The organism is Streptomyces sp. NPDC049954 (genome assembly GCF_040656295.1).
GTDB lineage: Bacteria > Actinomycetota > Actinomycetes > Streptomycetales > Streptomycetaceae > Streptomyces.
On the sequence record NZ_JBFALS010000001.1, the window covers coordinates 710,027 to 816,920 of the forward strand.

A 106,894-nucleotide genomic window follows, 5' to 3' on the forward strand; every position below is an offset into this window, starting at 1 on the left:
GATGCTCAAGCGCCGCGGCGCGCGTGTGGTGAAGGCGCCGACGGTGCGGATCGTGCCGCTCGACGACGACAGCGCGCTACGCCGCGCCACCGAGCGCTGCCTGGTGGCCCCGCTGGACTACGTCGTGGCCACCACCGGGGTGGGCTGGCGCAGCTGGATGAGTGCCGCCGACGCCTGGGGCCTGGGTCGCCGCCTGGCCGAGGCCTGCCGGGACGCGGTGGTGGTCAGCCGTGGCCCCAAGGCAACCGGGGCGGTGCGGGCCAGCGGCCTGGGCGAGACCTTCTCGCCGCAGAGCGAGGTCAACGAGGAACTGCTCACCTGGCTGCTCGCCCGCGATCTGCGCGAACGGCGGATCGCCGTACAGGAGCACGGCGCACCGCTGGACGGATTCGCCGCCGCGCTGCGCGAACGCGGGGCGGAGGTGATCTCGGTGCCGGTCTACCGCTGGGGACCGCCCGAGGACCCGGCTGCGGTGCGTCGTCTGGTCGAACAGACCGTGCGCCGTGAGGTCCAGGCCGTCGCCTTTACCAGCGCTCCGGCCATTACCGGCTTCCTCGATGCCGCCCGGACGCTGGACCTGCACGCCGAGGTGGTGACTGCGCTGCGGGGCGGCGTCGGGGACGGTGGTGTGCTGCCGGTATGTGTCGGTCCGGTCTGTGCCAGGCCGCTGGAGGAGCACGGCGTTCATCCCACCTGCCCCGACCGCGGCAGGCTCGGCTCGCTGGTGCGCACCATCGTCGAAACGCTGCCGACCGGAAATCGCGAACTGAGCGGCAAAGGAAGCCGGTTGGTGCTCCAGGGAAACGCTCTCCTGGTCGCCGGGGAGTGTCTGTGGTTGTCCCCGACCCAGAGCGCGCTGCTGCGGGCCCTGTCCGACCGGCCCGGACATGTGCTCAGCCGGGCCGAACTGCTGCGCCGCGTCTGGGTGGGCAGCAACGCCGACGAACACGCGGTGGAAGCCGCGATAGCCCGCCTGCGCACGGTGCTGGGTCCGCACGCCGGTCTCGTCCGCACCGTGCTCAAACGCGGTTACCGCCTGGCCGCCACGCCCTGACCGGCCCGGCCGGACGCAGCCCGAGGACGGCCGCCGCGCGCCCCGGGGACGGCCGCCGCGCGGATCACACGCCGACGGCGGACCGGTGAGCCGGACGTAACCACCGGCGCGCGGCGCGCGTGACCCGGGCGCAACGGATGGTTCCTAAGGTGCGGTGCGAAGCACTCGCCCACCTGATGGGGAAGGGGCATTTGTGACGGCATCGGCTCCCCAGGCCGCCACCACTGCGGTGAAGACGGTCTGCTCGTACTGCGGAGTGGGCTGCGGGATGGTCCTCGACGTCAGCAGCGACCCGGCCACCGGTCGGCGCACGGTGACGAGGGCCTCCGGCGACAAGTCCCACCCGGCGAACCTCGGCCGGCTCTGCACCAAGGGCGCGACCAGCGCTGACCTGCTCACCGCCGACGGCCGGCTGACCACTGCTCTGGTCCGGAGTGAACGGGGAGCGGAGCCAGAGGCCGCCGACCTCGATGCGGTGATCACCGCGACCGCGCGCCGGCTGCGGGAGATCCTCGACGCCCACGGGCCCGACGCACTGGCGTTCTACGTCTCCGGCCAGATGACGCTGGAGGCGCAGTACCTCGCCAACAAACTGGCCAAGGGCTTCGTCGGGACCAGCCAGATCGAGTCCAACTCCCGGCTGTGCATGGCCAGCGCGGGCAGCGGCTACAAGCTCTCCCTGGGCGCCGACGGCCCACCGGGCTCGTATCAGGACTTCGAACACGCGGACGTCTTCTTCGTGATCGGCGCCAACATGGCCGACTGCCATCCGATCCTGTTCCTGCGGATGATGGAGCGGGTCAAGGCGGGCGCCAAACTGATCGTGGTCGATCCCCGGCGCAGCGCCACCGCCGCCAAGGCTGACTTGTTCCTGCAGATCCGGCCCGGCACCGACCTCGCCCTGCTGAACGGTCTGCTCCATCTGCTGGTACAGGACGGCCGTACCGATGCGGCGTTCATCGCCGAGTTCACCGAGGGCTGGGAGGCGATGCCCGAGTTCCTGGCGGACTACCCGCCGCAGCGCGTCGCCGAGATCACCGGCGTCCCCGAGTCCGACGTCCGCCTCGCCGCGCAGTGGATCGGCGCGGCTGCCGAGTGGATGAGCTGCTGGACCATGGGGCTGAACCAGAGCACGCACGGCACCTGGAACACCAACGCGCTGTGCAATCTGCACCTGGCCACCGGCGCGATCTGCCGCCCCGGCAGCGGCCCGTTCTCGCTGACCGGCCAGCCCAACGCGATGGGCGGACGCGAGATGGGCTACATGGGACCCGGGTTGCCGGGCCAGCGATCGTCCATGGTCGCGCAGGACCGCGAGTTCACCGAGCAGTTGTGGGGCCTGCCGCCCGGCACGCTGAGGGCCGAGGCCGGTCAGGGCACCGTCGACCTGTTCTCCCGGATGGCCGAGGGCGACGTCAAGGCCTGCTGGATCATCTGCACCAACCCGGTGGCCTCGGTCGCCAACCGCAAGACCGTCATCGCAGCCCTTGAGGCCGCCGAGTTCGTCATCACCCAGGACGTCTTCGCCCAGACCGAGACCAACGCCTACGCCGACGTGGTGCTCCCGGCCACACTGTGGGCCGAGGCCGAAGGCGTGATGGTCAACTCCGAACGCAACCTCACCCTGCTCCGACAAGCCGCGGACCCACCCGGCCAGGCGCTGCCCGACTGGCAGCTCATCGCCCGGATCGCCGGCGAGATGGGCTTCGCGGACGCCTTCGACTACAGCTGCGCCGAGGAGGTCTTCGAGGAGATCAAACGGGCATGGAACCCGGAGACCGGCTACGACCTGCGCGGCGTCACCTACCAGCGGCTGCGGGACACCCCGGTGCAGTGGCCCAGCGCCACGGTCGACGGCAGCGACCGCAACCCGATCCGCTACCTCAACGACGGAGCCCACCAGACCCCGGTCGAGCGCGCCGACGGCAGCCACCCCCGGCTGGTCTTCCCCACCGCCAGTGGCCGGGCCGTGTTCTACGCCCGCCCCCACCTGCCCGCCGCCGAACTACCGGACGACGCGTTCCCCTATGTGCTCAACACCGGCCGGCTGCAGCACCACTGGCACACACTGACCAAGACCGGGAGGGTCGCCAGACTCAACAAGCTCAACCCCGGCCCCTTCGTGGAGATCCACCCGGACGACGCGCGGCGGTCGGGCATCACCGAGGGCGATCAGGTCGAGGTCTGCTCCCGCCGCGGCAGAGCCGTACTGCCCGCCGTGGTCACCGACCGGGTCAGGCCGGGCAACTGCTTCGCGCCGTTCCACTGGAACGACCTCTTCGGCGAGTACCTCAGCCTGAACGCGGTCACCAACGACGCCGTCGACCCGATCTCCCACCAACCCGCATTCAAGTTCTGCGCCGTCACGCTGACCAAGGTGTCGAGCAAGGTGACATCACCCGAACCCGGACCCGCGCCCGGGCCCGCGCCCAGTGCCCCCGCTCCGGCCGCGGGCGAGCCGAACAGTGACCTGGCCACTGCGCTGGGCAGTCTGCTGGGGGTGGGCCTGGTCGCAGCACCCGTCTTCCCCGACGAAGAACAGCTCTACCTGTCGGGGTTCCTGACCGGCATCGGCGGCGGACCGCGTCCCGGCGGCGCGGCGAACGGCGCCGTGCCCGTGCTCCCGGCGATGGCTCCGCTCGCGCCGGACCGGGCCCGGTGGGTCAACGGCTTGCTGGCCGGCTTGTTCTCGCGCACCGAGGCGGACCACGCCGCGCCGTCGGCCGACTCGCTGCCGTGGTCCCAGGCCCAGTCCCCGTCCCAGCGCCGTGAGGTGATGGTGCTGTGGGCGTCGCAAACGGGCAACGCCGAGGACGCGGCCGCCGCAAGCGTCCGTCGGCTGTCCGAAGCCGGCTGGCTCCCCCGCCGGCTCAGCATGGACGACTGCACCCCGGACGCCCTGTCGCCCGGCGCGGTCGTCCTGGTCATCACCAGTACATTCGGCGACGGCGAGGCCCCCGACAACGGAACCGCCTTCTGGCAGGCCCTCAGCGGCAGCGACGACTCCCGCGCTCAGCTGAGCGGCCTGCGGTACGCCGTGCTGGCGCTCGGCGACTCCAGCTACGACGACTTCTGCGGGCACGGCCGCCGCATCGACCAGCGCTTGGGCGATCTGGGTGCCACTCGGCTGGTTCCGCGCATCGACTGCGAACCCGACTACCAACAGGCCACCGATCAGTGGCTGGACCAGGTCCTGGCAGCGCTGGCCGGCCCCGGTCCCGTCGCCGAGCCGCCGACAGCCGTGCCTGCCGGGGTCCGCGCGGCAGCGGCCACGCCCAAGCACGAGGCCGGGTACTCGAAGGCCTCCCCGTTCGCCGCGCTGCTGGTCGGCAACCGGCTGCTCAGCCTCCCCGGATCGAGCAAGGAGGTACGCCAGTTCACCTTCGACACCCACGGCGGCGACCGTGGCCATCTCAGCTACCAGGCCGGCGACGCCCTGGGCGTCTGGCCCGCCAACTCCGCCGATTCGGTGGCGCAGTGGCTGACCGCCACCGGACTCGACGCCACCGAGCCCTTCCCGTTCGCCCACCTGGGCGAGGTTCCCCTCGGCGAGGCCCTGTCCACCCGCCTGGAGATCGCCCGGATCACACCCGACCTGCTCCGCTTCGTGGCCGAACGCACCGCGGACCGGCATCTCAAGCAACTGCTGCGCCCGGGCAACAAGGACGATCTGGCCAGATGGTGTTGGCGACGCCAGGCGATCGACGTCCTCACCGCCCACCCGGTCCGGGCCACCGCCGCGGAATGGGCGGCCGTGCTCAAACCCCTGCAACCGCGGCTGTACTCGATCTCCTCCAGCCCGCTGGCCCACCCCGGCCAGGTCAAGCTCACCGTCTCGGTCGTCCGTTACCGCAACGACCGCGGCGACCCGCGCACGGGAGTGTGCTCCGCCTACCTCGCGGACGACGCCGACAACGGGCCCGTCCCTGTCTTCGTCCAGCGCTCCCCGCACTTTCGACCGCCCACCGACCCCACGGCGCCCATGGTGATGATCGGCCCCGGCACCGGAGTCGCGCCTTTCCTCGGCTTCCTGGAGGAACGTCGGGCCCGTGGGGACACCGGGCGCAACTGGCTGTTCTTCGGCGAACAACGACAGGCGACCGACTTCTACTACCGCGAGGAACTCACCGCCTTCCACCGCTCCGGCCACCTCGACCGCCTTGACCTCGCCTTCTCCCGAGACCAGCGGGCCAAGATCTACGTCCAGGACCGGATGCGCGAAGCCGGGCACCGGCTGTGGGACTGGCTGGACAACGGCGCGTACCTGTATGTCTGCGGCGAGGCCACCCGCATGGCCAAGGACGTCGACCGGGCCCTGCGCGACATCGCGGTCGCCCACGGCGGCCTCGACGAGGAGCACGCCGAGGCGTATATCCGACAGCTGGCCGCCGACCGGCGCTACGTCCGCGACGTCTACTGAAAACCGAAACGCCCCGCCCGGTTCACCGGGCGGCGGCGGCCCCGTGGCCTGTGAGTCCGTCGACAGCCGCACCGTGGCGGCTGCGATACGCCGGGGCCCTCCATGCCTTCCGTCAAGGCAGCCGTACGCGGTTTCAGGGCGGTGTGGGGGCGTGTCGCGCTCGGTGGTGAAGTGTTCCGTAGTGGGGCAGCGCCTTGGCCACGGCAGTCTGGGAGGGGGCGATGGCGGCCCGCCCGTCCTCGATGTCCCATGGCGGTGGTGGCCGGCGGGGCACCGTCCCGCCGTCGGCCGGCGCGTCCCGCCGTCCGACGCTGGAGCGCCCGCGTCACCGTCCCGCCAGTCTCTCCCCCCAGGGATGTCCGGGATGCACACGCGCCAGCCACCCGGCGAGAACGTCGCGCCGAGCCCGGCTCAGCAGCGGCAGCGCACCGTCGAAGTCCGCCTGGTCCTTGGGCCGTGTCGCCTTCGCCTTGAACAACAGCACCAGCTCCGGCACCAGATAAGGGATGCCGTCCGCGGTCCGCTCGATGATCGCGTCGTACGGCAGCCGCAGGCTCTCGTCCCTCCGGCAGATCCATGTCGCGCCCTCGTGCGGTTCGCGGAAGACGTCGAACAGGAACTGACCGCTCACCGGGTCCCGCATCCAGGTCTGGTGGGTGGCCGCGAGCACCTCCGCTCCGGCCGCCGCCCAGACACGTCCCGAGCCCACCGCGTCACACACGTACTCGGGGAAGCGGTCCCGGACCTCCGCGAACGCAGCCGCGGGCACCGCGATCTCCAGATCACCGTGGGGCCGCGACTGCTCCCCGCGGAACAAGTCCAGGGCCCACCCCGCCGCGACGCACCAGGGCGCACCGACCCCGGCCAACCGCTCCGCGACCTGTTCGGGCCGCCAGGCGTCCGCCCACCGGGCGTCCAGTTCATCCGCGTCAATGACGGCGCCCCTGGGCGGCACGGAATCAGTCATCGGCACAGGGTACTGCTCCAACCGGTCTTTCGGAGGGGCGCAGCAGGCCGTCCAGCGGGCCGGCGATCAGCTCGGCGTGGACCGGGCCCGGCTTGGGGTCGGGCCCGGGGACGGTGCTGATCGTCTCCGTGGGTGTGACCTCCTCCACGCCCTCGCCCTGGTGCAGCACTGGTTCGTGCCGCCGCTCCTCGCGCTCGCCGGTCCGGGGGCCGTCGGCTCGTTCCAGTTCGTCCCGCGGCAGAACCGGGTCTTCGTCGCGGGTGGCGACCAGGCGTCCGTCGCACTGAGCCTCAACGGCTCGACGGACTGTGTCGGTACCGCCGTCGGCGCGGGCCTCGGTGGCGTCGTGCTCTCCGGCTCCGACGCCACCTTGATCGCCCCGGCCCTGGTGGCGCTCGCAGCGGTCGTCCCCGTCCTGGCCTGGCTCACTGCCCCCGGACGCCGGGCCGGCCCGTGGCCCGGCGCCCAGACCATCCGAGGTGAGGAGCCCCAGCCCAGCGGAGGCTGGACCGCGGCGAACCGGGAGGCCGCCGCCCCGCACCGGGCGCGCACCACCGATGCCGGCGGCCTCCGCGGCCGACTGGCACCGCGCGATCAGGTCAGGCAGGCGGGCCGGGGAGTTGGCCGCGGGCTCAGCCTCCGGGCGTCCATCTGCGCATATCGGCGTGCTCGGCCAGGTCTCTGAAGTAGCGGTGCCGCGACCAGTCGTCGAAGTCCCCGATCACGATGAGCCGGCGCCGGGCGCGGGTGACGGCGACATTGAGGAGGTTGGGCTTCTGGGAGGCCCAGCCACGAGAGTTCACCTGGCTCCTCCCGGTACCGAGGACCAGGATCACGATGTCCGCCTCCTTGCCCTGCGCGGTGTGCACCGTCCCGTAGCGCCGGGGGTCGAGACGGTCCCCCGCCACCCTGCCGATACCGTTGACGACCTCGCGGAACGGACTGACGACGAAGACCGTCTCGTTCAGCCGACGCCTCAGCTCCTGGGCGGACTCGCCTCCCGCCGCGTCCTGCGCGGCCGGCCCCTCGCCCGTCGCCTGCTCGATGCGCCCGCTGATCAGGTCGAGGGAGAGCGCCAGTTTCCTCCCCTCCTCCGGGTTCCACTTCTCCTCGCCCGGCAGCGAGCCCACATCCATCCAGATGCTCCACCGAACCGGCGGAAAGTGGTCCTGGTCGCGTGAGACTCCGTAGACCATCATCCCGTCGTAGGCGATCTTGTTGCTGACGTCGAACATCAGGCGATCACAGCGCCGGTGCACGCGCAGCGGGGAGCCGAGCCAGACACGTTCCCCGTCCTCTCCAGCCAGCCAGGTGCCGTAGGGGTTGAGCCGATCCGCCAGGCTCTGCACGGAGGCTGCGGCCGGTGCCCACTGGCGGTGTACGGAGAAGTGTCCGGCGAGCCGTTGCTGCCCCGTCCACGGGAGGGTGACGACGGGTTCGAGCTGGAGGGGATCGCCGACGACGACGGCGCGCCGCGATCTCCACAGCGCGCCGACCACCTCCTGCGGTGCCGCCTGACCGGCCTCGTCGACGAAGAGCCAGCCAAGGGCCTCGCTTCCCAGCCGGCTGAACATCCGTCCCGCCGAGGCGAAGGTCGTGGAGACCACGGGGACGACCAGGAACAGCATCTGCCAGGCCGCGAGCACCGTCCGCGCGGGCAGATCGGCCGGCGCCTGGCCCTTGACCACGTCCATCACGGCCTGCAGGTTCCTGCGCAGCAGATCGGGTGCCGTGGCCAGCAGGGCACGATGCAGGTTCAGCGCCGCGAGAAAGAGCTCGGAGCGTGCCGCGGCGAACTCGGCGTCCATCCAGGGGGCGGACAGCTCCCGCCTCTCCATCGCGCTCCGGTCGTCGGGCCCCGCCTGCCACTCGTCACCCGGTACGTGGTTCCCCCACCGCTCGCGCGCCCCGGCCAGCCGCTGGCGTTCTGCCTCGCGCTCGCGGCGTCGCCGGACCACCTGGTGCCCGGCTTCGGAGGCCATGGCGAGCTGCCGCACGCGCGCCTGTTCGCACAGGGCGAGCCGCGCTTCCCTCCGCCGGACCGCAGCTGATGCCTCGTCCAGCTGCCCCTGCGCGGTGCGCAGATCGGCGTGAAGTGCGGCGGCGTCGGAGGCCAGGACGGCGAGACGGGCATCCGCAGCGGCGACGTACGAGGCGAGGGGAGCGCGGCCGGCCTCCCATCGGCGCATGGGTTCCCGGGTGAGCACCCGCCTGACCGGACCGGGCTTGGCCACGTCGTGGGCGTGGAGCGCGGCTTCCGCCTGCCTGACGCTCTCCTCCCCCACGCGCACCGCCGCCTCGGCCGCATCGAAGCGAGTCCGCGTCGAGGCGACCACCGCCCGACGCCGGGCGTACTCGTCGCGGCCGCGGGAGACCGCGGACTCCACGCGGGTCTGCTCCTCCTGGAGGAGCCGGACGGCGTCGTGCGCGTGGGACCGACGGGCCAGCAACTCGTCCAGGAGGGAGTCCGGCCCCGACACCCGGGCGCGGAGATCTGCGATCTCCTGCCGCTCTGCCGCCAGTTCACGCACCCTCCGGCGGGCTCCCGTGAAGCGCTCGACGGCCTGCGCCCACGTCTCGCGCCCGAGCGGTGGTGCGGTCGGGGGCGCATCGGAATGCGCGGCTGCAGCGCCCCGCGGGGCCACTGCGGACTGGGCGCGCTGCAGTCGCAGCATCTCCTGGAGCCCCCGGGGGCTGTCCTCGCCCGCGCCCCTCGCCGGTCCGCGACCGGACTTCTTCGCCGGCTCACCCCACCAGAAGCGTTCGACGAAGTCGGAACGGTTGCTTCGCCGCCCCAGCCGTGCGGCGATCGCACCCCAGGCGTCCTCGCCCAGGAGAAGGCCGGCCGGGTCGGAGAGGTAGTCGGCGTACGGTTTCCAGTCGTCGCCGATCGCCCGCGCTCCGGGGACCTCCAGGGTCACGTTCTCCACCGCACCGTTGTTGGACGAGGCGATCACCATCTCGAAGCCGGTGAGTTCGGGGATCAGCGGATGGATGGTGCGAGGGAACGGTTTGCCGGCGGTTTCCTCGGTGCGCCACGTCAACGGCTTGCGTGCGAAGGCACGTTCCGGGCTGTCGAGGGTGGCCAGTCGTTCGGCCCGGCGAACCACGAGGGCCGCGATCAGGTCGCGCAGCATGGTGGTCTTTCCGGTGCCCGGCGGCCCGTTGACCGCGTAGACGCCACGCCCGTCGTCCGCCCCCAGGGTGTCCATGATGCGGTTGACCGCGAACTGCTGGCTGAGGACGAGAGGCTTGTCGTTGTCGGCGGGCCACCGTCCCAGGGGCATGTGCGCGGGCTGCACATGCCCCAGGACGGTCGCGGGCTCGCCGCGCACGTCGCAACGCGGTGCCGCGTCCAGCTCCGCCTCCTCACGGAGATAGTCCCGCAGGGCGGTGCCGACCTGTCCGGCCTCCAGGGCGTCGGCGACCCGTTCGAGATCGTCCGCGTAGAAGCTGTTGAGGAACGTGTCGCCGCCGGAGTCCTCGGCCTGTCTGGCCGAGACCTGGTAGCTCTTGACCCGGATCGCGTTCGGTCTCAGGACGGCGGCGACGCCGAGTCGCTCCGCCACCCAGCGGGTGACAGCGGCCAGGTCGTGCACATCGAGGACCTTCGTCCCGACGGCGGCCGGCGGGCCCTCCGCCTCGGTCTCGGTCTCGTGCCCCTCGGCCAGTTCCCCCGTCTCGTCCACACCCTCCCCGGCCGAAGGGGCGCCGTTGTTCCGGCCGGGCAGTCGCGTGGCCGCCGAGTCGAGCAGGTCTGCGCCGACCTGCTCGATCACCTTGGCGGCCACGGCCCCCGCCACTGGGCCCAGGCCCCCGCCGACCGCGGCGGCCGCCGCACCCACCCCGCCCTTGGCCGCGCTGACGGCGATCCGGGACATGAGCCCCGCGACTGCGCCGAGCCCGGCTGAAGGCGACTCCTGGTCGGGCGGTGGGCAGCGCTCCACGTCGACCTTGCCGTCCCCGAGGTCCAGCAGGCGTTGCGACAGCAGTGTGCTCTGCGCCTCGAACCCGGTCAGCCACTGGTCGTCGTGCGGTCCCGGGTCAAGGGTCTGCCCGATCGCCCAGGCGCAGGAGGACAGCGTGACGCTGTCCTTGATCAGCTGCCCCTGCTCGTTCACCGTGAAGCACAGCACAGCTCCGTCGCCGCCGGTCCGGCCGTCGAAGTCCTGTTCGGCGTCCGGTACGCGGAAGGCGTCCAGCAGGACGTTGCGCACCTTGTCGACGGAGAAGATCCCGGCATAGACGGTGTGCCGCCACACCCGGTTCGCGCGGGGCCGGGATTCGTCGATCCTGGAGCCGGGTTCCCACGGCAGCGGCCGGTTCGCACCCACGGCGAACAGATGCTTCTTCGGGTTCACCGGGTCGACCTTGGGAGGGCTGAAGTACTCCACCGCCCGCCAGAAACGAAGGATCTTCGCCTGTCGCTGCCGCTCTGCTGCCGACCGGTCGACGGTTCCCAATCGTCCCCCTGAGATCGTTGATCTCCGTACACCTCGGCGCACGCAGAAAGTGCCTTCGCACAGTGATGGCGGAAGCCCTGGACAGGCTCCATCATCCCAGCCCGGAAGAGACTCTCGCGGACCGCCCCCGGATCCGGACAGACACCGGGTGCCTCGTGCGTTGCGCCCTGGCGGTGCACCACCGGCGGCCGGCTACTCGGGGACGGCGCTCTTCGCCCCCTGCGGCGTGGCCCCGGGGCGCGCGGTCCAGTTCCTGAGGAACACCGCCGCGCCCACCGCCATCAGTACGGACAGGCCGGTGGCGACGTAGGCGGCGGCGGACAGTCCTTCGCCGAGGCCGGCCGTGGCGGCCCGGCCCACCGAGGGGATCCGGTCCGCGAACCCCGAACCGACGATGGCCACGGCTCCGCCGTCCTCGTTGATGCCGGACACCGTGCTCCCGACCCCCGGGGGAAGACGCAGGGCCGGCAGGCGCGAGTCGAGTGCCGACTGCGCCCGGGAGAAGAGCAACCCCCCGAGGACCGCGAGCCCCAGGGGACCGCCGAAGACCCGCATGATCTCCTGGGTCGCCGCAGCGGTGGACTCGAGTGCGGCGGGGACCGAGTTGACGGCGGCGGCGGTGACACCGGCCGTGGTCATGGCCTGGCCCGTCGCGAGGAAGAGCACGTAGCCGAGCATCGCCGAGAACGAGCGGTTCTCGATGGGGGCCAGGGCCAGCCAGGTGTTGGCGACGGCCAGGAACACCAGTCCCGCCACGACCAGGACCCGCACGCCGGCGAACCGGGACAGCATGCGCCGGCAGGCGAAGCCGGTGGCGCAGGCCAGCACCCCTTCGAGGATCAGGCCGGCGGCGGCGAACTGCGGAGTGTGCCCCTGGGCGACGGTGAGCCGGATCGCCCAGAGGTAGGCGCTGCCGATGAAGACGAACCACACACCCAGTACCAGTACCGTCGCCAGGGAGAAGGCCGGAATACGGAAAACGGACAGGTCGAGCATGGAGCCGGGACGGCGTTCCATGAGGACGAAGCAGGTGAGGGCCGCCGCCGCGACGAGGAAGGCCACGATGACGGGGTTCTCTCCCCAGCGGGTGCCCGAGCCCTGGATGACGGCCCAGAGCAGGGCCGTCAGGGTGACCATCAGGAACGCCTGCCCCTTCACGTCGATCGGCCGGGGACGCTCGGCGCGCGATTCGGCGCCGCACAGCGCGATGACGGCCATCCCCAGCGCGGCGGTGACGGCCAGGGCCAGGAACGCGCCTCGGTAACTGCTCTCCGTGGCGAAGAGGGCGGAGAAGCCGGCCGAGGCGATGACCCCCGTCGAGAGGCTGGCGGCGAAGGCGGCCAGGTAGCGGGGGCGTCGATGCGCGGTCCGGCTCGCGGCGGCGACCATGGTCAGCGAGATCGCTCCGAGCCCGCCGGCGCCGACGCCGGCCAGCACTTGGCCGACGATCAGCGTGGACAGGCTGCCGGAGAACGCCGCGACCACCAGGCCGACCGCGTTGACGCCCGCACTGGCCACCAGCATGCGCCGGCGGCCGACCCGGTCGGCCAGTGAACCGGTCAGATACGCGGCCAGGGCCGCTCCGAGCCCGGAGGAGGAGGCGGCCCAGTTGAGTTCCGTACCGCTGATGGTCAGTTTCACCGCGATGGAACCGGTGATGTTGCCGACGAGGGAAGGTGTGGCCATGGCCAGGAAGATGGCGACACATCCGGCGATCAGCGACCCCGCATGACTGCGGAACGAGTCTCCGCTCCGCCCGCCCTCCTGCTGAGGCCGGTCAGCCGCTGTGACGTCGTCCTCGCGCAGTCGCGGCCCTTTGCCGGCGGAGGGAGAAGGCGGACCTGTACGCATACGGATGTACCACGCTTTCAGTTGCCCATCTCGTGATGGGGAGGTGAATGAGCGGGAATGTCGCCCGGATCCTGGTTCTCGATGCGGCGGGAAGGGCCGTCAGCCTCGTCAAGTCCTGGTCGTTGCCCTGCTGAACCCGTCGTCGTGGTGCTGTCAGCCTCTCCGCACGCTTCAAGGGCGTGGGCGCGCGCGGGGCCGGGCGGGGAATGCACGTCTCCCCTTCAGCGCCGCTGTCGATCCCCGATCCAGGCGTTGGTGGAAAGTGGGAAGTCGAGGGGCGTCCGGCCACTCGCCATCGCGGCCTGTGACGCTGAACTGTGCACGGAATGCGTTGAGTTGCTGCGGTCAGCGCCTTGCGTGACGGGACGGCTCCACGCCGCGGGAGTCGGGCGCGAGGCTCCCCGTCCGCCGCTTGCCCCTCGCGTCGGAACCTGTGCGGCGCCGTGACTGAGGAGCGGACCGGATGCCCCACCTACGCCCGTCTGGGCGACTGGCATAGCGGGTCACTGGCATAAGTGATAACAGGCAGTCCGGCACTCTCTGTCCGGTGGACTTCACCTCGTCTCGTTCGTCGGGCGTCCCGCATGCGGCGACAAGCGGGCACAACAGGTCACCCCCGGGCCCCGGGAGGAACTTCTGCGGCCCTCACGCTGTCCAGCTGTGGGGCGCTCAGAGATCGAGCACGAGCCTGCTCCCCGAGCACCGCGACACACAGACCATCATGTACTCGTTCGCTTGCCGCTCTTCGGGGGTGAGTACCGAGTCGCGATGCTCCGGAACGCCCTCCAGCACCGCGGTCTCGCAGGTCCCGCAGATCCCTGCTCTGCAGGAGGAGAGGAGGCTGACCCCGTTCTCCTCCAGGACCTCCAGAATGGACTTGTCCGGCGGAACATCGAGGCTCAGCCCACTCTGGACGAGCTCGATCCCGAAACCCTGCTGCTGTGTCGCGCCGCCGGGCTCCCTCGGCGTGAACCGTTCCATGTGCAGTGAACCCGGCGGCAGGCCGGCGCATTTCTGCTCGACCGCGTCGAGCAGCGGCCCGGGCCCGCAGCAGTACACCAGACCGCCGTCGGGGAACGAGCCGAGCAGTTGGTCCAGATCGAGCAGGCCGGTCTCGTCCTGCGGGAAACAGCGGACACGGTCGCCGTACTGTTCGAGTTCCGAGTGGAAGGCCATCGTCGACCGTGAGCGGCCGCCGTAGGCGAGCAGCCAGTTCGCGCCCGCCGCCGCGACGGACTGAATCATCGGCTTGAGTGGGGTGATACCGATTCCACCGGCGATGAACAGGTAGCTGTCGGCCTCATGGAGGGCGAAGTGGTTGCGCGGTCCTCGCACCTGCGTCACGCTGCCCACCGCGAGGGACTGGTGCAGGTGTTCTGAACCGCCGCGGCCGCGCGGAGCGCTCTCGCGCAACACCGCGATCTGCCAGACGTCGTGGTCGTCCGGGTCGCCGCAGAGGGAGTACTGGCGCGTGAGGCCGGGCTTGAGGATCACGTCGATGTGCGCGCCCGGGGCCCATGCGGGCAGGGGCTCACGGTCCGCGCGACGAAAGGTCAGGACGACGACGGAGTCCCCGTCCATGTGCCTGCTCGCCACGACTACGGGGATGGTGGCTTCATCGGCGGCCACCACCCCAGCTGCCTCACGAGTTGCTTCTTCGGTGATCGGCATGGCTGCGGGTCATCTCAGTCGGTGGGGGTGTGGCGGCGGAGGGGCAGGCCCGGTCCGCTCGGCGATACGGGCAACGCCGGGTGGAGCGGCCTGCCCCCGGCCACGGGGGCAGAAGCACGTCGGCTCCGGGGCGGTTTCGCGGGTGGCCGGGGCAACAGGTGCGGGACGCATGCGAGTTCCGGGACAGCCCCGGGGTCCGCGACGGCTCCGGCTCAGGGCGGCCTCACCCCAGGACAGTCCTCAGCTCAGGACGACGTGCAGCTCCGGCGGGCCGTGGAACGGCCAGCCCATGGCGGCCGCGGTCCGGGACGGGTCCAGGGCGATGTCGGGGAACGCCGCGAACAGTTCCTCCAGGGCGACGCGCGCGATCTGGGGTGCGAGCGCGCTCCCCACGCAGCTGTGCCGGCCGTCGCCGAACGCGAGGTGAGCATGACTGGGCCGGTCCATGTCGTACAGCTCGGGGTGGTCGAAGGTGTCGCTGTCATGGTTCGCGGAGCCGTAGACAAGCCGGACCACGTCCCCCTTACCGAGGGGCACTCCGTTGAGGACGAGGTCGTGTCGCGCACTGCGCGTGGGGCCCGCGTAGAGCGGGGCCATCCAGCGCAGCCCCTCGGCGATCGCCTTCGGCAGCAGGGCGGGTTCGGCGACAACCCGGCGCAACTGGTCGGGATTCGTGGCGAGTCCGAGAAAAGTGTTCCCCAGGGCGTGACCAGGCTCCTGCAGTCCCCCGAGCAGAACGACGAGCATCGAGGGCAGGATGAAGTCGATCGACCACTTCACGCCGTCGGGCGAGTCCGAGTTGAGCCACCTGGCGATAACGCTGTCGGGCGCTTCCGGATCGTCCTTCGACTTCTCTTCCAGATAGCCCCGGATCTCGGCACGCGCGCGATCGGCGCCGTCGAACCCTGCCGGGTTGGCGAACGAACCATCCGCGTGAGTCGCGGCGTTGACGGCTCCCGACTTGAGGTCGTGAAACCACCGCCGAAGCGTGTCCGTCTCGACTTCGAAGAAGCCGTAGGAATCAGCTACACACCGCACGCTGATGGGTTCGAAGTACTCCGCCATCAACTCGGCCCGGCTCTGGCCCCGTATGCGCTCGATCAGCCCCTGGGCCGTCGGCCGCATACGGGACTCGATCTGGGACCGGATCGCACGGGCGCTCACCGGGGTGCCCACGGCTCGCCGCAAGGAGGCGTGCAGGTCCCCTTCGGTGCTGAGCACGTCCGGAGTGCCGAACACGCGCTTGGCGAGCGGAATGGCCACGCTCTCGAAATTCTCCGAGTCATTGGCGATCTGGTGACAGAGGTCCCAACTCGTCGCCAGATACATCCCGGCAGCGGGAACCCACGCCAACGGGGCCTCTTGGCGCAGGCGGGTAGTGATCGCCTGCGGGTGCAGCAGGTCCTCGGGTGAAATGTGCTCGATCCAGTCCTGTGCCGAATCCGCAATGGCCTGCTTCGCTTGCTCCATCGTGCCTCCGATCGCGATACGCGGCGGCTCCACCAGCGTGTTATAACATATTCCGGCCTCCAATCACTGTCAACGGTCGTGCAGTGAGAGAGGGGTGAGAGAGAGGTCGCGGGGATGCCCGACCCACCGTCACCGACGACGAGGAGCGCCCCCTTTTCCGCCAGATCCGGCCCTGGTCTCCGGTCCGTGCCACCGGCCACCTTCGCCGGCGAACAGGCCCCCCTGGTGCGACAGCCGAATCCCGGCACCGCAGGGGAGCCGGCCCCAGCAGCCGGAACTCTCCTGATCGGACATCAGGGACAGACTTCCGCCCACCGGCACGCGATCGCTCGCGCCGATGACCGCTGGACCGGTGTTCCCCACGGACAGACCGTTCCCGATGCCCCGTCACGGGGCGGGTGGGGTGGCGCCCCACGGCTCTTGACGGTGTCGCTTGCGCGAACGAAGAATGAGCGGGACTTTGACAACGTTGTCCAGAGCTCCGCCGCAGGAGGCGCATCCGTATGAACCACCCCCCGGCCGGGCTGAACAGGCGCCGATTCGTCCAACTGAGCGCCGTGGCCTTCGGCTTGGCGGCCGCTCCCCTTCCCGGTGCCGCGTCGGCCGTGGCCGCGGGCCTGCCGGGTGGTCACCGTCCGGCTGCTCCCGACGACATAGCGGAGGCCTATTACCGGGCCCTCCTCACCCACACCCGCTGGTCCGAGACCCAGTGGGACGCGGACCGGGGCCACTACACCGCGAAGGACTTCGGCTTCGCGGTCGTCCTCGGCAACGCCCTGCTGCTCACGCGCGGGACGTACGACGCCGAACGGGCCGGTGTCGAGGAGAAGACGCTGCTGGCCCGCACGCTCGCCACCCTCAAGCACTTCGCCGCCTCCAACCGCCTCACCGGCGGCACCGAATGGGGCCGCACCCTCTTCTTCGACACCACTTTCCAGCTCTACTTCGTCCTCGCCGCGCGCCTCCTGTGGGATCAGCTGGACAGCGCGACCCGCGACCACGTCGACACCATCGTGCGTGCGCAGGCGGAGTTCACCGCCGGGCTCGGCACGGGTGACGATCCCGCCTCGGGGGACTGGACGCCGCGCGGTCTCACCGGCGGTTTCGTGGGCGACACGAAGCTGGAGGAGATGGGCGTCTACGCGCAGTCGCTGGCCCCCGGTCTCGCCTGGGCACCCGACCACGCCGGGTACCCGCGGTGGCGGGACGCCTTCGGCCGCTGGAGCCGCAACGAGACGGGGCTGCCCGCCGCCGACCGTGCCAATCCGGCCCCGGTCGACGGGGTTCCCGTCAGCGACAACACCGCGCGGAACCTCTACGACACCTTCATCGTCGAGAACCACGGCTCCTTCGGCCCGCACTACCAGTGCGAGCTGTGGCGTACGTCCGGGCGCAACGCCGCGCACTTCATCACCGCCGGCCGGCCGCTGCCGGAGGTCCTGAGCGCCCAGCCGAACGCGGGACCGCTGTGGGACACCCTCCTGACGGTGATGTCCGACTCGGGCGAGCCCCTGATGCCGATGGTCAACGACCGCGAACACCTCTACGGACGCGACGTCATCCCGGTCGCGTTCCTCGCCCAGGTGCTCGGGGATCGCGCCGCGGCCCGCGCCGAGGCCGCGCTGGCCGAGCGGCTGGCCGCCTACCAGGCGTACCCGCCGGTCGACCGCCTGACCAAGTTCTCCGGGGAGCCCAAGTACGAGCCGGAGGCCCGTGCCGAGGTCGCCATCAGCTATCTGCTGCACGAATGGCGGGCCGCGCGGGGCAGTGCGGTGCGTCCTCTCACGGAGAAGGAGCTGTTCGCGCGGGCCAGCGGCGTACGGGACTTCGGCACCGGGCCCGGACTGCTCGCGCACCAGTCGCCCGCGGCCTGGGCGGCCGCAGTCAGCAAGGCGGGCTTCGTGAAGTTCGCCTGGCAACCCGCCCACGACGACTGGCTGTTCGCCCTCAGTGGTGCCACGCCGATGTTCCTTCCCGCGACCAGCGGCACGCCCTCGTCCCGCAACGTCCGTACGTACAGCACGCTCCGGGACGGTTTCGACGGCAGCGCCACGCTCCTCACGCTGCCCACGGGCTTCGCGGGGTTCACCACTCTGCCGTCCGGGGCGGTCGTCTACGCGACGAGCGGCACCGCCGCCGGCGAGGGCCACCTCGAAGTGCACAACCTCACCATGCCGGGTATCGCCGGCCTCGACGGTGGCCGCACCTACACCACCGCCGAGGGCGAGACGACCGTGGCGGCCGAGGACGCGGCGGGCACCGGCCCGGCGCCCGCCGCCACCGGGCGCACGGACGACACCACCTTTCCCCGGGCCTCGTACCGCCATCTGCGGATGCTCGGGGTCACCCCCGACCCCAGGTACGGGTACTCCCTGTACGCGGTGGAGATCCGGGACGGCGCCGACGGCGCGGACCTCGCGCGCGGCACGAGTGCGACCGCGTCCTCCGCCGACGCGGGCAAGGCGGCGGCTCTGGCCGTCGACGGCGACGGCACGACGCGCTGGGCCGTCTCCCCCGCCGAGCGTTCCCGCGCGGACAGCTGGATCACCGTCGACCTCGGGCAGGAGCGGGAGTTCGACCGTGTCACTCTGCGCTGGGAGTCCGCCGCCGGCCGGGCGTACACGCTCCAGGGCTCCGCCGACGGAAAGACCTGGACGGATCTGGCGCACTATCCGCACGCCGACCTCAGCAGCACCGGCGGCTGGCTCTCGGTGGACGGAAGGGCGGGCCTCGTCGTGCGCGGGGCGAAGAACCCCCTCGCGGTGTACGGCGACACGATCGTCCTCTCCGACGGGCCGGCCGAGGCCGTCCTCGTCGAGGGTCTGCCCGACGGCGATCCGGCCGAGGTGAAGGCCGCGGCGGGGCGCCGGGCGCCCGGCTCCGGGCATGCCGCCGTACGCGCGAGCACCGCGGGAGGTCACCTCAGCCTCTTCAACCTGTCGGGCGCCGCCGTGACGACCACGGTCTCGCTGCCGCAGGACACCCGTGAGGTGCGGCTGTACGCCGGTACGCAGTCCGTGACCGCCGACGGAGTCGAGTACCGCGCCGAACTGCCCGCCGCCGCCGCGGCGGTGGCACCCGCCCGTTTCGTCCTGCGCCCGGCCGCGGGGGGACGTGTTCCCGCCGGGCTGCGCGCCGAGGTCGTGGACGCGGCCACCCTCAGGCTGACAGGCCCCTCCTGCCGCCTGGTGGTCACCGCACCCGGCGGGCACAGCGCCCAGGTCACCGTGCGCGGCGGACGCACCGAGCAGGTGTCCGTGCACGGAGCCACCGCCTATCCGCTCGCCGACGCGGCCCTGGGGTGCCGCACCTTCCCGACGGCTCCGCTCCCGGACGGCATGTCCGATCCGCGGGCGGCGGTGGACGGCGACCCGCACACGTCCTGGACTCCGGGGACCGCAGGCCGGATGGTGGTGGATCTCGGGGCGCTGACGGACGTCGGGGAGATCCGGGTCGACTGGACCGGAGGCCGTGTGCCGTCCGCGCAGGCCGAGTTCAGCACGGACGGGCTGTCGTACGACACCGCCGGGACGCTCAGGGTCAAGGGGCGCGGCGCGGCGCTCACCACGAAGGGGTCCGCCCGCTACGTGGCCCTGAAGGTTCAGGGACGGGGCGCCGGCGACGCCCGTGTCGTCTCCCTCTCCGTGTTCCCCGCCTGAGCCGGAGGGATCGGCCGGGGCGGTGAGTCCGCCCCGGCCGGCGCGGGCCCCGTCGACTCCCTGACGACGAGGTGCGGGGGCGGTACCTCGGGAGGGGCCGCCACCTTCTCGCCGAGCACGGTCAGCAGCCGCAGGGCCGCGGCCCTGCCGATGAGCTGGACGTCCTGGCTGATGGTGGTGAGCCCGGGGTACGTCCAGACCCCGATGGGCAAGTCGTCGTACCCGATGACCGAGACGTCCTCGGGGACCCGCAGCCCCCGCCGGGCCAAGGTCCCGATGCCGGTCAGCGCCATGGCGTCGTTGGCGTACAGGACAGCGGTCGGTGCCGGGCCGGGCCCCTCGAAGAGGCGGGTGGTCGCCCGGTGCGCGGCGGCGTTGCCGAACTCGCCGGTGAGGATCGAGTGGGGTCTGAGCCCGTGTCCGGCGAGCGCTTCCTCAAGGGCCCGGCGGCGCAGCACGTTGTGGACGCGGTCCTCCGCCCCCGCCACTGAGGCGATCGAGCGGTGGCCCAGGGCGACGAGGTGGTCGACGGCGGCGGTGATCGCTTCCATCTGGCCGTCGACATGCAGGCTTTCGACGGTCCCGGGTGCCGTCGGGCGCTCCTCCCACGGCCGGCCCACCAGCAGTCCCGGCATGTGCAGCCGGTGCAGCAGGCCGGGGCGGGCGTCGCCGAGACGGCTCTCGGTGAGGACGAACCCGTCCACCCGGCGTTCTCGCGACAGCCGTTCGTAGAGCCGCTGTTCGTGGTCGGCGTCGGTGCCGATGAGGTGCAGTTGCAGTCCGTAGCCGAGCGGGCCGAGTTCCTGTTCCATGCCCGCGATCAGTTCGGTGAAGTACGGGTCGGTGGTGAGCAGGTCGGGGGCGCGGGAGATGACCAGGCCCACCGTGCGGGTGCGGTCGCCGCGCAGCGCGGTCGCGGAAGCGCTGGGCGACCAGCCGAGTTTGCGGGCCGCGTCGTGGATCCGCCGCCGGGTCGGCTCCGAGATGCCGGGGCGGTTGTTGAAGACCTTGGAGACCGCGGATTTCGACACTCCGGCGAGCGCGGCGACGTCGAGGATCGTGGGCTGTGCCGGGCGGGTGCGCGCGGGCGGCGGGGCCGGAGCGCTGTCCCGTTCGGTCGTCATGCTGGGTGGCCTCCGGTTCGTCGTTGCCTCTCCGTGCGCCGTCCGGCAGGGGGCGGCGGCGCGTGCGCCGGGACGTCGTCACATCTTGACCGCGCCGCTGATCAGGGCCTCCTCCATCCGGCGCTGGAGCAGTACGTACACGATATAGACCGGGACGAGGGTGAGGGCGGTGCCTGCCATCAACACCCCGTACTCGGTGGACTGGTTGCTCTGGAGGGTGGGCAGGGCGACCTGGATGGTGCGCTGGCTGGTGTCGGGGCCGATGATGACGAGCGAGTACAGGTACTCGTTCCAGAAGTTGAGGAAGTTCAGCAGCAGGATCGTCGCGATGCCCGGCATGCAGAGCGGTACGAAGACCTTGCGCAGCACGGTCAGGGTGCCGGCGCCGTCGACCCGGGCGCTCTCCTCCAGTTCGGGCGGGATGGTGCGCATGAACTGGGTGAGGACCACCACGGACAGCGGCATGGCCCCCGCGGGCAGCAGCAGCATCACGAAGGTGCGGGTGTGGAAGAGGCCGGTGAAGGCCGACATGAGGAAGGTCGGCACCAGGGCGGCGAAGGTGGGGACGAGGAAGCCGAGCGAGAAGACGCGCTCCAGCAGCCGGGCCGTGCGGCCGTGGCCCCGGGCGAGCGCGAAGGCGGCCGGCACGGCGAGCAGCAGCGTCAGTACGAGCGCGACCGCGGTGACCAGCGCGGAGTTGACGAGGGCGAGGTCGAGCCGGGCGTAGTGCAGCGCGTCGCCGAAGTAGTGCCCCACGGGGTGGGCCGGCGGGGTCAGCGGGGAGTCGAAGATCGCCGTGGTGGTCTTGAACGAGGAGATCAGGAGGTAGTAGAGCGGCAGGACCAGTACCAGGGCGTAGAGCCAGATCATGGTGTGGCTCAGCCCGGCGAGCCAGCGTCCCGGGCCGTGGGAGCGGCGGCGGCCCCGCTGCCTGGTGCGGGAGGGGGCGGTGGCGGAAGTGCCCTCCCCGGTGGCGGGGTTCGAGGTGTTCGTGAGGGTCGCCATGGCTGCTCCGGGCGGTCAGTAGGTCTGCCGCAGCACGCGGCGGATGGCGAGCATGCCGAGCAGCCCCGTGGCGAACAGAAGCACGCCGGCTGCCTGGCTGTAGCCGAGGTCGGACTGGACGAACGCCTTGTTGTAGACGAGGAACGACAGGTTCGTCGTGGCGTTTCCGGGGCCGCCCTGGGTCAGCAGCAGCACGTTCTGGGCGGAGGAGAACAGGATCCAGAGGAACTGGAGCATGGTGGTGACGCCGACGTAGTCCTTGGCGACGGGAAAGGCGATGCGCCACATGCGGCGCCAGTGCCCCGAGCCGTCGAGTTCGGCGGCCTCGTAGATCTCCTGCGGGATGCCGCCGAGCCGTGCGGCGAAGAGGACGGCGGTGAAGCCGATGCCGCTCCACAGGTCCATGGCCATGATGCAGGCGAGCGCCGTGTGTTCGTCGGCGAGCCAGGAGCGGGTGAGCGCGTGCAGCCCCGCGCTGTCGAGCACGCCGTTGAGCAGCCCGCCCGGGGCGAGGACGCCGTAGGCGAGCATCGCCTTGGCGGAGGCGGAGATCAGCGCCGGGGTGAAGAGCACGACGCGCAGCAGTCGGTGCCCGCGCGGGCGCAGGGTGAGGTAGTAGCCCACCATGAAGGAGGAGACGATCAGCAGGGGGAGGACGACGCCGATCTGTACGGCGCTGTTGCGCGCCGCCGTCCAGAACAGCGGATCCCCCAGCACCGTCGCGTAGTTGTCCGGGCCCGCCCAGGAACGGTGGGCGAGCATGCCGGGCCAGTGCAGGCCGCTGATGACGAACATCGCGATCAGCGGGCCGGCCAGGAAGAGCAGGTACCAGACCAGCGCGGGCAGCGCGAGCAGGGTGACGGAGGCGGGCCGGCTTCGTGGGGCCCTTCCTCGCGGTGCGGTGGGTCCCGGGCGGGAGAGGGGGACCGCCCGGGCGGGTGCCGGTGGACTGCTGTGCGCCATCGAGGAGTGCCCTTTCCGCGTGGGGCGCCGGTCGGCGGGACCGGCGGGGTGGGGTCGGGATCAGCTGCGGTAGGCCGTGTCGAGGGCCGCCGCGATGGAGCGCGCGCTGCGGCCGGGTGCGTAGGCCAGGCTGCTGGCGCGGATCAGCGGCTGGGAGACGGAGGGGGGCACGTACGAGTCGGGCATCACCGCGTACGCGATCCGCGAGGGCGGCAGCCGGACGGACCGGGAGACCAGCGGGAAGCGGGGGCTGTCCGCGGCGCCGCGTACGGCCATCACCTGGCCCGCGTCCCGTACGAAGGCCCGGCTGTTGGCGGGCCGGTAGAGGAAGGTGACGAAGCGCCGCACGAGGCCGATCTTCTTCAGGCCGTTGGGGCTGATCCAGACACCCGTGGAGGTGTAGCCGCGCAGCGCGGTGGGCTTGCGGTAGACCCCGCCGGGCGGTACCGGCCAGCCGCCCAGTTCGGTGACGGCGGCGACCTCCTCGGGGACCTCGGCGAGTGTCGAGGAGATCGCCGAGACGGCGGGGGCCCGGCCGGTGTAGTAATCGGTCTTCATGGAGTCGGAGTTGAGCCCCTGCGCCCCCTGGAAGAAGACGCCCGCGTCCCGCAGCCGGGTGAACAGCTCCAGGCCGCGCAGGGCGAGCGGGTCCGCGGCGTAGCCGCCGTGGCGGAACAGCCGGGCGGCGCGCGCGGGCGGCAGATAGCCCTGCATGATCTGCATCAGGAGCTTCTGCCCCGACCAGTCGTTGCCGCCGATGCTCACAAGCCCCTTGCCGCCGCCGGCCCGTACGCGGTGTGCGGCGGCGGTCAGTTCGCCGGTGGTGACCGGCACGCGCGGGACGCCGTAGTGCTTGAGCAGCCGCGTGTTGTAGGCGACGGGCCAGGTGAAGCCGTTCCACGGGAAGCCGGCGACCCGGCCGCGCGCGTCCGTCCACTCCTTGAGCGCCTGCGGCAGGAACACGTCGCGCAGCCCCCATGCGTCCAGGTAGCGGCCCACCGGGACGGTCGCCCCGAGCCCGGTCCAGGAAAGGGACTTCTCGGCGAGGTTGACCATCACGAGATCGGCCTCCTTGTGGGCCAGCCGCGCGGTCTCGTAGACGTTGACGAGGTCGGTGCCGCCGGAGACCAGGTTCTTGATCCTGGCTCCGGGGTGGTCGTGCTCGAACTGCCCGCAGACGCGGTCGTAGACCGCCGCGGTGTCGGAGCCCGCGGTGAGCATGTTGTGCACCACGAGCGTGTCCGGATCGTCGTCACCCGGGCTCAGCGCGCCGCATCCCGCGAGGACGGGGGCCAGCGTGGCCGAAACCGAGCCTGTGAGCAGAGTTCTGCGCCGCACTCCGGAGTCCTCCCGATCGCCGCTTCGCCTCTACGCGTGGAACGGTTTCGCGCAGCTTAAGAAGACGTTTCGGTGACGTCAATAGCCAGCCACCGGCTGGTTCATGGGATCTGACCCCGCCGGAAGCCACACTTGATCGGCCGACAGTGGAACGGTATACCGATGGCTGCCCCGGTCATTCGCTCCAGCCTGGGCGACCCGGCGACAGACCGGCCGGCAGCACCACCTGGCGTGAACTCGCGGTGAGGCAGACCCTTGCCGGGTTGCGCGCCACGACGGCGGGCCACGGACCGCCCGCCCGCCACCGGCCGCGCGTATGGACCAGTTGACCCGCGTATGTCGCCTATGCTCCGTTCTCTCTACCCGCTGCGTCAGGAATGGGGACTCGGTCCATGGCATCGGTCGACGCGGTCGCCGTCCGCCGGATGACGGACACGCTGTTCATCGAGCGTGCGCCGCGCAGCCCGAGTTCGACGCGGTTCTGGGGGCTGCTGGTCCTGGCGGCCGTCATCGCGGGTACGGGAGTGGTGGGCGATTCGACGGCGACCGTCATCGGGGCGATGATCGTCGCCCCGCTGATGACGCCGATTCTGGGCGGTGCGCTCGCGCTGGTACTGGCGGACCGCTCGCAGGTGGTGCGCTGCGCCCTGCTGGTGCTGGGGGGCGCGCTCGCCGTGATCGCGGTCGGCATACTGCTCGGCTGGATCGTCTCCCCGCCGGACGCCTTCTCCTCCAACACCCAGGTGTCCTCGCGGATCAGTCCCCGCCTCGTCGACCTGCTGGGCGCCCTGGCCACGGGGACGGTCGGCGCCTTCGCCCTGGTGCGCGCCGACATCTCGGACACCCTGCCCGGCGTCGCGATCGCCATCTCCCTGGTGCCGCCGCTCTCCGTGACGGGCCTGCTCGTCACGGTCGGCCGGTATCACGACGCGAGTGAGTCCGCCCTGCTCTTCGCGACCAACGTGGCCGCCATCCTGGCGACCGGGACCGTGGTCTTCCTGGTCTACGGGACCCGGGGGGCCGCCCAGGCGGCCGGTCTGCACGTCGGCCGGTTCCGCGGCCGCACGCTGTTCGCGGTGGGGGCCGTGCTGCTGCTGATCGCGGTGCCGCTCACCACCGGCACGATCGCCGTCGCCGAGGACCGCGCCCTGGCCGCCGACGCCCGGCCGCTCGCCGAGAAGTGGGCTTCGGCCGGCAAGTGGCAGCTCGCCTCCGTGGAGGCCCGCGACGGGGTCGTCGTCGTCGGGGTGCTCGGCCTGCCGCCCCAGCCCGTCCCCGCCCGGCTGCGCTCCGCGCTCGACCGCCACGGCATGCGCGCGGCGGACCTGGAGATCCACCTCGTCGGCGGCCGTACGCACTGGTGCCCGGCGGACACGGACACCTGCACCGTGCGGGAGGCGGGAAGCGGTTGACCGTCCCGGCCCGGGCCCGGCCCGGCCCTCAGGGCCCACGCAGGGCCCCGGCATGGCTGATGAGCGGGAGCGGCGCGTGCGGCGGGGGCCGGGGCGGCCGCGCGAGGAACGCGTGACGCGCGCCGTGCTGGGCGCCGTCGTCGGGCTGGTGGCGGAGAGCGGCACAGGGGCGCTGACCATGGACGCCGTCGCGGCCCGCGCCGGGGTGAGCGAACCGGCCGGGTACCGGCGCCGGCCCGGCACACAGGATCCGGTGATCGCCGCCGCCGGATCGCGCGTCGGCCCGCCGGCCGTCCCCGGCACGGGCGACTTCCGGGCCGAGCCGCGCGCCGTCCGCGCCAACCGTATGGAGACGTGGCCGAGCGGCGGACGGACCGGGTGCCCGTCAGGAGTTGAGGATGCGCGCCTTCTCCGTCGCGAACTCCTCCTCCGTCAGGGTCCCCTGGGCTTTGAGATCGGCGAGCGCCTGGAGCTGCGAGACGCGGTCGGCGGGGGCGGCCTGGGGCGCGGCCGGGGGCGGCGCCTGCTCGGTCCGGTAGTCCGCCTCCTGGCGCATGTCGCGTTCGTCCATGCCGCGCCGGACCCGGTTGGACACCGCCGTGGCCGTGCCGGAGATCGCGGCGGTGCGTGCGATGGCGCCCAACAGGCCGGGACGCCCGAATCGTTGAGGCATCATGACGTGACCCCTTCCTTCGTTCTGATGTCGCCTCAGTCGCCGTCGAGCGCGTTGACGGCTTCGACGACGGTGTCCCTGGGAATGCGTTCGAGCATCAGGATCTCGCCGTGCGAGTCCCGGATCGCGGCGCCCAGCCGGGCGGCCCAGGTGTTCTCCCAGGCCACGATCACGGCTGAGGAACCCGGGGCGAGGCCGTCGGCGACCAGCCGCATGTCGTCCTCGCTGAGCAGGTCGAACCGGGCATCGGTGACCTTGTGGAAGGCCTCGGACACCTCCGGGTCGGCGAGTTCGACGAGGTCGACCGAACCGTCGCCCGCCTTCCGTACGAAGGTCATGTCGAGGATGCGTACGGTGTCGTTCTGCCGCAGGTCCCGCAGGGCGGGCACGATCTCGCCGTTGAACCGGTCGCCTTCGAAAGCGACCACCGCGACGTCCACCGGGCCGACGGACTCGGCACTGAGGCCATTGCGCACGGGGTCCACCTTCCATGAAGGATCGATGAAGGAACGAACAGACACATGTGAGCATATGTCGGTGTCCGGAGGTGCGCCCCCGCTGCGCCGCCGACCGGGCGTCCCGGTCCGCGGTGACGGGTGACCTCCGGAGGAAGGGTGCGCACTCTTCCCGAGGCCACCACCCGGGAGCGCGGGGCCACCGGCATGACGGGTCCCGGCGGCCGGTCACGAGCGGGGGGCGCGCAGGCGGATCAGCACGCCGCCGCGACGACGCTCACGTCGGGCCGAGTGGTGCCGCGCGTCACACGGTCTCGGGCAGCCCGGAGCCGTCCGTGGTCAGGGAGCGCAGCAGCCGGTCGAGGTAGGTGCGCAGCCGGCCCGGCATGTCGTAGGTCCCGGGAGCGAGTGCCCACTGGAGCTGCAGCCCGTCCATGACCGCGGCCCCTTCGGTGGCGATCCCCTCGCAGTCGGTGTCCGGTGCGAGTTCCCGGCCTCGCCCAGTAGCGTGCCGTCGGCGTCCACCAGGACGGAGCCGAACGGCTCGCCGCCGGCCGCCCGGCCCCCCGACGTCGGTCCGTCTGTGCGCGGGGACGGCCCGCCGTCGGGCGGGTGCCGGGGTCAGTGGAGGCTGCCGACCAGGCCCACGTGGAAGGCGTTCAGTTCCTCCGTGCGTCCGGTCAGGACCTTCGTCAGCCACTCGGGGTCGCCGAGCAGCGCCCGGCCGACCGCGATGAGGTCGAACTCCTCGCGCTCCATGCGGTCGAGGAGGTCCACGATGTCGGTGACATTGGCCTGCTCGCCCGCGAAGACCTGGAGGAACTCGTTGCTCAGGCCCACCGAGCCGACGCTGATCGCCGGCTTGCCGGAGACCTTCTTGGCCCAGCCGGCGAGGTTGAGGTCCGAGCCCTCGAACTCGGGGAGGTGGAAACGCCGCGTGGAGCAGTGGAAGGCGTCCGCCCCGGCCTCCACCAGCAGCCCGAGGACGGTCTCCAGCTCCTGCGGGGTCTCGGCGATCCGGGCCTGGTAGTGGTCGCCCATCTTCCACTGGGAGAACCGGAAGGAGATCGGGAAGTCGCCTGAGACGGCCTCCCGGCAGGCCGCGACGATCTCGGCGGCGAAACGGGTCCGCCGGGCGACGTCGCCGCCGTAGCCGTCGGTGCGGTGGTTGGTGTACTCCCACAGGAACTCGTCGACGAGGTAGCCGTGACCGCCGTGGATCTCGACGCCGTCGAAGCCCAGCGCCTCGGCCGAGGCCGCGCTTGAGGCGTACGCGGCGACCACGTTGTCGATGTCGGCCTGCGTCATCTCGCGCCCCGAGCGGGTTCCGTCCAGGGCGATGCCGGAGGGGCCGATCCGGGGGGCGTCCGGGACGGGAGGCTTCCCTGCGGCGCGGTCCATGCCGACGTGCCACAGCTGCGGCATGATCCGGCCGCCCTCCGCGTGGACCGCCTCGGCGACCGCCGCCCAGCCCGCCAGCGCCTCGTCCCCGTAGAAGTGCGGGACTCTCGCGCTGCTGCCGGCCGAGTCGTGACCGATGTAGGTGCCCTCGGTGATGATCAGGCCGACACCGCCGGCCGCCCGCCGGGCGTAGTACCGCGCCACGTCCTCGCCCGGGACGCCCCCGGGGGAGAACTCACGGGTCATCGGAGCCATGACGACGCGGTTGGGCAGGTGGAGGCCGCCGAGGGAGAAGGGACGGGACAGGACGTTCTTGACACGCTCAACCGGAGTGACGGACATGTGAGTTCACCTTAGTCAGGAAGCCGGCCGCACGGTGCCGGGGGACGAGACCGTGCGGCCGGCGGCTTGGAGGTACGGAAAAGGTCGGGCGGGGCCGGTCCGGGCCCGCTCAGTCCGCGGGAGGCGCGCCGAGCGGGTCCCGGCCGGTGGTGGCCGGGGCGGGCGGGGTCGCGGGCACCGGCTCGGCGGCCGGGGCCGCGCGGATGAACCACGCGGTGCCGAGCGCCGCCACCGCGAGGAGGACCGCACCGACGACGACCCCGTGCAGCCCGCTGCTGACGGCGTCCGCGACGGTGCGACGGACCTCGGCGGGCAGCCCTTTGAGCAGGCCGGGCGTCAGCTGTCCGCCGTCGGTCAGCCTCTTCTGGGCTGCCGGGCCGAGCCGTTCGGACAGGACCTCGCCCATCCGGCTGCTGTGCACGGCGCCGAGGACGGCCACGCCCAGGGAGCCGCCGATGGTGCGCACCAGGGTGACGGTGCCGGTGGCGGCGCCCATGTCCCGCGGGGCGGCGTGGTTCATGGTGGTGAGCAGGGTGCTCTGCATCAGGGCCCCGACCCCGAGCCCGACGACGAGGGTGAGCGCCGAGGCGAGGGCGAGCGGGGTGTCCGCGCCGAGCATGAGCAGCAGCAGCGCGCCGACGACGGTCGCGGTACCGCCGACGAGCGGGACGACGCGGTCCAGTCCGCCGCGGTCCATCAGCCGGCCGGTGGTGAGCTGGGCCGTGAGCATGCCGAGCATCAGCGGGAGGATCAGCATGCCGCTGACCGTGGGCGTCGCTCCCTGCACGAACTGCATGTACTGCGGGAGGTAGTTGACGAGGGAGATGAGCACGGCGCCGACCAGGAAGCTCAGTACCTGGGCGAGGGTGAACTCCCGGCTGGTGAACAGGCGGGGCGGGGTGATCGGTTCGGCGACGCGGCGCTCCACCCGGACGAACCAGGCCAGGCTCGCGACGGCGAGGACGGCGAGTCCGGCGATCTGCCAGGACACCCACGCGTAGGTGGTGCCGGCCCAGCCGGCGAACAGGGTGAGAGCGAGGATGCCGGTGGTGAGCAGGGCCGCGCCCAGGTAGTCGATGTGCCCGGTGACGCGCTGGGCGGGCAGCCGGACCCCCTTGGCGACCGCCACGAGCGCCAGGAGGCCGATGGGCACGTTGATGTAGAAGGCCCAGCGCCAGTCCAGGTAGTCGGTGATGAATCCGCCGAGCAGGGGGCCGCCGACGAACGAGACCGGCAGCATGATCCCGACCATGGACTGGACCCGGCCGCGGTCCTGCGGCGGCACCAGCACGCCGATCACCGAGAGGGCCCCGACCATCAGCCCGCCCGCGCCGAGCCCCTGGACCGCGCGGAAGGCGATGAGCTGGGCCATGTTCTGCGCCAGGCCGCACAGCACCGTGCCGACCAGGAAGAGCACCACCGAGTAGAGGTAGGCGCCCTTGCGGCCGTAGAGGTCGCCGAGCTTTCCCCAGAGGGGGGTGGTCGCGGCCATGGTGAGCAGGTACGCGGTCACCGACCACGAGAAGAGGTCGAGTCCGCCGAGGTCGCCGACGATCGTGGGCAGCGCGGTGCTGACGATCTGTCCGTCCAGGGTCGCCAGGAAGATGCCGAGCATCAGCCCGAAGACGCCCAGCCAGGGCAGACCCGGCCGGTCCTGGGCCGAAGAGGGTTTCGGGTGGTCGTTCATCGCTGCCCCCAGGGCACGAGTGGTGGCGCGTCAGACGGCGTACGGGCGGGCGTTCCTGGCGTCCCGCAGGGCCTCGGCCCACCAGGTGAGCTGGTCGAGCATGGCCTTGGCCGCCACTTCGCTGCCCGGATCGGTGGGCTTGCCGTCTGCGCCGAAGACCTCGCCGTAGTTGTGGAAGCTGACGGTGTTGCGGATGGTCACCGCGTGCAGTTCGGCCAGGACCACCCGGAGCTGCTCGACGGCCCGCAGACCGCCGGCGAGGCCGCCGTAGGAGACGAAGCCGACCGGTTTGGCGTGCCACTGCTCGTTGTGCCAGTCGATGGCGTTCTTCAGCGCGGCGGGAAAGCTGTGGTTGTACTCGGGGGTGACGACGACGAAGGCGTCCGCCTCGGCCAGCCTCGGTGTCACGGCGCCGAGCTGGGCCACGATCTCGTCGGAGGGGGCCTGGCCGAAGGCGGGGAACACGGTCGGCACCGGGGTCTCGACGAGGTCGATCACGTCGGCCGTCATGTCCTCGCGCTGGGAGATGTGTCCGGTGATCCAGTCGGCCACGACCGGGCCGAAACGCCCGTCCCGTGTGCTGCCGATGATCACCGCGGTCCGTACCGGGCCGCTGGTCGCGTCAGCCATGGGAACTACCTCCGGGTGTGTACGACGTATCTTACTCATACAACGTACACATCCGTGTGTACGTTGTCCACTGCTGATACGCTGTACACAGCACTGGTCGGCGGAAGGAGCCCATGCGATGGCCGCGCGGGAGAGACAGACAGAGTCGCGGGAGAGACAGGCACAGGAGGGCGAGCAGGTCTCCGTCTGGGAGCGCCTCGAACGCCCCGCTCCGGCGCCCCGCACCACGCTCACGCCCCGGCGGATCGCCAGGACCGCGGTGGGCATCGCGGACGCGGAGGGGCTGGACGCGGTCACCATGCGGCGCCTGGCCACGGAGCTGGGCGTCGCGCCGATGGCCGCCTACCGCTACGTCACCGGCAAGGACGAACTGCTGGAGCTGATGGTCGACTTCGTCTACGGCGAACTGGAGCTGCCGGACGGCTCGGACGACTGGCGCACGACCATGCGCAGCCTCGCCGTGCGCATCAGAGCCGTACTGCTGCGGCACTCCTGGGTGACCCGGGCGACCTGGTGCGGGCCCACCCCGCACCAGCTGGCCGTACCGGAGGCCGCCCTGACCGCGCTCGACGGCCTCGGGCTCGACGTGGACGACGCGATGGCGGTCTACAGCACCGTCACCGCGTACGTGCAGGGGGCGGTCGACGCGGAGGTGGGACTGACGCAACTGCTGCGCGTGCGCGGCTGGTCCAACCGCGAGGAGGCGCGATCGGGGCTGTCCTCGCAGATGGCCTGGCTCGTGAGCACCGGCCGCTTCCCGATGTACGCGCGCTACATCGACGAGGCCGGCCGCAAGGACGACCCGTTGTGGCAGTTCGAGACCGGCCTGGACAGCGTGCTCGACGGAATCGCGGCCCGGCTCGCGGTCCGATGACATTTCCCGAACAGCTCACTCAGGGAAACAGTAGGTCCGCTACAGAGGAATGACACGCATCGGGTCTTCTCTTGTCCCCGCCGCAATCCCCGAAATAGATTCGCCGCACTTCGAGGCGGTAGGGGATATGGCAGACAGGTTCACGAACACCACGAGGCACGCGCGACCCACGACTGTTCCACGAGAGTGCGAGGGCGCCGCCTGCGGGTCCGGCGGCGCGGACCGGGCCCGGGATCTCGCGGCGGCCGGCACCCGGCTGTGCCCGACCTGCCGGCTGCGGCTCATGAGCGATCTGCGCCGCCTGCCACGCCTGCACGAGGAGTGCGGACAGCTGCTCACCGGCGTCGACCGGCCCCGCGACCGCACCTCGGGCGGGCCGCTGCCCGGCATGGCCTTCAACACCGCGGCCGCCGAGGCCCGCTCCCAGATCCTCGGGACCCTGCGGTGCTGGACCTCCCTGGTGGTGGGCGAACGGGGGGCCGCCGCGCCGCCGGACACCCCGGCCGCGCTCGTCGCCGCCCTGTTCCAGCACATCGACTGGCTCCTCGCCCACCGGGCCGCCGGTGACCTGACCCGCGAGGTCCGCCGGTGCGTCCGCCGCGCCGGCCAGGTGATCGACCCCGCCCCGCGGCACCGGCTCCAGGTCGGCGACTGCGTGGAACCCGGGTGCCGCGGCTCGCTGGCGGCGGTGGCGCGGGCGGGCGCCGCGGGCACCGACGTGGAGATCGGCTGCGACGCCGACCCCGCGCACCGGTGGTCCGGCCGTCAGTGGCTGCGGCTCGGCGGCCGCGCGGCCGAGCGGCCGGAGCCCGAGGTGCGCTGGCTGGCCGCCCGCGACATCGCCGCGCTGTGGGGCCTCGCCCCGGGCAGCGTGTACCGGCGGGCCGGTGAGGACGGCTGGCGCAGGCGCGCCCTGAAGGGACGCACCTACTACCACCAGCGGGACGTCGAGTCCTCGCTCGGCACCGGCCACCGAACGGAATGATCCGGGAAACCGGCTGGAAACAAAGGGAAATTCGGCCCTGTCGGGGAAAACCCCTGACAGGGCCTTTTCCATGCGCCCGCGAATATCGAGTTGACGTGATTCTGACGCAAGCCTGTCATTGACTCAAAAGACCTGTATTGACTTCCTCGGTGATTCCGAAGAAGCTCTTTATTAGCTTCCGCAGCACTGTGTCGACCGGTCCACCACACCTGGTTCCCGCGCACATCCGACTGCCGAAGAAACGACCTTTCCCAGGCGGCGCACCGATCTCCCTCCGGTGCGCCGCCTCGTCGTATCCACCATTCCGACGCTCCGGAGGACACATCCATGGACGCTTCCGTCATCGTCGTCGGCGCGGGCCCCACCGGGCTCACCCTCGCCGGGGAACTACGGCTCGCGGGGGTCGACGTCATCGTGCTGGACCGGCTCGCGGAGCGCACCGGCGAGTCGCGCGGGCTGGGCTTCACGACCCGGACGATGGAGATCTTCGACCAGCGCGGCCTGCTGCCCCGCCTCGGCGACATGGGCACCGGCAACGGGGGCCACTTCGGCGGCATCCCCGTCGACTTCGGTGTTCTCGACAGCGTGCACCAGGCGGCCAAGACGGTGCCCCAGTCGGACACCGAGACGATGCTGGAGGGCTGGGTCAAGGAGCTGGGCGCCGACATCCGGCGCGGCCACGAACTGCTCTCCCTGGAGGATCTCGGGGACGGTGTCGAGGTCACGGTGCGCGGCCCGGGGGGCGCCGAGAGCCGGCTCTCGGCCTCGTACCTGGTCGGCTGCGACGGCGGCCGCAGCACCGTGCGCAAGGCGGTCGGCTTCGACTTCCCGGGCACCCCCGCGACCCTGGAGATGTACCTCGCGGACATCAAGGGCATCGACCTGAAACCGCGACTGATCGGGGAAACCTTCCCCGGCGGCATGGTCATGTCCGGACCGCTGGGCGATCGCGGAGTGACCCGCATCATCGTGTGCGAACGCGGCACCCCGCCCCGCCGGCGTACCGAGCCACCCGCGTTCGCGGAGGTGGCGGCGGCCTGGGAGCGCATCACCGGCATCGACATCTCGCACGCCGAGCACGAGTGGGTCAGCGCGTTCGGCGACGCGACCCGGCTGGTCACCGAGTACCGGCGCGGCCGGGTCCTGCTGGCCGGGGACGCCGCGCACATCCATCTGCCGGCCGGCGGCCAGGGGATGAACACCGGGGTCCAGGACGCCGTGAACCTCGGCTGGAAGCTGGCCGCCGTGGTCGCCGGCAGCGCGCCCGAGGGGCTGCTGGACACCTACCACGAGGAGCGGCACGCCGTGGGCGAGCGGCTCATGATGAACACCCGCGCCCAGGGCCTGCTGTTCCTCAGCGGCGACGAGGTCCAGCCGCTGCGTGACGTCTTCCGGGAACTCATCCGCTACGAGGAGGTCAGCCGCCATCTCGCCGGCATGGTGAGCGGCCTGGAGATCCGCTACGACGTCGGCCCGGGCCGGCATCCCCTGCTGGGGCTGCGGATGCCGCACCTGGAACTGGTGGGTGAGCGGCGCAAGACGAGCAGCACCGAACTGCTGCGGGCCGGTCGGGGCGTCCTGCTCGACCTGGAGGACAACGCCGTTCTCCGCGGCCGTGCGGCCGGGTGGTCGGACCGGGTGGACATCGTCAGCTCACAGCCCCACGGCGTACCGGCCGGCAGCCCGCTCTCGGGCACGGCGGCCCTGCTGGTGCGGCCCGACGGGCACGTGGCCTGGGCGGCGCCCGGCAGCCACCACGACCTGCCCATGGCACTGGAGCGCTGGTTCGGCCCGTCCCGGATCCAGCAGCCCTGAAAAGGAGTGACTCATGCACAGCACGTTGATCGTGGCCCGGATGGAACCCCGTTCGGCCGATGAGGTGGCCGGTCTCTTCGGCGACTTCGACAAGACGGAGATGCCCCACCTGATGGGCACCCGCCGCAGGCAGCTCTTCTCGTACCGCGGCCTGTACTTCCACCTGCAGGACTTCGACTCGCAGGACGGTGGCGAACGGATCGAGGACGCGAAGAGCGACCCCCGGTTCATCGGGATCAGCGAGGACCTCAAGCCGTACATCGGCGCCTACGACCCGGCCACCTGGCGCTCCCCCGCCGACGCGATGGCGCAGCGCTTCTACCACTGGACCGCGCTGTGAGCGGCCCGGACGCCCGGCGCGTCGTGATCACCGGGATCGGTGTCACCGCGCCCGGCGGCGTCGGCGTCAAGAGCTTCTGGGACCTGCTGACCGCCGGGCGCACCGCGACCCGGCGCATCAGCTTCTTCGATCCCGCGCCGTTTCGTTCGCAGGTCGCCGCCGAGGTCGACTTCGACGCCGAACTCGCGGGCCTGAGCCCCCAGGAGATCCGGCGGATGGACCGCGCCGCGCAGTTCGCGGTGGTCACCGCGCGCGGGGCGGTCGCCGACAGCGGACTGGAGTTCGCCGCCCTCGACCCGCACCGCACCGGGGTGACCATCGGCAGCGCGGTCGGCGCGACCATGGGGCTCGACCAGGAGTACCGCACCGTGAGTGACAGCGGGCGGCTCGAACTCGTCGACCACGAGTACGCCGTACCGCATCTGTACAACTACCTGGTACCCAGCTCCTTCGCGAGCGAGGTGGCCTGGGCGGTGGGCGCCGAGGGGCCGGCCACCGTGGTCTCCACGGGCTGCACCTCCGGGCTGGACGCGGTGGGGTACGCCGCCGAACTCATCCGGGAGGGCTCGGCCGACGTGATGGTGGCGGGCGCCGCCGACGCGCCGATCTCCCCCATCACCGTGGCCTGCTTCGACGCCATCAAGGCCACCACCTCGCGCAACGACGACCCGGAGCACGCCTCCCGCCCCTTCGACGGGACCCGCAACGGCTTCGTCCTCGGTGAGGGTTCGGCCGTGTTCGTGCTGGAGGAGCTGGCGAGCGCCCGCGCCCGCGGCGCCCATGTGTACGCCGAGGTCGCGGGGTACGCCACGCGCAGCAACGCCTTCCACATGACGGGGCTGCGCCCCGACGGCCGGGAGATGGCCGAGGCGATCCGGGTGGCCCTGGACGAGGCCCGGCTCGCCCCCGAGGCCGTCGACTACATCAACGCGCACGGCTCGGGGACCAAGCAGAACGACCGGCACGAGACCGCCGCGTTCAAGCGCAGCCTCGGCGAGCACGCGTACGCCGTCCCGGTCAGCTCCATCAAGTCGATGGTGGGGCACTCGCTGGGCGCCATCGGCTCGATCGAGATCGCGGCGAGCGCGCTGGCGATGGAGCACGGGGTGGTGCCGCCCACCGCGAACCTGCACACGCCCGATCCCGAGTGCGACCTCGACTACGTGCCGCTGACCGCGCGGGACTGGCGGACCGACGCGGTGCTGTCCGTGGGCAGTGGCTTCGGCGGGTTCCAGAGCGCCATGGTGCTGGCCCGTCCGGATCGGAGGGCCGCATGAGCGGGAGCGGGGTGCGGGTGGCCGTCACCGGGCTCGGTGTGGTCTCCCCCAACGGCCTGGGCACCGAGGCCTTCTGGTCCTCGACGCGCAAGGGGGCCAGCGGCATCGGCCGCATCACACGTTTCGTACCCGATCAGTATCCCGCGCAACTGGCGGGGGAGATCGACGGGTTCGCGGCGGAGGACTATCTGCCGGGCCGGCTGCTGCCGCAGACCGACCGGATGACGCGGCTGGCCCTGGTGGGCGCCGACTGGGCTCTTCAGGACGCGGAGGTGCGGCCCGGGGAACTGCCCGATTTCGACATGGGGGTGATCACCGCCAGTTCCTCGGGCGGTTTCGAGTTCGGGCAGCGGGAGTTGCAGGCCCTGTGGAGCCGGGGCAGCCGGCACGTCAGCGCCTACCAGTCCTTCGCCTGGTTCTACGCCGTCAACAGCGGCCAGATCTCCATCCGCAACGGGATGCGGGGCCCCAGCGGGGTGGTCGTCAGTGATCAGGCCGGCGGGCTCGACGCCGTCGCCCAGGCCCGGCGGCAGATCCGCAAGGGCACCCGGCTGGTGCTGTCGGGAGCCGTCGACGCGTCGATCTGCCCGTGGGGCTGGGTCGCGCAGATGGCGAGCAACCGGCTGAGCACGAGCCAGGACCCGGACCGCGCCTATCTGCCCTTCGACGAGGCGGCGAGCGGTCATGTGCCCGGCGAGGGCGGCGCGCTGCTCGTCCTGGAGGAGCTGGAGCAGGCGCGGTCCCGGGGCGCGCGGCAGATCTACGGGGAGTTCGCCGGGTACGGGGCGACCCTCGACCCGCGTCCGGGCAGCGGCCGCCCGCCCGGCCTGCGCAAGGCGATCGAGCTGGCGCTCGCCGACGCGGGGACGGCGCCCGGGGACATCGACGTGGTGTTCGCGGACGCGGCGGCCGTCCCCGAACTGGACCGCGTCGAGTCCGCGGCGATCACCGAGGTGTTCGGGGCCCGGGCGGTCCCGGTGACGGCGCCCAAGACGATGACCGGACGGCTCTACTCGGGGGCGGCGCCGCTCGACCTGGCCGCCGCCCTGCTCGCGGTGCGCGACGGGGTGATCCCGCCGACCGTCGGCGTGTCCCCCGCCGCCGGGCACGGACTCGACCTCGTCGTCGGCCAGGAACGGGCGGCCCCGGTGCGCTCGGCCCTGGTGCTGGCGCGCGGCTGGGGCGGTTTCAACTCCGCGGCCGTGGTGCGCGCCGTGTGAGACGCGGCGGAGCGACGCCCGGTCCCGGGATCAGCGAACAGCGAACAGCGACGAAAGGACAGTTCTTCATGGACGAGCAGCAGTTCACCCTCGACGACCTCAAGCGCATCCTGTACGAGGGAGCCGGCGCGGACGAGGCCGTCGACCTCGACGGGGACATCGCCGACGCCGACTTCGAGGCCCTGGGCTACGAGTCCCTGGCGATGCTGGAGACCGGCAGCCGGATCGAGCGCGAGTTCGGCGTCACCCTGGACGACGACACGCTGACCGAGGCCAGGACGCCGCGTGCGCTCATCGGGATCGTCAACTCCCTGCTGGTGCCGGCCGAGGTCAGCTGAGGCCCGCACCCGCCAGGAACCGCGCCGCCGGCCCCGCCGGTCACCGTCGATGCCCCGGCGGGGCCGGTGGCGCGCACCACCCCGTACACCCCTCCTCCCCCGCCGCCGGGCCTGCCGGCGACGCCCGGTGAGGTCGGCAGCCGTTCACCGACGCATCCAGGAGACAGACATGACGCGGACAAGTCCCAAGGTCGCCATCGTCACCGGCGGCACCAGTGGCATCGGCCTGGCGGTGACCAGGCTGCTGGCCCGCGAGGGCCACCGGGTGTTCCTCTGCGCCCGCACCGAGTCGAGCGTGACGCACACGGTGAAGGAACTCCTGGGCGAGGGCCTGGAGGTGGACGGCGCCCCGTGCGACGTGCGTTCCAAGGACGAGGTGGCGCGGTTCGTGCAGCGGGCCGTCGACCGCTTCGGCACGGTCGACGTACTGGTCAACAACGCCGGGCGGTCGGGCGGTGGCGTGACCGCCGACATCAGCGACGAGCTCTGGTACGACGTGATCGACACGAACCTCAACAGTGTCTTCCTGATGACCCGTGCCGTGCTCACCACGGGCGGTCTGCGCGGGAAGGACCGCGGCCGGATCGTCAACATCGCCTCCACCGCGGGCAAGCAGGGGGTGGTGCTCGGGGCCCCCTACTCCGCCTCCAAGCACGCCGTCGTCGGCTTCACCAAGGCGCTCGGCAACGAACTGGCGCCCACCGGTATCACCGTCAACGCGGTCTGCCCCGGTTACGTCGAGACCCCGATGGCGCAGCGGGTCCGCCAGGGGTACGCGGCCGCCTACGACACGAGCGAGGAGGCCATCCTGGAGAAGTTCCAGGCGAAGATCCCGCTGGGCCGCTACTCGACCCCCGAGGAGGTCGCCGGCCTGGTCGGCTACCTGGTCTCCGACACGGCCGCCTCCCTCACCTCCCAGGCGCTGAACGTCTGCGGCGGCCTGGGCAACTTCTGAGACCCGAGAGGAGATTCGTCATGACGACTCGCCAGGTGGAGCACGAGATCACCGTCGCGGCTCCGGCCGCCGACGTCTACCGGCTGATCGCCGAGGTGGAGAACTGGCCGCGGCTGTTCCCGCCCACCATCTTCGTCGACCACGTCGAGCGCGGCGCCGCCGAGGAACGCATCCGGATCTGGGCGACGGCGGGGGGCGAGGCCAAGAACTGGACCTCGCGGCGCACCCTGGACCCGGACACGCTGCGGATCACCTTCCGCCAGGAGGTCTCCACCCCGCCGGTCGCGGCCATGGGCGGCACCTGGATCATCGAACCGCTGCCCGGTGGGTCGGCCCGGGTCCGGCTGCTGCACGACTACCGGGCCGTCGACGACGACCCGGCGGGGCTGCGCTGGATCGACGAGGCCGTCGACACCAACTCCCGTTCCGAGCTGGCCGCGTTGAAGACCAATGTGGAGCGGGTGCACGCCGAGGAGGCGATCACCTTCTCCTTCGAGGACAGCGTGCGGATCGCCGGTCCTGCCAAGGCCGCCTACGACTTCGTCAACGAGGCGGGCCGCTGGGTGGAGCGGCTGCCCCACGTCGCCTCCGTGCGCTTCTCGGAGGACACCCCGGGCTTGCAGACGCTGGAGATGGACACCCGCGCCAAGGACGGCTCGACACACACCACCAAGTCGTACCGGGTCGCCTTCCCGCACCACCGGATCGCGTACAAGCAGGTCACCCTGCCCGCGCTGATGACGCTGCACACCGGCTGCTGGACGTTCGCGGAGGACGAGGGCGGCGCCACCGCCTCCTCGCAGCACACCGTCGTGCTCAACACCGCGAACATCGCCCGGATCCTCGGGCCGCAGGCGAGCGTCGCGGACGCCCGGGAGTACGTGCGCGGCGCGCTGAGCACCAACAGCCGCGCCACCCTGGGACACGCCAAGGACCACGCCGAGAACCGGCTCTGATGCCGGCCGGGCCGAAGACCGACGTGATCGTCGTCGGCGCGGGTCCGGTGGGCCTGATGCTCGCCGGTGAGCTGCGCGGCGGCGGGGCGCGGGTGCTCGTCCTGGAGCGGCTGGCCGAGCCCACCACCGAGTCCCGCGCCTCGGTCCTGCACGCCCGCACCGTGGAACTGCTGCACGAGCGGGGCCTGCTGGACCGGTTCGGACCGCTGCCCGACGCCGGCCCCGGCCACTTCGGCGGGCTGCGCCTGGACCTGACCGAGGCCGGGGACAGCCCGTACGCGGGGCAGTGGAAGGCACCGCAGACCCGGGTCGAGGCCGTACTCGCCGACTGGGCGGGGGAACGCGGCGCCGAGGTGCGGCGCGGCCACACCGTGACCGGACTGGCCGAGGAGCACGACCGGGTCGAGGTCACCACCACCACACCCCAGGGGCAGCGGCGGCGGTTCAGCGCCGCCTACGTCGTGGGCTGCGACGGCCAGGACAGCGTCGTGCGCCGGCTGGGCGGCTTCCTCATGCGCGGAGCCGGGGCCACCAAGGAGCTGCTGCGCGCCGACCTCGTCGGTGTCGAGCTGCGCGAGCGCCGTTTCGAGCGGCACCCCAACGGTGTGGCCAACGCCCGGCGCGGCCCCGACGGTGTCACCCGCGTCATGGTGCACGCCTTCGACCGGGTCCCCGGTCCGGACCGGACGCCCTCCTTCGCGGAGGTCAGGCAGGTGTGGGAGCACGTCACCGGCGAGGACCTCGGCGGGGCCCGGGCGCTGTGGCTCAACGCCTTCGACAACGCCCGCCTGCAGGCGGCCCGTTACCGCAAGGGCCGGCTGCTGCTCGCCGGGGACGCCGCGCACGCCCAGCTGCCGGTCGGCGGCCAGGCGCTCAACCTCGGTCTGCAGGACGCGCTGGACCTGGGCGGAAAGCTCGCCCGCCATCTGGCCGAGGGACCGGGAGGGGCCGGCGGCGACCTGCTCGACAGCTACCACGCGGTCCGCCACCCGGTGGGCGCCCGGGTGCTCACCAACATCGACGCGCAGGCCCAGCTCCTCTTCGGCGGCCCCGAGGTGGACGCCCTGCGGTCGGTGCTCGGGGAGTTGCTGGGGATCGGCGTCGTCCGCCGCCACCTCGGCGCCATGATCAGCGGGCTCGACGGCGGGAGCCCCGGCGGGACACGGTCCCCCGCGCCGGTCTCCGCCCCCGAGCTCGTACCGATTCGTCAGCACATCTCGCGAAGGGACATCACCATGGGCAGGCTCAGCGGAAAGACCGCGCTCGTCACCGGTTCGAGCCGGGGCATCGGGCGGGCGACGGCCCTGCGGCTGGCCCGCGACGGGGCGCTCGTCGCGGTGCACTGCTCCAGCAGTGGGGAGGCCGCGGAGGAGACGGTCGCCGCGATCGAGAAGGACGGCGGCCGGGCCTTCGCCGTACCGGCGCAGCTGGGGGTGGCCGGTGACGTCCACGCGCTGTTCCTGACCCTGGAGCGGGAGCTGAAGGAGCGCACCGGCGCCACCACCCTCGACATCCTGGTGAACAACGCCGGGGTGATGGGCGGGGTCGACCCCGAGGAGCTCACGCCCGAGCAGTTCGACCGGCTCTTCGCCGTCAACGCGAAGGCGCCGTACTTCCTCGTGCAGCGGGCGCTGACCAACCTGCCCGACGGGGGCCGGATCATCAACATCTCCTCGGGGCTGACCCGGGTCGCCAATCCGCAGGAGGTGGCGTACGCGATGACCAAGGGCGCGATCGACCAGCTCACCCTGCATTTCGCCAAACACCTGGGCGCGCGCGGCATCACCGTGAACAGCGTCGGCCCGGGGATCACGAACAACGGGGCGCCGGTCTTCGACAACCCCGAGGCGGTCGCCGCCATGGCGGGCTACTCGGTGTTCAACCGGGTCGGGGAGGCACGGGACATCGCCGACGTGGTGGCCTTCCTCGCGAGTGACGACTCCCGCTGGATCACGGGCTCCTACCTGGACGCCAGTGGCGGCACCCTGCTCGGCGGCTGAACGGGCGGCGGGTCAAGCGGATGTCGACACTCTCCTCCCCTCCCGCCCCCCGGACCGGCGCCGGGCAGCGGGCCCTGCTGTTCGTCCTGGCGGGCAACATGCTCGTCGACGCCCTGGAGGTGTCCGTCGTCCTGGTCGCGCTGCCGGCCATGGCCGGGGACCTCGGGCTCTCGGCCTTCGCGGCGCAGTGGGTCATGAGCGGTTTCGCCGCCGGGTTCGCGGCGCTGCTGGTTCTCGGCCCCCGGCTGGTCGCCCGCTGGGGCCGGCGGCGGGTGTACCTCGCGGCGCTGCCGGTGTTCGTCGTCGCCTCGCTGGCCGGCGGCCTCGCCGACCAGGGCGGGGTGCTGATCGCCACCCGGGTGGTCAAGGGCGCGTGTGCCGCGCTGACCGCCCCGGCCGGACTCGCGATCATCGCCGCGACCTTCCGGCCGGGCCCCGGGCAGCGCCGGGCGGTGTCGGTGTACTCACTGTTCGGGGCGGCCGGTTTCACCGCGGGCCTGCTGTGCGCCGGGGCGCTCACCGAGCTGAGCTGGCGGTGGGTTCCGGTGTTCCCCGCGCCGGTCGCCCTGCTCCTGCTGGTGGCGGGTTTCCGGCTGATCCCCCGCGACGCCCGGGGGCCTGCGGCGGTACCGCTGCGGGTGACGCTGCCGCGGCTGCTGCGCATCGGTCCGTTCACCCGCTCGGCGGTGTGCGCCGCGGTGCTCAACGGCACGTATCTCGGGCTGCTGTTGCTGCTGACCCACCGGCTGCACGACGCGTGGGGCTGGGGGTCGATGCGGACGGCGCTGGCCCTGCTGCCGGCCTGCGTGCCGCTGGCGGTGTCCCTGCCGTTCGCGGGCCGGGCGGTGCGGCGCTTCGGTACGCAGCGGCTGATCGCCGCGGGCGGCTGTGCGGCGGCGCTCGGCTGTGCGACCGCCCTGCTGACGGGGGAACCCGGCGGGTACCTCACCGGGGTGCTGCCGGCGCTGCTCCTGGTCGAGGCCGGTTTCGTCCTGTCCTTCGCGGCCCTCAATCTGCAGGCCACCTCGGGGGTGGCGGCGGAGCACCGGGGTGCGGCGGTGCCGGTCTACCAGACCGCCGTGCAACTGGGCCCGGTGATCGCGCTGCCGGCCGTGGCGGCGCTCTCCTCGGCCGGCTACCGCCCCGCGCTGGCGCTCCTCACCGCCCTGTCGGCGGTGGGGGCCGTGGTCGGCTGCCGGTACCGGGGCGGCGCCGCGAAGTCCCCCGCTTCCTGACCCCCGCGAGCCGGTCACCACTTCGGCGCCCGGCCCGTACGCCACCGGGCGGGGCCCCGCCCGGGACTTTCCGCACCGGCGCCACCCCCCTTCATCAACGCCACCTACGCGCGCGAACGCGAACGGAGATCAACGATGCGTGTCCTGTTCACCATCTTCCCGGCGACGGCACACCTGTATCCGGTCGTACCGCTGGCCTGGGCGCTGCAGAGCGCCGGGCACGAGGTCGTCGTGGCCAGCCACGCGGGGGTGGTGGACCCCGCGGTGATCGCGAACATCAGCGCGGCGGGCCTCAACGCCGTCGCCCTCGGTACCCCCGAGGAGTTGCCGGCCGCTCTCGGCCCGCACACCGGGGACACCAAGCCGGACCGGCCCTCGCTCGGCTTCGACGCCCACGAGAGCGCGAGCGGCGGTTCCTGGAGGATGACCCGCGCGATCCTCACCGGCATGTTCCGGCTGCACTACCCGACGCCGGAGGACCCGGACGCCCGCAGGCCCGTACTGGACAACCTGATCGACTTCGCGCGCGACTGGCGCCCCGACCTCGTCCTGTGGGACCCGCTGATGTTCCCCGCGCCCGTCGCCGCCAGGGTCAGCGGCGCCGCGCACGCGCGGCTGCTCTGGGGGATGGACAACATCGGCGTGATCCACGAGCGGACGAAGCAGGAACTCGCCGATCCAGAATCGGAGTTGACCACGCACCCGTGGCTTGAGTGGTTCGGCCCGGCGCTGGAGCGGTACGGGCTGGAGTTCAGCGACGAGATGGTACTCGGCCAGTGGAGCCTGGACCTGACCCAGTCGCGCATGCAGGCGCCGCTGACGGTGCCGCGCATCCCCGTGCGGCGGGTCCCCTACACGGGCGCGTCCACCCTGCCGGAGTGGCTCCACCGGCGCCCCGACCGGCCCCGGGTGGTGCTGTCCCTGGGGGTGAGCCGGCGCAAGATCTTCGGCAAGTACAGCGGTTTCCCGATGCGGGACTTCTTCGACTCGGTCTCCGCGCTGGACATCGAGGTGGTCGCCACCGTCAACAGCCAGCAGCTGGCCGAGGTGGGCACCCTGCCCGACAACGTCCGCGCGGTGGAGTACGTACCGCTCAACCAGGTGCTGCCGACCAGCTCCGCGATCATCCACCACGGCGGGGGCGGCACCTTCGCCTCGGCCGTCGCCTTCCGGGTCCCGCAGCTGGTGATGCCGCTGGTCATGTGGGACGAGATGGTCACGGCCCGCTATGTCGCGGACATGGGCGCGGGGCTGGTCGCCGACCACGAGGCGCCGGACGCCGCGGGTCTGCACAAGCAACTCGTACGGCTCCTGGAGGACCCCTCCTTCCAGCTGGGCGCCGACCGCCTCCACCAGGAGATGCTCGCCACCCCCGCGCCCTCGGACATCGTCCCGCTGCTGGAGCGGCTGACCGCCGAACGCCGCTGACCGCACCCCGGAAGGACTGTCCGCCGATGCGCGTACTGGTGATCTCCACTCCCGTGCCCACCCATCTCCTGCCCTCCGTGCCCCTGTTGTGGGCGCTGCGGGCGGCCGGGCACGAGGTGACCGTCCTCGCCCAGCCCGATGTGCTCGAAGCCGTCCGCTCCAGCGGGCTGGTCGGTATCGGGGTGGGCGAGACCTTCGACGTCGACGCGATGCTGCTCAAGGGGCTGCCCGAGGACCGTCGGCCGCTCCAGGCGAGGCCCCGGCCCGCGGCCGAACACCTGGGCGGCTACGGCCGGTTGTGGTGGGCCCACGCCGATTCCCTGCTCGACCGCTACACCGAGGTGGCCGACGCCCACCGCCCCGACCTGCTGCTGGCCGACCCGCTGGAGTACTGCTCCCTGCTCATCGGGGCGCGGCTGGGGGTGCCGGTCGTGCACCACCGGTGGACGGTGGACGCCATCTCGGGACCGGCCCGCGCGTACGCCGGCTCCAGGGCGCGGGAGCGCTGCGCCTCGCTGGGCCTGCCCGGACTGCCGGACCCCGACCTGCTGCTCGACCCGTGCCCGCCCTCGCTGCGGATACCGGGGGACGGGACGGGGGCGCCGATCCGCTACGTGCCCTTCAACGGCGGCGGTGAGGTGCCGGCCTGGGTGCGGGCCGACCGGGGCCCGGGGGCGGGGCTCAAACGGGTGGCCGTCTCCCTCGGCAACACGCTGGCCCTGCACGGCGAGCGCTTCACCGGCGACCTGCTGCGCGCCCTCGCCCGCAGGCCCGCTACCGAGTTCGTCGTGACGCTGCCGACCTCCCGCCGCGCCGCGGTCGGTCCGCTGCCCGCCGCCGTACGGGTCGTGGACCCGCTGCCCCTGCACCTGTTCCTCGGCGGCTGCGACGCGATGGTGCACCACGGCGGCGCGGGCACGGCGATGACCGCGACGGCCTTCGGGCTGCCGCAGCTCGTGCTGCCCCAGCTCGCGGACCACTTCCCGCTGGGCGACCGGCTCACGGCGACCAGCGCCGGGCTGAGCTTCGACACCCCGCAGCAGCAGGACGACCCGCGGCTTCTCGGCGAGGCACTGGAGGCGCTGCTGACCGACCCCGGTCACACCCGGTCGGCGCGCCGCCTGTCCGCCGAGATGGCCGCGATGCCCACCCCCGCCGCGGTGGCGGCGGAACTGGAACAGCTGACCCGCTCGGCGGCGCAGCCCAGAAAGGCGAGCGTGTAGTGCACATCGAGGAAATGCCCCTTCCCGGGACCTACCTGATCACCCCCCGGCACCGGCCCGACGACCGGGGGACCTTCTACGAGGCGATGCGCGGCGACCTCCTGGAGGAGGCCACCGGCGTCCCCTTCCTGCCGCGGCAGATCAACTACTCCGTGTCCAGGCGCCATACGCTGCGCGGTCTGCACAGCGTGCGCATCCCGCCGGGGCAGGCCAAGTACGTCACGTGTGTGCGCGGCAGGCTGCGCGACATCGTCGTGGACCTGCGCATCGGCTCGCCGACCTTCGGGCAGCACCGGGTCAACGTGCTGGACGCGGACGCGGGCACCTCGGTCCTCGTACCGGAGGGTGTCGGCCACGGTTTCCTCGCGCTCAGCGACGACGCCTGCATCTGTTACGTCGTGAGCTCCACCTACGTGCCCGGAACGCAGATCGACATCAATCCGCTGGACCCGGATCTCGCACTGCCCTGGGACTGCGCCGACACCCCGCTCATCTCGGACAAGGACGCCAAGGCGCCGAACCTGGCCGAGGCCGTGAGGGCAGGGCTGCTGCCCCGATTCCACGAGGCAGGCACACCGTGAGGATGCTCTTCGTCGCCGCGGGCAGCCCGGCGACCGTGTTCGCCCTGGCCCCGCTGGCCACGGCCGCCCGCAACGCCGGCCACCAGGTCGTGATGGCCGCCAACGACGACATGGTCCCGTACATCACCTCCTCGGGCCTGCCGGGCATCGCGACCACCGGGCTGCCCATCCGCCACTTCATCACCACCGACCGGGCCGGGCGGCCCGAGACGATCCCGACGGACCCGGTGGAGCAGGCGCTCTTCACCGGCCGCTGGTTCTCCCGCATGGCGGCCTCCAGCCTGCCGGACATGCTGGAGTTCTGCCGGGCCTGGCGCCCCGATCTGATCGTCGGCGGCACGATGAGCTACGTCGCCCCGCTGCTCGCCCTGCATCTGGGCGTACCGCATGTGCGGCAGAGCTGGGACGCCATCGAGGCGGACGGAATCCACCCCGGCGCGGACGCCGAACTCCGGCCGGAACTGGCCGGGTTCGGGCTGGAGCGGCTGCCGGAACCGGATCTCTTCGTGGACATCTGCCCGCCGAGCCTGCGTCCGGCGGGCGCGGCCGAAGCGCAGCCGATGCGCTATGTTCCGGCGAACGCCCAACGGCGGCTGGAACCCTGGATGCTCGCCAGGGGCGAGCGGCGCCGGGTCCTGGTGACCTCCGGGAGCCGGGTGGCCAAGGAGAGCTACGACAAGAACTTCGACTTCCTGCGCGGCCTCGCGAAGGACGTCGCCTCCTGGGACGTCGAACTGATCGTCGCCGCACCCGACGAGGTCGCGGGGGTGCTGCGGGAGGGCCTGCCGGGCGCCCGGGTCGGCTGGGTGCCGCTCGATCTCGTGGCGCCGACCTGCGACCTGCTCGTGCACCACGCCGGTGGCGTCTCCACCCTGACCGGGCTGAACGCCGGTGTGCCCCAACTGCTCGTCCCCAAGGGCGCCGTACTGGAGAAGCCGGCCCTGCGGGTCGCGGACTACGGCGCCGCGATCACCCTGCTCCCTGGCGCGGACTCGGCCGGGGCGATCGCCGACGCGTGCCAGGAGCTGCTGTCCGAGGACGGATACGGCGACCGGGCGCGGGAGCTCTCCCGTGAGATCGCCGCCATGCCCGCCCCCGCGAGCGTGGTCGCGACGCTCGCCCAACTCGCGTGACCGTCGCACGACTCGCGTGACCGTCGCCCAACTCGCGTGACCAGTCGCACGACTCGCGTGACCATCGGACGACTCGCGTGACCATACGAACCGAGAGGACCTCTCGATGAAGGCTCTGGTGCTCGCAGGCGGGTCCGGTACCCGGCTGCGGCCTTTCACCTACTCGATGCCCAAACAACTCATCCCCATCGCCAACACCCCCGTGCTGGTGCACGTACTGGAGTCCGTCCGCGCACTGGGGGTGACCGAGGTCGGCGTCATCATCGGGAACCGGGGGCCCGAGATCGAGGCGGTCCTCGGCGACGGCCTCCGGTTCGGCGTGCGCATCACCTACATCCCGCAGGACGCGCCGCGCGGGCTGGCCCACACCGTGGCCATCGCCAGGCCCTTCCTGGCCGAGGACGACTTCGTGATGTACCTGGGCGACAACATGCTGCCCGACGGCGTCGTCCCGATCGCCGAGGAGTTCGCCCGGCACCGCCCGGCGGCCCAGGTCGTCGTGCACAAGGTCGCCGACCCGTCCGCCTTCGGCGTCGCCGAACTGGGCCTTGAGGGCGAGGTGCTGCGTCTGGTGGAGAAGCCGCGGCAGCCGCGCAGCGACCTCGCGCTGATCGGCGTGTACTTCTTCACCCCCGCGATCCACGAGGCGGTGGCGGCCATCGAGCCCAGCGCCCGCGGCGAGCTGGAGATCACCGACGCCGTCCAGTGGCTCCTGGACACCGGGGCCGAGGTCCGGGCCAGCCGGTACGACGGCTACTGGAAGGACACGGGGAAGGTGGAGGACGTGCTGGAGTGCAACAGCCACCTCCTGGAGGGCCTGTCGCGGCGCGTGGAGGGCCGGGTCGACGCGGGCAGCGTCCTGGTCGGCCAGGTCGTCGTGGAGCAGGGCGCCCGGATCGTACGGTCCCGCATCGAGGGCCCGGCGATCATCGGCGCCGGGACGGTGGTGGAGAACAGCCACATCGGCCCGCACACGTCCATCGGGCAGGACTGCCTGGTGCGGGACAGCCGGCTGGAGCGCTCCATCGCGCTGGACGAGGCGTCCGTGACCGGGGTGCGCGAACTGCGCGACTCGCTGATCGGGCGGGCCGCGTCCGTGGGCATCACCGGCCGGGGCACCGGTCACCACTGCCTGGTCGTCGGAGATCACACCCGAGTGGAGGTCGCGGCATGAGGATTCTGGTCACCGGAGCGGCGGGGTTCATCGGCTCGCACTTCACGCGCGGGCTGCTGGCGGACGAGTACAGCGGCTGGGAGGGCGCGCGGGTCACCGCGCTGGACAAGCTGACCTACGCGGGCAACCGGCAGAACCTGCCCGCCTCCCATCCCCGCATGGAGTTCGTCCGGGGCGACATCTGCGACCGCGAGCTGCTGCGCGGACTGCTCCCCGGGCACGACGCCGTCGTCCACTTCGCGGCCGAGTCGCACGTCGACCGGTCCCTGGAGGGCGCGGGCGAGTTCTTCCGCACCAACGTCCTGGGCACCCAGACCCTGCTGGACGCCGTGCTGCACACGGGCGTCGAGCGGTTCGTGCACGTGTCCACGGACGAGGTGTACGGGTCGATCGAGGAGGGCTCCTGGACGGAGGAGTGGCCGCTGGCCCCGAACTCCCCCTACGCCGCCTCGAAGGCGGGCTCGGACCTGGTGGCGCGCGCCTACTGGCGTACCCACGGCATCGACCTGTCGATCACCCGCTGCTCCAACAACTACGGTCCCTACCAGCACCCCGAGAAGGTCATCCCGCTGTTCGTCACCAATCTCCTGGAGGGCCGCCAGGTCCCGCTGTACGGGGACGGGCGCAACGTGCGCGAGTGGCTGCACGTGGCGGACCACTGCCGGGGTATCCATCTCGTGCTCAACGGCGGGCAGGCCGGCGAGGTCTACAACATCGGCGGCGGCAACGAGTACACCAATCTCGCCCTGACCCGGCGGCTGCTCGAACTCACCGGAGCGCCCGAGGAGATGATCCGCCGGGTCTCCGACCGCAAGGCCCACGACCTGCGTTACTCGATCGACGAGTCCAAGATCAGCGAGCAGCTCGGCTACGCCCCGCGGATCGGCTTCGAGCAGGGCCTGGCCGACACCGTCGCGTGGTACCGCGACAACCCCGGCTGGTGGAAGACCGTCAAGGACGGCACCCACCGTGCCGGCTGAGCACCGGCCGGTCGCCGGGCTGTCGGTGGTGGTCCTGGGCGGCACCGGCTTCCTGGGCCGCCGTCTGGGCGCGGAGTTCAGCGGGCGGGGCGCCCGGGTACGGCTGTTGTCGCGCACCGCGACCCCCGGTGCGGCCCCGGCGGCCGGCCCCGGGGTGACCGCCGCGCGCCTCGACCCGCTCACGGCGACCCACCAGGAGATCGCCGAGGCACTGGCGGCGGCCGGTCCCGACGTCGTGGTCAACGCCGCCGGGCGGGCCTGGCGGGCCGACGAGGCCGCGATGGCCGCGGGCAACGCCGAACTGGTCGAGCGGACGGTGACCGCCCTCGCCACTCTGCCGGGCCCCCCGGTGCGGCTGATCCAGCTCGGCAGCGTCCACGAGTACGGCGCCGGCGCCCCGGACGGCGCCACCGGCGAGGACCAGCTCCCGCTGCCGGTCACGGCGTACGGCCGTACGAAGCTCCAGGGCACCCTGGCGGTGCTCGACGGGGCGCGGCAGGGCGTCGACGGGGTGGTGCTCCGGCTCGCCAACGTGCTGGGCCCGGGGGTCCCGGAGGGCAGTCTCTTCGGGCGCCTCGCGGCGAGTCTGCGCGAGGCGGCGCTGGCCCGGGCGCTCGGCGGGGAGGTGGCGGCGCTCCGGTTGCCGCCCCTGCGCACCGCCCGGGACCTGGTGGACCTCGCCGACGTCGCCGAGGCCGTGGTGGCCGCGGCGACCGCACCGGCGGCGGTGGTCACCGGCCGGGTGATCAACGTGGGCCGCGGAGAGGCGGTCCCGATGCGCGCACTGGTCGACCGCATGATCGCGCTCAGCGGCCTGCCGGTCACCGTGACCGAGGCGGCCACCGCCCCGGCCGCGCGCACCGACGTCCCCCGACAGTGTCTCGACGTGTCGCTGGCCCGCGAGCTGCTCGGCTGGCGGCCGCTGCGCGACGTGGACGACTCCCTGCGGAGCCTTCTGGCCTCCGTCCTGCCCCCGGAAGGCCCCGTGCGGGGCACATCCCTCGGTTTCACGGCCGGTACAGCGGCCACGGAAAGGAACTGATCATGAGCGATCGCAAGGACCTCATCCTCGAAGAAGTCCGCAAGTACCACCAGGAGGCCTCCCCGCAGCGCGAGTTCGTGCCGGGCACGACGGAGATCTGGCCGTCCGGGGCGGTGCTGGACGAGGCGGACCGCGCGGCGCTGGTGGAGGCCGCCCTGGAGATGCGGATCGCCGCCGGGCGCAGTTCCCGCAAGTTCGAGTCCGCCTTCGCCCGGCGCCTCAAGCGCCGTAAGGCACACCTGACGAACTCCGGTTCCTCGGCCAACCTGCTGGCCGTGTCGGCCCTGACCTCGCACCTGCTGGAGGACCGGCGGCTGCGGCCGGGCGACGAGGTCATCACCGTCGCCGCGGGCTTCCCGACCACCGTCAACCCGATCCTGCAGAACGGCCTGGTCCCCGTCTTCGTGGACGTGGACCTCGCCACCTACAACGCCACCGCCGACCGGGTGGCCGCCGCGATCGGGCCCAGAACGCGCGCGATCATCCTCGCTCACGCGCTGGGCAACCCCTTCGAGGTCGCCGAGATCGCCCAGCTCGCCGAGGACCACGACCTGTTCCTGATCGAGGACAACTGCGACGCGGTGGGTTCGCTGTACGACGGGAAGCTCACCGGCTCCTTCGGCGACATGACCACCGTCAGCTTCTACCCGGCCCACCACCTCACGATGGGCGAGGGCGGCTGCGTCCTGACCTCCAACCTGGCGCTGGCGCGGATCGTGGAGTCCCTGCGCGACTGGGGCCGGGACTGCTGGTGCGAGCCGGGCGAGAACGACCGGTGCCTGAAGCGGTTCACGTACCAGATGGGCGACCTGCCGGCCGGCTACGACCACAAGTACATCTTCTCGCACGTCGGTTACAACCTGAAGGCCACCGACATCCAGGCGGCCCTCGGCCTGACCCAGTTGGGCAAGCTCGACTCCTTCATCGAGGCGCGCAAGCGCAACTGGCGGCGGCTGCGCGAGGGCCTGGACGGGGTCCCGGGGCTGCTGCTGCCCGAGGCGACCGAGCGCTCCGAGCCGAGCTGGTTCGGGTTCGTGCTCACCGTGGACCCCGAAGCCCCCTTCAAGCGCGCCGAGTTGGTGGACTTCCTGGAGGACCGCAAGATCGGCACCCGCCGGCTGTTCGCCGGGAACCTGACCCGGCACCCGGCCTACACCGACCAGCCGCACCGGGTCGTGGGCGAGCTGACCAACAGCGACATCATCACCGAGCACACCTTCTGGATCGGGGTCTATCCGGCGCTCACCGACGAGATGCTGGACTACGTCACCACCTCGATCAAGGAGTTCGTGGCCGCGCGTGGCTGAGCCGGCCGGCCCTCCGCCCCCTGAAGAGATCGGGACGACGTATGGACATCGTGGGATCGGGTTTCCTCGCCCGGAATCTGCGCCCGCTGGCCGGCCGCCATTCGGACACCGTGGCCCTGGCGGCCGGCGTGTCCTGGGCGAGCGGCACCTCCGACGAGGACTTCGCCCGCGAGGCGGCCCTGCTGCGCGAGATGGCCAAGGGCTGCGTGGACACCGGTCGGCGACTGCTGTTCTTCTCGACCGCGGCGAGCGGCATGTACGGGCTCGTGGACGGGCCCGGCCGGGAGGACACCCGGGTGCGGCCCTGCACCCCCTACGGCGCGCACAAGCTCGCCCTTGAGGAGCAGCTCCGCGAGTCGGGCGCCGACCACCTGATCCTGCGCCTGGGTCATCTGGTCGGGCCCGACCAGCCCGAGCACCAGCTGCTGCCCACCCTCGTACGGCAGTTGCACCAGGGCACGGTCCGCGTGCACCGGGGCGCGGCCCGCGACCTGATCGAGGTCGGGGACGTGGTCACCATCATCGACCACCTGCTCCAGCGGGACCTGCGGGCCGAGACGGTCAACGTGGCCTCCGGGTTCGCGGTGCCGGTGGAGGACATCCTCGACCACCTCGCCCGGGTCCTCGGGCTCCGGGCCCGCCGGGAGTTCGTCGAGACCGGGGTACGTCAGCACGTCATCTCGACGCGGAAGCTGCGCGCCCTGGTACCTCAGGTCGCCCGGATGGGCTTCGGCCCCGACTACTACCGGCGCATCCGCGGCCCGTTCACGACCTCCGTGGCCTCGGACACGACCACGCCCGCCTGAGCGCGGCGGACACCCACCACAGGGAGGCCCCGTGCGCACGCCGACGACACGGCGGACGGGACCTGCCGCAGACGACGGAGGAGAGCCCACCGGATGACGCGCCTGAAACGTATGACGATCGCACTGGCCGGCGCCGCGCTGCTGTTCACGGGCGCACAAGGTCCTGCCGCCGTGGCGGCCCCGCCCCGGGCCGCCACGGCGCCCCTCGCCCCGGCGCCGGCGTCCCACACGGTCACCGTCGCCTCGACCGCCGAGGGGCTGTCCGCCCCGGAGAGCACCCGCCCCGGCCTCACGACCTTCGACGCCTCGACCACCGAGGCGGGCAAGGGCTGGGTGGGCCTCGCGCGGCTGAAGGACGGCAAGGGCTGGGACGACTTCCTCGGCGCCCTCTCCGGCGCCCTGTCCAACACGCCCTCCGAGGTCCCGCCGGGGGCGGCCGAGCTGGACCGGACCGCGACCCTGCTCGGCGGGCTGGTGATCCAGCCCGGCCGGCCGGGTTCCTTCACCCAGCGGCTGCGCCCGGGCCGGTACCTGCTGTTCGACTACCTGACCGCGGGCGACGCCGCACCGCGCCACCGGTGGCTGACGGTCACCGGCACCCCCGTGGACCAGGGCCTCGCTCCCACCGCGACGCTCGTGGCGCGCGACGTCGCCGGTGTCGGGCCGCGCCTGGAGGTGCGCGGCACGCTGCGGGCGGGCCGGCCGCTGCGCTACGTCAACGAGATCCCCGGCCAGGTCAACGAACTGCTCTTCGTGAAGATCGCGGAGGGCACCACCGAGGCCTCTCTGCGGGCGTACTTCGACTCCCTGCCCGAGGACGGCTCGCTGCCGCCGGGCTCCCCGTTCACCTCGGTGAGCCTGGGGAGCCTGCATCTGTCCACGGGCCGCTCCTCGGTCATCAGCGTTCCGCTGGAGCGGGACCGGTACGCGGTGATCACCTGGTCGAAGGACGCCACCGACGGGGCCAGGCTCGTCCAGAAGGGCCTGTTCGCGATCGTCGACGTCGGCTGAGCCGGAGGCCCGGCGCAGTCGCCCCCGGCCGCGCCGGGCTCCGCCACACCTCCCACCCCGGTACCCCTTCGCACCCGTGGAGTTCCCTTGACCCTGCCTCTGACCCTCACCCCACGTGACGACACGGCGCTGCTGGCGGACCGGCTCGCGCTCTCGGCCGCCACCACCCGGGGCGCGCACCTGTCGACGGACGGTTTCGAGGACTGGCTCGCCGGGCGCCGCCGGGCGAACGCCTTCCTGGTGAGCCGGGTTCCCTTCGCCGCGCTGGACGGCTGGTCGTTCGAGGAGACCACCGGCGACCTCGCGCACCGCAGCGGACGGTTCTTCACCGTCAAGGGCCTGCACGTGACCGAGCGGGGCGCCCCGTACGGCGACGGCCCGGACGCCGAGTGGTACCAGCCGACCATCGAGCAGCCGGAGGTCGGCATCCTGGGCATCCTGGCCAAGGAGTTCGACGGCGTCCTGCACTTCCTGATGCAGGCGAAGATGGAGCCCGGCAACCCGAACCTGTTGCAGCTCTCGCCCACCGTGCAGGCCACCCGCAGCAACTACACCAAGGTCCACCGGGGCGCGGACGTCAAGTACATCGAGCACTTCGTGGGCCCCGGGCGCGGCCGCGTCATCGCCGACGCGCTCCAGTCGGAGCACGGTTCGTGGTTCTTCCGCAAGTCCAACCGCAACATGATCGTCGAGGCGGACGGCGAGGTGCCCCTCCTGGACGACTTCTGCTGGCTCACGCTGGGGCAGGTGGCACAGCTGCTGCACCGGGACAACGTCGTCAACATGGACTCCCGGACGGTCCTGTCCGCACTCCCCGTCTCCCAGCCGTCCGAGGGCGCTCTGCGCTCCGACACCCAGTTGCTGTCCTGGATCACCGGCGAGCGCGCCCGGCACGACGTGCACGCCGAACGGGTCCCGCTCGCCGCTCTCCCCGGGTGGCGGCGCGACGACATGGCCGTCGAGCACGAGGAGGGCCGCTACTTCACGGTGGTGGCCGTGTCGGTGCAGGCCGGCAACCGGGAGGTCACCAGCTGGACCCAGCCGCTGTTCGAGCCGGTGGGCACGGGCGTCACCGCCTTCCTCACCCGCACCTTCGACGGCACCCCCCACGTCCTGGTGCACGCCCGGGTCGAGGGCGGCTTCCTGGACACGATCGAACTCGGTCCCACGGTCCAGTACACGCCCGGCAACTACGCCCATCTCCCTCCGGACGCGGCCCCGTTGTTCCTGGACACGGTTCTGAGGGCGCCCGCCGGGCGGGTCCGGTACGAGGCGGTGCACTCGGAGGAGGGCGGCCGCTTCCTCAACGCGGAGAGCCGGTACCTGCTCGTGGACGCCGAGGAGCAGGACGCCCCGCTCGATCCGCCGCCCGGCTACGCCTGGGTCACTCCCGGCCAGCTCACCTGGCTGGTCCGGCACGGCCACTACCTCAACGTCCAGGCCCGTACGCTGCTCGCCTGCCTCAACGCGACCCGGGCGGTGGGCCGATGAGCGCACCGGTCCGTGTCGGGGTGCTCGGCTGCGCCGGTATCGCGGTGCGGCGGATGCTGCCCGCGTTCGCCGCCTGCCCGGACGTGGAGATCGCGGCCGTCGCCAGCCGGGACGCGGCCAAGGCCGGGAAGGTGGCCGCGGATTTCGGCTGCCGCCCGGTCGAGGGGTACGCCGCCGTGCTGGAGGCGGCGGACGTCGAGGCCGTCTACGTCCCGCTGCCCGCCGCGCTGCACGCCCCGTGGGTCCAGGCGGCGCTCGACGCCGGGAAGCACGTGCTGGCCGAGAAGCCGCTGACGACGGATCCGGGGAGCACCGAACGGCTCCTGGACCTGGCCGGAAGGCGGGGGGTGGCCCTGATGGAGAACGTGATGTTCGTCCACCATCCCCGGCACGAGGTGGTGCGCGATCTGGTGGCCGCCGGGCGCATCGGTGAACTGCGTTCACTGCACGCGGCGTTCACCATTCCGCCGCTGTCCGACGGCGACATCAGGTACGACCCGGAGCTGGGCGGCGGCGCGCTGTCGGACGTCGGCCTCTACCCCTTGCGGGCGGCCCTGCACTTCCTGGGGCCGGCTCTGGACGTCGTGGGCGCCCGGCTCGTCCGGGGCGCCGGGCGGCGGGTCGAGACGGCGGGCGAGGCGCTGCTGGCCACCCCCGCCGGGGTCACCGCGCATCTCAGCTTCGGCATGGAGCACGCCTACCTCTCGCGCTACGAACTGTGGGGCGGCGAGGGCCGGATCACGGTGGACCGGGCCTTCACCCCTCCGGCCTCCCTCGCCTCCACGATCACCGTGCACGGGGGGACACCCGAGGAGATCGGGCTGCCGGCCGCGGACCAGGTCGCGGCCACGGTCGCCGCCTTCGTCGCCGCGGTCCGCGCGGGGTCCGCCCCGCGCGCCGACACCCTGCGCCAGGCCGTCCTGCTGGACGACATCCGCAGGTGCTCCGGGTGAGCCCCGCCCCGCCGCCCGCCGAGCACACCCAACCGCCTCCCGTCGGGGCGACAACCCCCGGCAATGAGGACATACTTGGCACATCGACTCCAGGAAGGCTGCCGACGTGCAGAAAACATCATCGGGCACCGTCACGGTGGACGTACGGATCGCGCTGGACGTGATCTGCGTGCACTCCTACGTCGGTTACACCCGCTTCACCCGGGCGGCGAACCGGTTGCGTGACCAGGGCGTGTCCGTCCGGGTGGATGTCCTGCCCTTCGAACTCGCCCCCGGGGCCGGCACCGAGGGGCAGCCCCTCCTCCCGGTACTGGAGCGGGCCTTCGGGCCGCAGGCGGTACGGCAGACCCTCGCCTACGCCGGTCAGCTGCGGTCGGAAGGGCTGGAACTGCACTACGAACACGCGGTGGCCACCGGCACGTTCGAGGCGCACCGGCTGATCGCGCGGGCCGCGCGCCAGGGCCGGGCCGAGCAGATGACGGAGCGTCTCTTCCGGGCGCACTTCAGCGACGGGCTGCACATCGGGGACCCCGGGGTACTCGCCCGGCTCGCCCGGGAGGCCGGTGTCGATCCGGAGGCCGTTCCGGTGGACGATCCCACCCCGGAGGACGCGCGGTTGCGGGCCGAACTGGACCGGGTCCGCGGGCTTGGAGTGACCGGGGTGCCGGTGTTCTTCGTCGAGGACCGGCCTGCGCTCACCGGGTCGCAGTCGGAGGAAGCCCTGTTCACGGCGGTGCGCGAGGCGGCCGGGACCGGCGCCGGTCTGTGAGGTGGGGGTCCGGAACCTCAACTCCACTACCGGGTAGGCACAGATCCGCGTCAAGCCGCCGCTGAAACCCTCCTGTGCCTGATTGGCTGAAGTCCCCCCTCGGCCCGGGCCGCATGCCTCCATGCGGTGATGTTTCAGGACTCAGCACAGATTGGGCTCACTATGGTTTCGCGACGCAGGTTCCTGGCCTCCGCGACAGCGGTGGCCGGTGCCACCGCGGGATTGACAGCACTGACCCCGTCCATGGCACAGGCCGCCGCGAAGATCGCCCCCGAGGTGATCGTCAGGCCGGGCGACGCCCGCTACGCCGAACTCGCGGGGCGCGGCTACAACGGCCGGTTCGTCGCCACCCCGGACGAGATCTGGCTCGTTCACGGCGCACCTCAGGTGGAGAAGGCGGTGAACCAGGCCCTCGCCAGGAAACAGCGCATCACGGTGCGCGGCGGCGGCCACTCCTTCGAGGGGCTCGTGGACGATCCGCAGTTCCGCCTCCTCGTCGACCTCTCCGAGATGAGGGAGATCACGTTCGACCCGGCGATGCGCGCCTTCTCCGTCCAGGCGGGCGCCCGTCTGAGCGACGTGTACAAGGCGCTCTACGAGGGCTGGGGCGTGACCGTTCCGGGCGGGGTGTGCCCGGAGGTGGGGGTCGGCGGACATGTCAGCGGCGGCGGGTACGGCCCGCTCTCGCGCCGCCACGGCCTCGTGGTGGATCACCTCCACGCGATCGAGATCGTCGTGGCGGGCCGGGGCGGCAGGGCCAGGACCGTCGTCGCCACCCGTGAGCCCGGCGACCCGAACCGGGACCTGTGGTGGGCCCACACCGGCGGCGGGGGCGGCGGCTTCGGCATCGTGACCCGGTTCTGGTTCCGGACACCGGGAGCCTCGGGCGGTCCGTCCGCCCTGCTGCCCAAACCGCCCGCGCGGATGCGCAAGACCGTGGTGAGCTGGCCCTGGGCCGGGCTCACCGAGGCGGGCTTCACGCGCCTGGTCCTCAACCACGGCGCCTGGCACGCCGCCAACAGCTCCCCCGGCTCCGCGTACTCCGTGATGCACAGCTCACTGCAACTGCACTCCTACTTCGCGGGCACCTGCGAGCTGGAGATCCGCTGGGACGCGACCTCGCCGGACATGGAGCGGATGCACGACGCCTACATCCGGGCGGTCAACGCCGGGGTGGGCCTGGAGCCGACGGTCACCGTCAAGGAGGGCACCTGGCTGGAGATCGCCCTGGAGCCGACCCCGAGCTACGGGGAGTACTCACGGCAGAAGTCCATGGGCGGGCACCTGCGCAAGCCGCTGACCGTCGAGCAGGTGGGCGCGATGTACCGCTCGCTGAGCGACCAGAGCCACTACGGCGCCGGACTGGTGTACCTCGCGGCGTACGGCTGCGAGATCAACACGGTCTCGTCCTCCGCCACGGCGATCCCCCAGCGGGACTCCGTTCTCAAGCTCTGGTACTCGAACAACTGGGCCGATCCGGCGCAGGACGAGATCGAGGTCGAGTGGATCCGCACGCTGCGCAAGAGCGTGCACGGTGCGACGGGCGGCTTTCCCGTGCCGAACGCCCGGCAGGACGGCGGCTACATCAACTATCCGGACGTCGACATGCGCGACCCGGCCCAGAACACCTCCGGCGTGCCCTGGTACTCGATCATCTGGAAGGACAACTACCCCAGGCTGCAGCGGGTGAAGAACACCTACGACCCGCACAACGTCTTCCGGCACGCCCTGACCCTGACCCCCACCACCTGAGCGTGGTCCGGGCGGCCGCCACCGTCCGGGCACCGGCACCGAAGCGCACAGCACTCCCCCAAGTGGCCGGGCCGGCCGGAGCGTTCTCCGGCCGGCCCGGCCCGACACCCCCCGGAGGACTTCATGACCAGCAGTAACCCCGCTGCCACCGGCACCACCACGGGGCGGCGGACGCCGCCCACCTGGCAGGTCGTGGTGGGGAGCGCTCTCGTCGCCGCGATCGTCGACGTGATCATCCTGCTGATCGGCGACGCCGCGGGAGCCTCACTGGTCCTGGAACTCAACGGTGAGCCGGACAAGATCGGCGCCGGCGACGTGATCTTCATCTCGGTCGTGGCTCCGGTGCTCGGCATCCTGGTGACCGTGCTCCTGGCCCGCTGGAAGCCGGTGTTCCTGCGCGTGGGCCAGGTCGTGGCCGGCGCGGTGGCGGTGCTCACCGCGATCGGCCCCCTGGTCCAGGACACCGACGGCGGCACGGCGGCCACCCTGATCCCGATGCACCTGTTCGTCGGCGTCGTGGTGGTGGCCGCTCTGGAGGTCGTCCGCCGGTCCAGGGCCTGAGCCGGCCCACACGAAGGCCCCGCGGAGCTGCCGGTTCCGCGGGGCGCCCGGAGAAGGCCGGGGAGCGGCGCCCCCGACAGGGCCGGACATGAAAGAAAGACCGCCGATCGCCGTTGACCGGACAGCCCTTCCAGGATCAGTGATCCTCGACTTCCTCACCTGCACGTGCCCGTGGGGGCGCGTTTCAGGCGGTCGCACAGGTCCAGGTGGTGCGCGGGTGCAGGCAGCAGGCAGGCTCAGGCGGTGCCCAGGCGGAACCCGACGCCGCGGGCCGTGACGATCCAGCTGCTCGATCCCAGCTTGCCGCGCAGGCTGCTGACATGGGTGTCGATGGTGCGGCCCGGCTCGGACCGGGAGTCCCGCCACACCTGCGCCATGATCTGTTTGCGCGTGACGACGCTGCCCGGGCGCGAGGCCAGCAGGTACAGCAGATCGAACTCCTTCCGCGTGACCTCGATGGGCCGGCCGTCCAGGCGGATCTCCCTCGTGCGCGGGTCGATGCCCAACAGGCCCACGGTGATGGCCTCGTCGGACGAGGCGGGCTGCCGCAGCGACCGCCGCATGACGGCCTCGATACGCGCGATCAGCTCGGCGAGGCTGTAGGGCTTGGGGACGTAGTCGTCCGAGCCCGCCCGCAGGCTGAGCACCCGGTCCAGCTCGGAGTCGCGGGCCGTCACGACGATGATCGGCACATCGCACAGGGCCCGGATGCTCCGGCAGAGTTCGACGCCGTCGAGGTCGGGGAGGTTCAGGTCGACGAGGAGGAGATCGGCGTTCCGGTACTGCTGGAGGGCCTGCGCTCCGGTCGGCACGCTCTCCGCCTGGTAGCCGTGCCGCCACAGGTCGTGAGTCAACTTCTGCGCCACCTGCGCGTCGCTCTCCACGGCGAGCACGCGCAGGGTCTTGCGGGATCTCCGCGCCTCCGGCCTGAAGGACGCGGTGCGCGCCGGTAACTGATGCGGAGCACGCGGTTCAACGAGCTTTATGGACTGATGCCCCATCCGAGCTGTCCCCCACTGTCCATTCGATTGAGCGGAGCGTCGAGCCAACCTCAAATCAGGTCCGCAGGAAGCCTACCGACGAAACTCCTGATCCGTCAAAGCTACTTATTGGACGGATTCGGCATTAATCGAGAACGGAAACTCCATGGAAACACAGGAGATTCGGCAGGCTATCGACCGCTGCCGGTCGCACACCACTTGACGCAGGCCAAGGTGTTTCACTCGGTCGCCAAACCATTGCACTGTGGCCGGTTTCCATTGATCGAAAAGGCTCAAACTCCCGGACGCCGTTCTCAAGTAATGGAGACGTCAACCGCATCAGTCTCCACACAGACCCGTCACAGCTCCCATATACATCGTACGCGCATATGCGTACGATGTATACGAGAGCTGGGTCACACGGCCGAGCCCTCCGACGTGGTAGCGAGCCCGGGCCGGGTGCCCGTCGAGGAGCCCGCGCAGCTGACCACCCCTGACCAGGGGAAAGGCTCGCCGGACGAGCGGACACGGGCCGGAACTCCATGAGCGTGCGGGCCCGCTTCCGCCTCCGTCCCCGCCCTGGAGCGCACCGGGGCCGTGCGCCGGGGCGTCTCCTCACCGGAACCGCGAACCGGCGGCATCCGGCCATTTCCGTCCGGCGGGATTCCGGCCCCACCGAACGGCGAGGGCGGCCGTGGTCACCCCGGTCGCCGTCGTTCGCCACCCTGTCCGGATCACCACGCCCACCCTCCGGTCACGGCATTCCGCAGCGCACCGAGCGGCCCGGGCCGTAGGCGTGGAGCAGCGAGACCGCGTGAATTCTTGATTAAACCCTGCGCGGATTCCGGCCGCCAGAGATATCCGGACATCCCTTCACGTCGCGCGGCCCGGCAGCCCGGAACTCCACGCCGGTACATATGCGCCCCTGCTCGCCGCCGATGCCCCAACGGAATACGGTCGCGGCGCTAATCGGGGGCGGCGTGCGGGGAGATCGTTCCTTTCCCTCAGGCGGTCAGGCGGTCAGCCATGTCCTCACCGGGCCACGGCCGAGTAGTAGTCCTCGTCCGTGGCGAGGAGGTTGCGGTGGGTGTCCTCGGCGGTGATGACCCCCTCGTCCAGGACGAGGACGCGGTCGGCGGCGTCCAGCAGGGCCGGGCTGCTGGTGACGACCAGGGTGGTGCGGCCCCGGCGCAGCCGGGCGATGTTGCGGGCGACGAGCTGTTCGGTGACCGCGTCGACGGCCGTCGTCGGGTCGTGCAGCACGAGGACCTCCGCGTCGGCGGCCAGGGCGCGGGCCAGGGAGAGCCGTTGGCGCTGGCCGCCGGAGAGGTTCGCGCCCCGGTCGCGCACGCCGTGGTCGAGCCCTTCGCGGTGCAGAGCGACGACATCGGTCAGCATCGACGCCTCGACGGCCTCGGCGACCAGCCGGCTGGTTCCCGCCGGGTCGATGTTGGTGCGCAGGGTGCCCGCGAAGATCTCCCCGTCGTACGGGTTCACCAGCAGGTGTTCGCGCACCGCCTCCACGGACAGGTCCGCCACGGGCACTCCGCCGAGCCGCACCACTCCCGCGTACGCCTCGGGCGGGACGTTCAGGGCCAGGATCGAGGCGAGATCCGCCGCAGCGCGCGGCTGGTAGCCGGCGATCGCCACGAACTCGCCGGCCCGCACCCGGAACGTCAGTTCCCGCAGCGTCCCGAACCGGACGCGGTCGACGTCGAGGTCCCCGCCCGCGGCCGGGCGCCCGGAGCCCGGGGCCGTCACCGCGGGGGCGTCCAGTACGAGCGCCATCCGCTGGGCCGAGGCCCGCGCCGTCATCACGTACTTCGGCATGTCCGAGAACAGTCTGAGCGGCTCCATGATGAACTGCGCGAGCCCCACGGCCATGACGAGTTCCCCGACGCCGATGCGGCCCTGGAAGGCCAGCCGGCCCGCCGTCAGGGTCACGGCGGCGGCGAGGACCGCGTTCAGGGCCAGGGCGACACCGGCGTACGCGCCGTTCGCCCCGGCGACGGCGACCGACTGGTGCCTGGCGTCGGCGCTGACCCTCCGGTAGGACCGGAAGGCCGCTTGGTTGCCGCCGAAGCCGTGCAGCGGGCGCAGGCCGGTGATCAGGTCGGCGACCTTCGCACCGGCCCGCGCCACCCGGGCCTGCTGTTCGCGGGTGCCCGCGCCGATCCGCCGGGACATGACGCTCAGGACCGACAGGATCGCCGCGGTACCCACGATCACGAGGAGGCCGAGCCGCAGGTCGGCCAGGCCCAGTGCGACCGCCGCGACGGCCACCGCGACCAGCGAGCTGATCAGCAGCGGCACGACCTCGATGATGTCGGCCGTCTGGTCGGCGTCCTCGGTGGCGATGGTCAGCACCTCGCCGGACTTGAGGCCGAAGTCCCTGGCCACCGGTTCGAGTCCGCGGCCGGCGACCCGCACCCGCCAGCGGTGCGCCTCGGTCGTGTTGGCCTTCTGCAGGACGCGCATCCCGAACCGCCACGACAGTGAGACGGTCGTGATGATCACGGCCAGCGCGGCGATCGACAGCGCGAGCGAGCCGAGGCTCCGGTTCTCGCTCAGCGTGTGTTCCACGATCAGGCCGAGCGCGATGGGGAACGCCGTCTCGCCCGCCTGGTACAGGCCCATGAGAACGGTGCCCAGAGCCATGGCGCCCAGGTTGCGGCGCAGCGCGGTACGCAGGATGCCGGCGCCCGCACGGCGCCGCCGCTCGTCAGTTGTCAACGGACGTCACCCGGCTGCCCTCTCGCCAGGCACGCCACAGCCGCGCGTAGCGGCCGCCCAGGGCCACCAGTTCGGCGTGCGTGCCTTCTTCCACGACGCGTCCCGCGTCCAGTACGGCGATGCGGTCCGCCGCCATCGCCTGGGTCAGCCGGTGCGCCACGAAGAGCGTGGTCCGGCCGGCGCAGGCGGCCAGCACGGCCCGCTCCAGTGCGGCAGCGCCCTCGCTGCCCGCCTCCGCGGTCGACTCGTCGAGCACCACCACGGGGGCGCGGCCCAGCACGAGTCTGGCGAGGGCGACGTGGGCGACCTCGGTGGCGTCCAGCCGCTCCCCGCCCTCGCCGACCGGGGTGTCGAGCCCGTCGGGCAGTGCCTCGGCCCAGCCGCCCGCGCCGACCGTGCGCAGGGCGGCCGTCAGCTCGGCGTCGGTCGCCTCCGGCGCGGCCAGCCGCAGGTCGTCGGCGAGCGGGCCGGAGAACACGTGCGTCTCCTGGGTGAGGATGCTGACCAGGGCTCGCGCACCGGCCTCGCCCAGCGTGGCGAGGTCCTGGGAGCCGATCCGCACCGAGCCCGCCTCCGGCGTGCCGATGCCCGCGATCAGCGCGGCCAGCGTGGACTTGCCCGCGCCCGTCGCCCCGACCAGCGCGAGCGAGCCGCCCGCCGGGATCTTGAGGTCGATGTCGCGCAGGACCGGCTCCTCGGCGCCCGGGTAGCGGAAGGTCAGCCCCTCGACCGTCACCGGGTACGCCACGGCCTTCGCCGGCAGGACGGAGGGGTCGCCGACAAGGCGGTCCTCGGCGGGCTCGGACTGCGCCCCGACCAGCCGGGTCAGGCTCGCGCCCGACTTCTGCGCCTCGTCGAAGGTGAACATGATGGCGCCCAGCGGTGTGAACAGCCGGTGGAACATGAGCGGGGCCGCCGCCACGTCGCCCAGGCTCGCGGCGTCCGCCTCCAGGAGGGCGTACCCCACCACCAGGATCAGGACCAGGCCGATGAACTCGGCCCGGTTCTCCCTGCCGACGAAGCGGCCGAAGAACCGGAACACCTCGACGCCGAGTTCACGCACCCGCCACGACTCGCCGGTGACCTGCGCGCGGACGGCACCCTCCAGGCGGTACGCCCGCACCGTGTCGATCCCGTCCAGGCCGCTGATCAGGACCTGCGCGCGGGCCGCCTGGGCCACCCGCTGCTCGCGGTAGAGCGGGGCGGACCGGGGAAGGTACCAGCGCAGGGCGAGGGCGTACGCGGGCAGCGCTCCGGCGCCCGCGAGACCGAGCCGCCAGTCAAGACCGAACATGCCGGACGTGGCGACGAGGACGAGTACACCGGCCGAGAAGACCGTGGGGACGGCCGTGCGGATGCCGTTCGACAGCACGGCCACGTCGTCACCGACCCGGGCCAGCACATCGCCCCGGCCCACCTGTTCGACGCGCGCGCTCGGCATCCCGAGCACCGCCCGGACGGCGCCTTCCCGCAGCCGCGCCAGCAGGTCCGCGCCCAGCCGCCCGATCAGGTAGGTCGACACTCCGGTGGCCGCGGCGCCGAGCAGCGCGGCGGCCACCATCAGGGCCCCGATCGTGACCAGGACCGACTGTGACCGCCCCGCGACGACCGCGTCGACGACCCGGCCGAGCAGGAGCACGGGGAGGATCTGCAGCGCCGCCCCGGCCACCGTGGTGAACACCATGGCCGCGGACAGCCAGGGCACGTCGCGGCAGTGTGCGCGGACCCAGCGCGCCGCCTCACGTCCGGGCGCCGTACGCAGCGCCGTGGCGGGGACGGGCGGCGAACCGACGGCGCTCACGCCGGGACCCGGTCGGGGCGGGGACGGGACAGCAAGGTGGACGGCCTTTCGCGTCGGTCGGCTTCGTGAGACGTCGACCGCGTACGGCACCAGTGCGCACAGGCGTGGGCGTACGGCGGGGACCACCAGGTGCCCGTGCACGCCGCGCCGTCGCGACAGGTCGACGCCCCCAGCTTAGGCGAGCCTTAGCTGACGTTCACAGGCGAGCCCCGGCTGATCCCGCGGACCCGCCGACCGCCCTGCCGTGGGCCCCGGCCGCCCGCCGTGCCGCCTGTGCGGGACGCGTCCATTTCGTCCCGCTTCACCTCACGTCCGCCTCGTCCGTCTCCCCCGGTTCGGCCGTCGTCGTCTCGCCGAGGAGGCTGTCGAGCACGGCCGCCGGGTCCTGGCCGGGGGTGCCGCGCGGCCACCAGTCCTCGGCCCCCGGCTCGGACTCGTATCCGTACCAGGTGCCGTCCCGGCCCAGGCGCAGCTGGTGCCGTCCGCCCGGCCGGGTCAGCCGGTTGTGCCAGGGGCGGTACGGGGCGTGCCCGTACGCGAGGAGCAGGGGTCTGGCCCGGTCGAAGGGGCCGGCCGGCGGGTCCCACGGTTCGCCCTCCAGTACCTCAAGGGCCTCGGCCCCGCCGCGTCGCCAGGCCGCCACGGCGCGCATCAGGTCGGTCGGGGTGCGCCCGGCGGCGACGGCGAGTCGCGTGTACAGCGTGCGGCCCGAGGAGGTGAGCCCCGAGCCGGGCCGGGACGCGGCCAGCCGGACCGCGTCCCGCCACAGGCTCAGGCCCGCGACCGGGTCGGTTCCGGTGCGCAGGAAGGTGAGGGCGCGGGTGGCTGCGTCGCTCGCCACCTGGTCCAGGGCCAGCGGGTCGGGCCCGCCCTGCGCCGCCGGGTAGGGCGGGGGCGGATCGATCCGGTCGAGGCGGGGCAGCGGCGGGGGCAGGGGACGCAGCGGGCGGGACAGGGCCTCGGCAGCGGGCATGCCGGGCAGCCGCTCGGCGCGGCCCTCCTCCTCGGCGGCCAGGTGGGCGTGGCGCCGGGTCAGTGCGTCGACCAGGTCCTCCTCGCCGCGGCCGCGCAGCAGGAGCAGGACGAAGGGGTCCTCGGCGATCAGCCGGCCGACGCGGTACGCGAGGGCCGCGGCGTGCTTGCAGGGCCGGGCGGCGTCCGGGCAGCTGCACTCGGGCGCGGGCTCACCGGCCGCGGGGGGCAGGGCGGCGCCCTCGGCGGTCAGCAGCGCGGCGGGCAGTTCCTTCTCCAGCAGCGCCGCGAGCCGTTCGGGGCGGGCCGCGAGCGCGTCGAGCAGCGGGGCCCACTCCGCCTCGTCGAAGGTCCGCAGCCGCAACCGGGCGCGGTAGGGCCTGGCCCGGCTGCCGTGGACGTAGGCGAGCGCCTGCCCCGGTGTGACGGTGACGGCGGCGACCTGACCCTGTTCCTCGTAGCGCCGGCCCCGCTCCAGTCGGCCCGGATCGGCGGACAGGCCGGTGACCGCCTCCTCCCACGCGCCGGACCACACCGTCGCGGAGCCTGCGCCCGGGTCGCCCACGGGGGCGTCGGCCGGGAAGGTGCGACGGGGGCCGCCGGGGGGCGCGGTGGCGGTGTGGGCCTGGCGCCTCGTGCGGGAGCGGGCCGAGACGGGATCGGTCCCGGTCTCGGCGGGCGCGGCGATGCGGGAGCGGGCGAGGGCGGCGGCCGACAGGAGGGGGTCGGCGGCGCGCTGCGACGCGGTGGGCACGGAGGAGGCGGAAACACCCTCGCGGGGGCCTTGTTGTGCGGGCTCGGGCCGCTCGGCGCGTGCCTGGCGGCGCGGCGGGCCGTCCTCCCGTGCGTCACCGGTGCCGGCCGACTGCGGTACGGGCGACTCCTGTTGGGCCTGCTGCCCTTCGGCGGGGTCCCGTTCGGTCCGTTCCCGGCCCGTCGGCTCCCGTTCGGCCGGCTCCCGTTCCGCCCACTCCCCGTCGGCCGGCTCCCGTGCGGCCGGCTCGTCCGCGTGCGGCTCCTGCGCGGCTGTCCCCCGCGTGTCCGGTTCGCCGCCGCGCGCGACGCTTGCGCGCAGGGCCGCGCGGGCCGCGTCGCCGGGGCGCGGACGGGTGGTCTCCTCGCCGGGGCCGAGGGTCGTGGCGGCCGGCGCGGTGGGCGCGGGGCCGGACCCGGCGGTTCTGCGTGCTCTGATCTGCGCGCGCACCCGGTCCGCCGGGTTCCCCGCCGCGTCCTCCGGTGGAACGGCCGGGCCGGTGCGGTGGCGCGCCGTGGCCGAGGCGCGGGCGCGCGCGGCCGGTCCCGGGGGACGCCCGGAGGTGTCGCGGCGGGGGGCGCGGCGGATCGCGGCCCGGGCCCGCTCGGCGGGCGAGGGTCCGTCAGCCGGGTCCTCGGAGCCGGACTCGGCTCCGGCTCCGGGTTCCGGCTCGGACTCGGCTCCGGGTTCCGGTTGGATCTCGGGTTCGAGTTCGGGCGCGCGGGCGGCGCGCGCCGCTTCGTCCGGTGCGGAGGCGTGCTCCGCGTCGCCCGCCCCGGCGGCGGCCGGGTCTTCGGCGCCCTGCGGACGCGCGTGCGCGTCGTCGGCTGTCACGGCTGCCTCCTCAGCGACACGAGGTCGGCCAGGTCCCGGTCGGTGAGTTCGGTCAGGGAGGACTCGCCGCCCCCGCCGAGCACCGCGTCGGCGAGCGCCTGCTTGTCGGCGAGCATCGCGGCGATGCGGTCCTCCACGGTGCCCTCGGTGATGAGCCGGTGGACCTGGACGAGCTGGGTCTGGCCGATGCGGTACGCGCGGTCGGTGGCCTGGTCCTCGACGGCCGGGTTCCACCAGCGGTCGAAGTGCACGACGTGCCCGGCGCGGGTCAGGTTCAGCCCGGTACCGGCCGCCTTGAGCGACAGGACGAGGATCGGGGTGCGGCCCGCCTGGAAACGGTCCACCAGCCGGTCGCGTTCGGCCACGGGCGTACCGCCGTGCAGGAGTTCGGCCGGCAGCGCCCGTCGGGACAGGTGCTCGGACAGCAGCCCGGCCATGCTCACGTACTGGGTGAAGACGAGCGCCGAACCGTCCTCCGCGAGGATCGTGTCGAGGAGTTCGTCGAGCAGGGCGAGTTTCCCGGAGCGGCCGGCGAGGCGGGCGCCGGGTCCTTCCTTCAGGTACTGCGCGGGGTGGTTGCAGATCTGTTTGAGCGAGGTCAGGAGCTTGAGGACGAGGCCCCGGCGGCTCATGCCCTCGGCCGCCTCGATGGCCGCCATCGACTCGCGGACCACCGCCTCGTACAGCGCGGCCTGTTCCCGGGTGAGCGGGACGGGGCGGTCGGTCTCCGTCTTCGGCGGCAGTTCGGGGACGATTCCGGGGTCGGACTTGCGGCGGCGCAGCAGGAACGGGCGGATCAGCCGGGCGAGGCGTTCCGCGGCCTCCGGGTTCTCCAGGTGTTCGCCGTTCTCCACGGCGCGGGCGTGCCGGGCGCGGAAGGTGGTGAGCGGGCCGAGCAGCCCGGGCGTGGTCCAGTCGAGCAGCGCCCACAGCTCGGACAGGTTGTTCTCGACGGGGGTGCCGGTGACCGCGATCCGGGCGGCGGCGGGCAGGGTGCGCAGCGCCTGGGCGGTGGCCGACCGCGGGTTCTTGACGTGCTGGGCCTCGTCGGCCACGACCAGGTCCCAGTCCTGTGCGGCGAGGCGGGTGGCGGAGCCGCGCAGGGTGCCGTAGGTCGTCAGGACGAAGCCGCCGCCGAGCAGGTCGAGGTTGCGTTCGCCACCGTGGAAGCGGCGCACCGGGACGCCGGGCGCGAAGCGGTTGATCTCGCGCTGCCAGTTCCCGAGCAGGGAGGCGGGGCAGACCACGAGCGTCGGGCGTTCGCCGGGCAGCCGGGACCGGCTCAGGTGCAGGGCGATGACGGTGACGGTCTTGCCGAGGCCCATGTCGTCGGCGAGGACCCCGCCCAGGCCCAGCGAGGTCATGAGTTCGAGCCAGGCCAGGCCCCGGGCCTGGTAGTCGCGCAGGGTCGCGTGGAGGCCGGGGGGCGGCTGTGCGGGGCGCAGTCCGGCGGTGAGCCGGTCGCGCAGGGTGGCGAGGCTGCCGGCGGGGACGGCCTCGACGGTCTCGCCGTCCACCTCGGCGGTGCCGGTGAGGGCGACGGTGAGCGCGTCGAGGGGGTCGAGCAGGCCCAGTTCGCGTTTGCGGGCCCGGCGCACCAGCTCGGGGTCGACCACCACCCACTGGTCGCGCAGCCGGACCACGGGGCGGTGGGCCTCGGCGAGCTGGTCCATCTCGGCCTCGGTCAGCTCCTCGCCGCGCAGCGCGATCTGCCAGCGGAACTGGAGCAGCGCCTCCGTCTCCAGGAAGCCGGTGCCGTCGGTCGCGGAGCCGGGGGCGGGGCGGACCACGGCGGTCGCGGTGAGGTCCTGGGCGAGGTCGCGGGGCCAGTGCACGGCGACGCCCGCGGCGTCGAGCCGGGCGGCGGCGCGGCCCAGCAGATCGTGCAGCTCCTCCTCGCTGAGGGCGAGCACCCCGGGGACGTCGAGGTCGGCGAGGCGGGCCAGCGGGGGCCAGACCCGGGCGGCGCGGCGCAGGGCGAGGGCGGCGTCGACGCGGGCGCGCGGGCCGAACCCGGTGCCGCCGTCGCCCTCGCCGGTCCACAGGGTGCTCGCATCGGTCACCAGGGTGGGGTCGGCGAGGCTGTGGACCTGGACGATCGCGGCGCCGCCGGGCCGCTCGGCGGCGTCCTCGGAGGCGTCGAAGAGGGTGTCGGCGGCGAGGTCGAGGCGCAGCGAGACGCGGACCCCGCTGTCCGTTCCGGCCGCGGCCTCGGCCGCCCAGTCGCGGGCGCCGGGCAGCCGGACCGGTTCGCGGGCGGCGAAGGGGGCTCCTGCGGCGTGCGGGGCGGCCGGGGTGCGGGGCAGGGTGTCGGCGACCGCGTCGAGGAAGGCCCGTACGAGCGCCTCGGGGGCGGGTACGCGCGGGGGGCCCGCGCCCGGCAGGGGGTGGGCGAAGCCTTCGGCGGGGAGGGCGGCGGCGAGGGCCCGCAGGTGGGCGGTGTCCCGGGCGTCGAGCGGTCCGGCCCGCCAGGTGTCGAGGTCGCCTGCCGCGAGCCCGGGGACCAGCCTGCCGCGGGCCACGAGGCGCAGGGCGTGCAGGGCGGCGGCGCCCCAGCAGGCGGTCGCCGGGTGGGCGGAGGCGGTGGAGCTCGCGGCGACGAGCACCGGGAGGGCCTCCTCCATGCCGAGCAGCAGGACCGGGACCTCTTCGGTGCGGGGCCGGCCGTCCTCGCCCGGTCCGTCCTTCCCCGCGCGGACCACGGCGAGGGTGCTCTCCCGGCCCTGCCCGGTGGCGGGGAGGGCGGCCCCGGACGGGTCCCAGAAGGCGAGGCGGCTCTCGCGGCGCAGGGGGGCGGCGAGGAAGACGGCGGCGGCCCGGGACAGGCGCGCACCGGACGGGGCGCGTCCGGGGACGCGTGCGTCGTGCGCCGTGCTCATGCTCACCACCTCCGCCTCCGCCTCTGCCCGGGCTCCACCGGGCTGCCTGCCCCGCATCTGCCGCCCCCGTACCCGCCGCTCGCACCCGCGTGGTCCGGCGACGGGCGCCCGCCCTGGTCACAGGGGCGGGACCGACGCCTTCGACTCTACGGGCGGGCTCGGACATTCCGGTCGGCCGGCGGTCCGGGCCGCCGGTTCCCGGGGGCTCGCGCCGCCCCGGCTACGGCGTCGTGTCCGCCACCACGTACACGACGGGGTGCTTCTTGTCGGTGCGGTCCACCGTGACGTCCTGACTGGGCCGCGGGTCGTCCTGGTGGTGGACGAGCCCGGTCCAGCGCACGCTCTTGTCGAAGCTCCAGCCGGTGATCTTCCGGTCGCGGGTCTTGATCGTGACGCCCGGCCTCAGGTCGCTCTTGGAGCGGTCGAGGGTGTGCAGGAACTTGGTCAGGCCCTTGTCGGTCGTGCGGAACTGGACGTAGAGCCGGCTGGTGCGCCAGTTGTTGGTCTCGTAGTACGCGACGAAGGACGACACCCCGCCCTTCGGGATGTCCACCTCGTAGATGCGCCGCTGCACCTTGGAGGGCCAGCCCGCGGTGAGCCCGGTCGCCGAGTACTTGTCCTCCTTGTCGCGGCCGCTGTCGCGGCTCTGCGCGGCGGAGATCAGCAGGTAGCCGGCGGGCACCCCGATGAGCAGCACGATGATGAGGAGCGTCAGGGAGCGGCGCCGGATCATCGCGGAGCGGGTCTCGGGTGCCCTCTCCCCGTGGGGCGGGCCGGGCTGCTGGGGAACGCTCACGTAAGTCCCCGGGTCGTGCCGGTGCGGTCGGCCGCCTGCGTGTAGCGCTCGTAGCGCTCGACCCGGCGTCGGTTCGCGCGCCGGAAGCGGCGGGCGACCAGCCGGGCGAGGTCCGCGGCGCCGACCATGCCGGCCTCCGGGCCGAGCTGCGCCTTCGCGATCCGGGCCTCGGGGCGGTAGCCGCGGCCGGTGAGCTGGCGGCGGAAGGCGTCCCTGGCGGGGCCGATGAGGAGGTCGTCGGCCGCGCTGACCCCGCCGCCGATGACGAAGCAGGAGGGGTCGAGGGCGGCGGCCAGGTTGGCGATGCCGACGCCGAGCCACTGTCCGATGTCCTGGAGGAGTTCGACGCACATCGCGTCGCCGGAGCGGGCCAGCTCGGTGATGAGGGGGCCGGTGATGTCGCCGACGTGGCCGCCGACCCGGTCGATGATGCCGTGCGCCACCGGGGAGTCCGCGGCGGCCAGCTCGCGGGCCTCGCGCACCAGGGCGTTGCCCGAGCTGTACTGCTCCCAGCAGCCCCGGTTGCCGCACGGGCAGCGGTGCCCGCCGGGGACGACCTGCATGTGGCCGAACTCGCCGGCCACTCCGAACTTGCCGCGTTTGACCCGGCCCTCCTCCAGGATCGCGCCGCCGATCCCGGTGCCCAGGGTGATCATGACGAGGTGGTCCTCGCCGCGTCCGGCACCGAAGCGCCACTCTGCCCAGGCGGCGGCGTTGGCGTCGTTGTCGACCATGACGGGGACCGCGAGGCGGCCCGAGAGGCGGTCGCGCAGCGGCTCGTTGCGCCACGCGAGGTGGGGGGCGAACAGCACGCGGTTGCGTTCGGCGTCGACCCAGCCGGCCGCGCCGATGCCGACCGCGTGCACGTCGTGCCGGTCGGAGAGGTCGAGGACCAGTTCGGTGATGGTGTCCTCGACGACCTTGGGGCTCTTCGACTTGTCGGGCGTCTCGGTGCGGAGGGTCTCCAGGATCTGGCCGTCCGCGTCCACGACGCCGGCCATCACCTTCGTACCGCCGATGTCGATGCCGACCGTCGGGACGCGGGGAGCGCTCAGGTGGGAACGGCGCTCGCGGGTCCCGACGGTGCGCGTGCGCAGGACGGTGGCGCGGGCGGAGCCGCGATACGTGCTCATCGGGTCCCTGCTGGATCTCGGGGGTGGTCGGCCGGCGGGCCGGCGGCGGACGGTGCCCACCGGCCCTCGATTGTGCCATTGCCCGTCGCGTCGCCGGACTCAGCCGTGCGGCGGGCTCAGACCCTCGGCGTGCCGGGGCCGCCGAGCTGGGGGGCGGGGGTGCGCTCCAGCTCGTGGCTCAGCTCCTCCAGCTCGGAACCGCCCGCCATCTGCCGGGTCAGTTCGTCGAGCGTGATCTCGTCCCTGCGGTGGCTGCCCGCCATGGTGCCGCGCTTGAGGAGCACGAAACGGTCCCCGACGAGGTAGGCGTGGTGCGGGTTGTGCGTGATGAGGACGACACCGAGACCCGCGTCGCGGGCGGCGGCCACGTACTTGAGGACGACGCCGGACTGCTTGACGCCGAGCGCGGCGGTGGGCTCGTCGAGGACGAGGACCTTCGCGCCGAAGTAGACGGCGCGGGCGATGGCCACGCACTGCCGTTCGCCGCCGGAGAGGGTGCCGATGGGCTGGTCGACGTCGCGCAGGTCGATGCCCATGCGGAGCATCTCGGTGCGGGTCGTCTCGCGCATGAACTTCACGTCCATGCGCTTGAAGGGCCAGACGCCGGTGACGGGCTCCGAGCCGAGGAAGAAGTTGCGCCACACCGGCATGAGCGGGACCACGGACAGGTCCTGGTACACCGTGGCGATACCGAGGTCGAGCGACTGGCGCGGGGAGGACAGCCGGGTGTCCTCCCCGTTGAAGCGGAAGGCGCCGGCGTCGTGCTGGTGCAGCCCCGAGATGATCTTGATGAGGGTGGACTTGCCGGCGCCGTTGTCCCCGAGCACGCAGCTGATCTCGCCCGCGCGCACCTCCAGGGAGACCCCTTCGAGGGCGCGCACGTTGCCGTAGTACTTACTGACGTCGTCCAGCTCGACCAGCGGGGGCGCGGTGTCCTGGAGGGCCGCTCCGTCCTCGGTGGGCTCGTCCGCGGCGGTGTTCTTGTCGTTCGTCGTCATGAGGTGGCCTCCGCACGCTTGCGCACCCACGCGTTGAGCAGGGCGGCGAGGAGCAGCATCGCTCCGAGGAAGAACTTGTACCAGTCCGGGTTCCACTCGGCGTAGACGATGCCCTTGCTGGTCATGCCGAAGATGAGAGCACCGATCGCGGAGCCGATCGCCGAGCCGTAGCCGCCGGTGATCAGGCAGCCGCCGATGACGGCCGCGATGATGTAGATGAACTCGTTGCCGACGCCCTCGCCGGACTGGACGGCGTCGAAGGAGAACAGCAGGTGCTGGCCGACGATCCAGGCGCCGAAGGAGATGCCGAGGTACAGGGCGATCCGGGTTTTGGTGACCGGCACGCCGACCGCGCGCGCCGCGTCCTCGTCGCCGCCGATCGCGAAGACCCAGTTCCCGGCGCGGGTACGCAGCAGGATCCAGGTGCCCACGGCCACGAGGCCGATCCACCACAGGATGGTGACCTTGAAGTCGACCCCGCCGATCGTGAGGGTCGAGGCGAACAGGGAGCGGGCGGAGGAGAAGCCCTCCATGTCGGCGATGGTCTTGGTCGAGACGCCGCCGCTGATGAGCTTGGTGAGGCCGAGGTTGAGGCCGGTCAGCATGAGGAAGGTGCCGAGCGTGATGATGAAGCTCGGCAGTTTCGTCCGGCTGCGCAGGTAGCCGTTGAAGAAGCCGATGGCCAGTGTGACCAGCAGGGACACCCCGACGCCGACCCAGACGTTGGCGGTCATCTGGTAGCTGAACATCGAGGAGACGAGCGCCGAGGTGGTGACCATGACACCGGCCGACAGGTCGAACTCGCCGCCGATCATGAGCAGCGCGACCGGCACCGCCATGATGCCGATGGTGGAGGCCGCGTACAGCACGGTCGCCAGGCTCGTGGTGCGCAGGAAGCTGTCGGCGAAGACCGAGAAGAAGACGAGGACGGCGACGGCGCCGACGACCGAGCCCAGTTCCGGGCGACGCAGCAGCTTGCGCAGCGTGGAGGTGCGCAGCACGCGCTCGTCGCCCCGGGGTGGCTCGCTGTGCGGGGCGGGGGCGGTGGTGGTCATCGGGTCTCCCGCTTCGTGTACTCCTCCAGCGCGGGGGCGTCGGCCTGCGTGATGATCTGCGGTCCGGTCAGCACGGGCTTGCCACCGCCGAGCACGTCGGCGTTGTAGCGGTAGAGCCACAGCAGGTCCACGGCCTGGTAGCCCTGGAGCCAGGGCTGCTGGTCGACGGCGAAGCCGAGCTTCTTGGCCTTGAGGGAGGCGGCGACCTTGGCGTTGAGGTCGAAGGTGTCGACCTCGGCCTTGCTGCCGGCGCCGTCCTTGGCCTGGACGGCGGCGTCGGCGAAGGGGGCGCCGAGGGTCACGACGGCGTCGATGTCCTTCTCGGACTGGAGCTTGGCCTCCAGGGACGCCTGGACGTCGGGCATGTTGGTGCCGGTGACGTAGATGTTCTCCATCGTGCCGTCGAAGGTCTTCTTCGCTCCGGCGCAGCGCTGCTCGTGGCCGACGTTGCCCTGCTCGTGCAGGACGCACAGCGCCCGCTTCTTGCCGCGTTTGTTCAGCTCCTCGCCGACCGCCTCGCCGGCGATGGTCTCGTCCTGGCCGATGTGGGTGAGGGCGCCGAACTTCTTGGAGTCCTCGGAGCCGGAGTTCACGGTGATGACGGGGATGCCCGCCTTCTCGGCGCGGGCCACGGCCGCCTTCATCGCGCCGGGCTTGGCGAGGGTCACGATGATGCCGTCGACCTTCTTGTCGACGGCGGCGTCGACGAGCTGGGCCTGCTGCTGGCCCTGGTCGTTGTGGGAGTACAGGAACTTGATGTTGTCCTTGAGGGCGGCCTGCTTGGCCCCGTTCTGGACGATGTCCCAGAAGGTGTCGCCGTCTCCGGAGTGGGTGATCATGGCGAAGGTCCAGCGCGGGGTGTCCACCGCCGCCCTGCCGCCCGCGGCCGCGGCCTTGCTGGCGTCCTCCGCGCGCTTGCCGCCGGTGCTGCTGCAACCCGCGAGGGAGAGTCCGAGCGCCGCTGCGACCGCGATGCTCACCCAGGTCCGAAACCGTGCCACGAGGACATGCCCTTCTTCGTCTTGCCGTATGTGTGCGGATGCCGCGAGGCCGGGATTCCCGTCCTGGCTGCGTGGCGGCGCAGGCCGCCCCGACCGACCAAGTATCGTGCACGCGCCAAAAGGGCGTGCGCGGCGGGTCCCGGGGCGTACGGGCGGCACCGCCGAGTTGTAGCGGGGCGCGGCGGCCCGCGTCAATCGGTACGACGTCCCCGCCCGGGGCGCGAGCTTCCGTCCCCGGCCGGCCCGGGGCCAGGTACCCGGCGCATCGGCGGCCTCAGTGGCTGACCAGGAGCCGGAAGTCGAAGGAGTAGCGGCCGGCCCGGTAGGTGTGCGCTCCGTACTCGACCGGGCGCCCGGTGTCGTCGTACGTGGTCCTGCGCATGGTGAGCAACGCCGCACCGGGCGCTTCGTCCAGCTCCCCGGCCTCCTCGGGGGCGGCGACGGTCGCGCCGACGGACTGGCGGGCGCTGTGCAGGGTGATGCCGGCGGCCCGCATGAGCCGGTAGAGCCCGGTCGCGGCGAGCCGCTCGCTCTCCAGGGCCAGCAGTCCCGGCGGCAGGGCGTTGCGCATCCGGGCCAGCGGTTCGCCGTGCGCGAGGCGCAGCCGGTCCACGAGCTGGACCTCACTGCCCTCGGGCACAGCGAGGGCTGCGGCCGTCTCGGCGTCGGCGGGGCCCGTGACGATCGACAGGACGCGGGTCTCGGGCCGCTGCCCGGCGGCCTCCAGATCGTCGTAGAGGCTGCTGAGTTCCATGGGGCGCCGGACCTTGCTGTGCACGACCTGGGTGCCGACGCCCCGGCGGCGCACCAGGAGCCCCTTCTCGACGAGGGTCTGGATGCCCTGGCGGACCGTGGGCCGCGACAGGCCGAGCCGGGCGGCGAGTTCGATCTCGTTGCCGAGGAGGCTGCCGGGGGTGAGACTGCCGTCCTCGATGGCCGCCTCCAGCTGTCGCGCGAGCTGGTAGTAGAGCGGTACCGGACTGGAGCGGTCCACGCCGAGCGCGAGCGGCCCGCTCGGCTGCCTCACTGGTCTGGCCATGGGTCCCCCAAGGGTTCGGGCACGGGCCGAGGGTAGTGCGGCGGGGGCATGACGGGAAGCACGGAAGTCAGATTGTCCTGACATACGGCGGTGGTCTCGCTCCCTGACTGTCGGCGGGGAGCGAGACGGCCCCCGGACTGCCGGCCGGGGCCCGCCGCGCGGCCCGAACCGCCGCGCGCTCACCGCTCCGGGAGGTCGGCGTCGTACGTGAGCAGGGCGATCTGCACGCGGTTGTTGAGGCCGAGCTTGGCGAGCACGCGGGAGACATGGGTCTTGACCGTCGCGACGCTCATGTACAGCTCACCGGCGATCTCCGCGTTCGAGCCGCCCCGGCCCACCGCGAGGGCCACCTCGCGTTCGCGTTCGCCGAGCGAGGCGAGGTGCGCGCGGGCCCGTGCGCGGCGTGCGTGCGGGGCGGGGCCGGCCGCGACCTGGTCGATGAGCTGCCGGGTCACGACGGGCGAGAGGAAGGGTTCCCCCGCGGCGACCTTGCGGACGGCCTCGGCGATCCGCGCGGGCGGGGTGTCCTTGAGGACGAATCCGGCGGCGCCCGCGCGCAGGGCCCCTGCGACCTGTTCGTCGGCGTGGAAGGTGGTCAGGACGAGGACCTCGGGGGCCCCTGGCTCGGCGCGCAGCCGTTCGGTCGCGGTCAGCCCGTCCACGTCCGGCATGCGCAGGTCCATGAGGACGACGTCGGGGCTGAGGCGGCCGACGAGTTCCGGCACCTCGTTGCCGTCGGCGGCCTCGCCGACGATCTCCAGGTCCTCGGCGCCGCCCAGCATGAGCCGCAGCCCGGACCGGACGAGCGCGTCGTCGTCGACGAGGAGCAGCCTGAGCGGGTTCATGACGCCCACGGTAGCCAGGCCGAGAGCCGGAAGCCGCCCCCGGGCAGGGGTCCGTGGCCGGTCCGGCCGCCCGCCAGCGCGGCGCGTTCGCGCAGCCCGATGAGCCCCTGCCCGGAGCCGGGCACCGGCTCCACCCGTCCGGGCGGCGCGGGGTGGGTGATCTCCACGGACAGCCCCTCGCCCGGTCCGCCGTGCACGCGGACGGTGACCTCGGCACCGGGGGCGTGCTTGCGCGCGTTGGTCAGCCCTTCCTGCGCGACGCGGTAGACGTTGCGGCCCAGCGCCGCGGGCACGGCCGCCGGATCGGTGACCGCGACGTCCAGGACCACGCGCGCGCCCGCCGTCCGGCTCTCCTCGGCCAGCCGGCCGAGCGCGGCGAACGTGGGCTGCGGTCTGCCCTCCGCCCCGGGCTCCTCGCCGGTGCGCAGCACCCCGATGATCTGCCGCAGGTCCTGGAGCGCCTCGTGCGCGCTGTCCCGGATGACGCCGGCCGCGCGCCGCACCTCGGCCTGCGGGGCGTCGGGGCGGAACTCCAGCGCCCCGGCGTGCACGCTCAGCAGGCTCAGCCGGTGGGCGAGGACGTCGTGCATCTCGCGCGCGATGTCCTCGCGGGCCAGGCGCTGGGCGTGTTCGGCGCGCAGCGCCGCCTCGGCCTCGGCGCGCCGGGCCCGCTCGCGCAGCGACAGGACGAGCTGACGGCGGGCCCGCACGAACATGCCCCAGCCGATGACGGTGACGTGGATGAGGCACACGAACAGCACCGCCGCCCGCAGCGACAGGTCCGGGTCGGGCCGCAGGTAGTAGTGGGGCGCGGTGAGCAGGAGGGTGAGGCCGCCGATCCAGGCGACGTAGCGGAAGGGGCGGTGCACGGTGAGCGTGAAGAGGCTCACGACGGCCGCGCCGCCCGCGGTCTCGGAGAACAGTCCGGCCACGAGCATCGCGATCGCGAGACCCAGGGGCCACCGCCTGCGCAGCCACACGGCGCAGCAGGACAGCGCGCCGATCGCGATGTCGATGTCGCCGGAGAGGTCGGAGAGGTGCGGGTCGCGGGTCAGGGTGTCGAGCCCGAGGAAGCCGAGCAGGACCGCGAACAGGAAGCACAGGGTGTCGACGCACCAGTCCCGGGGGGTCCGCCGGAGCGGTCCGCCGAGCCCGGCGGGGTCCTGCCCGGGGCCGAGGACGGCGGAGGGCAGCAGCCACGGGTACTCCGGGCGCGTCCGCCCGCCGTCCGGGCTCCTGCTCGCGCGCGCGGCGCCGCCCGGCCGGGTCCACACCGGACGCCGGAGGCGCGCCGTCCGCCCGCGCTCGGGCTCGGCACGGGTCCGGGAGGTCGTTGCAGCCATGGTCGACAAATTTACGCACTCCTCGCCGCCCGCAGCCCCCGTACGGCGGAAGCGGATACCGAAGTCGGTGCGGAGGCTACTTAAGAAGGGGCGGCCGCCGCACGGACCGAGTCGTACGCCTCAGCGAGGGCTCACTCGTTGGTGAGTTCCGTGGCTCCCGGGCTCCGCGCGGCCTGACGCTGAGCGCAGCGGGCCAGGCAGGGGCCGCTCTCGACGCACGGCGGGTGGGGGACGGTATGGCCGGGGACGCGGAAGCCCGTGGTGGGCTGGACGGACAGGCGGTGCTGCTCGCGGCGGGGCTCGCGGATCTCGCGGTGAGCGGCCTCGGCTCCGCGTTCGGGGCGGTACGGGGCCTGCTGCGGCGCTCGGACGCCGCCGAACTGGCGGCCCAGGCCGAACGGGACCTGACGGCGCGCGGTCGCCTCGCGCTGGACCGGTACGCGAGCGCGCCGCCCGCGCATCTGGAGACGCTGGCCCGGCACGCGCTGGCCCGGCGGGCCGCCGATGACGCCTGAGCGGTGGGAACCGGTCGCCTTCAAGGCGCGTGTCGACGAGGTGCTCCGGCGTTTCGTCGCCGAGGAGGCCGGCCTGTTGTCGCAGGTCGATCCCGCCCTGGGGCCGGTGGCGGATCAGGTGGAGGGGGCGACGGCCTCCGGGAAACGGCTGCGCGCGGCGTTCTGCTACTGGGGCTGGCGCGCGGTGGGCCAGCCGGACAGCGAGGCGCTGCTGCGGGCGGCGGCCTCGATGGAACTGGTGCACGCCGCCGCCGTCGTGCACGACGACCTGATCGACGACAGCGCGCTGCGGCACGGGCGGCCGACCGCGCACGTGGCCCTGCGCGGCGCCGTCGCCCACCATCCGCAGCCCGCGGTCGCGGCCCGGGCTCTGGCGATGCTGGCCGGGGACCTGCTGATGTCGCTGGCCGGTCAGTTGTTCGTCGGCAGCGGTCTGCCCGCCGCCTATCTGGGCCGGGCCCGGCCGCTGTGGGCGGCGCTGGCGAGGGAGCTGATCGCGGGCGAGTGCCTGGAGATCCTGCACACCGGTGCCGCCCCGGACACCGCGGCCTCGCTGAAGGTCGTCCGCTACAAGACCGCCAAGTACACCGTCGAGCAGCCCCTGCTGATCGGCGCCGTCCTGGGCGGGGCCGATGGGCGCCTCCGTGACGGCTTCTCCGCTTACGGCCTGCCGCTGGGCGAGGCCTTCCAGCTCCGGGACGACCTGCTCGGGCTGTTCGGGGACCGGGAGGTGACCGGGAAGGCCGAGGACGACGACGTGCGCGGCCGACGCCCCACGGCCCTGCTCGCGGAGACCTGGCGGCTCGCCGGGGACGCCGATCGCGAACGGCTGCGCGCCCTGCTCGGGCGACGTGATCCGGACGGGGAGGCGCCGGCGGCCGTACGCGAGGTGATGCGCCGGGTGAAGGCGCCCGAGCGGGTCGAGGACATGATCGCGGCCCGGGTCGCCGAGGCGCTGCACGCGCTGGACGGACTGCGCCTGCCCGCGCCGGCCGCCGCCGCGCTCACCGCGCTGGCGTCCTCGGCCGCGGTCCGCCGTTCGTGAGCCCCGGCAGAAGCCTGTGCGCCTCCGGGGAGACCGGGGAGAGGCGCGCGCCCGGACGAGAACCGCGTGCCCCCGAGGGGGAGACACGCACCGAGAACAGGAGTGCCGCCATGACCTGCACCGAGTCATCGATGAACGCGCTGCGGCAGTCCGGCGACGAACTCGCCGACGCCACGGTCGCCACCCTCTTCGAGCGCGGGGAGGTCGGTACCTTCAACACCCTGATGCGCTACGTGTCCACCGCCGGGGCCCCGCTCCCGGACGGGCTGCCCGAGGTGGCCAGGGAGTACCTGCACGTCACGAGCGCCCCGCCGGCCTGGGTGGACTGGGAGGAGATGGAGAAGGCCCGGCTGTTCTTCGTCGACAACAACGTGCACATCTCCACGGCGCTGTCCTTCGCGTCCATGCCCGCCTGCTACGTCGTCCCGCACGTGGCGAAGCTGCTGTCGGCGACGCACGGACTGAAGTACCCGTCCAAGCGGATGGCGGAGACGGGGCAGTTCACCGTCTACCTGATGCGGCCCGACGCCTTCGAGGCCGGCAGCCGCTTCATCCCGGCCGCGCAGAAGGTCCGTCTCCTGCACGCCTCCATCCGCCTCCACCTCCAGCGCGAGAACCGCTGGGACAGCGCCGCGCTCGGCGTGCCGATCTGCCAGGAGGACCTGATCGGCGGGCAGATGTTCTTCTCGATGCTCGTCCTGGACAGCCTGCACCGGCTCGGCGTCCACATGTCCACGGAGGGCGCGGAGGCCTACTACTACGCCTGGCGCGTGGTGGGCGCGATGCTCGGTGTCGATCAGTCGGCCGTCCCGCAGAACCTGGAGGAGGCCCGCCGCTTCCTCGATTCGTACATGATCCGGCACATGGGCCCCTCCCCCGAGGGCGCCCACCTGACGCGGCAACTCCTCGACCTGTACGAGGAGATCGTGCCCGGCACGCTCCTCGACCCGGTCGTCGCGGCCCTCGTCCGCCATCTCGTCGGCGACACGTGCGCCGACTGGCTGGAGGTGCCCCGTACGCCGTTCGACACCCTCGTCAAGGCCGTACCGCACCTGCTCGGCGTGCTGGAGACCATCGAGGACCGCTCCCCGCTCGGCGCCTGGGCGCTGGACCGGCTCGGCCATCTGACCACGGTCCTCGAACTGTCCTCGCTCACCCGGGGGCGCGTCATGCACTACGCGATCCCCGAGCACCTCAAGAAGGACTACGGCGTCTCCTCCGCCCCCTCCCGTACGCGGCGCTGGACCCCGCCGGCCGCCACCGTCGGCCCGTGAACCGGTCCGGCGGGGCGGCGGCGGGGCGGCTGCTCAGCGGGCGGCCCGCAGCGGGGTGAAGGTGAGGTTCAGGCGCGCCGGACGGGCCAGGAGGCGGTGCGCGGGGAGCACCCCGGGCCCGCAGGAGGCGGAGCCCAGACCGTGCTGCGCCACGTCGAGGTTGAGCAGGATCACCTCTCCGGGAACCAGGTCGACGGTGTGCGCGGCGGCGTCCAGTTCTTCGCTGGTCCAGCGTCGCGCGGTGAAGTCGAAGACCGGTTCCCCGTCGACGCGCAGCCCGTCCCCGTCCGGCGAGGTCAGCAGCAGCCGGCGGGCGTCCGTGCGGTTGCCGTTCTCCTGCGGGTGGATGTACGGGGTTTGGAGCGCGTCGACGCGGCGGGTGTACCGGCCGATCCTGGCGGCCTGACGGCTGTCGGGGTACGCCTCCTCGGGCCCCGGGCCGAACCACTCGGCGGTGCCGAAGGACCCGGGCACGGCCATGCGCAGGCCGATCCTCGGGAGGGTGCACGGCCAGTCGCCCTCGGGGGTGACGTCCACCCGCAGCCGCAGCCGGTCCTCGTCCGCGCTCCATTCGTGGACGACGGACATGCCGAAGAACTGCCCGGCGGGTGCCACCCGGGTGCGCACGAGGAGGGAGTCCTCCCCGGGCTCGACGCGGCGGACACTGTGCTGGAGCCGGTCGAGCCCGGCCGCCCGCCACTGCCGTTCCTCGGACGGTTCGCCGCCGCGGTCGTTGTCGGTGGGCGCGCGCCACAGGTCCAGTCGGGGGCCCTCGACGGGGTGCCCGCCGATCGCGCGGAGCGCGCCGTCGACCGGGTCGAACTCACCGGGACCGAGGCGGAGGACGGGCCCGGCCACCAGGCGTGCGCCGCGGGCCTGCGGGGCGGGCGGCGCGGCGGGGGCGACGGGCAGCTGTCCCCAGCCGACGACGTGTCCCGCCGGTGCCCAGGGCGTGTCCTCGGCGAGTACGGCCCGGACGGTGAGCCAGCTCTCGCCGCGCACCGCGGGCAGTTCGGGCAGCGGCAGTGCGGTGTGCAGACCGGCCGGTACGGGCGCCACGGACAGGGTGCCTTCGGCGACGGCGACGCCCTCCTCCTCCAGGGTCCAGTGGAAGGCGAGGTGGCCGGTGTCGAGGAAGTCGTAGTGGTTGGACACCTCCATCGCCGCCCCGGCCGCCTCGATCCGGACGGGCTCGAAGACCTTGGCGAACTCGTGGAGTGAGGGCGAGGGTTCGCGGTCCGGGGAGACGAGTCCGTCGATGACGAAGGTGCCGTCGTGCAGCTCCTCCCCGAAGTCGCCGCCGTAGGCGAAGTAGGCGCGGCCCTGTGCGTCGGTGCGCCGGATGCCCTGGTCCACCCACTCCCACACGAGGCCGCCCTGGCAGCGGGGGTGGCGCTCGAAGAGTTCGCGGTACTCCAGCATCCCGCCGGGCCCGTTCCCCATGGCGTGTGCGAACTCGCACATGATGAAGGGCAGTTCGCGTCGGCGGGCGTTCTCGTCGAGCCCCTTGCCGATGCGGTCGACCTCCTCGTGGGAGGTGTACATGCGGCTGTGGACGTCGACGTACTCGCACGCGAGGTCGCCCTCGTAGTGGACGGGGCGGGAGGGGTCGCGTTCGTGGGTCCAGGCGGCCATGGCGGCGAGGTTGGCGCCGGTGTGGGCCTCGTTGCCGAGGGACCACAGGATGACCGAGGGGTGGTTCTTGTCGCGTTCGACGGTGCGGCGCATCCGGTCGAGGCAGGCCTCGGTCCAGCGGGGGTCGTCGGTGGGGTTGTCGCGCCAGCCGTGTTCGCCGAATCCGTGCGTCTCCAGGTCGCACTCGTCGATGACCCACAGCCCGTAGGTGTCGCACAGTTCGAGGAAGGCGGGGTCGGGCGGGTAGTGGCTGGTGCGCACGGCGTTGACGTTGTGCCGCTTCATGAGCCGGATGTCCTCCAGGGCGCTCTCGCGCGGCACGGCCCTGCCCAGGTCGGGGTGGAACTCGTGCCGGTTGACGCCGCGCAGCAGGACGCGGCGGCCGTTCACCTTGAGCAGTCCGTCCTCGACCACGACCGTGCGGAAGCCGACACGGGCCGGGACGCGTTCGGCGTGGCTGTGCACCACCGCCTCGTACAGGCGCGGGTGCTCGGCGCTCCACGGTTGCACGGAGGGGAGTTCGGTGGGCCGGCCGGGGGGCAGGTCGGTGACGCCCAGCTCGGGCACGCTCAGGCGTACCCAGGGGTCGGCGTCGAGCCGCAGGGTGCCCCGGCCGGTGCGGTGGTCCCAGTCGGCGTGGACGGTGTAGTCGCGTACGCCGCCCTCGGGCCGGGCCAGCAGGGTGACCTCGCGGAAGATGCCGGACAGCCACCACATGTCCTGGTCCTCCAGGTAGCTGCCGGAGGACCACTGGTGGACGCGGACGGCGAGCACGTTGCCGCTGGGGCGCAGCAGCGGGCCGACGTCGAACTCGGAGGGCAGCCTGCTGCCGCGGGTCACGCCCAGTTCACTCCCGTTGAGCCAGATCCGCCCGCAGGAGTCGATGCCGTCGAAGCGCAGGACGCAGGGCCCGGCCGGCCAGTCCTCGGGGAGGTCGAAGGTCAGGCGGTGGTCCCCGGTGGGGTTCTCGGAGGGCACCTCGGGCGGGTGGACCGGGAAGGGGTAGGTGATGTTGGTGTAGGCCGGGCTGCCGTGGCCGTGGAGTTGCCAGTGGGAGGGGACGGGCAGCTCGTCCCAGTCGTGGTCGTCGTAGTCCTCGCGTTCGACGCCCTGCGGTGCGGCGGCGAGCGAGGGCGACAGGCGGAAGCGCCAGGTGCCGCTCAGGCTGAGCGCGGGGGCGCCGGAGCGGAAGGCGGCGCGGGGCGGGAGCGCTCCGTGCCCGGGGCCGGGGTCCTCCACGTAGTCCGGCTTCGTCTGCGTGCTGGTCACGCTGGTCCTTCCTTTCAGCCCTTGAGGGCGCCCGCGGCGACGTTGCGGATGAAGTGCCGGGCGCCGAAGAGGAACAGGATGATCAGGGGCACGATCGAGACGAGCGTGCCCGCCATGACGACGCTGTAGTCCGTGACGTACAGCCCGTTGAGCTGGGCGAGTGCCACCTGGAGGGTGATGTGGTGCGAGTCGATGAGGACGACCAGCGGCCACATGAAGTCGTTCCAGGCGTTGACGAAGGTGAAGATGCCGAGGAACGCGAGCGCGGGCCGCAGGACCGGCAGTCCGATCCAGAGGTAGGTGCGGAAGAAACCGCAGCCGTCCATCCGGGCGGCCTCCAGCAGTTCGTCGGGGACCGAGCCGGCCGCGTACTGCCGCATCCAGAAGATCCCGAAGGCGTTGGCGGCGGCGGGCACGACGAGCGCCTTGAGGCTGCCGACCCAGCCGAAGTGGGCCATCAGGGAGAACTGCGGGATCGCGGCGAGCTGGGTGGGGACGACGAAGGTGGCGAGCAGCAGGCCGAACAGGATCTTGCTGCCGGGGAAGGTGTACTTGGCGAAGGTGAACGCGGCCAGCGAGTCGAAGAACAGCACCAGCAGGGTCGTCGCGATCGCCACGACCAGGGAGTTGGTGAGGGAGCCGAAGAAGTCGATCCGGGAGAAGACCTCGCCGATGTTGTGGAAGAGCTGACTGCCGAAGACGAGCTTCGGCGGGGTGGCGTACACGTCGGAGGTGTCGTTGGACGCCATCACCACGAGCCAGTAGTACGGGAACAGGGTCACCAGCGCGCCGACGACGAGCGCCGCGTACGTGAGTATCCGGCCGCGAGTGGTCATGCCCTCGGCTCCTTCCGTACGGTGCCGGCCCGCTCGGGCCGCTGCACGAGACGCCAGTTGAGGATGGAGAAGAGGACCACGACGAGGAAGATGCCCCAGGCGATGGCGGCGCCGTAGCCGAAGTCGTTCCCGCCGAAGGCCGTGTTGTAGAAGTAGAGGACCATGGTCAGCCCCGCGGAGCCCGGTCCGCCGCGGTTGCCGAGCAGGACCTGTGTCTCGGTGAAGATCTGCATGCCGCCGATCGCGGACATCACGACGGAGAAGAGCAGGACGGGCCGCAGCAGCGGCAGGGTGATCCGGAAGAAGGTCTGCACCGGGCCGGCCCCGTCGATGCGGGCGGCCTCGAAGACGTCCTTGGGCAGGGCCTGGAGCCCGGTCAGCAGGATGATCGCGTTGTAGCCGGTCCACCGCCACACGACCATGAGGGAGACGGCGCAGCGGATGCCCCAGGGATCGGTGAGCCAGGGGATCTCGCCGATGCCGAACAGGCCGGCCACCCAGTTGAGGATGCCGAACTGGCCGCTGAAGATCGAGCCGAACACGAGGGACATGGCGACCACGGAGGTCACGTTGGGCAGGAAGTAGGCGATGCGCAGCGCGCCCTTGTGGCGGATGGAGGAGTTGAGCCCGAGCGCCACGAGCAGGGCGAGCACGATCATCGGGACCGTCGACATCACCCAGATGATCAGGGTGTTGCCGATGGAGTGCCAGAAGACGGAGTCGGTGGCGAGGAAGCGGAAGTTCTCCAGGCCGACGTACTTCATCGGTCCGACGCCGTCCCAGCGCTGGAGCGCGAGGTAGAGCGAGTACAGCACCGGGTAGAGGCCGAAGACGGCGAAGAGGACGAAGAACGGGGCCACGGCGAGGTAGTGCGGCAGGTAGCGCCAGCGCCTGCGCCGCCGCACCGCGTCGGGGACGGGTGGGGTCCGGTCCGCGGGGGGTGCGGGGACGTCCTGCACGAGGGTCATGAGAGCACTCCCTGCCGGCGCAGCAGCCGTTCGATCTTGGTCCGGGCGTCCTTCCAGGCCCTTTCCGGTTCCTTGCCACCGAGTTCGACGTTGGTCAGCTCGTCGGTGTAGTAGTCGGTGATGTTGTAGTCGAGGGGCCCGAAGTACGCGTACCGCACCTCTTCGGCCACCTTCGAGAAGACCTGCATGGTCGACTGGCCGCCGAAGAACGGGTCGGGTGCCTGGAGCCGCCGGTCGGTGAAGGCCTTGGGGCTGACCGGGAACAGCCCGATGTCCAGGTAGTTCTGGGGCTGGTTCGCCGGGGACAGCAGCCAGCTGATGACCTGGAACGCGGCCTCGGGGTCCGGGCACGCGCTGGTGACGGCGAGGAAGGAACCGCCGCTGTTGCCCGCCCCGCCCGGGGCCCGGCACACGCGCCATTTCCCGGCGGTGCGGGGTGCGGCCTGCTTCATCTGGCCGGTGAGCCAGGACGGGCTGACGAGGGTCAGCTCCTGCCCGGTGTTCCACGCGGCGTGCTGGTCCACGGACTGCCCGCTGGACCCCTGGGAGCTGGCGAAACCGGAGGTGAGGCGCCGCTGTTGGGCTTCCACGGCCCGGTCCCAGGCGCGGCGCACGTGGCTCTGGTCGTCGAGGTAGTGGTCGTGGCGGTCGAAGTACTGCTGCGGTTCCTGGGACAGGGAGTACGTGAAGACCTTCGTGGTGTCGGTCACGAGGTAGCTGCCGGGCAGCTTCTTCTTGAGCTCCTCCCCGAGGTCGAAGTACTTCTCCCAGGTGCGTACGGCCGCGGCGACGTCCTCGGGCTCCGCGGGCAGGCCGGCGCGTTCGAAGCGGTCGTGGCGGTAGTAGAGCGCGACGGGGCCCGCGTCGAGCGGGAAGCCGAGCTGGAAGCCGTCGGGGGTCCGCCCCGCCTCCCACTTCCACGGCAGGTACTGCGAGGCCAGCTTCCCCGCCCCGAACGCGTTGAGGTCCACGAAGTGGTCCTTCTCGGCGAAGTACCGGGCCACGTTCACGTTGAGCAGGACGATGTCGGGCACGTAGGCCCGGCCGGCCAGGGCGGCCAGAAGCCGCTGGTTGAGGTCCCCGCTGACTTCCGAGGGGGAGAACTTGGCTGCGGGGAAGCGTCGTTGGGCCTCCCCGAGGAGCTTCTTGGACAGCCCGTTGTAGGAGTACCAGAGCGTCAGGCGCCCCGGGTCGGCCGTACGGGGGCTGGAGCAGGCACTGGCCAGCGCGGTCGTCCCCAGGGCGGCGGCGGTGTTCAGGAGCCTTCGTCGAGTGAGCGTCATCGAGCACCCTTCCCAAGCCATGAACGTTCCCGTGAACGTTCACGGGGACGGTCGGCAGTCTGGGGAGCGCGGCCGAAAGGTGTCAAGAGAGGTGACAGGAAAGGGCGGTGCCGGGCCGGCGGTCCGGAGGGCGTCGCCGCACCAGCACGCGGCGGGTGACCTGGAGGTCCGTCCTTCGCGAGGGCCCGCCGTGTCGCCTCGCGGGGGCCGGGAGGGTGCAGGGGCTGCGCACGGCCGGGGCGGCCGGATACGGTGGGTCGTCCAAGGCTGCCCGCAGGCGGCGTCCTTGGACGGTTTCCCGGCGCGCCGCGCCGCCCGAGGGTCCGGAGGTGGTCGGTGGTGGTGTCGGGTGCGGGGCCCCGCAGGGTGACGATCCACGATGTCGCGAGCGCGGCGGGGGTGAGCCGGCAGACGGTGTCACGGGCCCTCAACGACAAGGGCGAGATCGGCGGTTCGACCAAGCAGCGGGTGCTCGACGCCGCGCTCGCGCTCGGCTACCGGCCCAGCCGCTTCGCCCGGGGGCTGGTGCGACAGGACACCACCACCGTCGGTCTGGTCATTCCCGACCTGCTCAACCCGTTCTTCACCGAAGTGGCGGCCGCCGTACTGGAGTCGGCGCGCTCGCGGGGCTGGCAGGTCGTGCTGTACGACACGGCCGACAGCCCCGAGGAGGAGCTGCGGGCGCTGCGGGTGCTGGTCTCCCAGGTGGACGCCGTGGTGGGGTATCTCAGCGGGCCGGAGTCGGAAATCGAGGCGCTCACCCGGGGGCTGCCGGTGGTGCTCGTCGGCCGGGAGCTCGACGCCGCGCGGTTCAGCTCGATCAGGGTCGACGGGGAGGCGGGCATCCGCGCGGCGATCGCCCGGCTGGCGGCGGTCGGCCACCGCAGGATCGGCATGGTCGATCACGTCACGCGACCCGAACCGAGCGTGCGCTGTGCGTGGTTCACCCGGGCGCTGCGGGAACAGGGGCTGGACGAGGGGCCGGTGGTGCGTGCCCGGCAGTCCGTCGAGGGCGGCGAGGAGGCGCTGGGGGCCCTGCTGGCCGGCGATCCCTCGGTCACCGCGGTCTTCACGTACAACGACGTCATCGCCGTGGGGGTGCTGCGGGCGGCCCGGCGGCTGGGCCGGTCGGTGCCCTCGGAGCTGGCCGTGGTCGGCTTCGACGGGGTGCGGCTCGGCGCCTATCTGGAGCCGCCGCTCACCAGCGTCGCCCTGGACACCCGGTCACTCGCGGCGCTCGCCCTCGACCAGATCGGGCGGCAGCTGTCGGGGACCGAGCCGCTCGGGCCCCAGGACCTCGTCGTCCGGGCGGAGTTGCTGCCGCGCGAGTCGGCCTGAGCCACCCGCGCGGAGGGGCCGGGGAAGGTGGCGCCCCGCCCGCGCCGTGGTGCTGTGGGAGGTCGCGGGGCGGGGCGCCCGCTGGGGAGGGTCAGCAGCCGAAGTCGACGAGGTCGAAGCTCGCGTAGTGGTCGGAGGTGTAGTAGTCCTCCTGGGTCTTCGCACCGGTGACGATGCGTCGGGCGCCCCGGTCGGAGGAGCCGGGCGTCTTGACGGTGTACTCGTGGTAGTAACCGGTGGACTGGGACGGCAGGACGCCCTCGCGGTTCTGGAAGACGGTGCCGTCCTGCGGGTACGGGTAGGGGCCGCCCTTGGCGATCAGGCCGAGGGTGTCGTGGGCCTGGGCGGGCAGGTCGGAGGAGCAGATCTTCCCGACGGCGGCCACGGAGACGAGGGCCGAGTGCGAACTCGGGGCCGGGGCGGGGGCCAGGGCCTCGGCGGTGGCCGGGCCGCCGAGGAGGAGGGTGGCGGCGAGAGCGGTCAGGGCTGCGATGCGTGGGGGATGAATGCGCATGCCTCAACGATGACGCGCGTAGATGACCGCTGTCCATGTCAACCCAGGTGAAATTTCCGTGTGTTGGTGAACAGGCGGTGCACGAGGTGTGCGACGCGCGCCTTTCGGGCGCCGGGTGCGCGACCGCCGCGCCCCGGGCGCGCCCCCGTGATCGCGTCGGGGCGGGGCGCGCCCGGTTCCTCCCGTGGGTACCGGTGGACTGTCGGTGGGGCGCCGGCGGGGTGCCGTTGAGGGGGGCTCAGCCGCGCAGCGCCTCGTAGCGCTCGCGCAGCCGGGCCAGTCCGTCGGCGGTGGGTGCTCCGTGCAGCCGCAGCCGGGAGACGCCGCCGTCGGGGTGGATGTCGAGGCGGGCGTGGGTCGCGGTCACGGGGTCGGGCAGCGCGAAACGGTGGACGGTGTCGGGCTGGAGCCGGGTGCGGGGCAGCACCTCGGTCCACTCCCCCGTGCCGTCGCGCACGGTGAGACTCGCCCAGCCGGCCGCGTTGCCCTTGTAGCACGCGGTGTCGATCTCGACGGCCCGGACCTGGGAACGCGCGCCGAGCGCGTACGTCACCCAGTCGTGGCCCCGGTCGCGGCGGCGCCGGGTCTCCCAGCCCTCGTCCATCGTGCGGGAGCGGCCCGGGCGCAGGGTGTTGTCGGGCGGTGAGTAGAAGCGGTCGGAGGCGTCCTCGGCGCGGCCGCCGTGTTCCAGTGCGAGGACGTCGAAGGAGCCGAGAGCGGTGAGCCAGGCCGGGTCGGGCACGACCTCGCCGTGCACCCGCAGCCGGGCGACGCCGCCGTCGGGGTACTGGTTGAGCCGTACGTGGGTGAAGCGCCGTTCGACGTCCACGGTGAAGCCGTTGGCGGCGTGCCCGCCGACGGGGGTGCGCGGCACGAGGGGGGTCCAGACGACCTCGGGGGCGAGCAGGTCCTCGGGCGAGGGGCTGCCGCCCACGGCCGCCGCCTCGACGGAGACGGCCTGCGGGTGGTTGCCCCGGAAGTGGGCGGTGTCCACGACCAGCCCGCGGATCACGCCGGGGGTGCCGAGCCGCACCAGTGCCCAGTCGTGGTCCTCCTCGGCGGGCCAGGGCTGTCCGGGCCCTTCGCCCCTTCGGCGGCGCGTCTCCCAGCCGTCCATGATCTTGCCCTTGTGCCCGTAGCGCTCGGGGTCGAAGACGGCCCGGTGCGGCAGGAGCAGGTTCTCGCGTTCGGCGAAGAACTCGTCGTTGGCGGCGAGGACGCTGCCGCCCAGTTCTCGGTCGGCGAGGTCGAGGAGCCGGGTGAAGGGGAGTTCGGCGGTGCGGTAGTCGGCGTAGGGGTCACCGCCGGTGTAGGGCCGGGCGTTGTCGGCGTAGGTGGTCGCGGGTGTCGCCGTCACAGTGCGGGGGTGTTCCTTTCCAGTAGTCGGCCGTGCGGGCCGCTGAAGGCTCCGTCGTGCAGGACGCGTCGGCCACCGAGCCAGGTGGATCGCACCACTCCGTTCAGGGTGCGGCCCGCGTAGGCGGTGACCGGGTTGCGGTGCTGGAGGCGGGCGGGGTCGACGGTGAAGGTGTCCTCGGGGGCGAGCACGGTGAAGTCGGCGTCCTTGCCCGGGGCGATGGCGCCCTTCGTGTCGAGTCCGGCGAGCCGCGCGGGTGCCTGGGACATCCAGCGCACCACGTCGTCCAGGGACAGTCCGCGCGCCTTCGCGGCCGTCCACACGGCGGGCAGGCCGAGTTGCAGCGAGGAGATCCCGCCCCAGGCGGTCGCGAAGTCCCCGGTCTTGAGGTCGGCGGTGGAGGGCGAGTGGTCGGAGACCACGCAGTCCAGCGTGCCGTCGGCGAGTCCCTGCCACAGCAGGTCCTGGTTGGCGGCCTCCCTGATGGGTGGACAGCATTTGAACTCGGTGGCGCCGTCCGGGACTTCCTCGGCCGTCAGGGTCAGGAAGTGCGGGCAGGTCTCGGCGGTGACGCGGGCTCCGGCCGCCCTGGCCCCCGCGACGAGCGGCAGGGCGTCGGCGGAGGACAGGTGCAGGATGTGGACGCGGGCGCCGGGGTGGCGGGCGGCGGCGTCCAGGAGGGTGCGGATCGCGTCGTGTTCGGCGGTGCGCGGCCGGGAGGCGAGGAAGTCGGCGTAGCGGGCCCCGCCGCGCTGAGGAGCGCCGTCCAGCCGGTGCGGGTCCTCGGCGTGCACGATGAGCAGCCCGCCGAACGAGGCGGTCTCGGCGAGCGCGCGGTCCAGGCCGGCCCGGTCGAGTTCCGGGAACTCCTCGACGCCGGAGGGCGAGAGGAAGCACTTGAAGCCGAAGACCCCCGCCTCGTGCAGGGGGCGCAGTTCGGCGGTGTTGTCCGGCAGGGCGCCGCCCCAGAATCCGACGTCGACGTGCGCCTTGGGCGCGGCCGTCTCCCGTTTGACCTTGAGGTGGTCGACGGTGGTCGTGGGCGGCAGGGAGTTGAGCGGCATGTCGACGAGGGTGGTGATCCCGCCCGCCGCCGCGGCGCGCGTCGCCGTCCAGAACCCCTCCCAGTGGGTGCGGCCGGGGTCGTTGACGTGCACGTGGGTGTCGACGAGTCCGGGCAGCAGCGCGTCGTCCCCGAGGTCGAGGAGCCGGACACCGGCGGGTACGGGGGCCGCGTGCTCCCCAACGGCGGCGACCGTGGCACCGGTGACGTGGACGGACGCGGGGCGGGTGCCTTCGGGGAGGCAGACGCGGGTGGAGCGCAGTACGAGGTCCTGTTCGGGCGACACGGTCGCTCAGCCTCCGATACGGGTCGGCACACCTGCCGCGGGGCCCTGTCGGCGGCGCTGCCCACCCCGGCGGATTCAACGTTCTGTTGAAGACCTTCCGCGGCGAGTCTGGGCCCGCGCCGCACGCCCGTCAAGGGGTGCCCGGGGAGCCGCACCTCCTCGCCTTTTCCGGTAACCGGAAATACACTTCCGCGAAACAGACCCGGAACACTCGCTGTGCGGTGTGCGGCGGGGCCGCCGGTTCACGGCCCCTGGTACGCCGGTTCCACGGGCGCGCCGGTTGTCAGCCTGCGGGCGCCGGTGCCGCGGGCGCCGGGTCACGGCCTGCGGTAGGTGGGCCGCTCACCCGGTCCACCGGCGCGCCGGGAACGCCTCGCCCCGCCGGGTAGGCTGCTGACTTGCCCGTCTGCCCGAAAGGACCGCGCCGTGCCGACGTCGAGCGCCAGCGACGCCACCTCCCCTGCCGCCAAGTCCCCCGCCGCGGGCGGAGTGCAGTCGCTGGAACGCGCCTTCGACCTGCTGGAGCGGATGGCGGACGCGGGCGGCGAGGTGGGGCTGAGTGAACTGTCGAGCAGCAGCGGCCTGCCCCTGCCGACCATCCACCGGCTCATGCGCACGCTCGTCGCGTGCGGGTACGTCCGCCAGCAGAGCAACCGCAGGTACGCGCTCGGCCCGCGCCTGATCCGGCTCGGCGAGTCCGCCTCCCGGCTGCTGGGCACCTGGGCCCGCCCCTGCCTGGCCCGCCTGGTCGAGGAGACCGGGGAGACGGCCAACATGGCCCTGCTGGACGGCGACGAGGTCGTGTACGTCGCCCAGGTCCCCTCGAAGCACTCGATGCGGATGTTCACCGAGGTGGGGCGCCGGGTGCTGCCGCACTCCACGGGGGTGGGCAAGGCCCTGCTCGCGGGTTTCCCGCCGGCCGAGGTACGTGCGTTGCTGGCCCGTACCGGCATGCCCGCCGCCACCGACCGCACGATCACGACCCCCGACGCCTTCCTCTCCGCGCTGGAGCAGGTCCGCGCCGCGGGTTACGCGATGGACGACAACGAGCAGGAGATCGGCGTGCGTTGCCTGGCCGTGCCGGTCCCCGACTCCCCCACGGCGGCCGCGCTGTCCATCTCGGGGCCCGCGGGCCGCGTCACCGAGGAGGCGACCCGGCACATCGTCCCGGTGCTCCAGGAGGTGGCGCGGGACCTGTCCGAGATCCTGGCGGCTTCCGGTCACGGGGCCTGAACGGGACACGGGGCCGGACAGTGGCCGGTCCCCGGTCCCCCGCTACGGTCCGGCCGGCCCGAACAGCTCTATGGCGGCGCGCACTTGCGCCAGCGCCGGGGCCAGCGCGCTGACCGAGCCGACGGCCGCCGTCACGAGGAGCAGGGACCGGCGCAGCCGCGCGACCTCCGGGGCCCCGTCGCCCGCGGTCGCGGCGAGCGCGGCGAGTTCGTTCTCGGCGACGGCACGATCGGCGAACTCGACGGCGTACGTGGCGATCTCACGGCGCAGCCCGCTCACGGCCGCGCCCAGCTCGGTGACCCTCGGGTCCTCCTCGCCGCACACCGTGCGCCGCGTCCCCGGCTCCTCGGCCCGGTCGAGACTCCTCGCCGTGGCCTGATCCGTACCGTGCACAGCGGTACCCCCCCTCGCACTTCCTCGTGCGTCTTCCGTGTGTCGTACTGAGGTCCCCACCAGGGCTGGTCGGGCTCCGGATCAAGGGACCGCCGCCAGTATTCGCCACCCGGCGCCGACGCGCCAGTCGGTAACCGGCGATCCGTCACACGTAGGGTCCGGGAGCGCGGAGGCACAGCGGAGAGAGGGAGGTGGCCGGGTATGCGGACTCGGACCCGGGGGGCGGTCGTCGGGGTGCTGCTCGCGGCGGGCGGCGGTCGGCGCCTGGGCGGCCGGCCGAAGGCGCTGCTGCGGGGCGGGGGGCTGCTGCTCGTCGAGCGGGGTGTGGCCGCCCTGCGCGACGGGGGCTGCGCACGGGTGCACGTCGTACTGGGCGCCCGGTCCCACGAGGTGCGGCGCCGGGTCGAGGAGCGCTCGGCGGGGACGGACGGGAGCCGCCACGGCGTCACCGGGCTCGCCGAGTCGGTCACCTGGGTGGAGAACCCGCTCTGGGAGTCCGGGATGGGCTCCTCGCTGCGGGCGGGCCTGACCTCGCTCGACGGAACGGGTGCGGGCGCGGCGCTGATCTGCCTGGTGGACCAGCCGGGCATCGGCGCGGCCGCGGTGGCCCGGGTGGCACGGGCGTACCAGGGCTCCGGCAGCCTGGCCTGCGCCGCGTACGAGGGCCGGCGCGGCCACCCCGTGCTGCTGGGGGCCGACCGCTGGCCCGCGGTCGCCGCGAGCGCCGTGGGCGACCGGGGCGCGCGCGGGTATCTGCGGGAGAGGGAGGCGGAGTTGACGCTCGTGGAGTGCGGGGACGTGGCACAGCCCTACGACATCGACACGGCCGCCGACCTGGGACGGCTGGACACGCTGTGAGGGCGAGCCCCGCGACCAGGGCCCGCACGGCCGGTGTCAGAAGCCCCGGCCTCCGGGCCTCTGGCACCTGGCACCCCACCCGCCCCCGCCACCACCGCAGAGCATTGAACTTCCACAATGAGAAAACTAGTATCCGGAAAACAGAAGTACCGCTGACCTCCGGAGGGCGGGCCCCGCCTTCCGCACCGAGCCCCGGCCCCGTGCCGGCCGCCGAAGGAGCGCCCGCCCATGTCCTCGTCCGCGCCCGCCGTCGTCACCGCCGACGCCCCGCCGTTGAGCCGGCGGGACGAGATCCTCACGCCCGCCGCGCTCGCCTTCCTCGGCGAGCTGCACACCAGGTTCACCTCCCGACGCGATGAGCTGCTCGCGCTGCGCGCCGAGCGCCGGGCCGAGATCGCCGAGACCTCCTCGCTGGACTTCCTGCCGCACACGGCCGGTGTGCGGGCCGACGAGACGTGGCGGGTGGCGCCCGCCCCGGCGGCGCTGGAGGACCGGCGGGTGGAGATCACCGGCCCCACGGACCGCAAGATGACCGTCAACGCCCTGAACTCGGGCGCCCGGGTGTGGCTCGCCGACTTCGAGGACGCCTCGGCGCCCACCTGGGAGAACGTGATCCACGGACAGGCGAACCTGGTCGACGCCTTCGAGCGGCGCATCGACTTCACCGACGAGCGCACCGGCAAGTCGTACGCGCTCGGGCCGGCCGGGGAGCTGGCGACCGTCGTGGTGCGCCCGCGCGGCTGGCACCTCGACGAACGGCACCTGGAGGTGGACGGACGGGCGGTGCCGGGCGCCCTCGTCGACTTCGGCCTGTTCTTCTTCCACAACGCGCGGCGCCTCTCGCAGCGCGGCCTGGGCCCGTTCTTCTATCTGCCGAAGACCGAGTCGCACCTGGAGGCGCGGCTGTGGAACGAGGTCTTCACGTACGCGCAGGAGGCTCTCGGCGTCCCGCACGGCACGGTGCGGGCCACCGTGCTGATCGAGACCATCACCGCCGCGTACGAGATGGAGGAGATCCTCTACGAGCTGCGTGAGCACGCCTCGGGGCTGAACGCGGGCCGCTGGGACTACCTGTTCTCCATCGTGAAGAACTTCCGTGACGGCGGGCGGAAGTTCGTCCTGCCGGACCGCAACGCGGTGACGATGACGGCCCCGTTCATGCGGGCGTACACCGAACTCCTCGTGCGCACCTGCCACAAGCGGGGTGCGCACGCGATCGGCGGGATGGCGGCCTTCATCCCCTCGCGCAGGGACGCCGAGGTCAACAAGGTGGCCTTCGAGAAGGTGCGCGCCGACAAGGACCGGGAGGCCGCCGACGGCTTCGACGGCTCGTGGGTCGCCCACCCCGACCTCGTCCCCGTAGCCCGGGAGTCCTTCGACGCGGTGCTCGGGCGGCGCCCGCACCAGAAGGACCGGCTGAGGGAGGACGTGTCGGTGGCCGCGGCCGACCTGATCGCGATCGACTCCCTCACGGCGGAACCGACGTACGAGGGCCTGGTCAACGCCGTGCAGGTCGGCATCCGTTACATCGAGGCGTGGCTGCGCGGCTCCGGTGCGGTGGCCATCTTCAACCTGATGGAGGACGCGGCGACCGCCGAGATCTCCCGTTCGCAGATCTGGCAGTGGATCAACGCGGGCGTCGAGGTCGAACGGGAGGGCGTCCGGGTGCCGGTGACGAGGGAGCTGGCGCGCGCCGTCGCGGACGAGGAACTGGGCTCTCTGCGAGCCGAGTTGGGCGAGGAGGCTTTCGCCTCCGGCCGCTGGCCGGAGGCCCACGAGCTGCTGCTGGAGGTGTCGCTGGACGAGACGTACGCGGACTTCCTGACCGTTCCCGCCTACGAGCGGCTCGGCTGAGGCCGCAGGGGCCGGGAGCCGCCGCTCCCGGCCCCTCCTCGCCCACTGCTGTTCTCACCCGCCGTGCAGGTCCGGCACGTGCTGGAGCCAGGCGGGCCGACCCGCGCGGGTGCGTGCGCGCCGCTTCTCGTCGGCGGCCGAGAGTTCGCGCGCCGTCGGGAAGTCGGTGGGCAGCCAGCTCGCGGAGACCGCCGCGCGCGCGGCGAGCACGGAGACGTACGCCTCACGGACCTCCTGCGGCCCGGCGAACCCGGGTTCGTGCGTGAGCCACCCCTCGGGGACGAGCGAGACGACCTCGTGCAGCAGCTCGCGGGTCACGAGCGGAGCGAGTTCGGCGTCGGCGGCCCGTACGTCGGGCGTACAGGCGCCGAGGGCGTGGGCCCGGAAGTCGTACGCCTTGCCCACGGAGGCGGCCGCACTGTCCCAGCGGTGGTGGAAGACGAGCGCCGCGCCGTGGTCGATGAGCCACAGCCGGGCGGGCGCGGTGCCGGACGCCGGCCACACCATGAGGTTGGGGCTGTGCACCGTGCGGTCCACGTTGGCGGTGAGCGCGTCCAGCCACACGACGCGCCCCGCCTCCAGCGGACCGACCTCCAGCGCACCGGCCGCGACGGGTCCGCTGCCTCCCGGCACGAAGTCGACGGCCCCCGGCAGGTAGTCCATCCCCAGGTTCAGCCCGCCGCTGGCCGCAAGCAGGTCCCGCACCTCCTGGTGCGGTTCGTGCACGCCGAGTGCCGGGTCGAAGTGGGCGAGCACGAGTACGGGCACCCGCAGCCCGAGCCGCCGGGCCAGCTCCCCGACGATCACCTCGGCGACGAGCGCCTTACGCCCCTGCGCGGAACCGGTGAACTTCAGGACGTAGGTCCCGAGGTCGTCGGCCTCGACGATCCCGGGCACGGAGCCACCGCCGTGGAGCGGTTCGACGTAGCGGGTGGCGGTGACCTCTGTCAGCATGTTCCCGGCCGGCCCGTCTCCCTGACCCTGCGATCCACAGCCACCTCCGAGGCGCTCGCCGGGCGAACCTGCCGCCCCGCCGGGGGCCGCCCCTCCCCCGCGTCGTCTTCCCGCATGAAGTGGGCATAGTAACCCGGGGTGATCGCTGACCGGGTCAGCGGGCGGGGCGCACCGCCGCGGCGATGCGCCCCGCCCCGTACCGGCCCCGGCCGGGCGGGACCGCGCTCAGACGGCCGCGGCGCGGCGTCCCGTCACGATCAGGTAGCCGAGCTCGGGCATCTCCATGTTCTCGCCCTCGGCGGGCTTCAGCTTGGCGAAGACCTCGGGGTCGATCTTCGAGGCCAGCTCGCTCATGTTCTTGGCGAGCGCCTCACCGAGCCGCTTGACCGACTGCCTGGTGGTGTTCTCACTGACGTCGACGATCTCCGTGGGACGCAGCCCCGCCTCGCGCAGGAGCGCGGGGTACGCCTCGAAGGAGGCGGGCGACTGGGTGAGGTACCGCTTGAGGATGCCCTCGATCACGGGCCGGCGTTCCTCCGATATGGTCTCCCGCTCGTAGTTGTCCGTGAGCGCGAGCCGCCCGCCCGGCCGCAGGACCCGGGCCGCCTCGGTGAGCGCCGCCTTCCGGTCCGGCATCTGCATGACGGACTCCAGCATCCATACGGCGCTGAAGGAGGCGTCGTCGAAGGGCAGGTCCATGGCGTCGCCGTGCTGGAAGCTGACCTTGCCGCTCATACCCGCGGCCTCGGCCAGTTCGTTGGCCTTCTCGACCTGCTTGCCGCTGACGCTGATGCCCACCACCTCGGCGCCGGTCACCTGGGCCAGCCTGATCGCGGGCCCGCCGACACCACAGCCGATGTCGAGTACCCGGTCACCGGGGCCCACCTGGAGCCGCTCGATCATCATGTCCGTGAGCCGGTTGGCGGCCTCCTCCAGGCCGGTGGCGTCGTCCGGGTTGTTCCAGAAGCCCACGTGGATGTTGGGACCGTACAGCGAGGCGTCGAACGCACCCACCAGCTGGTCGTAGAACTGGCCGACCTGCTGACCTACGGGGGTGAAACTCGATGACGTCACTTACTTCCTCCTGCTGTGTGCGATCTGCGTCAACGGAAGGGCCGGCGTGCCGGGAACATCCCGGGCCGGTCCTTCCGGCTTCTTTCTCTTCTTCATCTCGCGTCGCGCGAGCGCGTGCCCGGCCGGGTGCCGGGCCGCGCGTCACACGTGTTCCGCAAGCCAGTTGAGGACGGCCGCCGCGGTGGTGCCCGCGTGGTCCTCCATCATGGTGAAGTGGTTTCCGGGCACTTCGATCCGGGTCAGTTCGGCTCCCCAGGCCGATTCCTCGTCGGCCCCCTGCTCCGAACCGGTGAAGGACTCCTCGGCCTTCACCGCGAGGATCGGTGCGCCGATCGGGGCCGGCCCCCAGTCCGAGAACAGGCGCAGGTATCCGCCCATCGCGGTGAGCCTGCTCTCGTCCACCGCGCCGAACATCTTCTCGCGATCGAGCATCTGTCCGGAGAGGTTGGTCTGGATCCACGGCAGCGCCTCGCTGCGGGGCAGGTAGGTGTCCAGCATGACGACGGCGGACGGGGCGCTTCCGCGCTCGGCCAGCCGCCCGGCGACCGCCTGGGCGATCCACCCGCCGGACGAGCGTCCGACGAGCACGACCGGGCCCCCACCCGCGCTCCGGAGCACCGCCTCCACCTGCATCTCCACCACCGCGTCGATACTAGCCGGAAGCAACTCACCCTTGCCGAAGCCGGGTTCGGGCAGCACCGTCACATCCCGCCGACCGCGGAAGCCCGCCGCGAAGCGGGCGTACTCCCGGGGCCCGGAGATGGCCACCAGCGACGGGAAGCACACGAGGCCCGGCGCCGTACTCCCCTTGGACAGGCGGACGATCTTGGGTGCGGTCGTCACCTCGGCGGCCGTACGGAACGAGGGGCGCAGACGGGCTGCGGCCATCAGCAACTGGGTCCCCGCGACGTACTGCCCGTCGGTGCATGCCTGCCGGTAGAGCGCCTCGATCGTGGAACCGGTGTCGTTCCCGGCCGCCGGGGCGGTGGCCGCCTGCTCGCTCGCGCCGCTTGCGGCGGACGGCTCGTGGGACGGTGTGGTGCCGCTCGCGCCCGGCACCAGGCGGGTGCGCAGGTGGCTCGCGAGCGCGGCCGGCGTGCCGTGGTCGAACAGGAGTGTCGCCGGCAGGGTGAGGCCGGTGACGTGGTTGAGCCGGTTGCGGATCTCCACCGCGGTGAGCGAGGTGAGGCCGAGTTCCAGGAAGGCGTTGGCCTCGTCCACGGTGTCCGGCGAGTCGTGACCGAGGACCGTCGCGGTGTGCGTGCGCACCAGGGCGGTCAGGGTCCTTATCTGCTCGGCCTCCGTCTGCCCCGCGAGCCGCTGTCCGAGTGGTGCCGCTCCGGTGTCCCGCACGGTGTCGGCGGCGCCGTCGACCACCCTGCGGACCGGGGCGCGGACCAGGCCGCGCAGCAGGGCGGGCGTCCCGACCGAGGCGGCCTGTGCCTGCAGGACCGCGAGGTCCAGGCGCATGGGCACCAGGAGCGGGTCCGCTCCGGAGGCGCCGTCCTCACGGCTGTGCGTCGCCGCGACCGCCGAGTCGAACAGGGCGAGCCCCTCCTTTGAGGTCAGCGCGGCCACTCCGGAACGGCCCAGCCGCTGGACGTCTCCCTCCTCCATGTGGCCGGTCATGGCGCTGCGTTCGGCCCACAGTCCCCAGGCCAGTGAGGCCGCGGGCAGGCCCTCGGCCCTGCGGTACTGCGCCAGGGCGTCGAGGAAGGCGTTGGCCGCCGCGTAGTTGGCCTGTCCCCCGGCACCGAACACGCCGGCCGCCGAGGAGAAGAGCACGAACGCGGAGAGCGGCAGCTCCCTGGTCAGCTCGTGCAGGTGCACGGCGGCGTCGCTCTTCGGGCGCAGCACGGCGTCCAGGCGCTCCGGTGTCATCGACCCGAGGACTCCGTCGTCGAGGACACCGGCCGAGTGCACCACTGCGGTGAGCGGGTGCTCGCCGGGCACGGTCGCCAGCAGCTCCGCGAGGGCGGGGCGGTCGGCGACGTCACAGGCGGCCATCCGCACCGACGCCCCCAGGGCGGTCAGCTCCTCCACCAGTTCGGCGGCACCGGCCGCCGACCGTCCCCGGCGGCTGGTCAGCAGCAGGTGCCGTACGCCGTGTTCCGCCACCAGGTGCCGTGCCACCCGGGCCCCCAGGACGCCCGTCGCCCCGGTGACGAGTACCGTCCCCTCCGCGTTCCACACCGGCGCGAGGGCCGGGGGCTCCCCGAGCTGGTCGCCCTGCTGGTCGCGGTCGGTCCGAGCCGCGCGCACCCGGGCCAGCCGGGCCGCGAGGGGCCGTCCCTCGCGTACCGCGAGCTGCGGTTCCTCCCCGCCCAGGATCTGCGGCAGAACGGCGAAGGAGGCTTCCCGCTCGTCCAGGTCCAGCAGCACGAACCGGTCGGGGTTCTCCGACTGCGCCGCCCGCACCAGGCCCCACGCCGCGGCCTGGGCCGGGTCGGCGATCCGCTCACCGGGACGGGTGGCGACCGCACCGCGGGTGACGAGCACCAGCCGGGAACGCTCGAAGTGCTCGTCGGCCAGCCAGTCCCGCGTCAGTCGCAGCGCCCGGTGCGCCGCGTCGCGTACGCGCCCGGCCGAGAGCGGCCGGGGCGCGCCGTCGCCGGGGCCGTAGGCGTCCGGCGCGCAGAGCGGGACGAACACCAGGTCCGGCGCTGTGCGGCCGTCCGCCACGGACTGTGCCAGAACCGACAGGTCCGGGTACTTCTCGGCCTGCGCCCCGGCGGTGCGAGCCGACTTCAGAGCCGTCGGCAGCCACGTCTCGTCGTCGCCGAGTACCGCCCACCCGGCCGGGGGGACGGCGGCGCCGGTGACCGCCACCGCGTTCCACTCCAGCCGGAAGAGGGACTCGTGGAAGGTTCCGTGCGCCCGGCCGAGCTGCTCCCGTGAGATGGGCCTGGTCACGAGCGAGTCCACCGAGAGCACCGGCCGGCCCGACGTGTCGACGGCCGAGAGCGCCACCGCCTCGGGCCCCGTGGGTGCCAGTCGTACGCGCAGTACGGACGCCCCCTCCGCGTGCAACGACACGCCGTTCCAGGCGAAGGGCATCCGGACGCGCCCGGTGTCCCCACCGGATGCCTGCCCGTCCCGGCCGGCCCGCTCCGGCGCACCCTCGGCGGGGGTGCCGGGCAGGCGGACGAAGTCGCCGAAGGCCATCGCGTGCAGCGCGGAGTCCAGCAGAGCCGGGTGCACGCCCAGGTGCCTGGCCTCGGACCACTGTTCCTCGGGCAGACCGACCTCCGCGAACACCTCCTGGCCCCGGCGCCATACGGCACGCAGCCCCTGGAACGAGGGACCGTAGCCGAAGCCGTTCCGCGCGAACCTCTCGTAGAGCCCTTCGACAGGGACCGGTTCCGCGTCGGCCGGCGGCCACGCCTCCTCGCTGCCGGGACCGGTGACCGGGCCCCCGGCCTCGGTGAGCGCGCCGGTGGCGTGCCGGGTCCAGGGGCCGTCCTCGGTCTGTGAGTGGACACTCATCGAGCGCCGGCCGGACTCGTCGGGGCCCTCGACGGCCACCTGGATCGCGACCGCTCCGTCCGCGGGCAGCACGAGCGGGGCTTCCAGGGTCAGTTCGTCCACACGGTTACAGCCGACCACCTCCCCGGCCCGCAACGCCAGTTCCACGAACGCCGTTCCCGGCAGCAGGGAGACCCCGGCCACCGCGTGGTCCGCCAGCCAGGGATGGGTCCGCAGGGACAGCCGGCCCGTCAGCAGGGCGCCGTCCGTCGCCGGAAGGGTGACGGCCGCGCCCAGCAGCGGATGGCCGGCGGCCGACAGACCAGCCGCCGCCACGTCGCCCGCCACACCGGCCGTCGGGTCCGACTCCAGCCAGTAACGCTGGTGCTGGAAGGCGTACGTGGGCAGCTCGACGCGGCGCGCGCCCGTCCCCTCGAACAGGGTGGCCCAGTCGACGGCCGCGCCACCGACGAAGGCTTCGGCGGCCGAGGTGAGGAAGCGCTCCAGGCCGCCCTCGCCCCGGCGCAGAGAACCCACCGCCGTCACTGCGGTGTTGTGGGCCTCGGCGGTCTGCTCGACGCCCATCGTGAGGACCGGGTGGGCACTGGACTCGACGAACAGCCGGAACCCGTCGGCCAGCAGCGCGTCCACCGTCTCCGCGAAACGCACCGTCTGGCGCAGATTGCGATACCAGTAGCCCGCGTCCAGACCCGATGTGTTGAGTACTCCGCCGGTCACCGTCGAGTAGAACGGCACCGACGCCGTACGCGGGGAGACATCCGCCAACTCCCGCGCAAGGACACTCTCGATCTCCTCGACGTGCGCGCAGTGCGAGGCGTAGTCCACCGCGATCCGCCGCGCCCTGATTGCGTCCGCCTCGCAGACGGCCAGCAGTTCGTCCAGGGCGTCCGCGTCACCGGACACCACCACCACGCCGGGACCGTTCACGGCGGCCAGCGAGACCCGGCCCTCCCACCGGGCGAGCAGATCACCGATCACGTCCTCGCCCAGGGAGACCGAGACCATCCCGCCCCGGCCGGACAGGACCTTGAGCGCCTTACTGCGCAGCGCGACCACCCGCGCCCCGTCCTCCAACGACAAGGCACCCGCCACACAAGCAGCGGCGATCTCCCCCTGTGAATGTCCCACCACGGCGGCCGGTACGACACCCATCGACCGCCACACCTCGGCCAACGACACCATCACAGCCCACAACACCGGCTGCACGACATCGACTTCACCCAGCCACGCGTCGTCACCAGAGGCATCGCGCAGGATCTCGGTCAACGACCAGTCCACGAACGGAGCCAACGCCGCACCGCACTCCGCCACCCGGCCGGCGAACACCGCCGACGACTCCAGCAGTTCCGCCGCCATACCCAGCCACTGCGAACCCTGACCCGGGAACACCAACACCACACGGCCATCCGCACCTGTCGCGACACCACGGACGACACCGGTACTCTCACGGCCTCGCGCCAGCGACTCAAGGCCGCTCAGGAGACCGTCACGGTCGGCGCCGAGCACCACAGCCCGGTGCTGGAACACCGTTCGCGTGGTGGCCGAGGACAGCCCCACGTCGCTCACCGAGAGGGCCGGTTCCTGTCGGACCCGTGCGGCCAGCCGGTCCGCCTGTGCTCGCACTGCCGTCTCGGTCTTGGCGGACACGACCCACGAGACCACGGCGGGCACCGGGGACGGCAGCTCGCGCGGGCTTCCCTCCGTCTCACCGGCTGCCGTGGCCTGTTCGAGGATGATGTGCGCGTTAGTGCCGCTGAGGCCGAACGAGGAGATCCCGGCCCGGCGCGGACGGTCGGCCTCGGGCCACGGCGTGGCCCCGGTGAGCAACTCGACCGCTCCGGCCGTCCAGTCGACGTGCGGGGAGGGTTCGTCGACGTGCAGGGTTTGCGGCAGTACGCCGTGCCGCATCGCCAGCACCATCTTGATGATCCCGGCCACCCCGGCCGCCGCCTGTGTGTGCCCGATGTTCGACTTGATCGACCCCAGCCACAACGGCCGGTCCTCAGGACGGTTCTGCCCGTACGTCGCCAGCAACGCCTGCGCCTCGATCGGATCACCCAACCGGGTCCCGGTACCGTGCGCCTCGACCGCGTCGACCTCGGCCGCCGAAAGCCCCCCACTCTCCAACGCCGCCCTGATCACCCGCTGCTGCGAAGGACCGTTCGGCGCCGTCAGACCATTACTCGCACCGTCCTGATTGACCGCCGAACCCCGCACCACCGCCAACACCTGATGCCCATGACGCCGCGCGTCCGACAACCGCTCCAGCAGGAGCAGACCGACACCCTCACCCCACCCCGTACCGTCCGCGGCAGCAGCGAACGGCTTGCACCGGCCGTCCGCGGCCAGCCCACGCTGCCGGCTGAACTCGGCGAAGGTCGCCGGGGTGGACATCACGGTGACGCCACCGGCCAGCGCCAGATCACATTCGCCCTGGCGCAGCGACTGTGCCGCGAGGTGCAGGGCCACCAGAGACGAGGAACAGGCGGTGTCGATGGTGACGGCCGGGCCTTCGAGGCCGAAGGTGTAGGCGATGCGGCCGGACGCGATGCTGCCCGAGCCGCCCGTCGCCAGGTAGCCCTCGGCGCCTTCCGGGACGCTCCGCAACTGTGAGCCGTAGTCGTGGTACATCAGGCCCGCGAACACACCGGTCGCACTGCCGCGCAGGGACGAGGGATCGATGCCGGCCCGTTCGAAGGTCTCCCAGGAGGTTTCCAGGAGCAGTCGCTGCTGGGGGTCCATCGCCAGCGCCTCGCGCGGCGAGATCCCGAAGAACGCCGGGTCGAAGTCGCCCGCCGCGTGCAGGAAACCGCCCTCGCGCACGTAACTCTTGCCGTCGGTGTCCTGGTCCGAGTCGTACAGCCCCTCGGTGTCCCAGCCGCGGTTGCCGGGGAAGCCGGAGACGGCGTCCTCTCCCGCGGCGAGCAGGGCCCACAGCTCCTCGGGCGTGCGGACGCCTCCCGGGAACCGGCAGCCCATGGACACGATGACGACGGGGTCCTCGTCGCGGCCGGTCCCGGAGGGGGCCGCCGGGGCGGTGCGGCGGGCGAGGTCGTCCCGGCCGGTGATCTCCTGGCGCAGATGCCGGGCCAGGTCGGCGGGCGTCGGGTAGTCGAACACCAGTGTGGCCGGCAGCCGCAGCCCGGTGGCCGTGGTGAGCCGGTTGCGCAGTTCCACGGCTGTGAGCGAGTCGAATCCGAGGTCGCTGAAGGCGCCCCCCGGCTCCACGGTCCCGGCGTCCGCGTGCCCCAGAACCGCGGCCACGGCACGGCGTACGACGTTCAGCAGGAGGCGTTCGCCCTCGGCGGCCGGTACGCCGGCCAGCTGTTCCCCCAAGGGGGAGGCGCCCGCCTCGGCGGCCACCTCGACAGCCCTGCGGTTCGTGGGCCTCACCAGGTTCCGGAGTATGTGGGGCACCTCGCCCGCGTCCCGGGTCCTGACGGTGTCCAGCCGCATGGGGATGGCCACCGGAGTGTCCGTCGCGCAGGCGGTCTCGAACAGGGACAGCCCCTCCTCGGGAGACAGTCCCACCACGCCGGACCGCTCGATGCGTCGCAGGCCGGTCCGGTCCAGGCCGCCCGCCATACCGCTCGGTGTGTCCCACAGGCCCCACGCGAGCGACAGGCCGGGCAGGCCCGAGGCCCTGCGGTGGCACACCAGCGCGTCGAGGAAGGCGTTGGCGGCGGCGTAGTTGGCCTGCCCGGCGGTGCCGAAGATGCCGGCCGCGGAGGAGAACACCACGAAGGCCGACAGGTCCGAGGCCGCGGTCAGCTCGTGCAGGTTGACCGCCGCGTCCACCTTGGGCCGCAGGACCGCGTCCACGCGCTCCGGGGTGAGCGATTCGACGACGCCGTCGGCGAGCACTCCGGCGGTGTGCACGACTCCGCGCAGTGGACGGTCCGCCGGAACGGCCGCCAGTACGGCGGCCAGCGCCTCCCGGTCGGCCACGTCGCAGGACGCCCAGGTCACGGACGCGCCTGCGGCCACCAGCTCCGTCTCCAGCTCATGAGCGCCCTCGGCCTTCGCGCCCCGGCGGCTCACCAGCAGCAGGTGCCGGACGCCGCACGCCGCCACGAGGTGCCGCGCGACCAGGGTCCCGAGCGTGCCTCCGGCGCCGGTCACCAGGACCGTGCCCCGCGCGTCCCAGGAAGCCGAGGGCTCCGGCGCCCCCGTGGCCCGTACCCGGTCCAGCCGTGCGCCGAGCAGCACCCCGCCCCGCACGGCCGACTGGGGTTCACCGCTGGACACGGCGGCCGACACCAGGGAGAGGTCCTCCTCGCTCAGCGGCCGCCGGCCGAACGGCTCCGGCCCGTCCTCGGTCCGGGCGTCCAGGTCGACCAGCACGAAGCGTCCGGGATGCTCCGTCTGCGCGGTCCGCACCAGGCCCCACACGGCGGCGGCCGCGAGGTCGGTGACGCCCTCACCCGCCTCGACCGCCACCGCGCCCCGGGTGGCGATCACCAGACGCGAGCCGGCGAGACGCTCCTCCGCCAGCCAGCCCCGCACCAGGCCCAGTGCCCGGTGGACGGCGTGCCGCACCTCGCCGGCGTCCACACCGGACACGGGAGGCAGGAAGGCGAGAGCCACCGGCGGCACCGTCGCACCGCTCTCCACAGCCTTGCTCAGCGCGTCCAGACCGTCGTGGTGGCGCGTTCGTTCGAGCGCCCCCTGTGTCAGCTCGTCCCGGGACGCGAGCCCCGGGCCACCGAGCACGGCCGGCGGAGCCGCCGAGCGGTGCGCCGACGCCTCGGCGCCGGGCACACGACGCCATCCCAGCCGGAACATCGACTGGTGCAGCACCCCGCCGGCCGCGCTGATCTGCTCGGCGGACACGGGCCGTGTCACCAGCGACCCGACCGTCGTGACGAGCGCGCCCCCCGGATCGGTCGCCTCCAGCGAGAGCCGCGACCCGTCCGTTCCATCGGGCCTGAGCCGTACGCGCAGAACGGAGGCCCGCGTCGCGTGCGCCGAGACGCCGTTCCACGAGAAGGGCAGCCGGATCCCCGGCGCCTGGGGGTCGGGGCCGGCCGGTCCCCCGGAGCCGGACGAGGTCGCCGCCGCGCCCATCGCGTGCAGCGAGGCGTCCAGCAGGGCGGGGTGCACGAGGAAGTTGCCCGGCTCCGTCGCCGCCTCCTCCGGCAGGCGAACCTCCGCGTACACCTCCGATTCAGTGCGCCATACGGCCTTGAGGCCCTGGAAGACCGGTCCGTACTGGAGGCCCGCCGCGGCCAGCCGCTCGTAGTAGCCGTCCAGGGCGACCGGCTCGGCGCCGTACGGCGGCCACGCCTGCTCCGGCGTCCGCGGGGGCGCCTCTTCGGGCGTGAGTGTGCCCGTCGCGTGCCGGACCCACGGGCCGCTTTCGCCTTCGCTGTCCCCACGCGAGTGCACGGTCAGCGCCCGGCGCCCCGAGCCCTCCGGCTCAGCGACTGTCACCCGCACCTGCACGCCACCGCGTTCCGGCAGGACCAGGGGCGCCTCAAGCATCAGCTCCTCAAGGCGCGGGCACCCGACCCAGCCTCCGGCGTGGAGTGCGAGGTCGACGAACGCGGTTCCGGGCAGCAGCACCGAGCCCATGACGCTGTGGTCGGCAAGCCAGCCGTGCGAGGCCAGCGAAATCCGGCCGGTGAAGAGGCAGCCGTCGGAGTCGGGCAGCGTGACCGCGGCCCCCAGCAGCGGATGGTCCGCCACCCCCAACCCGGCCGAGG

At 72.7% G+C, this 106,894-nt stretch carries 77 protein-coding genes (1 of these 77 only partly in view); 38 read left to right on the plus strand and 39 right to left on the minus strand.

Going from position 1 to position 106,894, the window contains the following annotated elements:
• Together AB0J21_RS02970 and AB0J21_RS02975 are read left to right on the plus strand one after the other, a co-directional pair.
• Positions 1–1,054 carry the 3' portion of a uroporphyrinogen-III synthase gene (locus AB0J21_RS02970; protein WP_363143983.1) on the plus strand. Its footprint begins 152 nt before the window's first position, so 1,054 of the gene's 1,206 nt are visible here — the last part of the coding sequence; its start codon lies off the left edge, out of view; the stop codon is at positions 1,052–1,054.
• A 193-nt stretch (positions 1,055–1,247) separates the two neighbouring features.
• Positions 1,248–5,474 carry a bifunctional nitrate reductase/sulfite reductase flavoprotein subunit alpha gene (locus tag AB0J21_RS02975; protein ID WP_363143984.1) on the plus strand — a complete coding sequence of 1,409 codons (4,227 nt, stop codon included), beginning with the start codon at positions 1,248–1,250 and terminating at the stop codon, positions 5,472–5,474.
• Between the two features lie 325 nt (positions 5,475–5,799).
• Here AB0J21_RS02975 and AB0J21_RS02980 read toward each other — a convergent pair whose 3' ends face one another.
• Positions 5,800–6,441, minus strand: coding sequence for a hypothetical protein (locus AB0J21_RS02980; protein ID WP_363143985.1), 642 nt, complete (start codon positions 6,439–6,441; stop codon positions 5,800–5,802).
• 160 nt (positions 6,442–6,601) lie between these two features.
• On the opposite strand from AB0J21_RS02980, the gene AB0J21_RS02985 reads away from it, so the two are divergent.
• Entirely contained in the window at positions 6,602–7,126 is a 525-nt protein-coding gene (locus AB0J21_RS02985) for a hypothetical protein (RefSeq protein WP_363143986.1), read from the plus strand.
• Here AB0J21_RS02985 and AB0J21_RS02990 read toward each other — a convergent pair.
• The 4 genes from AB0J21_RS02990 to AB0J21_RS03005 all read right to left on the minus strand — a co-directional run bounded on the left by AB0J21_RS02990 (position 7,074) and on the right by AB0J21_RS03005 (position 15,896).
• A complete protein-coding gene (locus AB0J21_RS02990) occupies positions 7,074–10,904 on the minus strand; it encodes an AAA domain-containing protein (protein WP_363143987.1) in 3,831 nt (1,276 codons plus the stop codon). The two genes, AB0J21_RS02985 and AB0J21_RS02990, sit on opposite strands and share 53 nt — an antisense overlap.
• Before the next feature lie 192 nt (positions 10,905–11,096).
• The gene (locus tag AB0J21_RS02995; RefSeq protein ID WP_363143988.1) at positions 11,097–12,755 is read right to left on the minus strand and encodes an MFS transporter; all 1,659 of its coding nucleotides are present in this window, start codon (positions 12,753–12,755) and stop codon (positions 11,097–11,099) included.
• Positions 12,756–13,424: 669 nt separating this feature from the next.
• Entirely contained in the window at positions 13,425–14,336 is a 912-nt protein-coding gene (locus tag AB0J21_RS03000) for a PDR/VanB family oxidoreductase (RefSeq protein WP_363144094.1), read from the minus strand.
• Between the two features lie 330 nt (positions 14,337–14,666).
• Positions 14,667–15,896, minus strand: coding sequence for a cytochrome P450 (locus AB0J21_RS03005; RefSeq protein ID WP_363143989.1), 1,230 nt, complete (start codon positions 15,894–15,896; stop codon positions 14,667–14,669).
• Between the two features lie 503 nt (positions 15,897–16,399).
• Between AB0J21_RS03005 and AB0J21_RS03010 the strand changes: the two genes are divergently transcribed.
• Positions 16,400–19,555: a discoidin domain-containing protein gene (locus AB0J21_RS03010; protein ID WP_363143990.1), complete on the plus strand. Its 3,156-nt coding sequence runs from the start codon at positions 16,400–16,402 to the stop codon at positions 19,553–19,555.
• Here AB0J21_RS03010 and AB0J21_RS03015 read toward each other — a convergent pair.
• The 4 genes from AB0J21_RS03015 to AB0J21_RS03030 all read right to left on the minus strand — a co-directional run bounded on the left by AB0J21_RS03015 (position 19,498) and on the right by AB0J21_RS03030 (position 23,985).
• Positions 19,498–20,679 carry a LacI family DNA-binding transcriptional regulator gene (locus tag AB0J21_RS03015; RefSeq protein WP_363143991.1) on the minus strand — a complete coding sequence of 394 codons (1,182 nt, stop codon included), beginning with the start codon at positions 20,677–20,679 and terminating at the stop codon, positions 19,498–19,500. The genes AB0J21_RS03010 and AB0J21_RS03015 overlap by 58 nt on opposite strands.
• A 78-nt stretch (positions 20,680–20,757) precedes the next feature.
• Positions 20,758–21,549 (minus strand): carbohydrate ABC transporter permease, encoded by a 792-nt coding sequence (locus tag AB0J21_RS03020; RefSeq protein ID WP_363144095.1) that lies wholly within the window; start codon positions 21,547–21,549, stop codon positions 20,758–20,760.
• Positions 21,550–21,699: 150 nt separating this feature from the next.
• Positions 21,700–22,647: a sugar ABC transporter permease gene (locus AB0J21_RS03025; protein ID WP_363143992.1), complete on the minus strand. Its 948-nt coding sequence runs from the start codon at positions 22,645–22,647 to the stop codon at positions 21,700–21,702.
• Between the two features lie 60 nt (positions 22,648–22,707).
• On the minus strand, positions 22,708–23,985 hold the full coding sequence (locus tag AB0J21_RS03030; protein ID WP_363143993.1) for an ABC transporter substrate-binding protein: 1,278 nt from the start codon (positions 23,983–23,985) through the stop codon (positions 22,708–22,710).
• A 392-nt stretch (positions 23,986–24,377) separates the two neighbouring features.
• Here AB0J21_RS03030 and AB0J21_RS03035 point away from each other — a divergent pair, with 392 nt between their 5' ends.
• Positions 24,378–25,397, plus strand: a complete 1,020-nt coding sequence (locus AB0J21_RS03035) for a DUF389 domain-containing protein (RefSeq protein WP_363143994.1) — start codon at positions 24,378–24,380, stop codon at positions 25,395–25,397.
• A 385-nt stretch (positions 25,398–25,782) separates the two neighbouring features.
• Here the strand turns inward: AB0J21_RS03035 and AB0J21_RS03040 are convergent, their stop codons facing one another.
• From AB0J21_RS03040 to AB0J21_RS03065, 6 genes are all read right to left on the minus strand, one after another.
• On the minus strand, positions 25,783–26,073 hold the full coding sequence (locus AB0J21_RS03040; RefSeq protein WP_363143995.1) for an SHOCT domain-containing protein: 291 nt from the start codon (positions 26,071–26,073) through the stop codon (positions 25,783–25,785).
• A 32-nt stretch (positions 26,074–26,105) separates the two neighbouring features.
• Entirely contained in the window at positions 26,106–26,546 is a 441-nt protein-coding gene (locus tag AB0J21_RS03045; protein ID WP_363143996.1) for a DUF6325 family protein, read from the minus strand.
• A 283-nt stretch (positions 26,547–26,829) separates the two neighbouring features.
• Positions 26,830–27,225 carry a TetR family transcriptional regulator C-terminal domain-containing protein gene (locus AB0J21_RS03050; RefSeq protein WP_363143998.1) on the minus strand — a complete coding sequence of 132 codons (396 nt, stop codon included), beginning with the start codon at positions 27,223–27,225 and terminating at the stop codon, positions 26,830–26,832.
• Complete coding sequence (locus AB0J21_RS03055; RefSeq protein ID WP_363143999.1) at positions 27,147–28,268, minus strand: NADH:flavin oxidoreductase; 1,122 nt, start codon at positions 28,266–28,268, stop codon at positions 27,147–27,149. Before AB0J21_RS03055 ends, AB0J21_RS03050 begins: the two co-directional genes overlap by 79 nt.
• Positions 28,269–28,377: 109 nt before the next feature.
• Positions 28,378–29,955 (minus strand): MDR family MFS transporter, encoded by a 1,578-nt coding sequence (locus AB0J21_RS03060; RefSeq protein WP_363144000.1) that lies wholly within the window; start codon positions 29,953–29,955, stop codon positions 28,378–28,380.
• 30 nt (positions 29,956–29,985) lie between these two features.
• A complete protein-coding gene (locus AB0J21_RS03065) occupies positions 29,986–30,585 on the minus strand; it encodes an NAD(P)H-dependent oxidoreductase (protein WP_363144001.1) in 600 nt (199 codons plus the stop codon).
• Positions 30,586–30,703: 118 nt separating this feature from the next.
• Between AB0J21_RS03065 and AB0J21_RS03070 the strand changes: the two genes are divergently transcribed.
• From AB0J21_RS03070 to AB0J21_RS03195, 26 genes are all read left to right on the plus strand, one after another.
• Complete coding sequence (locus tag AB0J21_RS03070; protein ID WP_363144002.1) at positions 30,704–31,459, plus strand: TetR/AcrR family transcriptional regulator; 756 nt, start codon at positions 30,704–30,706, stop codon at positions 31,457–31,459.
• Positions 31,460–31,586: 127 nt separating this feature from the next.
• Complete coding sequence (locus AB0J21_RS03075; RefSeq protein WP_363144003.1) at positions 31,587–32,444, plus strand: hypothetical protein; 858 nt, start codon at positions 31,587–31,589, stop codon at positions 32,442–32,444.
• Between the two features lie 327 nt (positions 32,445–32,771).
• Entirely contained in the window at positions 32,772–34,259 is a 1,488-nt protein-coding gene (locus tag AB0J21_RS03080) for an FAD-dependent monooxygenase (protein WP_363144004.1), read from the plus strand.
• A gap of 13 nt (positions 34,260–34,272) precedes the next feature.
• Positions 34,273–34,599, plus strand: coding sequence for a TcmI family type II polyketide cyclase (locus AB0J21_RS03085; RefSeq protein WP_363144005.1), 327 nt, complete (start codon positions 34,273–34,275; stop codon positions 34,597–34,599).
• On the plus strand, positions 34,596–35,876 hold the full coding sequence (locus AB0J21_RS03090) for a beta-ketoacyl-[acyl-carrier-protein] synthase family protein (protein WP_363144006.1): 1,281 nt from the start codon (positions 34,596–34,598) through the stop codon (positions 35,874–35,876). The genes AB0J21_RS03085 and AB0J21_RS03090 overlap by 4 nt, the downstream gene beginning before the upstream one ends.
• The gene (locus tag AB0J21_RS03095; protein WP_363144007.1) at positions 35,873–37,096 is read left to right on the plus strand and encodes a ketosynthase chain-length factor; all 1,224 of its coding nucleotides are present in this window, start codon (positions 35,873–35,875) and stop codon (positions 37,094–37,096) included. Before AB0J21_RS03090 ends, AB0J21_RS03095 begins: the two co-directional genes overlap by 4 nt.
• 68 nt (positions 37,097–37,164) lie before the next feature.
• On the plus strand, positions 37,165–37,434 hold the full coding sequence (locus AB0J21_RS03100) for an acyl carrier protein (protein WP_363144009.1): 270 nt from the start codon (positions 37,165–37,167) through the stop codon (positions 37,432–37,434).
• Between the two features lie 169 nt (positions 37,435–37,603).
• Positions 37,604–38,389 carry a 3-oxoacyl-ACP reductase FabG gene (gene fabG, locus AB0J21_RS03105; RefSeq protein ID WP_363144010.1) on the plus strand — a complete coding sequence of 262 codons (786 nt, stop codon included), beginning with the start codon at positions 37,604–37,606 and terminating at the stop codon, positions 38,387–38,389.
• Positions 38,390–38,409: 20 nt separating this feature from the next.
• Positions 38,410–39,345: an aromatase/cyclase gene (locus AB0J21_RS03110; RefSeq protein ID WP_363144011.1), complete on the plus strand. Its 936-nt coding sequence runs from the start codon at positions 38,410–38,412 to the stop codon at positions 39,343–39,345.
• On the plus strand, positions 39,345–41,345 hold the full coding sequence (locus tag AB0J21_RS03115; RefSeq protein WP_363144012.1) for an SDR family oxidoreductase: 2,001 nt from the start codon (positions 39,345–39,347) through the stop codon (positions 41,343–41,345). Before AB0J21_RS03110 ends, AB0J21_RS03115 begins: the two co-directional genes overlap by 1 nt.
• A gap of 20 nt (positions 41,346–41,365) precedes the next feature.
• On the plus strand, positions 41,366–42,580 hold the full coding sequence (locus AB0J21_RS03120; RefSeq protein ID WP_363144013.1) for an MFS transporter: 1,215 nt from the start codon (positions 41,366–41,368) through the stop codon (positions 42,578–42,580).
• A gap of 135 nt (positions 42,581–42,715) precedes the next feature.
• A complete protein-coding gene (locus tag AB0J21_RS03125) occupies positions 42,716–44,008 on the plus strand; it encodes an activator-dependent family glycosyltransferase (protein ID WP_363144015.1) in 1,293 nt (430 codons plus the stop codon).
• Positions 44,009–44,034: 26 nt separating this feature from the next.
• Positions 44,035–45,231 carry a nucleotide disphospho-sugar-binding domain-containing protein gene (locus AB0J21_RS03130; RefSeq protein ID WP_363144016.1) on the plus strand — a complete coding sequence of 399 codons (1,197 nt, stop codon included), beginning with the start codon at positions 44,035–44,037 and terminating at the stop codon, positions 45,229–45,231.
• The gene (gene rfbC, locus AB0J21_RS03135; protein WP_363144017.1) at positions 45,231–45,812 is read left to right on the plus strand and encodes a dTDP-4-dehydrorhamnose 3,5-epimerase; all 582 of its coding nucleotides are present in this window, start codon (positions 45,231–45,233) and stop codon (positions 45,810–45,812) included. Before AB0J21_RS03130 ends, rfbC begins: the two co-directional genes overlap by 1 nt.
• Before the next feature lie 2 nt (positions 45,813–45,814).
• A complete protein-coding gene (locus AB0J21_RS03140) occupies positions 45,815–46,945 on the plus strand; it encodes a nucleotide disphospho-sugar-binding domain-containing protein (protein ID WP_363144096.1) in 1,131 nt (376 codons plus the stop codon).
• A gap of 106 nt (positions 46,946–47,051) precedes the next feature.
• Positions 47,052–48,119 (plus strand): glucose-1-phosphate thymidylyltransferase, encoded by a 1,068-nt coding sequence (locus AB0J21_RS03145; protein WP_363144018.1) that lies wholly within the window; start codon positions 47,052–47,054, stop codon positions 48,117–48,119.
• The gene (gene rfbB / locus AB0J21_RS03150) at positions 48,116–49,099 is read left to right on the plus strand and encodes a dTDP-glucose 4,6-dehydratase (RefSeq protein WP_363144019.1); all 984 of its coding nucleotides are present in this window, start codon (positions 48,116–48,118) and stop codon (positions 49,097–49,099) included. The genes AB0J21_RS03145 and rfbB overlap by 4 nt, the downstream gene beginning before the upstream one ends.
• On the plus strand, positions 49,089–50,141 hold the full coding sequence (locus tag AB0J21_RS03155) for an NAD(P)-dependent oxidoreductase (protein WP_363144020.1): 1,053 nt from the start codon (positions 49,089–49,091) through the stop codon (positions 50,139–50,141). Before rfbB ends, AB0J21_RS03155 begins: the two co-directional genes overlap by 11 nt.
• A 2-nt stretch (positions 50,142–50,143) precedes the next feature.
• Positions 50,144–51,448: a lipopolysaccharide biosynthesis protein RfbH gene (gene rfbH / locus AB0J21_RS03160; protein ID WP_363144021.1), complete on the plus strand. Its 1,305-nt coding sequence runs from the start codon at positions 50,144–50,146 to the stop codon at positions 51,446–51,448.
• 41 nt (positions 51,449–51,489) lie between these two features.
• Positions 51,490–52,254, plus strand: coding sequence for an NAD-dependent epimerase/dehydratase family protein (locus AB0J21_RS03165; RefSeq protein ID WP_363144022.1), 765 nt, complete (start codon positions 51,490–51,492; stop codon positions 52,252–52,254).
• A 93-nt stretch (positions 52,255–52,347) separates the two neighbouring features.
• Entirely contained in the window at positions 52,348–53,265 is a 918-nt protein-coding gene (locus AB0J21_RS03170) for a hypothetical protein (RefSeq protein WP_363144023.1), read from the plus strand.
• An 87-nt stretch (positions 53,266–53,352) separates the two neighbouring features.
• Complete coding sequence (locus AB0J21_RS03175; protein ID WP_363144024.1) at positions 53,353–54,756, plus strand: NDP-hexose 2,3-dehydratase family protein; 1,404 nt, start codon at positions 53,353–53,355, stop codon at positions 54,754–54,756.
• Entirely contained in the window at positions 54,753–55,709 is a 957-nt protein-coding gene (locus AB0J21_RS03180; protein WP_363144025.1) for a Gfo/Idh/MocA family oxidoreductase, read from the plus strand. Before AB0J21_RS03175 ends, AB0J21_RS03180 begins: the two co-directional genes overlap by 4 nt.
• Positions 55,710–55,815: 106 nt before the next feature.
• Positions 55,816–56,478 carry a DsbA family oxidoreductase gene (locus tag AB0J21_RS03185; protein WP_363144026.1) on the plus strand — a complete coding sequence of 221 codons (663 nt, stop codon included), beginning with the start codon at positions 55,816–55,818 and terminating at the stop codon, positions 56,476–56,478.
• Positions 56,479–56,721: 243 nt separating this feature from the next.
• Positions 56,722–58,230 (plus strand): FAD-binding protein, encoded by a 1,509-nt coding sequence (locus AB0J21_RS03190; RefSeq protein ID WP_363144027.1) that lies wholly within the window; start codon positions 56,722–56,724, stop codon positions 58,228–58,230.
• A 123-nt stretch (positions 58,231–58,353) separates the two neighbouring features.
• Positions 58,354–58,791 (plus strand): DUF6069 family protein, encoded by a 438-nt coding sequence (locus AB0J21_RS03195; RefSeq protein ID WP_363144028.1) that lies wholly within the window; start codon positions 58,354–58,356, stop codon positions 58,789–58,791.
• A 236-nt stretch (positions 58,792–59,027) separates the two neighbouring features.
• Here AB0J21_RS03195 and AB0J21_RS03200 read toward each other — a convergent pair whose 3' ends face one another.
• The 13 genes from AB0J21_RS03200 to AB0J21_RS03260 all read right to left on the minus strand — a co-directional run bounded on the left by AB0J21_RS03200 (position 59,028) and on the right by AB0J21_RS03260 (position 77,954).
• The gene (locus AB0J21_RS03200; protein WP_363144029.1) at positions 59,028–59,684 is read right to left on the minus strand and encodes a response regulator transcription factor; all 657 of its coding nucleotides are present in this window, start codon (positions 59,682–59,684) and stop codon (positions 59,028–59,030) included.
• Between the two features lie 1,119 nt (positions 59,685–60,803).
• Positions 60,804–62,429, minus strand: a complete 1,626-nt coding sequence (locus AB0J21_RS03205) for an ABC transporter ATP-binding protein (RefSeq protein ID WP_363144097.1) — start codon at positions 62,427–62,429, stop codon at positions 60,804–60,806.
• A gap of 64 nt (positions 62,430–62,493) precedes the next feature.
• Positions 62,494–64,305, minus strand: a complete 1,812-nt coding sequence (locus AB0J21_RS03210; protein WP_363144030.1) for an ABC transporter ATP-binding protein — start codon at positions 64,303–64,305, stop codon at positions 62,494–62,496.
• A 301-nt stretch (positions 64,306–64,606) separates the two neighbouring features.
• Positions 64,607–66,865, minus strand: a complete 2,259-nt coding sequence (locus AB0J21_RS03215; RefSeq protein WP_363144031.1) for an SWIM zinc finger family protein — start codon at positions 66,863–66,865, stop codon at positions 64,607–64,609.
• Complete coding sequence (locus AB0J21_RS03220; RefSeq protein WP_363144032.1) at positions 66,862–69,744, minus strand: DEAD/DEAH box helicase; 2,883 nt, start codon at positions 69,742–69,744, stop codon at positions 66,862–66,864. The genes AB0J21_RS03215 and AB0J21_RS03220 overlap by 4 nt, the downstream gene beginning before the upstream one ends.
• Before the next feature lie 220 nt (positions 69,745–69,964).
• Complete coding sequence (locus tag AB0J21_RS03225) at positions 69,965–70,477, minus strand: sugar kinase (RefSeq protein WP_363144098.1); 513 nt, start codon at positions 70,475–70,477, stop codon at positions 69,965–69,967.
• A gap of 59 nt (positions 70,478–70,536) precedes the next feature.
• A complete protein-coding gene (locus tag AB0J21_RS03230; RefSeq protein WP_363144033.1) occupies positions 70,537–71,673 on the minus strand; it encodes an ROK family glucokinase in 1,137 nt (378 codons plus the stop codon).
• 116 nt (positions 71,674–71,789) lie between these two features.
• On the minus strand, positions 71,790–72,671 hold the full coding sequence (locus AB0J21_RS03235) for an ATP-binding cassette domain-containing protein (RefSeq protein ID WP_363144034.1): 882 nt from the start codon (positions 72,669–72,671) through the stop codon (positions 71,790–71,792).
• Positions 72,668–73,726 carry an ABC transporter permease gene (locus AB0J21_RS03240; protein ID WP_363144035.1) on the minus strand — a complete coding sequence of 353 codons (1,059 nt, stop codon included), beginning with the start codon at positions 73,724–73,726 and terminating at the stop codon, positions 72,668–72,670. Before AB0J21_RS03240 ends, AB0J21_RS03235 begins: the two co-directional genes overlap by 4 nt.
• On the minus strand, positions 73,723–74,727 hold the full coding sequence (locus tag AB0J21_RS03245) for a sugar ABC transporter substrate-binding protein (protein ID WP_363144036.1): 1,005 nt from the start codon (positions 74,725–74,727) through the stop codon (positions 73,723–73,725). The genes AB0J21_RS03240 and AB0J21_RS03245 overlap by 4 nt, the downstream gene beginning before the upstream one ends.
• Before the next feature lie 274 nt (positions 74,728–75,001).
• On the minus strand, positions 75,002–75,766 hold the full coding sequence (locus AB0J21_RS03250; protein ID WP_363144037.1) for a GntR family transcriptional regulator: 765 nt from the start codon (positions 75,764–75,766) through the stop codon (positions 75,002–75,004).
• Positions 75,767–75,945: 179 nt separating this feature from the next.
• A complete protein-coding gene (locus AB0J21_RS03255; RefSeq protein ID WP_363144038.1) occupies positions 75,946–76,611 on the minus strand; it encodes a response regulator transcription factor in 666 nt (221 codons plus the stop codon).
• Positions 76,608–77,954 (minus strand): histidine kinase, encoded by a 1,347-nt coding sequence (locus AB0J21_RS03260; RefSeq protein ID WP_363144039.1) that lies wholly within the window; start codon positions 77,952–77,954, stop codon positions 76,608–76,610. Before AB0J21_RS03260 ends, AB0J21_RS03255 begins: the two co-directional genes overlap by 4 nt.
• Positions 77,955–78,190: 236 nt before the next feature.
• On the opposite strand from AB0J21_RS03260, the gene AB0J21_RS03265 reads away from it, so the two are divergent.
• From AB0J21_RS03265 to AB0J21_RS03275, 3 genes are all read left to right on the plus strand, one after another.
• The gene (locus AB0J21_RS03265; RefSeq protein ID WP_363144040.1) at positions 78,191–78,469 is read left to right on the plus strand and encodes a polyprenyl synthetase; all 279 of its coding nucleotides are present in this window, start codon (positions 78,191–78,193) and stop codon (positions 78,467–78,469) included.
• Positions 78,459–79,514, plus strand: a complete 1,056-nt coding sequence (locus AB0J21_RS03270; RefSeq protein WP_363144041.1) for a polyprenyl synthetase family protein — start codon at positions 78,459–78,461, stop codon at positions 79,512–79,514. The genes AB0J21_RS03265 and AB0J21_RS03270 overlap by 11 nt, the downstream gene beginning before the upstream one ends.
• A gap of 110 nt (positions 79,515–79,624) precedes the next feature.
• Complete coding sequence (locus tag AB0J21_RS03275) at positions 79,625–80,788, plus strand: oxygenase MpaB family protein (protein WP_363144042.1); 1,164 nt, start codon at positions 79,625–79,627, stop codon at positions 80,786–80,788.
• A 33-nt stretch (positions 80,789–80,821) separates the two neighbouring features.
• On the opposite strand, the gene AB0J21_RS03280 is transcribed toward AB0J21_RS03275, so the two are convergent.
• Genes AB0J21_RS03280 through AB0J21_RS03295 form a run of 4 tightly spaced genes read right to left on the minus strand, consistent with a single transcriptional unit; the run spans position 80,822 to position 86,779 of the window.
• Positions 80,822–83,692 carry a glycoside hydrolase family 2 TIM barrel-domain containing protein gene (locus AB0J21_RS03280; protein ID WP_363144043.1) on the minus strand — a complete coding sequence of 957 codons (2,871 nt, stop codon included), beginning with the start codon at positions 83,690–83,692 and terminating at the stop codon, positions 80,822–80,824.
• Positions 83,693–83,706: 14 nt separating this feature from the next.
• Positions 83,707–84,528, minus strand: a complete 822-nt coding sequence (locus AB0J21_RS03285; RefSeq protein ID WP_363144044.1) for a carbohydrate ABC transporter permease — start codon at positions 84,526–84,528, stop codon at positions 83,707–83,709.
• Positions 84,525–85,496 (minus strand): sugar ABC transporter permease, encoded by a 972-nt coding sequence (locus AB0J21_RS03290; RefSeq protein ID WP_363144045.1) that lies wholly within the window; start codon positions 85,494–85,496, stop codon positions 84,525–84,527. Before AB0J21_RS03290 ends, AB0J21_RS03285 begins: the two co-directional genes overlap by 4 nt.
• Entirely contained in the window at positions 85,493–86,779 is a 1,287-nt protein-coding gene (locus AB0J21_RS03295; protein WP_363144047.1) for an ABC transporter substrate-binding protein, read from the minus strand. The genes AB0J21_RS03290 and AB0J21_RS03295 overlap by 4 nt, the downstream gene beginning before the upstream one ends.
• Before the next feature lie 366 nt (positions 86,780–87,145).
• Between AB0J21_RS03295 and AB0J21_RS03300 the strand changes: the two genes are divergently transcribed.
• Entirely contained in the window at positions 87,146–88,117 is a 972-nt protein-coding gene (locus AB0J21_RS03300; RefSeq protein WP_363144048.1) for a LacI family DNA-binding transcriptional regulator, read from the plus strand.
• A gap of 91 nt (positions 88,118–88,208) precedes the next feature.
• On the opposite strand, the gene AB0J21_RS03305 is transcribed toward AB0J21_RS03300, so the two are convergent.
• The 3 genes from AB0J21_RS03305 to allB all read right to left on the minus strand — a co-directional run bounded on the left by AB0J21_RS03305 (position 88,209) and on the right by allB (position 91,337).
• The gene (locus tag AB0J21_RS03305; protein ID WP_363144049.1) at positions 88,209–88,631 is read right to left on the minus strand and encodes a ribonuclease; all 423 of its coding nucleotides are present in this window, start codon (positions 88,629–88,631) and stop codon (positions 88,209–88,211) included.
• A gap of 238 nt (positions 88,632–88,869) precedes the next feature.
• Positions 88,870–89,988, minus strand: coding sequence for an allantoicase (gene alc, locus AB0J21_RS03310; RefSeq protein WP_363144050.1), 1,119 nt, complete (start codon positions 89,986–89,988; stop codon positions 88,870–88,872).
• The gene (gene allB, locus AB0J21_RS03315; RefSeq protein WP_363144051.1) at positions 89,985–91,337 is read right to left on the minus strand and encodes an allantoinase AllB; all 1,353 of its coding nucleotides are present in this window, start codon (positions 91,335–91,337) and stop codon (positions 89,985–89,987) included. Before allB ends, alc begins: the two co-directional genes overlap by 4 nt.
• 426 nt (positions 91,338–91,763) lie before the next feature.
• Here allB and AB0J21_RS03320 point away from each other — a divergent pair, with 426 nt between their 5' ends.
• Complete coding sequence (locus AB0J21_RS03320; protein ID WP_363144052.1) at positions 91,764–92,570, plus strand: IclR family transcriptional regulator; 807 nt, start codon at positions 91,764–91,766, stop codon at positions 92,568–92,570.
• Positions 92,571–92,612: 42 nt separating this feature from the next.
• Here the strand turns inward: AB0J21_RS03320 and AB0J21_RS03325 are convergent, their stop codons facing one another.
• Complete coding sequence (locus AB0J21_RS03325; protein WP_363144099.1) at positions 92,613–92,894, minus strand: DUF5955 family protein; 282 nt, start codon at positions 92,892–92,894, stop codon at positions 92,613–92,615.
• Positions 92,895–93,164: 270 nt separating this feature from the next.
• On the opposite strand from AB0J21_RS03325, the gene AB0J21_RS03330 reads away from it, so the two are divergent.
• Both AB0J21_RS03330 and aceB read left to right on the plus strand, forming a co-directional pair.
• A complete protein-coding gene (locus AB0J21_RS03330) occupies positions 93,165–93,821 on the plus strand; it encodes an NTP transferase domain-containing protein (protein ID WP_363144053.1) in 657 nt (218 codons plus the stop codon).
• Between the two features lie 228 nt (positions 93,822–94,049).
• The gene (gene aceB / locus AB0J21_RS03335) at positions 94,050–95,675 is read left to right on the plus strand and encodes a malate synthase A (protein ID WP_363144054.1); all 1,626 of its coding nucleotides are present in this window, start codon (positions 94,050–94,052) and stop codon (positions 95,673–95,675) included.
• A gap of 54 nt (positions 95,676–95,729) precedes the next feature.
• Here aceB and AB0J21_RS03340 read toward each other — a convergent pair whose 3' ends face one another.
• The 3 genes from AB0J21_RS03340 to AB0J21_RS03350 all read right to left on the minus strand — a co-directional run bounded on the left by AB0J21_RS03340 (position 95,730) and on the right by AB0J21_RS03350 (position 106,877).
• Positions 95,730–96,629 (minus strand): HipA family kinase, encoded by a 900-nt coding sequence (locus AB0J21_RS03340; protein WP_363144055.1) that lies wholly within the window; start codon positions 96,627–96,629, stop codon positions 95,730–95,732.
• 225 nt (positions 96,630–96,854) lie between these two features.
• Entirely contained in the window at positions 96,855–97,703 is an 849-nt protein-coding gene (locus AB0J21_RS03345) for a methyltransferase domain-containing protein (protein ID WP_363144056.1), read from the minus strand.
• A gap of 141 nt (positions 97,704–97,844) precedes the next feature.
• Positions 97,845–106,877 (minus strand): SDR family NAD(P)-dependent oxidoreductase, encoded by a 9,033-nt coding sequence (locus AB0J21_RS03350; protein WP_363144057.1) that lies wholly within the window; start codon positions 106,875–106,877, stop codon positions 97,845–97,847.
• Positions 106,878–106,894 lie beyond the last annotated feature (17 nt).

Bases quoted from the DNA above. Each gene is read 5' to 3' on its own strand.
- AB0J21_RS03275 (WP_363144042.1), top strand. From the start codon at position 79,625: ATGACCTGCACCGAGTCATCGATGAACGCGCTGCGGCAGTCCGGCGAC.
- AB0J21_RS03205 (WP_363144097.1), bottom strand. From the start codon at position 62,429: ATGGCTCTGGGCACCGTTCTCATGGGCCTGTACCAGGCGGGCGAGACG.
- AB0J21_RS03110 (WP_363144011.1), top strand. From the start codon at position 38,410: ATGACGACTCGCCAGGTGGAGCACGAGATCACCGTCGCGGCTCCGGCC.
- AB0J21_RS03080 (WP_363144004.1), top strand. From the start codon at position 32,772: ATGGACGCTTCCGTCATCGTCGTCGGCGCGGGCCCCACCGGGCTCACC.
- AB0J21_RS03055 (WP_363143999.1), bottom strand. From the start codon at position 28,268: ATGTCCGTCACTCCGGTTGAGCGTGTCAAGAACGTCCTGTCCCGTCCC.
- AB0J21_RS03255 (WP_363144038.1), bottom strand. From the start codon at position 76,611: ATGAACCCGCTCAGGCTGCTCCTCGTCGACGACGACGCGCTCGTCCGG.
- AB0J21_RS03130 (WP_363144016.1), top strand. From the start codon at position 44,035: ATGCGCGTACTGGTGATCTCCACTCCCGTGCCCACCCATCTCCTGCCC.
- aceB (WP_363144054.1), top strand. From the start codon at position 94,050: ATGTCCTCGTCCGCGCCCGCCGTCGTCACCGCCGACGCCCCGCCGTTG.
- AB0J21_RS03305 (WP_363144049.1), bottom strand. From the start codon at position 88,631: ATGCGCATTCATCCCCCACGCATCGCAGCCCTGACCGCTCTCGCCGCC.
- AB0J21_RS03165 (WP_363144022.1), top strand. From the start codon at position 51,490: ATGGACATCGTGGGATCGGGTTTCCTCGCCCGGAATCTGCGCCCGCTG.
- AB0J21_RS03015 (WP_363143991.1), bottom strand. From the start codon at position 20,679: ATGACGACCGAACGGGACAGCGCTCCGGCCCCGCCGCCCGCGCGCACC.
- AB0J21_RS03170 (WP_363144023.1), top strand. From the start codon at position 52,348: ATGACGCGCCTGAAACGTATGACGATCGCACTGGCCGGCGCCGCGCTG.
- AB0J21_RS03025 (WP_363143992.1), bottom strand. From the start codon at position 22,647: ATGGCGCACAGCAGTCCACCGGCACCCGCCCGGGCGGTCCCCCTCTCC.
- AB0J21_RS03235 (WP_363144034.1), bottom strand. From the start codon at position 72,671: ATGACGACGAACGACAAGAACACCGCCGCGGACGAGCCCACCGAGGAC.
- AB0J21_RS03195 (WP_363144028.1), top strand. From the start codon at position 58,354: ATGACCAGCAGTAACCCCGCTGCCACCGGCACCACCACGGGGCGGCGG.
- AB0J21_RS02980 (WP_363143985.1), bottom strand. From the start codon at position 6,441: ATGACTGATTCCGTGCCGCCCAGGGGCGCCGTCATTGACGCGGATGAA.
- AB0J21_RS03230 (WP_363144033.1), bottom strand. From the start codon at position 71,673: ATGAGCACGTATCGCGGCTCCGCCCGCGCCACCGTCCTGCGCACGCGC.
- AB0J21_RS03145 (WP_363144018.1), top strand. From the start codon at position 47,052: ATGAAGGCTCTGGTGCTCGCAGGCGGGTCCGGTACCCGGCTGCGGCCT.
- AB0J21_RS03225 (WP_363144098.1), bottom strand. From the start codon at position 70,477: ATGATCCGGCGCCGCTCCCTGACGCTCCTCATCATCGTGCTGCTCATC.
- rfbB (WP_363144019.1), top strand. From the start codon at position 48,116: ATGAGGATTCTGGTCACCGGAGCGGCGGGGTTCATCGGCTCGCACTTC.
- AB0J21_RS03005 (WP_363143989.1), bottom strand. From the start codon at position 15,896: ATGGAGCAAGCGAAGCAGGCCATTGCGGATTCGGCACAGGACTGGATC.
- AB0J21_RS03010 (WP_363143990.1), top strand. From the start codon at position 16,400: ATGAACCACCCCCCGGCCGGGCTGAACAGGCGCCGATTCGTCCAACTG.
- fabG (WP_363144010.1), top strand. From the start codon at position 37,604: ATGACGCGGACAAGTCCCAAGGTCGCCATCGTCACCGGCGGCACCAGT.
- AB0J21_RS03285 (WP_363144044.1), bottom strand. From the start codon at position 84,528: ATGACCACTCGCGGCCGGATACTCACGTACGCGGCGCTCGTCGTCGGC.
- AB0J21_RS03120 (WP_363144013.1), top strand. From the start codon at position 41,366: ATGTCGACACTCTCCTCCCCTCCCGCCCCCCGGACCGGCGCCGGGCAG.
- AB0J21_RS03100 (WP_363144009.1), top strand. From the start codon at position 37,165: ATGGACGAGCAGCAGTTCACCCTCGACGACCTCAAGCGCATCCTGTAC.
- AB0J21_RS03260 (WP_363144039.1), bottom strand. From the start codon at position 77,954: ATGGCTGCAACGACCTCCCGGACCCGTGCCGAGCCCGAGCGCGGGCGG.
- AB0J21_RS03270 (WP_363144041.1), top strand. From the start codon at position 78,459: ATGACGCCTGAGCGGTGGGAACCGGTCGCCTTCAAGGCGCGTGTCGAC.
- AB0J21_RS03180 (WP_363144025.1), top strand. From the start codon at position 54,753: ATGAGCGCACCGGTCCGTGTCGGGGTGCTCGGCTGCGCCGGTATCGCG.
- AB0J21_RS03220 (WP_363144032.1), bottom strand. From the start codon at position 69,744: ATGAGCACGGCGCACGACGCACGCGTCCCCGGACGCGCCCCGTCCGGT.
- AB0J21_RS03085 (WP_363144005.1), top strand. From the start codon at position 34,273: ATGCACAGCACGTTGATCGTGGCCCGGATGGAACCCCGTTCGGCCGAT.
- AB0J21_RS03340 (WP_363144055.1), bottom strand. From the start codon at position 96,629: ATGCTGACAGAGGTCACCGCCACCCGCTACGTCGAACCGCTCCACGGC.
- AB0J21_RS03140 (WP_363144096.1), top strand. From the start codon at position 45,815: ATGCTCTTCGTCGCCGCGGGCAGCCCGGCGACCGTGTTCGCCCTGGCC.
- AB0J21_RS03290 (WP_363144045.1), bottom strand. From the start codon at position 85,496: ATGACCCTCGTGCAGGACGTCCCCGCACCCCCCGCGGACCGGACCCCA.
- AB0J21_RS03330 (WP_363144053.1), top strand. From the start codon at position 93,165: ATGCGGACTCGGACCCGGGGGGCGGTCGTCGGGGTGCTGCTCGCGGCG.
- AB0J21_RS03095 (WP_363144007.1), top strand. From the start codon at position 35,873: ATGAGCGGGAGCGGGGTGCGGGTGGCCGTCACCGGGCTCGGTGTGGTC.
- rfbH (WP_363144021.1), top strand. From the start codon at position 50,144: ATGAGCGATCGCAAGGACCTCATCCTCGAAGAAGTCCGCAAGTACCAC.
- AB0J21_RS03295 (WP_363144047.1), bottom strand. From the start codon at position 86,779: ATGACGCTCACTCGACGAAGGCTCCTGAACACCGCCGCCGCCCTGGGG.
- AB0J21_RS02995 (WP_363143988.1), bottom strand. From the start codon at position 12,755: ATGCGTACAGGTCCGCCTTCTCCCTCCGCCGGCAAAGGGCCGCGACTG.
- AB0J21_RS03190 (WP_363144027.1), top strand. From the start codon at position 56,722: ATGGCACAGGCCGCCGCGAAGATCGCCCCCGAGGTGATCGTCAGGCCG.
- AB0J21_RS03240 (WP_363144035.1), bottom strand. From the start codon at position 73,726: ATGACCACCACCGCCCCCGCCCCGCACAGCGAGCCACCCCGGGGCGAC.
- AB0J21_RS03265 (WP_363144040.1), top strand. From the start codon at position 78,191: ATGGCCGGGGACGCGGAAGCCCGTGGTGGGCTGGACGGACAGGCGGTG.
- AB0J21_RS03060 (WP_363144000.1), bottom strand. From the start codon at position 29,955: ATGAACGACCACCCGAAACCCTCTTCGGCCCAGGACCGGCCGGGTCTG.
- AB0J21_RS03125 (WP_363144015.1), top strand. From the start codon at position 42,716: ATGCGTGTCCTGTTCACCATCTTCCCGGCGACGGCACACCTGTATCCG.
- AB0J21_RS03000 (WP_363144094.1), bottom strand. From the start codon at position 14,336: ATGGACGGGGACTCCGTCGTCGTCCTGACCTTTCGTCGCGCGGACCGT.
- AB0J21_RS03065 (WP_363144001.1), bottom strand. From the start codon at position 30,585: ATGGCTGACGCGACCAGCGGCCCGGTACGGACCGCGGTGATCATCGGC.
- AB0J21_RS03040 (WP_363143995.1), bottom strand. From the start codon at position 26,073: ATGATGCCTCAACGATTCGGGCGTCCCGGCCTGTTGGGCGCCATCGCA.
- AB0J21_RS03020 (WP_363144095.1), bottom strand. From the start codon at position 21,549: ATGATCTGGCTCTACGCCCTGGTACTGGTCCTGCCGCTCTACTACCTC.
- AB0J21_RS03070 (WP_363144002.1), top strand. From the start codon at position 30,704: ATGGCCGCGCGGGAGAGACAGACAGAGTCGCGGGAGAGACAGGCACAG.
- AB0J21_RS03115 (WP_363144012.1), top strand. From the start codon at position 39,345: ATGCCGGCCGGGCCGAAGACCGACGTGATCGTCGTCGGCGCGGGTCCG.
- AB0J21_RS03035 (WP_363143994.1), top strand. From the start codon at position 24,378: ATGGCATCGGTCGACGCGGTCGCCGTCCGCCGGATGACGGACACGCTG.
- AB0J21_RS03250 (WP_363144037.1), bottom strand. From the start codon at position 75,766: ATGGCCAGACCAGTGAGGCAGCCGAGCGGGCCGCTCGCGCTCGGCGTG.
- AB0J21_RS03075 (WP_363144003.1), top strand. From the start codon at position 31,587: ATGGCAGACAGGTTCACGAACACCACGAGGCACGCGCGACCCACGACT.